Genomic DNA, 88,834 nt, shown 5'->3' with positions numbered 1-88,834 from the left:
AAGTACGTCAGGGACGAGCCGCGGCCCTATGCCTTGCGAGGCACCACACCGGACGCCGCAACCCGACAAATTTTTCCGGCCACAACATGAGTGCTGTGACCGGCGAGATTTGCCGGTCACAGCACTAGGAGGTGGCTGGTCGGTCAGGGCCAGACCAGGCAGTACGGCTGGTGTCCGGCCTCGTGGAGGCGGTGGCTGAAGTCCTGCCACTCGTGGAGCAGCTGGTAGACGTTGAAGGCGTCGCTCGGGCCGCCGCGGTCCGGGACCGTGGACCAGATGAAGGCCGCCGCGCCCACCGATTCCTCGCCGATTCCGCGCAGCGGGTCGACCACGGTCATCGGAAGCTTGACCACCGCGTAGTCGGGGTGGAGGACGACCAGCTCCAGCGGGGGCACCTTGTGGAGGGGAATGCCTTCGATGCCGGTGAGGACCATCGCGGCCACCGTTTCCGGCTTGATCTTGGTGAAGAGGCCGCCCATGCCGAGCTCGTCGCCGCCGAGCTCCTCCGGCCGCATCGTGACCGGGACCCGGGCCGCCGTGGCTCCGTCGGGGGCGCCGAAGTACTTGTACGTCACTCCCATGCCGCGGCCCTTGGGCAGGTCCTCGGACGGGGTCGCCGGCCCGGGGACGGCGTCGGCCGCCTCCATGCCGTGGCGGCGGTGCTTGCCCCGGCGGCGGGCCTCGCGGGCGCGCTGCGGATCGAGGCCGTCCGTTCCCTCGCCCGGTCCACCACCGCGTTGCATATCTCCACCCGACTGGTCTTGCTCGCCCCGGCCCCGCGGCCCCCGCCACGCAGCCTGATCATCATGGCAGTGACCTCCCCCGCGGCGACGCGGTGAAACGCCCGTCCGCAAGTCTGTCGCGGCCTCTGAGACCATGGCTGGTGTGAGCTACCCGTACCCGTATGAAGCCCCAGTTTCGCAGACGCTCTTCGAGCGCGCCTCCCTCGTGACCCCCGGCGGCGTGAACTCTCCCGTGCGCGCCTTCCGCGCCGTGGGCGGTACGCCCCGGTTCATGGTGTCCGGGAGCGGTCCGTACCTCACCGACGCCGACGGTCGTGAGTACGTCGACCTCGTGTGTTCGTGGGGGCCGATGATCCTCGGCCATTCGCACCCCGAGGTGATCGAGGCCGTCCAGGCGGCCGTCGCCCGCGGTACCTCCTTCGGTACGCCTGGTGAGGGAGAGGTGGCGCTCGCCGAGGAGATCGTCGCGCGCATCGAACCCGTGGAGCAGGTCCGCCTGGTCTCCTCCGGCACCGAGGCGACCATGTCGGCGATCCGGCTGGCCCGCGGCTTCACCGGTCGCGCCAAGGTCGTGAAGTTCGCCGGCTGCTACCACGGTCACGTGGACGCGCTGCTGGCCGCCGCTGGTTCCGGTCTGGCGACTTTCGCGCTTCCGGACACCCCCGGTGTGACGGGCGCGCAGGCCGGCGACACGATCGTCCTCCCCTACAACGACCTCGAAGCGGTACGGGCGGCCTTCGCCGCGCACCCCGGCGAGATCGCCTGCGTGATCACCGAGGCCGCGCCCGGCAACATGGGTGTGGTGACCCCCGCCGAGGGCTTCAACCAGGGGCTCGCGGACCTCTGCCGGGAGAACGGCGCGCTCTACATCTCCGACGAGGTCATGACCGGCTTCCGGACCTCCCGCGCCGGCTGGTACGGCGTCGACGGGGTCAAGCCCGACCTGATGACCTTCGGCAAGGTCATGGGCGGCGGCTTCCCCGCCGCGGCCTTCGGCGGCCGCGCCGACGTCATGGGCCACCTCGCCCCCGCCGGTCCCGTCTACCAGGCCGGCACGCTCTCCGGTAACCCCATCGCCACCGCCGCCGGTCTCGCGCAGCTGCGCCTGCTGGACGCGGCCGCGTACGAGAAGGTCGACGCGGTCTCGAAGGAGATCCAGGGCCTGGTCACCGGCGCGCTCGCCAAGGAGGGCGTGGCGCACCGGCTGCAGACCGCGTCCAACATGTTCTCCGTCTTCTTCACCGAGGACGAGGTGCGCAACTACGACGACGCCAAGAAGCAGGAGAGCTTCCGTTTCAACGGGTTCTTCCACTCGATGCTGGCGCAGGGCGTCTACCTGCCGCCGTCCGCCTTCGAGTCCTGGTTCGTCTCCACCGCCCACGACGAGAAGGCGATCGAGCGCATCGCGGCGGCGCTGCCGGCCGCCGCCCGAGCCGCCGCGGAGGCCACCGCATGAGCAGCAGCGCAACGCCCGCCACCCCCGCCACGCCCGAGCTCACCGTCGTGCACCTGGTGCGCCACGGTGAGGTGCACAACCCCGAGGGTGTGCTCTACGGGCGCCGTGACGGCTACCACCTCTCCGAGCTGGGCCGGCAGATGGCGGACCGGGTCGCCGAGCACCTCAAGGGCCGGGACATCGCCTACGTGGTGTCCTCCCCGCTGGAGCGCGCGCAGGAGACGGCGGAGCCGATCGCCAAGGTCCACGGCCTGGATCTGGCGACCGACGCGCGGCTGCTGGAGGCGGAGAACGTCTTCGAGGGCAAGACCTTCGGCGTCGGTGACGGCGCGCTGCGCAAGCCCGGCAACTGGAAGCACCTGACGAACCCGTTCAAGCCGTCCTGGGGCGAGCCGTACGTCGAGCAGGTGGTCCGGATGATGAGCGCGCTGGAGGCGGCGCGCGACGCGGCCCGCGGCCGTGAGGCGGTGGCGGTCAGCCACCAGCTGCCGATCTGGATCGTGCGCAGCTTCGCGGAGAAGCGCCGGCTGTGGCACGACCCGCGGCGCCGGCAGTGCACGCTCGCCTCGATGACCTCCTTCACCTTCCAGGGCGAAAAGCTGGTGTCGGTGGGTTACAGCGAGCCGGCCCGGGACCTGGTTCCGGCCCATCTGCTGGCCGGGGCCAAGCCGGTGAAGGGTGCGTCCAAGGCGTTCGGCGCCTGAGTCCCGGAGCCGGGTCTCGTTTCCCTGATCGGGTCTTGATCGACCGACTGTTACAGGCCGTTACGGTTCGGCCCAACTAAATACAAGTCGCGCGGGAATCACCGTGTCAGCTCGCATCTCCGATCTGATTGTCCGTTTATATGGGCTTCGGGTTGGTATGGGTGGTCGACAGTGGGGACGGTGACATGCGCGACATCAGGGGAGTCGGTCGGAGGGGGTTGCTGGGACTGGGACTTGGTGCGGCCGCCGCGATGGGAATCGCGGGCTGCGGCTCATCGGACACGTCCGGTCCCGGCGCTCCCGGACCCGTCAGGAACCCGAAGAACCCGAAGCCCGGCGAGAAGCCGGCCGTCAGGCCCATCGGTGACGGCTCCACCGCCGACACCGGCCCGCAGCCGAACCAGCCGGACGCACCCGTGCCGCTGCAGCCGGGCGAGACCCCGCCGCAGTTCGTCGTCTTCAGCTGGGACGGCGCGGGGGAGATCGGCAACGGTCTCTTCCCGCGCTTCCTCAAGCTCGCCAAGGACCACGGCGCGGCCATGACCTTCTTCCTCTCGGGCATCTATCTGCTGCCCGAGTCGAAGCGGCACCTCTACCGGCCGCCGAACAACCCCGTCGGGGCCTCGGACATCGGCTACCTCAAGGACGAGAACGTCCGCTCCACCCTCACGCACGTGCGCCAGGCCTGGCTCGACGGGCACGAGATAGGCACCCACTTCAACGGCCACTTCTGCGCGGGCTCCGGCTCGGTCGGCAGGTGGACGCCGGACGACTGGCGGAGCGAGATCGACCAGGCCGTGTCCTTCGTCACCAACTGGCGCACGAACACCGGATTCACCGACCTCGAACCCCTGCCCTTCGACTACGCCAAGGAGCTGAAGGGCGCCCGGACCCCCTGCCTCCTCGGCCGGGACAGCCTGCTGCCGACGGCCGAGCGGCTGGGCTGGCGCTACGACTCCAGCTCTCCCGGCGGCCTCCAGGTCTGGCCGGTGCGCAGGTCCGGCATCTGGGACCTGCCGCTGCAGTCCCTGCCGTTCCCCGGGCACTCCTTCGAGGTCCTCTCGATGGACTACAACATCCTCGCCAACCAGTCGAAGAGCACGACGAGGGGCGTGCCCGCCAACTATCCGGGCTGGCGCACCCAGGCCACGGCCACCTACCTGGGCGGCTTCCGGCGGGCCTACGAGACCAACCGCGCGCCCCTGTTCATCGGCAATCATTTCGAGGAGTGGAACGGCGGCATCTATATGGATGCCGTCGAGGAGGCCCTCAAGGGCATGGCGGACAAAAGGGATGTACGACTCGTATCCTTCCGGCAGTTCACCGACTGGCTGGAGGTCCAGGACCCCAAGGTGCTCGCCAGGCTCCGGGGTCTCGGCCCGGGCCAGTCACCGGCCGGCGGCTGGAGTGCGTACATGACCGCCGCCTGACGGGACGGCGAAGCAGCACCTGACCAGGGCGCGGGCATCGCTCCGGGGGGTGCGGAAGATCCGCGAATTGCTCATGCGAAACTTTTCACATGAGCCTTAGCCGCGCGCGTAACCGTCGTAGTAGCCGCCGCTCGACCGGCGGCCGTGCCACCCTGCTGGCCGTGGCGACCCTGGCCGGCGCCCTCACGCTGTCGGCGTGCGGGGGTCCTGACGGCGGCAAGCCGGTCAGCGGGTCCGGCGGCAACTACGTCTCGGGCGCGAGCGGCATCTCCACCGTGTCCGAGGGGGAGCGCGCCGAGGCCCCGGGGCTCGACGGCGAGACCGTCGACGACGGGACCCTCGACACCACCACGCTCAAGGGCAAGGTCGTGGTCCTCAACGTGTGGGGCTCCTGGTGCCCGCCGTGCCGCGCCGAGGCCGGCCACTTCGCGACGGTCTCCAAGGAGTACGCGGACGCCGGCAAGGACGTCGCCTTCGTCGGGATCAACACCCGCGACAACAGCAAACAGAACGCGATCGCCTTCGAAGAGACCTACGGGATCACCTACCCGAGCCTCTACGATCCCGCGGGGAAGCTGATGCTCCGCTTCCCCAAGGGCACGCTCAACCCCAACGCCATCCCCTCCACGATCGTCCTCGACAAGGACGGCAAGATCGCCGCCCGCACCCTGGCCCCGGTCAACGACGAGCAGCTGCGGTCGATGGTCGACCCGGTCCTCGCGGAGAAGTGACCTCGTGGGCGATGCGGAAGTTCCGCATCACAGGTTCGTGGGACAGCATCGTCAGCGACAGGCAGAGCGGGACCCAAGGCTTCACGGTGGGGATCTGAGGACTAAAGGCACATGAGTACGACAGACAAAGCGAGCACCGACACGTCCGCCGAGGCGGACCCCACCGACGCCGCGGCCGGTGCCCAGCTCTCCACCGCCCCGCTGGAGGACAGCCCCACCGGGCCGGCCACCGGCATCGGCGTGATCGGCTGGGCCCGCTGGTTCTGGCGGCAGCTCACCTCCATGCGGGTGGCGCTGATCCTGCTCTTCCTGCTGTCCCTGGGCGCCATCCCCGGTTCGATCATCCCGCAGAACAACGTCGACGCGATGAAGGTCGCCGACTGGAAGCGGGACAACCCCTCCTGGGTGACCGTCGCCGACAAGCTGCAGCTCTTCGACGTCTACAGCTCCGTGTGGTTCTCCGCGATCTACCTGCTGCTGTTCATCTCGCTCATCGGCTGCATCGTGCCGCGCTCCTGGCAGTTCGTCGGCCAGCTCCGCGGCCGCCCGCCGGCCGCCCCCCGGCGCCTCGACAGGCTGCCCGCCCACACCACCTGGCGCACCGACAGGACCCCGGACGAGGTCCTCTCGTACGCGCGCACGGTGCTCCGCGGCAGCCGCTTCCGCACCGAGGCCGGCGAGGGCCACGTCGCGGCGGAGAAGGGCTACCTCCGCGAGGCCGGGAACCTGATCTTCCACGTCGCGCTGATCGTGATGCTGGTGGCCTTCGCCTGGGGCCAGTACTTCAAGTCCGAGGGCGGCAAGCTGGTCCTGCGCGGCACCGGCTTCTCGAACACGCTCACCCAGTACGACGACTTCAAGTCCGGCACCCTCTTCGACCCGGACGACCTGCCGCCGTTCAGCTTCACGCTGGACCGGTTCGACGCGACGTACGAGATGACCGGCCCGCAGCGGGGCACCCCGCGCGACTTCAAGGCGTACGTCACCTTCTCGGACGGCGCCCACGGCACTCCGCAGAAGCGTGAGATCCAGGTCAACAAGCCCCTGGAGGTCGACGGCTCCAAGGTCTACCTGCTCGGCCACGGCTACGCGCCGATCGTCTCGGTGACCGACTCCACCGGCAAGGTGATCTTCAAGGACGCCGTGCCGATGCTCCCGCAGGACGCCAACCTCACCTCCACCGGAGCCGTCAAGGTCACCGACGGCTACAAGGACAAGGACGGGAAGAAGGAGCAGCTCGGCTTCAACGCCGTCTTCGTGCCGAGCTTCGCCGGTGAGGGCATGGGCACGATGTTCTCGCAGTTCCCCGCCCTCCTGAACCCGCAGCTCATGCTCAACGCCTGGCACGGCAGCCTCGGCGTGGACTCGGGTCTGCCGCAGAACGTCTACCGGCTCACCACCACCAAGATGGAGCCCTTCAAGGACGAGTCGGGCCAGCAGTTCAAGCAGAAGCTGGCACCCGGCGACACGATGACCCTGCCGGGAGGCGCGGGCACCGTGAAGTTCGAGGGCATCGAGCGGTGGGCCACCTTCTCCGTCACCCACCAGCCCGGCAGCGGCCTCGCCCTCACGGGTGCGATCGCCGCCATCGCGGGCCTGGCCGGATCGCTGTTCATCCAGCGCCGGCGGATCTGGGTCCGCGCGGTGACCGGCAAGGACGGCGTGACCGTCGTCGAGATGGCGGGCCTGGGCCGCAGCGAGTCCACCAGGCTCCCGCAGGAGCTGGCGGAGCTCGCCGCCCAGCTGCACCGGCAGGCGCCCACCGCGCCTGCTGCAATGGCCGAACCACGTGTAGAAGAAACCCCTGAAGGAGAGCGCGGATGACGCCGCTCGCAGCCGCAGCCAACGAGAACCTGGCTGAGATCAGCAACTACCTGATCTATTCGTCGATGGCGGTCTACATGCTCGCCTTCTTCGCGCACATCGCCGAGTGGACCTTCGGCAGCCGCAGCAAGGTGGGCCGTACGGCCGCCGCGCTGACCGGTGCCAAGGAGGCCGCTGCGGCCGGAGCTGCCGCGGCCGCCCCCGCCGTGCAGGTCCGCGGCAAGGCCGGAGCCACCGCCGTCCTCGAACAGCCCAAGGTCACCACCCGCTCCGCCGCCGGTACCCGCGACGTCCCGGACGGCCCCGGTGCCGCCGGCGGCACCGTGCAGGGCGACCTGTACGGGCGGATCGCGGTCTCGCTGACCGCGCTCGCCTTCCTCGTCGAGGCGGCCGGGGTGGTCGCCCGCGCCCTGTCGGTGGAGCGGGCCCCCTGGGGCAACATGTACGAGTTCTCGATCACCTTCTCCACGGTGGCCGTCGGCGTCTACCTGGTGCTGCTCGCCCTGAAGAAGAACGTCGGCTGGCTCGGCCTGATCCTGGTCACCACCGTCCTGCTGGACCTCGGCATCGCGGTCACCTGGCTCTACACCGACAGCGACCAGCTCGTCCCGGCCCTGCACTCGTACTGGCTGTGGATCCACGTCTCCACGGCGATCTTCTGCGGCGCGGTCTTCTACATCGGAGCCGCGGGCGCGGTCCTCTACCTCTTCCGGGACTCCTACGAGAGCCAGCTGGAGGCGGGCCGCACGCCGGGCAGGTTCCGCAGTTCGGTGCTGGAGCGGCTGCCCTCGGCGGCCTCCCTCGACAAGTTCTCGTACCGCATCAACGCGGCCGTCTTCCCGCTGTGGACGTTCACGATCATCGCGGGCGCGATCTGGGCCGGCGACGCCTGGGGCCGCTACTGGAACTGGGACCCCAAGGAGGTCTGGTCCTTCGTCACCTGGGTGGCCTACGCCTGCTACCTGCACGCCCGTGCCACCGCCGGCTGGAAGGGTCGCAAGGCCGCGTACCTCGCGCTCTTCGCCTTCGCCTGCTGGATCTGGAACTACTACGGCGTGAACATCCTGCTCAGCGGCAAGCACTCGTACGCGGGCGTCTGACCGTCGGGAGTGGGACGCTGGTGGCATGACGCTCGTGAGCCATGCCACCAGCGAGCAGCGCGGCGAGAACCACTGGCTGCTCCGCTTCGAGCTGCACCTGCCGCACGCCTACGCGGTCCTGTGGCCCGCCCTGACCACGCCGGACGGGCTGCGCGGCTGGCTGGCGGCGGCGGACGTCCTGGAGCGCAGGCTCGGCGGGGCGGTCACGCTGCGCTGGCTGAACACCGGGACCGTGGCGACCGGGCGGGTCACCGCCTGGGACGTGGAGCGGGTCGCCGAGTACACGGTCACCGAGCACGGGCGGATCCGCTTCCACCTGGAGCCCGTCGGGACCGATTCGACCGTGATCCGGTTCGTGAACGAGCGGGGCGGGCCGGAGGACGAGCGCCTGGACCGCCTGGCGGGCTGGCACGAGCACTTCGAGCTGCTGGACTCCGCCCTGGCCGGGCGGCCGGCGGACTGGTCCGCCTGGACGGACACCCGCTGGGCGGCCCTGCGCGAGGCCTACGCCTCCCTCGCCCGCGCCTGAGGCCCGTCGCGCAGGCCGCTCTCACCACACCGGGCGCAGCGGCGGCAGTCCGCCCTCCCCGTGGAAGGTGCGCACGACCTGCCCGAGCCCCTCGCGCAGCGCGGTGAGGTCGGTGCCGCGGCCCAGTTCGGCCTCCAGCTCGTGCAGGATCCGGCCCGCGACGGCGAGGTGGTCACGGGCCGCCGGGGTCAGGACCACCAGCTTGCGGCGGCCGCCCCCGGGGTGCGGCTCGCGGCGCACGTAGCCGCGCTTCTCCAGGTCGTCGACGATCTGCCCGGCGGCCTGTTTGGTCACCCCGAGCCGCTCGGCGAGCTCGGTGGCGGTGGCGCCGTCGCCCTGGAGGGCCTGGAAGGTCATGCCGTGCACCGGCCGCAGGTCCGGGTACCCGGCCTCCGCGACGCGCCGGGTGAACTCCCCCAGCAGCATCTGGAAGCCCAGGCCGAGCAGGAACAGCAGCTCGACGCCCTCGTTCTCGTCTCTCGTCACGCAAATATGGTGACACGGTCGAGTCAAGCTGCTTTACTCACTCGAAGTAAAGGAGCTTTACTCGCATGCCACGAGAGGACGAGGACCCGCCTTGCACGTGATCAGCGCTTCCCCCGAGAACGTCACCGCCACCCCCAACGCCACCATGACCGGCTTCGCCGCCCCCAGCCGCGGCAGCTCCGAGCTGAGCAGCTGGCACGTGGCCATGCCCGCCGGCATCACCGGCCCCGAGCACTCCGTCAGCCGCGAGCAGGTGTGGACCGTGACCGCCGGCTCCCTGGAGGTCAGCTGCGCCGGCCGCACCGAGAAGGCCGCCGCCGGCCAGACCCTCGTCCTACCCCCGGACACGCTGCGCCGCATCCACGCCGCCGAGACCTTCGAGGCCTACGTCGTGATGCGCGCGGACGGCGTGGTCTCGGTCCCGGGGGAGGAGGGCACCCGCGCACTGCCGTGGGCGCGCTAGACGCCCGCGCAGGCGGGTGAATGCGAAGGACCTGGGCTAGCCCTGGTCCTTGTCCTGGTCCTTGTCCTTCTTCTCCTGCTCGTCGCGCAGCGACTTCAGGAACTCCGGGTTGTCGTCCGGCGCCACCCACTGCGTCCGGCGCGCCCGGCCCCCGCCCGAGGCCACCCGGTCCTTGCCCGCGAACAGCCACACGACCGGCCCCACGATGGAGAAGAGCAGGATGATGATCACCCAGACCACCTTGGGGAGGTGCTTGACCTCCGGCTCCGGAGTGTTCAGGCAGTCGATGAAGGCGTAGATGGTCAGCGCGAGGATCAGGAGGAACGGCAGATAGCGCAGCACGGTGTGGGACCGACTCCCAGTCAGTGACGGGGGGCCCGCGTCAGGGCCCCGGTGACGCCTCCAGGGTAGTTGGTGACGGATACTGACCCCTATGGCTTACGACGATCTCCGCTCGCTGCTCCGGGCTCTGGAGCGGGAGGGCGACCTCAAGCGCATCAAGGCCGAAGTCGACCCGTACCTGGAGGTCGGGGAGATCGTCGACAGAGTGAACAAGGCGGGGGGCCCGGCGCTCCTCTTCGAGAACGTCAAGGGCTCGGCGATGCCGCTGGCCATGAACGTCTTCGGCACCGACCGCCGCCTCCTGAAGGCCCTCGGCCTCAAGTCGTACGGCGAGATCAGCGAGAAGATCGGCGGCCTGCTGAAGCCGGAGCTCCCGCAGGGCTTCATCGGGGTCCGCGAGGCCTTCGGCAAGCTCGGCTCGATGGTGCACGTGCCGCCGAAGAAGGTGAAGGGCGACTCCGCGCCCGTCCAGGAGGTCGTCCTCACCGGCGACGACGTGGACCTCGACCAGCTCCCGGCCCTCTTCACCTGGCCCAAGGACGGCGGCGACTTCTTCAACCTCGGCCTGACCCACACCAAGCACCCCGAGACCGGCGTCCGCAACCTCGGCCTCTACCGGCTCCAGCGCCACGACAAGCGCACCATCGGCATGCACTGGCAGATCCACAAGGACAGCCGCAACCACTACGCCGTCGCCGCGGCGAAGGGCGAGCGGCTGCCGGTCGCGATCGCCTTCGGCTGCCCGCCCGCGGTGACGTACGCGTCCACCGCGCCGCTGCCGGGCGACATCGACGAGTACCTCTTCGCCGGCTTCGTCGCGGGCAAGCGGATCGAGATGGTCGACTGCAAGACGGTCCCGCTCCAGGTCCCGGCCAACGCGGAGGTCGTGATCGAGGGCTGGCTGGAGCCCGGCGAGATGCTCCCGGAGGGTCCCTTCGGCGACCACACCGGCTTCTACACCCCGCAGGAACCCTTCCCGGCCCTGAAGATCGACTGCGTGACGATGCGCAGGCGTCCGCTCATCCAGTCGATCGTCGTCGGCCGGCCGCCGACCGAGGACGGCCCGCTCGGCCGCGCGACGGAGCGGTTCTTCCTGCCCCTTCTCAAGATCATCGTGCCGGACATCGTGGACTACCACCTCCCGGAATCGGGCGGCTTCCACAACTGCGCGATCGTCTCGATCGACAAGAAGTACCCGAAGCACGCCCAGAAGGTCATGCACGCCATCTGGGGCGCGCACATGATGTCGCTGACCAAGCTGATCATCGTGGTGGACAAGGACTGCGACGTCCACGACCTGCACGAGGTCTCCTGGCGAGCCCTCGGCAACACCGACTATTCGCGCGACCTCACCGTCGTCGAGGGACCGGTGGACCACCTGGACCACGCCTCGTACCAGCAGTTCTGGGGCGGCAAGGCGGGCATCGACGCCACCAAGAAACTGCCCGAAGAGGGCTACACCCGCGACGGCGGCTGGCCCGACATGGTCGAGTCCGACCCGGCCACCGCCGCCCTGGTGGACCGCCGCTGGAAGGAGTACGGCCTGTGAGCCCGATTGTCGTGGGGGGTCCCGAGCTCTTCCTCGGCGCCGGCGAGGTCTACGTGGCCCTGCTGCGCCCGAAGCTCGACCCGGCGGACCCGGGCGTCCGGCTGGCCGCCGAGCAGACGGGCGTCACACCCGAGGAGTTCGCCGGATCCGGCGACGTCTGGGCGCTGATGTACGAGGACGGCCCCGGCCACGGTGAGTTCGAGCTCCCCGGCGCGCGGGACGTCGAGGCGGACGGCTTCGCGGAGCAGCTCCAGGCCGCCTTGGCTTCGGGCGAGCCGTTCACGGTCGAGGCCGGGGACTTCCTGCGCATCGACGCCCGCCCGGCGGCCGACGCCTGGCGGCTGACCGCCCGGGTCACCCCGCCCGAGGACGAGGAGGACGGCGCCGCCGCACCCCAGACCCTGGAGCTCGGTGCGCTCCCGGCGGCGGAACTGCTGGCCGACCTCGAAGAATTCCGGAGAGCCCTCGCGTGATGACGACCGCCGACGAGGTGATCGGGCGGGACCCGGCGCCGCAGCCGACCGGCAAGGTCAAGGCGTTTCTGAGACTCGTGCTGATCGAGCACTCGGTCTTCGCGCTGCCCTTCGCCTACATCGCGGCGTTCACCGCCATGTTCCAGCTCGACCGGCGCATCCACTGGGGCGTACTGCTGCTCGTCACCATCTGCATGGTGGGGCTGCGGACCTTCGCGATGGCCGCCAACCGGATCATCGACCGCGAGATCGACGCCCGTAACCCGCGTACGGCCGGCCGTGAGCTGGTCACCGGCGCGGTGTCGGTCCGCGCGGCCTGGACCGGCGCCGGGATCGCGCTCCTGGTCTTCCTCGGCTCAGCGGCGCTGCTGAACCCGCTCTGCCTGATGCTGGCGCCCGTCGCGGTGATCCCGATGGTGGTGTACCCGTACGGCAAGCGGTTCACGAACTTCCCGCACGCCATTCTCGGGCTGGCCCAGGCGATGGGCCCGGTCGGGGCCTGGCTCGCGGTCACCGGCGAGTGGTCCTGGGACGCGGTGATCCTGGGCCTGGCGGTGGGCGTGTGGATCGGCGGCTTCGACCTGATCTTCGGCTGCCAGGACGTGGCCGCCGACCGTGCGGAGGGCGTCAAGTCCGTCCCGGCCCGCTTCGGTGTCCCGGCCGCCCTCTGGGGCGCGCGCGGCGCGCACGTCGTGACCACGGCCCTGCTGGCCTGGTACGCGCTGGCCACGGACGCGGGCGTGCTGTTCTGGACCGGCCTGGCGATCGTCGTCGCCGCCTTCCTCTACGAGCACACGATCGTGAAGCCGCACGACCTGTCCCGCCTGAACCGCGCCTTCTTCACGGTCAACGGCTTCATCGGGATTGCCCTGTTCGTGTGCGCGCTGGCCGACCTGGCGGTTCGAGGCCTGACCTTCTAGCTGCCTCAGCCGGTGAGGGCGGGCTGCCGGCCGGCCGGGCGGCGGAAGTACAGGGCCGTCACGATGCCCGTCACCAGGCCGCACAGGTGGCCCTGCCAGCTGACGCCCGTGTTCGTCGGGAGGATGCCGACGAAGAACGAGGTGCCCCAGACGGCGGTGACGCCCACGGCCACCGCCACGCCCAGCACCTTGCGCTCGACGAAGCCGCGTACGAGCAGGTAGCCGAAGAGACCGAAGACGACGCCGGAGGCGCCCAGCGTCAGGGTGCCGGACGGGGATATCAGCCAGGTGCCGAGGCCGTCGCCCAGCACGATCAGGCCGCACACCGCGAGGAAGCGGCGGATCCCGGACAGGGCCGCTATGAAGCCGAGGACCAGCAGCGGGACGCTGTTGGAGGCGACGTGGTCGAAGCCGAAGTGGAGGAAGGCCGCGGAGACGACGCCGGTCAGGCTGTCGGGGTCGCGGGCGACGATCCCGTACTGGTCGAGGGCGTGGCCGGTGGCGTGGTCGACGGCCTCCAGGGCCCACAGCAGGGCCACCCAGCCCAGCATCAGCTTGGCCGCCGCCTTGGCCCGGTCGGTCTGCGTCCAGCCCGGTTCCACCGTCGTGCTCATCTTCGCCCCCTCGTCGCGTCCCGTCACGGGAACGTCCCGACACCTTACTGAGTGCCCATCGGTGGTGGCCGGATAGTCTCGGAGGTATGACTGAGCGCAAGCGCACCCCGTGGGTGGTCGGGGTTTCCGGAGCGTCCGGGACGCCGTACGCGGCGGCGGTGCTCCGCGGGCTGCTGGCCGCGGGGGAGAGTGTCGACCTGGTGGTGAGCCGCGCCTCGCGTCTCACCCTGCTGGACGAGACCGGGATCGCCTTCCGTGACGCGCACTGGCGCGAGGACCTGGGGGAGTGGCTGGGGCGTGGGGCCGACGGGAAGCCCGAGACCTACGCGCGGCCGGAGCTGGACGACGTCCGGTACTGGGGTGCGGGGGACCTGGCGGCGGGCCCGAGTTCGGGCTCGTATCCGGTCAAGGGGATGCTCATCGTCCCCGCGTCCACGGCCTGTGTGGCGGGGGTGGCGCTCGGACTGTCGAAGGACCTGCTCCAGCGCGTGGCGAGCGTGACGCTCAAGGAACGGCGCCGGCTGGTGGTCGCGGTGCGGGAGACCCCGCTGAACGGGCAGACGCTGCGCCATCTGGTGGCGCTGGACGAGGCGGGCGCGATCGTGCTGCCCGCCTCTCCGGCGTTCTATACGGGTGCGACGCACATCCAGGATCTGGTGGACTTCGTCGCGGGGCGGGTGCTGGACGCGGCAGGTGTGCCGCACCAGCTGTACCGCCGTTGGGAGGGGGAGCTGGGAGGCTCCCGTACTCCCCGGGAGGCAAGCGCCGGTGACTAGGCCTTCTTCTTGCGGCCCAGCGGCTTGCGGGCCTTGTCGACGCGGTGGGCCGCGGCGGGCTGGTGGGCACGGGATCGGTTGGCCAGCTCCTGGAGCTCCCGCATGTGTGCGTAGGCCATCTCGATCGTGAACACGGTGAACCACTCCTGAAGATCGTCATTGATCAGCTGAAAGATTTCACAGGGTGTTGACCCTGTGTGCCTTAGATTCTATACCTAGACTTGCAGGATCGCCGAATAATGGAAGGCTCCACGTAAATGGACACGGTGGACAGGCAGCTCATCCAGGCACTCCGGGAGAACGGTCGTGCCTCGTACGCGGAGCTGGGCCGTCTCGTGGGCCTCTCCGGCCCCAGCGTCACCGACCGCATCAACCGGCTGGAGACGGCCGGCGTCATCACCGGCTACCGCGCGACGGTGGACTCGCGTTCCCTCGGCCTCGGCGTCACGGCGCTGATCGGACTCTCGATGTCCGACGCCGCCGACCACGAGGACGTGGCCCGGCGGCTGCGCGACCTCAACGAGATCGAGGACTGCTGGTTCATCGCGGGCGACGACTCCTTCATGCTCAAGGTGCGCGCCAACGACGTGGACGGCCTGGAGAAGATCATTCGCAGGCTCTCCGGCACCAAGGGCGTCTCGCGCACCCGCACCACCATCGTGCTCTCCACGAAGTGGGAGAACCGGGTCGGGGAGCTGCCCGAGGAAGCCTGAGAGTACGGTTGGGCAGGGTTCGCAGGACAGGCAGAGGCATCTAGAGGGAGGCGACCGGCACATGGACGCTGGGCTCAAGCGTGAGCTGGAGGAGAAGGTCCGCTCCGGCGAGCGGCTGACCCGTGAGGACGGTATCGCCCTCTACGAGTCGGACGACCTGGCCTGGCTCGGTGGCCTCGCCCACGAGGTGCGCACGCGCAAGAACGGTGACGTCGTCCACTTCAACGTCAACCGGCACCTCAACATGACGAACGTGTGCACCGCCTCGTGCGCGTACTGCTCGTTCCAGCGCAAGCCGGGCGAGAAGGACGCGTACACGATGCGCATCGAGGAGGCCGTGCGCCTGGCCAAGGCCATGGAGAACGACAACCTCACCGAGCTGCACATCGTCAACGGCCTGCACCCGAACCTGCCGTGGCGCTACTACCCGCGCTCGCTCTCCGAGCTGAAGAAGGCGCTGCCGAACGTCTCGCTGAAGGCGTTCACGGCGACCGAGATCCACCACTTCGAGACGATCTCGGGGATGTCGGCCTCCGACATCCTGGACGAGCTGATCGAGGCCGGCCTGGAGTCGCTCACGGGCGGCGGCGCGGAGATCTTCGACTGGGAGGTCCGGCAGCACATCGTCGACCACCGCACCCACTGGGAAGACTGGTCGCGCATCCACCGGCTCGCGCACGAGAAGGGTCTCAAGACCCCCTCGACCATGCTCTACGGGCACATCGAGGAGCCGCGCCACCGCGTGGACCACGTGCTGCGCCTGCGCGAGCTCCAGGACGAGACCGGCGGTTTCCAGGTCTTCATCCCGCTGCGGTACCAGCACGACTTCGTGGACATGCAGGACGGCAAGGTGCGCAACAAGCTCCAGGCGCGTACGACGATGGCGACCGGCGCCGAGGCGCTGAAGACCTTCGCCGTCTCGCGACTGCTCTTCGACAACGTGCCGCACGTCAAGGTCTTCTGGGTGATGCACGGTGTGCAGACCGCCCAGCTCGCGCTGCAGCACGGCGCGGACGACATGGACGGCTCGGTCGTCGAGTACAAGATCACGCACGACGCGGACAACTACGGCACCCCGAACAAGCTGGGCCGTGACGATCTGCTGGAGCTGATCCGGGAAGCGGGCTTCCGCCCGGTCGAGCGCAACACGCGCTACGAGATCATCCGCGAGTACCCCGGTCCGGACGCGAACCTGCGCGAGACCCCGCAGGCGATGCGCGTCTGACGCCGCCGACTTCGGATACGGCCCCGGTCCCACGAGGACCGGGGCCTTTTCCGTTGCCCACCAGGGCAGGTAATAGATATTCTCCGCCCATGACCCTTACCTTCACCTTCGAGCCGACGGTCGACCGGGGGCTGCGCGACGGCCTCGTACAGCTGTGGACCGACGTCTCCAACGCGGGCGGGGCGGTCGGCTTCGTCCCGCCGGTGACCGCGGACGACATCCGCCCCGAGCTGGTCAAGCACCTCGCGGCCATGGCCGAGGAGCGCAACCGGCTCGTCGTCGGGCAGGACGTGCAGGGGCGGGTGCGCGCGGCCGCGTGGATCGGGCACAACGGCCACGCGCTCCAGCGGCACTGGGCGTGGGTCTACACCGTCATGGTCAGCCCCGAGCTCCAGGGCCGGGGCGCAGGGCGGGCCCTGATGGATGCCGTGGCCGACGCGGCGCGCTCCCTGGGCGGCCTCGACGCGCTGCGGCTCGGCTGCCGCGGCGGTCACGGCCTGGAGCACTTCTACGCTTCCTGCGGCTACAAGGAGGTCGGCCGCGTCCCCGGCGCGATCCGGGTGGCCCCGGGCGACGACCGCGACGACATCACGATGCTGCTGCCGCTGTCCTGACCCGCGGTCCTGCCCGCAGTCCTGCCCGCGGTCCTGTCCGCGGCCGGACCCCGGAGGGCCGCGGCCGCACCCCGGCGTGCTTCACTTGACGGGCACCGTGCACCGGGCACCGGCCGCCGCAGACCACGACGAGAGAGAAGGGGTCACCGTGTCCCTCAAGACCAGCGCAACGATCCGCTACACCGCGATGCGCCTGGGCATCTTCGTCGGATGCCTCGTCGCCGTCGCGGGCCTCGTCCGGCTCGGCTGGGTGCCCGCAGGGCTCGGGGAGGCCAATGCCGTCTGGGTCGTGCTGCTCGCCATCGTGATCTCCGCCCCGCTCTCCTTCGTCCTTCTGCGCAAGCAGCGCGATGCGATGTCCACGCAGATCTCCGGGCGCGTCGCGGGTGCGAAGGAGCGGCTCGCCGCGAACCGCAGCCAGGAGGACCAGGCGGACGACGCGGCGCGGGTGGCCTCGTAACGCCCCAGTTGGCTTCATCACACATCGAACCGCCCCAGCACCGGGTATACCGCCCGTAACGCTGGGGCGGTGGTGTTTTCCGGGCCTGCGCAAGAGGGCCTCGTGCGCCGTTGTCTCAAAGCACCCCTTTGAGATTCTCAAAGGAGAAGTGTTAGCGTGTTCAACATGTTGACCACAGTTGCGCACCCCATGATCACGAGCCTTCCGCTCGCGATGCGCCTGCACGTCGACCTCTGCCGCCGCGCGTCCGCGGCCTGTTGCTGTTGAGCTGAATCGATACAGCAGCCGTCCCGGCCGGCCCTTCTGGCTGCTGCCGCACCGCTTCACCACCGCAGTACTTCCCCCCTGTCTTCGTGCGCCACCTCCGGAGAGTGTCCGTGTCCGCGACCCCCCAGGCCCCTGCCAAGGCCTCGTTCAAGTTCCCCTTCTGGGCCCAGATCGTCGCCGGTCTCGCCCTCGGTGTCCTCTTCGGCTGGATAGCCCGCAGCCAGGACATCAGCTGGCTCGGCACCACCCTGGAGAAGACCGGCGACATCTTCGTCCAGCTGCTGAAGCTGGCCATCGCCCCGCTCGTCTTCTTCGCGATCCTGGTGTCGATCACCAACCTGCGGAAGGTGAACAACGCGGCGCGCCTCGCCTCCCGCACCCTCCTCTGGTTCATGATCACCTCGCTGATCGCGGTCGGCATCGGCATCGCCATCGGCCTGCTGACCGACCCCGGTTCCGGCACCGGCCTCACCGCGGCCGACGGCAAGGACCCGAAGAAGACCGGCTCCTGGATCGACTTCCTCACCGGGATCGTGCCGACGGACATCGTCACGCCGTTCACCGAGCTGAAGGTCCTTCAGATCGTCTTCCTGGCCGTCGTCGCCGGAATCGCCGCCCTCCAGATCGGCGCCAAGGCCAAGCCGGTCCTCGACCTCGCCGAGTCCGCCCTGGAGCTGCTCCAGAAGGCCCTGTGGTGGGTCATCCGCCTCGCCCCGATCGGCACCATCGGCCTCATCGGCACCGCGATCGCCACGTACGGCTGGGACCTGATCGGCAAGTACGCGACCTTCACCGCCGACGTCTACATCGGCTGCGCCCTCGTGATGTTCGGCGTCTACCCGCTGCTGCTCGCGACGGTCGCCAAGGTCAGCCCGCTCCAGTTCTTCAAGGGCGCCTGGCCCGCCATCCAGCTGGCCTTCGTCTCCCGCTCCTCGGTCGGCACCATGCCGGTCACCCAGAAGGTCACCGAGCGCCTCGGCGTCCCGAAGGAGTACGCCTCCTTCGCCGTCCCGTTCGGCGCCACCACCAAGATGGACGGCTGCGCCGCGATCTATCCGGCCCTCGCCGCCATCTTCATCGCGCAGATCTTCGACGTGCAGCTCGGCATCAAGGAGTACCTGCTCATTGTCTTCGTCTCGGTCATCGGCTCCGCCGCCACGGCCGGTCTGACGGGCGCCACCGTCATGCTGACGCTGACCCTGTCCACGCTGGGCCTGCCGCTCGCGGGCGTCGGCCTGCTGCTGGCGATCGACCCGATCCTGGACATGATGCGCACCGCCACCAACGTGGCCGGCCAGGCCCTGGTCCCGGTCATCGTCGCGGCCCGCGAGGGGATCCTGGACAAGGAGGCCTACGCCTCCGCCTCGGCCTCCCCGCTGGACGAGCCCGCCCCGGCCGCCGAGCCGGTCGCGGTCGCTGCCTGACCCGCACCGCACCGCACACCACCCGCCGCAGCCCCCGCCCCCGACCGGGCGGGGGCTGCGGCGTTCGCGCCGCCCGCGACAGGCACCACGGAGCACTGTCAGCGGCGGATGGCAGCATCGGGAGCATGACGAAGACGGATGCGACACCGTTCGACTGGCGCCCGTTCCTGCTCCGTTGGAGCGGGGAGTGGTCGGATTCCCTGCCCGACGACGACGCGCGCAGTGAGGCGGACGAAGCCGCCCGGCGGGATCGGTGGCTGGGGTTCCCGCCCGCGTCCGAGGAGCGGATCGCGGCCATGGAGGAGCGCCTCGGCCGCCGGATGCCCCCGTCGTACCGGGAATTCCTCGAAGTCAGCGACGGATGGCGGCACGCCGGCGGGTTCATCTGGCTGCTGGCGGGGACCACGGACGTGCGTCGGCACGACAACGAGTCCGGGCTCGCGGACATGTTCGAGGAGTACCTGGACGACGATGCCGGACCCGACGAGCGGCGGGACGCGGACATCTGGCGGCGCGGGCTCCAGCTCGACGTCGAGTCCGACATCACTCACGTCCTCCTGGATCCCGAGGACGTGGACGAGGACGGCGAGTGGGCCGTGTACACGTGGGCGAGCTGGCTGGCCGAGGCCCCCGAGCGGCACGCGAACTTCGCCGAGTTCATGCGGGCCATGTACCGGGAGTTCCACAGCCTGCACGCACGCCCGGTCGACGGGGAGCCGGAGTTCGCCAACGACACGACGCGCGAACTGGACGCCCTGATGGAGCAGGCCCGGCTGGAGGCGCTGCGCGGTCACGGGGAACGCGCCGTGCACGCGCTGGACGAGGCCAAGGAGTACGGCAGGCCGCGGGCCGCCGGGCTCGGTGACCAGATACGCCGCCTGCTCGGACAGACCTACATGGTGTACTTCGAGGACGTCGTGACCGACCCGCTGTACGCGCCCGAGCTGCTGCCGGCGCTGGTCGCCGAGCACGCGGCCCACTCGTCCGGGGACGACTCCACGCTGAAGTACCACCTGCGGGGAGCCGGTGACGACGTACTGTCGCTGGCCTACGCGATGCTGGAGCAGGTGCGCGACGGCACGTACCGGTACACGGCGGCCGGGCCGTTCGGGGAAGCGGTCGAGCGGGCACGGGAGCTGGCGCGGTGGGGCGACACCGACGGGGCATGGCGGACGCTGATGGACGCCCTGCCGGTATGGCAGCCGCTGGGCCCCGACCACCTGGCGCCGCTGGGGTGGGTGGCCGACCCCCTGCTGGGAACCCTGCTGACCCCGGAACGGGGCCGCGAGCTGCTGTCCACCCCCAGGGGCGGGCAGGCGGGCGAGGCACCGGACCCGGCCGCCGGCCTCGACCCGGACGGCCTGGCGTGGCTCGCGGACCCGGACCCCGGCCACGACCTCACGTCCTACCGGTTCGTCCTGGTCGAAGACGTGGGGCCGGAGGACCTTCCCGGACGACTCGCGGACGGTGACGAGGCAGCGCTCCGCGTTCCCATGACTTCCGCCGAGGTGCGCCGGAGACTGCTCGGCGGACAGCGGGAGTTCTCGTCCTACGACGACAAGGCCCTCATGGCGGTCGGCCGGGCCGGCCCCCGGTGGAGCTTCGCCTTCGACGGCAACCCTCCGCACTTCACCCCGCAGCGGTTCGTCTCCCCGGCTGCGGCCGCCGGCGCGGGCACCCGCGCGGTGGTCGTGTGGAGCGGTCTGCGGAACTGGCGCGGGGCACCGTTCTTCCACCTGTCCGTGGCGCAGGACGGAGCCGAGCAGTACGCCTTCACGTACGCGGACGGGGAGATCGGCCGGACCGGGGAGATACCAGGGGCGCTGGACCCGGACCGGTTCTTCGGCTCCCGGGCGGAGGTCACCGAGTCGGAACGGTCGCTGCTGGAGGCCGTGACCGCCGAGTTCGGTGTCCGACTGCCGCGCCACGCGCTCATGAACGGGCGGCTGCACACGTTCACCACCCGCTCATGGACGCGGCCCCCGGGAGACGGGGAGGCGTACGCCGTGGTCAGCATCGGATGAGGTGCCGCGTGCCGACGGGCGGGGGGACCTGCGGCCTTCCTCCGGTCAGACCGTCTGCGCGCGGACGTAGGCGACCGTCGCCAGCAGGAACGGCAGGGCGAACCACCACCGGCCCATGGTCCGCCGGAACAGCGGGGTGATGGTGATCAGCAGTCCTGTGAGGCACAGCACCAGGCAGCAGCCGGTCAGGAAGCGGACGTCCTCGCGCAGCAGGTCGTCGTGGGGCTCCGGCCCGATCGACAGGGCGACGTAGCAGGTGAACACCGCGGGGATGTAGGAGAGGGCGAGCGGTATCCCGAGGACCCACTGCAGGCAGCCGCGGTCCTCGGGCAGGTCGATGTTCTCGCGCGGGGGCCTCATCCGCGCCTCAGCCGAGCGTCGCGCCGCGGATGAACGCGGTCAGCCCGAGGAGGAGGGGCGGGGCGAGCCACCACGGTCCCATGGCCCGGCGCACGCTCGGTATCACGGTGATGAGCAGGCCCAGCACGCTCAGGGACACGGAGACGAGGCACAGCGCGCCGACGTTCTCGTAGCCCTGGTCGTCCCACTCGCCCTGGGGCCCGGCGAACAGGGCCCCGAACACGGCGGCGGCGTTCAGCAGGTTGATGATCCCGAGCGGAACGCCCAGTACCCACCGCAGGCAGCCCTGGTCCTGGGGCAGGTCGATGCTCTCGCGGGGGTAGGTCATCGCATTGCGTCCTTCGCTTGGGCGAGATTCCCGACGAACCGGTCACCGTAGCCCTGGGCCTTGGGGAGATCCCAGTAGGGACCTCCGTTGTAGCGGGCGGCGATCTCCCGCATCTGGGCCTCCGTCATCTGATCGGCCGGGACGTCGGCGAGACCGCTCTCCGCCTTGATCTGGGCCAGGAAGCCGGCCGCTATGAAGGCATTCTGCTTGGGGTCCTGGAGCGCCTCCTCCACCAGGGTCCGCTGGTGGTCGGTGAGGTTCGCCGGGTCGTAGCCGAGCACTTCGGCGCCGCGCCGGAGCTGGATGGCGATCGGCCCGTACGAGGTCTCGTCCAGCTTTCCGCCGAGCCGCCACGGCAGGTTCTCGGGGGTGACCGGGCTCAGGCCCCACGGGGCGGCGGCCTGTTCGCGGATCGTGCCGGTCACGTCGTCCAGCAGTCCGGGCTGGTAGCCGCCGATCTCCTGCCAGGCCACGCCCGCGACCAGTTCCTCCGGCAGACCCGCGTTCTTGGCCGCGGCCCGCAGGATCTCCTTGTTCTGGGAGATCCAGTCCGCGTGCTGGCCTTCGGTGACCAGGGGGATCCAGTAGTTGTCGGCGGCATCGCCCGGCAGCCCGGCGACCTGCATCCGGATGTCGCGCAGCTGCGGGGAGACCGGGGTGTCCGGCCCGACCGGGCCGGTCATGTCCTTCTTCGGGCCGCTGCCCGGCAGACGGGTCAGGGGGTTGGCGCGGGCCTCCGCGGCCTCGCGGCGGATGTCGGCCATGGCCGCGTAGAGGTCGACCCCGCTCGCACCGCCCTTCAGCCTGAAATCGGGCAGCAGCTCGTACGCCTGCTTCAGCGCGTGGACGCAAGAGCTGCGCGCCTCCTGCTCGACGGTCTTCGCCAGCTGGAAGTTGCCGCCCGCGTCGTCGTGGAGGCGGTTGGCCTCGTCGCGGATGTCGTCGACGTCCATCGTGAGCTCGGCGAGGCCGTCGAGGAACCCGGTCGTCGCCCGCATGTCCTCCCACTGGCACATGGGCTCCGCCTCCTGCGCCGTGCGGGTGACCGCGGTGCCCTTCGTGGCGATCAGGGCGGCGAGCTTGCGCTCGGAGCCCTTGCCGTTCGCGTAGTGGGACTTGGCGGTCGTCAGGGCCGCCGCGTAGGCGTGCAGGGCGCTGGCGGCCTTGTCGTACCCCTCGGCGATGTGCTGCACGAGCTGCCGCGCCTCGGACAGGCGCGAGGTGTAGGCGTGGCTGTTCTCGCTGTGCCACTCCGTACCGGTCTCGGCGCGCCGGGCGGGCTCCTCGGCCTGCACGAGGAGATCGCGCAGGCGCTTGAACTCGGCGGCGTTGCGCTCGACCAGCGCCGGGTTGCACTCCTCCAGGAACTGGACGTCCTTGCGATGGCTGAGCCCGCTCACTTGGCCTCCGGCTTCACGTACTGCCCCGATTCGAGGATGCCCGCGAGGAAGGAGCGGGCGGTGCCGTCGTCCACCTGCGCGAAGTCGGTGCCGGTCGTCTTCAGGCGGGTGGCCAGGGCGGCGAACAGGCCGATCGTGTCCTTGAACTGGTCGTCGGCGAACTGGGCGAAGCGCAGGACCTGTGCCGAGACGTCGCCGTGGGCGCGCGGCGCGCGGGCCATCGTGCCGGCGTCGCCGTCGGGCCGGCCCTCGTGGAGGAGGGCGGCGATCTCGATCAGCAGGTTGGCGTTGCCGTTGATGGAGGCGGCGCCGACCGCCAGGCTTCCGGCGGGGCTCCCGGGCACGCTGCCGTCCGCCGGCGCGTGGTTGAGACGCATGACGGGTGACTGCTGTGCGAGGACGGCGGCCTTGTGCTCGGCCCATTCCGCGTCGAACGACATGTATCCCCTGGATAGTTGATAACTGGACATGGCCAGAATCAGCTGGTCATGTCCATGCTAATACGGGGATTTCCGCCTACGGAACCTCGCGGAGCCGATATGGACCGGAGACGCGGTAGGAGGCCGTCCGGTTCCGCGGCGGACCGTCGGGGCGGGCCCGCAGTGGCCCCTCGGTGATCAACCGGCCCGGGTCGGAAGCCTGTTGGCGGCACTGGAGGGGTGCCCCCACGGCGCGACGATCTCGTTTCTTGACCTTTTGATGATCTTCATAGCAGCATGGCGTGCCGCCGACCGGGCACCCGGTCCCGTCGCCGATGGGGCGGGATTCTTCTTCGGCGCCCGCCGCGCATGCGGCGTACGGCTACAGCAGGTGAAGCACCACGATGACCGTCCTTTCCTGTCGCGATGTGACCAAGAGATTCCGAAGGCACTCCGTGCTGGACGGGGTCAGCCTGAGTCTGGAGGCCGGCGAGATCGTCGGTCTCCTGGGCCTCAACGGAGCCGGCAAGACCACACTCATGCGTTTGATCACCGGGCTCGCGCTGCCCAGCTCCGGTGACATCCGCCTGTTCGGCGAGCCGCTGCCGATGCGGCCCGCGCAGCTCGCCCGGATCGGCGCCGCGCTCGACGCGCCGTCCTTCCCCCGCTGGCTCACGGGCCGCGCGGTCCTGCGCATGCTGCTCGAAAGCACGGGACGCCCCGACGGCGGCCGGACCGGAGCCGTGCTCGAACGCGTGGGTCTCACCCACGCGGCCGACAAGCGGGTCGGGACCTACTCCCAGGGAATGAGGCAGCGGCTCGCTCTCGCCTCGGCCCTCATGAAGAAGCCGGACCTCCTCATCCTCGACGAACCCACCAACGGCCTCGACCCGGAGGGCCTGCGCATGGTCCGTCGCGTCATCGCCGAGGAATCGGCCCGCGGCGCCACCGTTCTGGTCTCCAGCCACCAACTGGACGAGATCCAGCGCATCTGCCACCGCGTGATCATGGTGGCGGACGGGTGCGTGGTTGCCGCCGGAACCCTGGAACAGCTCGGCTACGACCCCGCCGGCGGACCCGACGCCTTCGAGGACTGGTTCTTCGGACTGGTCGGTCACCGCGGCGGAGGTACCCGGTGAGACCTTTGATCCTCGGGGAATACCGCCGGCTGTGCCGCCACCCCCTGGCGATGACGCTCGCCGTCCTCTTCGCACTCGGATCCCTCTACTGCGCTCTCGGCAGCCAGAGTTCCGCGTCGGAAAGTCTCGCGAACGTCCGCCACAACATCGAGGACGTCGCCCAGGGGTGCGAGACGACCCTGAACACTCCCGCGCAGAAGTCCACCTGCCTCAAGACCGTCCCCTACGAACTCAAGACCCTGCGGCGGTACGAGGCGTCCTTCACCGAAGACGGCCGCCGCGCGGCCAACGCACAACACCCCGTGGCCGCTCTGACCTGGACCACGAAGCTCGCGACGTCCATCCCGGGACTGGTGCTGGTCGTCCTGGTGGCGGCGTTCTTCGTCGCGGGTGAATGGAGCCGGGGGAGCATCGTCGCCCGCCTCCTCCACGAGGCCCGGCTCGGCCGCCTGCTGACCGCCAAAGCGGTCGCGGTCTGGATGTGGATGCTCACCCTGGTGGCCGCCTCGTCGGCCGTGACGGCGACCGTCGGCGTGCTCTACTCCCGCTCCGCGTTCCCGCTGCCGTCCCCCGGTCCGCTCGGCCGGGTCCTGGCCGAGACCGCCACCGTCCTGCTCGCGGGCGCCGCGGTCCTGGCGGGCGCCGCGGCCACCGCCGTGGGGCTCGGGGCACTCATCCGCCTGCCCTTGCGTACCGCTCTCGTGGGCATCGTGCTGCTGCTGATCGTGCTGCAGACCTCCGGGATCCCCGGACTGGGCGCGTGGCTGCCCGGTGGCGCCCTCTCCGACCTGGTCGGATTCGGCGGAGTGGACAGCGTGTGGGATCACCTGTGGACGTCCACCGACCCGTCGACGGCACCCGCCCTGCTCCGGGCCGTGCCGACGCTCGTGGCCATCGCCCTGCTGTGCGCCTTCCTGCACCACCGCTCCCGGACACGGGACCTGGTGTGAGCGCGACCGTCGCGGGAAGGCGCCCACGGTATCGGAGGGGAATCGTCTGGAAGGGCGAGTTCCGGGTCCTCCTGGTGCCTCCGGTGTACCTGACCGCCGTCCTGCTGATCGCGGCCACCGCAGCCGCAGGCGCCCTGAAATGGTGGGGCGGTGCGGCGTTCGGCGCCCAGCACCCCACGGTCGGGGCCCTCGTCGAACCCGCGTCCGCGCTGCGCGCCGCGGCCTGGCAGTCGTCCACGTTCGGCGGGCTCCTCCTCGCCACGGTGATCGTGACGATCGGAGGGGCCCAGCTCATCGAGAGCGGAACATGGGGGGTGCTCCGGCTGTACGAGAACCGGAGCCACGTCCTCTACGGGCGCAGGCTCTGCGCGGCCGTCGTGTTCCTCGCCGCGGTGCAGCTGGTGAACGGCCTGACCCTGTGGACCGTCATGCGGGGGATGGCGGTCCTCCGGCCGACCCCGACCCGGCCGCCGACCGCCTTCGACACCGGCACGCCCGCCCTCGGCGTGGCCGACGCCGGATCGGCCGGCTGGGCCGAGGCGCTCACCGCCACGGGCGGAGCCCTGCTGACGCAGACGCTGTACCTCTCGCTGGGGTGGTGTGCCGCGGCGCTTCTCCGCAACTCCGTCGGAGCCCTGGCGCTGGGCATCGGACCGTGGCTCGTGACCGCCCCGCTGCTGCTCCTCCCGGTCGGCCCGTTCGTCCCCCACGCGTGGATCGCCAGTCTGATGTCCCTGCCGGGTGAGGCCCAGTACCGCCTCTACTTCTGGGTCCAGGCGGCACCGGAACGCTCGCCGGCGGTCGCCGCGGCCCTGGTGGCCGGCTGCACCGCGGCCGCCGCCTTCCTCGCCCAACTCCTGCTCCGCTCGGAGCGCGTGCTCCGCCCCGTCGACTGACTTCCGGCTGCTCCGGCCGGGTCGCGAGGGTCCGCGACGCGGCCCGGGGCGGTGTCGGGGAGAAGGCCCCTCGACCGTGTCGCGGGGGCCCGCGATCCGGCGTGCTTAGACGCATAAAGACCCAAAGAACCGGGGGGAAAGTACCAACCGACCCCACCCCACCCCGGCGGCCGGGGCCGCGTCCCTCGGTCGGGTGAATCGCGCCAACTGGACTGGATTTCATACGGGTTGCCGGGCATATGCTCGCTCCGACAACCGCAGATACGAGACGGCCCCCGACGGGACGGCGAATCCCGGCCGAGGGCCTGACCATCGTAGGAAGTAAGCGCTTCCCCATGGCTCCTGAGAACCCTAGCGCGCCCTCGCGCGTCCCGTCCGCCGTTCCCTCCGCGACCCCCCGATCCGGTGTCATCCACGTCAACGTGCGGCACACGAGTCACTACACGGTGGTCGGCAACCACCTCCTCCAGCACCGGGAGCTGTCGGCGACGGCGATCGGGATCGCGGCGCACATCCAGTCACTGCCGGAGGGGACACCGGTCGGCATCAAGGCGCTGGCCGCACGGTTCCCGGAGGGGGAGATCCGGATCGGCTCCGCCCTGCGGGAGCTGGAGCGGCACGGCTACCTGGAGCGGCGGTCCGACCAGCTGGCGAACGGGCGGGTGGTGACCCGGACGTACTCGTACAACAAGCCGGGGGCCACCTCGGCAGAGCCGCCCCCGCCCCCGCCTCCGGCCCGGGAACCCGCACCGGAGCCGACGCCCGAGCCCGCATCCGGGCCCGCATCCGGGCCCGCATCCGGGCCCGCACCTGAGCCGGCGCCCGGGCCGGAGGCCGTCGCCCCGGCGCCTGCCCGGCCCGTGCGCCCCGGTGCGGTCGAACTGCTCGCCGGGCTGAGGCGCTACGACCCGAGACTCCTGCTCTCCGAGCGCGACGTACGGCAGCTCGCGCCGGACGTATCGGCCTGGCTGGAGCGCGGGGTCACCCCCGAGGCGGTCGCGCGGACCCTGTCCGCGGACCTCCCGGAGCGGATGCGGCGCCCCGCGTCCGTACTCGCGTACCGGCTCACCGCGCTGCTCCCACCGCACCTGCCCCCGGCCCCGGCGGCTCCGGTGGTCCGGGACGCCAGACGGCCGGACCCGCTGCAGAACTGCAGCGGCTGCGACCGCGCCTTCCGCGCCCCCCACCCCGGCCGCTGCCGGGGCTGCCCGCCGGAGGAGAGCGCGGCGGCGTGAGCGGGTCCGGCCCCGCCGGCTTCCTCAGCCGGCGTACGTTTCCCGATCGACCGTGGTCGTCAGGAGCCGGCGCCGCGGACCGAGCCGGTGGTCGGGCCGCTGGGGTCGCCCACGAAGCAGGTGACTCCGCGGTCGCCGAGGAGCCAGCTGGCGGCCTGCGGGTAGTAGTAGTAGATCTCCAGCTTCTCCGAGACCTTGGGGTTGTTGCCCACGTACGAGGTGAGCGCGGTGCCGCTGCACTTCTCCTCGGCGCTCTTGGTGACCTTCTCCGCGCCCGGGTACGTTCCGGCGTCCAGGTTGAAGACCGCGTACGCCTCGCCCTTGTGCGGCTGGGTGCAGGGCACGATGCTCACCGAGCGGGCGGCCTGGGTGCCGTCCTTGTCGCCGTACTGGGCCAGATCGTCCTTCGTGTTGAAGCAGTCGCCCTTGCGGATCTCGGTCAGGCCGCTGGAAGCCGGGCCGGTGGCGGCCGGGCCGGTGGTGGCCGGGCCGCCGGAGACCGGGCCGGTGACCTGGCCGGTGGTGTCGCGCTTCGGGCCGACGTCGTCCAGTGCTCCGGTGAGGCCGAGGATCACGAAGGTCCCGTAGAACACGATGACCAGGCTGTGGATGACGATCGCCGCGATGGCGAAGCCCTTGCCCTTCTCACCGCGGGACTTGATCTGGGAGAGGGCGATGATGCCGAGGATGATCGGGACCAGCGGGATCCCGCACACGATCGACATGACGAACCCGACGATGGCCAGCGTGTTGGTCTTCTGCTGCTGCGGCGGGTACCAGCCCTGCGGTCCGGCGCCGTACGGCGGGGGACCGGGCTGGCCCGGCTGTCCGTACGGTCCGGGCTGTCCGTACGGGCCGGGGGACGACGGAGGCTGCGGTGGTATGGACATGCGTGTGGAGCTCCTTGCTCAAAGGGTGAGACGCATCAAACGGTCCGGCAGTCGCAACGCACCGACACATGCCTGCCCGTGGTCTTTACGCCGCCCCTACGCTACCTCCCGCCGCCGACAGCCCAGGGGCCGCCCGCCCCTCCCCTCATCCCGTCATCCCGCCCTCCGGACCGGCCCGTCGGGCGGCGGCCGTCGCGCGGTGCCGGCCGGGGCGGGTTCCGTGGACGCGCTGGAAGGCCGCGCTCAGGCCGAACGCGCTGCGGTAGCCGACCTGGTGGGCGATCGACTCCACCGTGTCCTCGGTGCGCACCGGCAGGTCGGCCGCCAGGGCCAGGCGCCAGTCGGTCAGGTAGGCCATCGGCGGCCTGCCGACCAGCTCGCCGAAGCGGCGCGCGAACGTCGCCCGCGAGACCCCGGCCTCCTCGGCGAGGTCGCCGTGGCCGCCCTCACCCAGGAGGGGCACGGCGGGCAGGCCTACGAGCTGTCCGGCCCGCGGCTGCTGAGCCTGGACTCCGTGGTCGACGAGATCGCCCGGGCCACCGGCCGGGTGATCACCTACCGTCCGCTCCCGGCGGACGAGTTCGCCGCCTATGCCATGGGGCAGGGCGTGCCGGAGGAGTTCGTCGGCCTGCTGAACCTGCTCTACGGCTGGATCGCCGAGGGCCGCTTCGCCACCCTCGCCGACGGTGTGCAGCGGGTGCTCGGCCGGGAACCCCGTGACTTCGCCGACTACGTACGGGCCACCGCCGTGTCCGGGGTGTGGGGCGGTGGCAATGGCGGTGGCGGTGGCGTGGAGCGTCCGTGAAGAACGGCTCCAAGGGCTGGTCGGAGTGGGTTACCGCTACCTAAATTACCGGCGGTAACACTCGTGCCGAGCCAAGGAGTGCGCCGTGGGAGCCGAGCTGAGGCCGGTCCGGGCCGTAGAACCGGTCGAACCCGTCAAGACCGTGATCGACGGAGTGGTCCGCGAGGTACGGGTGCCCGCGCTGGCGGGCCCTCCGGACCGCGGATCCCTCGGGGACCTCCCCTTCGTCAACGCCTGGGAGGCCCCCGGGGAGGCGGTGCTCGCCCGCAAGGACCAGGACGGCGTCTGGCACGACGTCTCGGCCGCCCAGTTCGCGGCCGAAGTGCTCGCCGTGGCCAAGGGCCTGATCGCCGAAGGGCTCCGGGAGGGCGACCGGCTCGCCATCATGGCCCGTACGACCTACGAGTGGACCCTGCTCGACTTCGCGGGCTGGGCCGCAGGCCTGGTCACCGTACCGATCTACCCGACCTCCTCCGCCCTCCAGGCGCGCTGGATCATCCAGGACTCCGGGGCAGTGGCCTGCGCCGTCGAGGACACCGTGCAAGCCCGGCTCATCAGCGCCGAACGCGGCAACCTGCCCTGGCTGACCCACCTGTGGGAATTCGACACCGGCGCGGTGGCCCGGCTGGTCAAGGCCGGGGAACGCATCCCGGACGCCGTGGTCCACAACCGGCGGGCCGCCCGTACCCCGGACTCCGTCGCCACCCTCATCTACACCTCCGGCACCACCGGGCAGCCCAAGGGATGCGTGATCACCCACGCCAACTTCTTCGCCCAGGTGGACAATGCGGTGGAGCTGCTGCACCCCGTCTTCAAGTCCGTCAGCAAGGACCCCGCCTCCACCCTGCTGTTCCTGCCGCTCAGCCACGTCTTCGGGCGGATGGTCGCCGTCGGCTGCATGCGGGCCCGCGTCAAGCTCGGGCACGCGCCCAGCATCCGTACCGAGGACCTCCTCGCCGACCTCGCCGGCTTCCGGCCCACCTTCCTCCTGGCCATCCCCTACGTACTGGAGAAGGTCTACAACACCGCCCGGGCCACCGCCGAGAAGATGGGCCGGGCCTCCTCCTTCGACCGGGCCGCCCGCATCGCGCAGCGCTTCGCCGAGACCGCCGAGGCCAGGAACCCCGGGCTCGTGCTGCGCCTCGCCCGGTCCGTCTACGACCCGCTCGTCTACCGGCGCATCCGGGCCGCGCTCGGCGGCCGCGTCCGCTACGTCCTGAGCGGCGGTTCACCGCTGGGCCGGCGGCTCGCCGCCTTCTACACCGGCGCCGGCATCGAGGTATTCGAGGGCTACGGGCTGACGGAGACCACCGGCGCGAGCACCGTGACCCCGCCGCTGCTGCCCCGCCTCGGCACGGTCGGCTGGCCGCTGCCGGGCACGGCCGTACGGATCGCGGACGACGGGGAGGTGCTGCTGGGCGGCCGCCACGTCTTCGCCGGCTACTGGAACGCCGCGCACGCGGCCCCGTACGGGAGCTGGCTGGCCACCGGCGACATCGGCGAGCTCGACGCCGACGGGTACCTCACCATCACCGGCCGCAAGAAGGACCTGATCATCACCTCCGGCGGCAAGAACGTGGCCCCGGCGCCGCTGGAGGACTGGCTGCGGGCCCATCCGCTGGTCGGCCAGTGCATGGTGATCGGCGACAACCGGCCCTACATCACCGCCCTGATCACCCTGGAACCCGACGGGCTGCAGCACTGGCGCCAGATGCACAAGAAGCAGAACGTGCCGATGCGCGAGCTGGTGCGGGACGAGGAACTGCGGGCGGACCTCCAGCGGGCGGTGGACGAGGCGAACCAGTTGGTCTCACGCGCCGAGTCGATCCGCCGCTTCGCCGTCCTGCCGGGCGATTTCACCGAGGCGCGCGGCCACCTGACCCCGTCGCTGAAGCTCAGGCGGGGCGCGATCGCCCGGGACTACGCGGACCGGATCCAGGAGCTGTACCGGGGGCCGCGGGAGGCCTGAGCGGCGGGCCGCAGTGCCCCCGCCCGCGCCGGGCGGCGGGGACCACGGAGCCGGTCTATGGTGGGCAGATGGGTCCGGGGGGCCGCCCGAGGAGGGCGCAGTGCACCGTTCCCGAGTCCGTAGGGCCACAGCCGCGGGCGTGGCCGCCGGAGCGATGCTCCTGGCCTCGCTGGGGGCGGCCCCGGCGCCCGCGCCGGCGCCCACGCCCACCTCTGCGCCCACGCCAACCCCTGCGCCCACCGGGGGCGACGACCCCCTGGCGCGGTTCCGCGCCCAGCACGTCCGCTGGGGCGACTGCCCCGAGAAGCCCGTCCCCGCCGAGATGCGGTGCGCCGTCGTGGAGGTCCCGCTCGACTACGCGGCCCCGGGCAAGGGCACGGTCAAGGTGGCCCTGGGCCGGATCCCGGCCACCGACCCGGACCGGCGCATCGGCTCGCTCCTGATCAACTTCGGCGGCCCCGGCGCCTCCGGCGTGGCCGGCCTCGCCGCCGATCCCAAACTCTTCGCCGACCTCGGCGAACGCTACGACCTGATCGGCTTCGACCCCCGCGGCGTGGGCCACAGCGACCCGGTCTCCTGCGGCGGCGCCCAGCAGGCCGAAGGAGACCCGAACGCCGGCATGGCCGCGGCGCTGGCCACCCTGCGGGACGAGGTCAAGCGCTGCGAGGTCAACTCCGGCCCGGTCCTCGGGCACATGGGAACCGTCGACGTCGCCCGCGACATGGACGTGATGCGCCGCGTCCTCGGGGACGAGAAGCTCAACTTCCTCGGCTTCTCCTACGGGAGCCGGCTCGGCGCCGTGTACGCCGCCCTGTTCCCGCGGACCACCGGCCGCATGGTCCTGGACGGCGTCGACACCCTCACCGAATCACTGACCGAGCAGGCGCTCGTATCGGCCTGCGGCCAGCAGCAGGCCCTGGACAACTTCCTGACCTGGTGCGCCCACCAGCCCGGCTGCGTCTACGGGACGAACACCCGTACCGCCAAGGAGAAGGTGGCCGCCCTGGTGGAGCGGCTCGACACGGAGCCGCTGGTCGGCCACGACGGCATACCGGTGAGCGGCCTGGTCGCCACCCTCGCGATCGGGCAGGCCCTGTACTCACAGAGCACGTGGCCCGCGCTCGCCAAGGCGCTGGCGCAGGCCGAGCGCAAGCACGATCCGGCCGGGCTGCTGGCCCTGGTCGGCCTGACGGAGTCGCCCGAGCCGACGGACCCGCCGGAGCCGACCGACCCGCCGGACCCGGCGCAGGCCGACGGATCCGATCCGGTGCCCGCCGACAACCTTGCCGCCGCCCTCGCCGCCGTGACCTGCGCCGACGATCCGGACCGGTCGCTCGACAAGGCCACCCCGGCCGCGCTGGAGAAGGAGATCGACGAACTGGCGGCGGAGTTCCTCCAGGTCTCCAAGGTGTTCGGGGTGGCGCAGCTGTTGTCCGTGCTCACCTGCTACGGGCGGCCCCCCGGTACCGACTTCATCCGGAAGATCGACCACCCGGAGGCACCGCCGATGCTGCTGGTCGGCACCCGCGGCGACCCGGCGACGCCGTACGAGTGGACGGAGGAGACGGCCGAGAGGCTGGGCTCGGCGGTGATCGTGGACCACAAGGGCGAGGGGCACACCGGCTACGGGAGCTCGCGCTGCGTAGGGCAGTACGTCGACGACTTCCTCCTGTACGGGCGGCTGCCGTCCGGGACCAGGTCCTGCCCCGCCGGAGAGTGAACGGGCCGGGACAGAAGTGCCGTCTGGACCGGACGGACCGGCCCCGGAGGCAACCCGGCCCGCCATCTCAGCAGTTGGCGTGCGTCGGACGCCCCGCGAAGCGGTCCGCCAGCCAGTTCCCCGCCGCCGGGGAGTGCGTGATCACGCCGCTGACGTGCTCACCGACCCACACGGTGTCGAACTCGACGTTCGCGCCCCGCGCGCACCAGTCGGAGCGCAGCCGGCGCCCCACCCCGTACGGGATCAACTCGTCGGCGAGCGCGTGGTACTGGTACACCGGCGCGGCCGGGGCCGTCCCCCCGAGCCGGCTGCGGTTCAGCGCGGCCTGCCAGTCCGGCTGGGCGAGCGGGTCGCGCGTCGTGAGGTCGGAGATCCGCTTGAAAGAGCCGGCGATGGAGTCGATCGCCACGCAGTTCTCCTTCATCCCGGCGACCAGGGCCTTGCCCGCCGGGTTGAGGTAGGAGTCCAGGTCCAGCTCCGGGAAGGCCGCGTCCTGCCCGGCGGCCGCCATGAAGATGAGCCCGGACCCGTAGGAGCCGTTGTTGAACTCGGCCACCTTCAGCAGGTCTCCGGGTACACCGCCGGTCGCCGTCCCCTTGACCTGGAGCTCAGGGGCGTACGAGCCCTGCAGCTCGGCGGCCCAGCTGCTGGCCTGGCCGCCCTGGGAATAGCCCATGATGCCGACCGGGCCGGTGGCCGACAGCCCCGCCCCGGGCAGCCGCTGGGCGGCGCGCGCCGCGTCGAGGACGGCGTGCCCGGCGGAGGGGCCGACGGTGTAGGTGTGGACGCCCGGGGTGCCGAGGCCCTCGTAGTCGGTGACCACCACGGCCCAGCCGCGCAGGGTGAGCTGCTGGATGAGGTTGGCCTCCATGGCGGTGCCGTGGGGGAGGTTGTTGCTCGGCGCACACGAGTCGCCCATCCCGACCGTGCCGACGGCGTACGTGATCAGCGGGCGCGGCCCGGTGCGGCCGTCCTGCGGGACGATGACCGTGCCCGAGACGATGGTCGGGGCCCCGTCGGCGGCGGTCGAGCGGTAGTGGATCTTCCAGGCCTTGGTGCCGGTGGGCTGGCCGGGCAGCGGGTGGAAGGCGGAGGGGACGCTGCTGACCACATCGCCCGGGGCGGCGGCGGTGGCGGTGGCGTCGGCGGCGGCCGCGGCGCTCGCGCCGGCCGCGGGGATCGCGGCGGAGGCGGCGAGTGCGGCCAGGGCGGTCAGGGCGGCGAGGGGGGTGCTTCGGAAACGCATGGGCGGCTCTCCCAGGGGGATCGTTCCGTGCGGGGGTAGGTGAGGCGAAGGTAGTGACCGACCGGTAGGAAGGTCGCTGACCGTGCAGCTCAGCTTTCCTGACCCGGCCTCACACACCCGGCCACCACGGGCGGCGGCATGAAGGGCGAGAGCTCGGCCCAGACGGATTTGAGCGGTGCGGCTCCGGTGTCGCATCCCCACTTCTCCGCGAGGGCGTTGACGATGGCCAGGCCGTGGCCCGGCTCCCCGGGGATCCGGTCGGCGCGGGTGTCGGACACCTCGACCCGCACCTGGCCCTGCTCGGTGACGCTGAGTGCGAGGTGGAAGTCCCGGCCGGGCACCCGGCCGTGCGTGACGGCGTTCACGCACAGCTCGGCGACGACCTGCGCGGTGTCCTCGAAGGGCAGGCCCCAGGAGCGGAGTTGCTCGACGGCGAGCAACCGGGCGAGCCGGGCGGCGCGGGGGGTGGCGGACAGCTGGACCGAGTAGTGGAGGAGAGGATTCACATCACCGAGCGTGTCCGTACGTGCTACCTCTGTGAAGTGGATGGCCCTGTCCGTAGAGGTTTTGTCCAGGGCTTGTCCAGGCCTGTCCGGACTGTCTCGACCAATGGGCCGGGTAGGCGCGTCGAGGAGGTGGAGCGGATGGACGGTGAGGGTGTGGAGGAACACGGCTGGGCCGTGGACCCCGAGGACGAACAGGGCGCGGCGGTGGTGGCGGCGCTCGGGCGCCAGATGCGGGCGCGGCGTGAGGCCCTGGGACTACGGGTCACGGAACTGGCCGGCCGGATCGGATACAGCGAGGACCTGGTCTACAAGGTCGAGTCCGGGAAACGGATCCCCCAGGTCGAGTACCTGGACCAGGTGGACGAGGCGCTGGGTGCCGGAGGGCTGATCCGGGCGATGCGTGAGGACCTGCTGGGCGTCAGGTACCCCAAGAGGGTCCGGGCCCTGGCGAAGTTGGAAGCCAAGGCCATCGAGATCTGCGGTTATCACACCCACAACATCCACGGCCTGCTCCAGACCGACGGTCACGCGCGCGCCCTGTTCGAGATGCAGCAGCCCGCCTACACGCAGGACGAGGTCGAGCGCGGCGTCGCGGCCCGCGCGGCACGCCGGTCGGTCTTCGGCCGCGAGCCGGCCCCGACCATCAGCGTCGTCCAGGAAGAGGCTCCCCTCAGGCGCCGCATCGGAGGCACAATGGTCTGGCGTCAGCAGCTCGAACAGATGTTGGATCTGATGCAGTTGCGGCACGTGGCGGTGCAGGTGATGCCCACGAGCTGCGAGTTCCATGCGGGGATGACGGGCGGCATCGAGCTGCTGAAGTTCGCGGACGGTACGGCGGTGGGTCGGTCCGAGGGTGCGTTCTTCGGGCGGCCGGTCACCGACCCGAAACAGCTCCAGATACTGGAATTGCGGTATGGGATGATCCGATCCCAGGCCCTGACGCCACGGGAGTCTCGGCTCTTCATCGAGAACTTGCTGGGAGAGACATGATGCACGCGTCCGAGCTGGACTGGTTCAAGAGCAGCTACAGCAGCAGCAGTGACATCAACGACTGCGTGGAGGTGGCGGCCACCCCCGGCACGGTCCACGTCCGGGACTCGAAGAACGTCCCCGGTCCGCAGCTCGCGGTCAGCGACGCGGCCTGGTCCGGCTTCGTCGCGCACACCGCGCAGCGCTGACCGCTCGGCGAGGAGGCCGGCGCTGCGCCCGGTCTGCTCGCCGAACCGGCTAGCAGGCATCGGCCGAGCCCGACGCGATCCGGTAGGCCCCCGGCGTCGTACCCGTCCAGCGGCGGAAGGCGCGGTGGAAGGCCGTGTCCTCCGAGAATCCCAGCCGCGCCGCGAGCTCCGCGATCGGCTCACCGCTCTCCGCCAGGCCCGCGATCGCCGCGTCCCGCCGCACATGGTCCTTCAGCTGCTGGAAGGACGTCCCCTCCTGCTGGAGCCGGCGCCGCAGCGTCGCCGGGGACACCGCGAGGCCCGCCGCCACCTCGCCGAGCGCGGGCAGCCGCGGTGACGTGCGCAGCCGCTGCGTCAGGGTGCGGCGTACCTGCTCCGCGACCGTGGTCCCGTACTCCGGACGGGACAGCAGGTCGAAGGGGGCGCGGCGGAGCATCGCGTCGAGCGCGCCCTCGTCCCGTACGAGCGGAGCGGTCAGCCAGCGCGCGTCGAAGGCCGCGCCCGTACGGTCCTGCCCGAAGTGCACCGGACAGCCGAAGAGCATCTCGTACTCCTCCCGGTGCGGCGGCGGGGGATAGCGGAAGGCGGCGTGCGCGAGCGGGATGCGCCGCCCCACCAGCCAGCTGCTCAGCCGGTGCCAGATCGCGAGCACGCACTCGGTGAGGAACCGGTCCTCGTCCCGGGCGAAGTCGTTGCGGACGGTGAACCGGGCCTCCGCGCCCACGACTTCGAGCGCCAGCTCCGGACCGCCGGGGAAGAGCCCGTAGAAGGCGGCGGCGCGCTCCATGGCCGCGCCCAGATCGTGGCAGCCGAGCGAGGCGTGACACATCATCGCGAAGGTGCCGGGGCGGCTCGCGACCTGGCTCAGGGCGAGGAACTCGTCCTGCGTGGTCCGGTACAGCGCCCGGAAGAGCCGGGCGAACTGGGCGGGCGTGATGCGCGCCCGGTCGTCGCCCAGCAGCAGCGGCGGGATCTGCGCCTCCTGCAGCAACGGCACGGTGTCGATGCCGCTGCGGCGGGCCCCAGCCAGCAGGGCACGTACGTGGTGCACGGTGACCGTCCGCCTCGCCATGGATCCGACGGTAGCCCGGATGGGCTCCGGATGGACCCCGGATGAGCGCTCGGGTCAGCGGGGGTGACGCCTCCGGTCATGCCGCGGCGGCGGTCCGGCTGCCTAGCGTCGGAGGGGTCGGAGGTCACCAACGCGCGGGAGGGCATGCGATGGACGGTCGGCCGAGCACGCTGGCGGTGTTCACCCAGTGGACCGAGGAGCGGTACGGGCCGGAACCCGCCCTGCGGTTCAGGTCACCGGAGGGCGGATGGCGGAGCCGCACGTACGCGGAACTCGGCGCGGAGGTAAGGGCCGTGGGCTGCGCTCTGCTCGGCCTGGGCGTCGCCGCCGGAGAGCGGGTCGCCGTACTGGCGGAGACCCGGCCCCGGTGGACGTACACGCATCTCGGGCTGCTTGCGGCGGGCGCGGTCCTCGTACCGGTGTACCCGACGGCGGGGGAGGAGGAGCTCGCCTGGGTCCTGGCGGACTCGGAGGCGGTGGCCGTGGTCTGCGACGACGGGCGGCAGGCGGCCCGCGTCGAGGAGCTGCGGCCGAAACTGCCCGCGCTGCGGGCGGTGGTGCTGATGGACGAACTGCCGGCCCTGCCCGGCGCGGCGGCGGAGGCCGAACTGCTGGCGCGGGCCGCGGCCGTGACCCCCGGAGCGGACGCGTCGATCGTCTACACCTCGGGCACGACCGGCCCGCCGAAGGGCTGCCGCCTCACCCACGGGAACCTGGGCGCGATCCAGGACGCCACCCTCCCGCTGATCAAGGGCGGCCCGGGCGACTCGACGTACCTGTACCTCCCGCTCGCGCACATGCTGGCCCAGCTGATCCAGTACACGACCCTCACCGAGGGCGGAGAACTGTGCTACTTCGGCGGCCGGATCGAGAACGTGCTCGCGGAGCTGGCCGAGGTCGCCCCGACCCATCTGCCGTCCGTGCCAAGGCTGTTCGAGAAGCTTCACTCGGTGGTGCTCTCGCTCGCGGAGTCGCAGGAGGGCGGCCGGGAACGCTTCGAGGCGGCGGTACGGGTCGGCGTGCTGGCGGCGGACGGACGGCTGCCGGAGGAACTCCGGGAGGAACACGAGGCGGCCGAGAAGTCGCTGTACTCCCCGGTCCGGGCCGCCTTCGGCGGCCGGCTCCGGTGGGCCCTCACCGGCGGCGCCCCGATCGCACCGGCGACGCTGGACTTCCTGCGGGCCTGCGGGATCTCCGTGTACGAGGGGTACGGGATGACGGAGTCGGGCGGCGTCATCTCCATCAACCACCCGGCGGCGGTGCGCCACGGGACGGTGGGCCGCCCGATCGCGGGCTGCGAGGTGCGGATCGCGGAGGACGGGGAGGTGCTGGCGCGCGGGGCGATGGTGTTCCCGGGCTACCACGCGAACGAGGCCGCGACCGCCGAGGCGCTGGACCCCGAGGGCTGGCTCCACACCGGTGACCTGGGCGAACTGGACGCGGACGGTTACCTCCGCATCACCGGCCGCAAGAAGGAGCTGATCATCACCTCCGCCGGCAAGAACATCACCCCGACGGAGGTCGAATTCGCCGTCCAGCGCTCCCGCTACGTCTCCCGCGCGGTCCTGATCGGAGACCGCCGGCCGTACGCGGTCGCCCTGATCACCCTGGACGCGGAGGAGATCACGGCCTGGGCGGCACGCGAGAACCTCGACCTTGGGCCCACCCCCACCACGCACCCGGCGGTCCACGCCCTCGTCGAGGCGGCGGTCACGGAGGCCAACACCACGGTCTCCCGCCCGTCCCGCATCCGCGCCTTCCACATCCTCCCGGAGGACTTCACCCCCCAGTCGGGCACCCTGACGCCGTCCCTGAAACTCCGCCGGGGCGTGGTGGCGGAACGCTACGCGCGGGAGATCGCGGGGCTGTACGGGGAATGAGTCGGGGGCGGGGGCCCGCCCGCCCCGCGTCGCCTCCCGCCCCCGTGGGTATTCGCCACCCAAGGGACCGAGGGGGCGGGGCGTGTGCGTAGTGGTGGGCGGGTGTTGGGGCGGGGGGCTGCCGGGGTCGGGGTGGTGGTGACCCTGGCTTTCGCCGGGTGGTTGACGTGGCTGCTGCCCGGGCCGCAGATGGCCGCCGTGCTCGGGTTCGGGCCCGTCGACGGGGTCGTCTCCATCCAGGAGTGCTACGAGGCGAGCGACGCCGAGGGCTATGCGACGGGTACCGACTGCGCCGGCCGGTACACCCCCCGGCGGTCGGACGGGCCGCCCCGCGACATCGTCCTGGACACGGCCGCCGACGACTACCGGCCCGGTACCCAGGTGGAGGTCAGGACGGCGCGGGGACGGGCCTACGAACTGTCGGGCGGCGCGGTGTTCCGCTTCGGCACCGTCATCGGCCTGCTGCTCCTGCCGTTCCTGGTCCTGGCGGCCTGGCTGTTCGCCTGCGCGCGTCAGGGCAGGGTGGCGGACGGCGAGGGCTACGTCTTCGTGGCCCTGGCGGGCCTGGTCATCGCCATCGTGCCGGCCGCCGTCGCCGGAATCCTGGTCGAGATCGGCATGCTGATCTTCTGACCGCCGTTTCTGCGCACCCTCGCCGGCCGCGTGGCCGGGAACGTGGGCTCCTCCCGGACCTGGCCGGTCCGGTGGCGGGCCGTCGTCTGGCGCCGACGGCCGCCGCCCCGCGTTCCGCCGGGGATTGCGGGACAGCCCTTAGCTCTTGGCGGCCGGGCGGTAGGTGCACACGTGCACACCGGCCGGGCTGATCGCCGTGGAGACCAGTTCGAGCGTGCGCAGCCCTCCGTCGGCAGGGAAGATCGACTTGCCGCCGCCGAGCAGCACCGGCATGACCATCAGCCGGAGTTCGTCGACCAGGCCCTCGCTCAGCAGGGTGCGTACGAGGGTGGGGCTGCCCATGACCACCAGGTCGCCGCCCTCGGCCTCGTGCAGCTCGCGGATCCGGGCGACGGCCTTGTCGCCGGCGATGCGCGTGGTGTTGTTCCACGACAGATCGGCCTCGCCCAGGGTCTGGGACACCACGTACTTGGGGATGGAGTTCATCCGGTCGGCGAACGGGTCGCCCGCCCGCCCGGGCCACGCGGCGGCCATCGTCTGCCACGTACGGCGCCCGAACAGCAGGGCCTCGGCGTTGTCCATCGCCTCGGTGAAGGAGCCGCCCACCACCTCCGGGTCGAAGAACGGGTGCGACCAGCCGCCATGGGCGAAGCCGCCGTCGTCGTCCTCGCCCTGACCGCCCGGGGCCTGTACGACGCCGTCCAGGCTGATGAATTCGGTGATGACGATGCGCATGGGGGAGTTCCTCCGCCTCGGTCCGGTGTGTACGTAAGGGAGACCGCCGCGCTCCCCGGAACTCATCGCACCCGGCCGGACTTTGTCGAGTGACCTGAGTCACATCACCCGGCGGCTCCCGGGGTACCGTACTCGGCCGTGACGGATTCCGCGGCCACCTCGGTCTCCGGTCCGGTCGGCGGGAGGTGGTAGAAATGGGCTGTGATAGGGGTGATTCGGGCGATGGGCCGGGGCGTCTGTCCAATCGGTCATGAGACCCGGGTGAAGCCGAGACGAATGGTGCGTCACATCTCCCGGAGGGACGGCGAGTCGGCGCCGAATACCTGATAGACAGTGGATATTCACGGCTCGACCAGCCGCATCCATTTGACGGCTCCTTGGGGGGATCGCCGCACTGTGAAGCCGCTTCACCGCCACCTCGTCAACACCTCGCGCAAGGTCCTGTGCACGGCCGCGCTCGCGGCCAGCCTGACCACCGCCGCGGTCGTGACCAGTCCGTCGACCGCCGACGCGGGAGAGTCCGAGCCCACTCCGGACAGTCCGCAGGCCGCCGACCGCGGTGACGCCCGGCTCGATCTGCCCGACATCGTCGCCGACCCGCCGCCCACCGGGGTGGGCGCGCCGGAGGGGGCCAGCGGGATACCCGCGACCGCCCTCGACGCCTATCACCGTGCCGAGTTGTCGGTGGGTGCCGCACTCCCGGGATGCAAGCTGCCCTGGCAGCTGCTCGCGGGCATCGGCCGGGTGGAGTCCGTCCACGCCTCGGGCTACGGGCTCAAGGCGGACGGCTACACCGAGAAGCCCATCCGCGGCCCCCGCCTCGACGGCAACGGCTTCGCCGAGGTCCGCGACACGGACAAGGGCGAGTGGGACGCGGACGCGGTGTACGACCGGGCCGTCGGCCCGATGCAGTTCATCCCGTCCACCTGGGCCACCTGGGGTGCCGACGGCAACGGCGACTCCAAGCGCGACCCCAACAACATCTACGACGCGGCCCTGGGCGCGGGTCTCTACCTGTGCGCGGGGGACCGCGACCTGTCGAACGCGGCCAAGCTCGACCAGGCGATCCTCAGCTACAACAACTCCCGCGAGTACGTGAACACCGTGCTCGGCTACATGCGCCAGTACCAGGCCGGTGGCGTCGGCGAGGTGCCGAACCCGCCCGTCGGGGACTACCCCACGCAGCCGCCGGGCACCCTGCCCACCCCGCGCGTGCCGGTCACGCCGTCGACTCCGGTGACGCCCACGCCGACCCCGACGCCGACCCCCACGCCCAAGCCGACCCCCACCCCCACCCCCACCCCGACTCCGACGCCGGAGCAGCCGAAGCCGGCCACCCCGCGCCTGGCGGAGCTGACGGTCCTCGGCGGTCCCGGCCTCACGGCCGAGGCCGGTGCGGCCTTCGCGGAGGTCCCGCAGGTCAAGGTGCTCCTCAGCGACGGCAAGCCCGCCGTCAACCAGGAGGTGGTCTTCGCGGTCGAGGGGGACACCACCGGCGGCACCCTCTTCGGGACGGCGGACTCCCTGGTGGTCAAGGCGGGCGCCGACGGCATCGCCGCCGCGCCCGGGCTCAAGGCGGGCCCCAAGGCGGGCACCTTCACGCTGCGGGCCTCGGCCTACGACCCGCAGGGCCGGTTCACCGTGAAATTCGAGGGCAAGGTCACGGTGACGGTCGCGGACCGGCTGGCCCGCGCGGGTGACGCGAAGCCGCTGGAGGCGGTCGCCGGCAAGAGCTTCACCGGCGTGGAGGTCTTCGCCACCGCCGCCGGGAAGGCCGTCGCGGGTACGGAGACCGTCGCCGACCTGGTCGTGAAGGACGCGAACGGCAAGTGGGTCCCGGCGGACCCGGAGACCGCGAAGGGTCCGTTCTTCAAGGACGAGGCCGGCAAGCCGGTCCTCGGCCGGCTGCTGGCCAAGACGGGCGCCGACGGCAAGATCGTCCTGCCGGAGCTGTTCACCACGGACGTGGTCCCGGGCACCTACTTCGTGCGCCTGACGACCAAGGAGAAGGTGACCCTGGTCCTGGAGCTCAAGATCACTGCTCCGGCCACGACTCCGGCCACGACTCCGACCCCGGACCCGGCCCCGGTTCCCGCGAAGGAGCCGGCCCGCCCCTGAGGCCGTACGCCAGTGGCCCCCGGCGCCGTTTCCACGGTGCCGGGGGCCACTGCGTCGCTCGCCCCGCCCCGCCGGGGGAGGGGAAAGGCAGGAGCCCTGCCGGATCTGCTCGCGCAGAGGGGACAGGGCTCCTTGGGTACTGCATTTCCAACCCGCGATTTAGGTTGGCCCAGGCGACTAGGCCGGGGTGACGTTCTCCGCCTGCGGGCCCTTCGGACCCTGCGTGACGTCGAAGTTCACCGTCTGGTTCTCCTCAAGGGAGCGGAAGCCAGAGGCGTTGATCGCGGAGTAGTGGACGAAGACATCCGGGCCGCCGCCGTCCTGGGCGATGAAGCCGAAGCCCTTTTCAGCGTTGAACCACTTCACGGTTCCGGTAGCCATGAGCCCTCCTATGGGCCAAAGGGTCGCCCTGCTCCAGAACCTGCTAAGAAGTCTGAAAACTACAAAAGCCTGCGGGTCACATTCTCCGCAGGCCTCGTACTGCAAGGGAAACCAAACTGCAACTTGCGTCGAGCCTAGCACGCACCCTGTGGCCGAGACCAGAGGGAAAGATCACGTCACCCGGACGTTTGAGACCCGCCGCGAGGCTGACGCAGACCCGGGGGCTAGTCTCGCGATGTGGACGTCTATCGCAGCCGGCCCCGCGTCGGCCACATTCAGTTCCTGAACTGCCTGCCCCTCTACTGGGGGCTGGCCAGAACCGGCACTCTGCTGGACCTGGAGCTGACCAAGGACTCCCCCGAGAAACTCAGTGAGCGCCTCGTCCAGGGGGACCTGGACATCGCCCCGATCACCCTCGTGGAGTTCCTCCGCAACGCCGACCAGCTCGTCGCCTTCCCCGACATCGCCGTCGGCTGCGACGGTCCGGTGATGTCCTGCGTGATCGTCTCGCAGGTCCCCCTGGAGCAGCTCGACGGAGCCCGCGTCGCACTCGGCTCCACCTCCCGTACGTCCGTACGCCTCGCCCAGCTGCTGCTTTCCGAGCAGTACGGCGTACGGCCCGACTACTACACCTGCCCGCCCGACCTGAGCGTGATGATGCAGGAGGCGGACGCGGCCGTACTGATCGGGGACGCCGCGCTGCGGGCCTCCCTGCACGACGCGCCCCGGCTCGGGCTGACCGTGCACGACCTCGGGCACATGTGGAAGGAGTGGACCGGACTGCCGTTCGTCTTCGCCGTCTGGGCCGCCCGCAAGGACTACCTCGCCCGCGAGCCCGCCGTCGTGCGGGAGGTCCACGAGGCCTTCCTCTCCTCCCGGGACGTCTCCCTGGAAGAGGTCACCAAGGTCGCCGAGCAGGCGGCCCGCTGGGAGGCCTTCGACGCGGAGCTGCTGGAGCGGTACTTCACGACGCTCGACTTCCGCTTCGGTCCCGAGCAGCTGGCCGGCGTACGTGAATTCGCACGCCGTACGGGATCGACGACCGGGTATCCCGCGGATGTCGCCGTGGAGCTGCTGAGCAAGGTGGTCCAGGAGTGCTGACCGGGTTTACCCGGCGGTAGTCCAAAGGGGTGGGCGGGCGCATGTGAGGTTTACCGGGAATTCCCGCCCTTTTTGCATTTCTCGCCCTGGGGCGGAAATGCAAAAGGGTGACTGCGCTCCTTCCCCCGCCCCGGCACCGCCTAGGCTGCTGCTCGGCCGGGCGGCACAAGGCGCCCGGGATCACGGGGAATTGGGGGACGCGATGCAGCCGCTCGAAGCAGGTGAGCCGCGGACCATCGGCGCCTACCGGCTGCTCGGCCGGCTCGGCGCGGGTGGCATGGGCCGGGTCTACCTGGGGCGCAGCGCGGGCGGCCGGACCGTCGCCGTCAAGATCGTGCACCCGCATTTCGCCAGCGACGAGGAGTTCCGGGCCCGGTTCCGCCGCGAGGTGGAGGCGGCCCGCCGGGTGGGCGGCGAGTGGACCGCGCCGGTGCTGGACGCGGACCCCGATGCCCCGGTGCCGTGGGTGGCCACCGGGTACGTGGCCGGGCCCTCCCTGGACCGCGCGCTGGCCGCGCACGGCCCGCTCCCCGAGGCCTCGGTACGGGCCATCGGCGCGGGGCTGGCCCGCGCCCTGGTGGCCGTGCACGGCCTGGGCCTCGTACACCGGGACGTGAAGCCGTCGAACGTGATGCTCACCCTCGACGGGCCGCGGCTGATCGACTTCGGGATCGCGCGGGCCACGGACGGCACCGCCTCGCTGACCTCCACCGGGGTCTCCGTCGGCTCGCCCGGCTACATGTCGCCCGAGCAGATCCTCGGCAAGGGGACCACCGGGGCGGCCGACGTGTTCTCGCTCGGCGCGGTCATGGCCTTCGCGGCGACCGGGCGGCCGCCCTTCACCGGGGACAACTCGGCCACCCTCCTCTACAAGGTGGTCCACGAGCCGCCCGAGCTGGGCGCCCTCCCGGCCGGGGAACTGCGCGACCTGATCGAGGCCTGCCTGGCCAAGCCGGCCGCGGAGCGGCCGGCTCCCGAAGCGGTCGCGGCGGCCCTCGGCGGGGCGCTGGGCGCCCCCGGCTGGCTGCCCGGGCCGCTGGTCGAGGAGGCCAGCCGGGCCGCCGTGGCCCTGCTGGACCTGGACGCCGATTCCGCCGGGGGCGGGTCCGGGCCGATGGCCGGGTTCGGGGCGCCCGACCCGTCGTACGGCGGCGGCGCCACGGCTGATGCCCCGTCGGGGCCGGTGCCGTTCACGGCCGCCTCGTACGGGGGCCCGGCGGGCGCCGGCTTCGCCGCGCCCGGCCCGTACCAGTCCTACGGGAGCCAGGGCTCGGCACCCGGGGTGTTCGGCGCCCCGACCGAGACCGCGGGCTCGGGCAGCGGCGGCGCCGGCCCGTACGGCTCGTCCGGTCCCACCGCCGGCAGTGCGCTGCCCGGGCAGCGGACCGCCGCGGAGGGGGCGGGGGGCCGGCAGGTCAGCGTCAGGGCGGCCGGCCGCCGCTTCAGCTGCACCGTCGTCCTCGCCGCGGCCGTCGTGCTCGCGGGGCTGTCCGGCGGGCTGTACGGGATGGGCCTGCTGCCCGGCCAGGGAGACAAGGGGCGGGACGTCGCCTCGGACGGCGGCCCGCACACCTCCAGCCCGGCGGCCCCGGGGGCCACCCAGCCCTCGGGGGCGCCGAGCGCGAGTTCCGCGGCTCCCTCCGGGACCCGCACCGATGTCCCCAAGGAGCTCATCGGCACCTGGAAGGGGACGGCCACCACCAACCTGGGGGCCACGGTCGAGTTCGAGATCACCATCCGGGCCGGCCGGGTCGGCAGCGTCGTCGGCCGGGACAAGTCCGTCGTCCCGGTCCTCGGCACCGATTGCAGCGGTGACTGGAAGCTGTCCTCCGCCACCGACCGCTCGCTCGTCCTGGACAGCTCGGGCAACCGCAACCCGGCTCCCGGGATCTGCTCCAACGGCTCCGCCGGCGAGCGCTTCACCCTCAACGCCAACGGGACGCTGCACTACAAGTCCGGCGACAGCCCCGCGGGGAACCCCGAGGGCGACCTGACCCGAAGCCCGTGACGGGGGGCGAGAACCCCTGGCGTAGGCTGGATCGGTCCGGACCTTGACACAGACACACCGCCGAAAGGTGACTCACCGGTGACCGACCAGGCCGTTCTCCAGTCTGTCCTCGACCGCGCCGCCGCGGGGGGCCGGATCACCAAGGAAGAGGCGCTCGACCTCTACCGCCACGCGCCGCTGCACGCGCTCGGCCAGGCGGCCGACGCCGCGCGCCGCCGCCGCTACGCCGGTACCGAGCACATCGCGACGTACATCATCGAGCGGAACATCAACTACACCAACGTGTGCGTCACGGCGTGCAAGTTCTGCGCCTTCTACGCGGCCCCCAAGGACGCGAAGAAGGGCTGGTCCCGCGACCTCGACGACATCCTGCGCCGCTGCGCGGAGACCGTCGAGCTCGGCGGCACCCAGATCATGTTCCAGGGCGGGCACCACCCGGACTACGGCGTCGAGTACTACGAGCACCACTTCTCCGCCATCAAGAAGGACTTCCCGCAGCTGGTCATCCACTCCCTCGGCGCATCCGAGGTCGAGCACATGGCCCGCATCTCGGGCGTCTCGGCGGAGGAGGCCATCCAGCGCATCCACGCGGCCGGCCTCGACTCCTTCGCGGGCGCCGGCGCCGAGCTGCTGCCGGAGCGGCCGCGCACGGCGATCGCGCCGCTCAAGGAGTCCGGCGAGCGCTGGCTGGAGATCATGGAGATCGCCCACAAGCTGGGCGTGGAGTCCACCTCCACCATGCTGATGGGCACCGGCGAGACCAACGCCGAGCGCATCGAGCACATCGCGATGATCCGGGACACGCAGGACCGTACGGGCGGCTTCCGCGCCTTCATCCCGTACACCTACCAGCCCGAGAACAACCGCCTCAAGGGCCGCACCCAGGCGACGATCTTCGAGTACCTGCGCATGATCGCGATCGCGCGGCTGTTCCTCGACAACATCGCCCACATCCAGGGCTCCTGGCTGACCGTCGGCAAGGAAGCGGGCCAGCTCTCGCTGCACTACGGCGCCGACGACCTCGGCTCGATCATGCTGGAGGAGAACGTCGTCTCCTCGGCCGGTGCCAAGCACCGCTCCAACCGCCAGGAGATCATCGACCTGATCCGCAAGGCGGGCCGCACCCCGGCGCAGCGCGCGACGACGTACGAGCACCTGCTCGTGCACGACGACCCGGCGAACGACCCGGTCGACGAGCGCGTGGTCTCGCACATCTCCTCCACCGCCATCGAAGGCGGAACGGCGCACCCCGAGCTGAAGCTCATCTCCACGAACTGACGACGCCGGCCGACCGATGCTGACGCTGCACACCGCCGAACTCCTGGCCCCCGGGCCGGGATCCGCGCCGCTGCCCGGCGGTGCGGTCCTCGTCGACGGCGACCGGATAGCCCGCCTGGGGCCGTACGAGGAGGTCGCCGCGGCCCACCCGCACGCCCGGACCCGCCGCTGGCCCGGGGTGATCACCCCGGGGCTGGTGGTGCGCGGGGCGGACGAGCTGCTGGAGCGCACGTACTACCCGGACGACCCGTACGAGGTCACCGAGCTCGGCGCCGACCCGATCCGGGGGGCGGCCGCGCTGGAGGCGCTGAAGATGACCGAGTCGCGGTGGGGCCACAGCGCCCGGCGCGGTACCCAGCGGCTGCTGGCCCGCGGGGTGGTGGCGGTCTGCGGCCGCTTCACGATCCCGGCGGTGCGCACGGCGGTGTCCCGGTCCGGGCTCACGATCCTGCCGCCCGCCGCCTACGAGGGGCTGCCCGCGCTGGATCCCCTCGCCGGGCGGGGCGCTGCGGCGGAGGCCTTCCACGGGATCCTGGAGGCGGGGGTTCCGGCGCGCTTCGCGGTCTTCGCGGTGGCGGACGAGGCCGAGTTGCTGGAGCAGGGTGCGACCACGTGCGTGGCCACGGTCATCGGCGGGCGGCTGCTGCACCGCCGTCGCTGAGCCCGCTCTCCCCGCCGCGGGCGGTGTCCTCGGCGCGCCGGGTGTCCTCCCGGGCGAGGGCGGCCAGCAGGCAGGCCTGCAGGCGGCTGATGCCGCCCAGCTTGGCCCGTATGTTGACCACGTGGAACTTGACCGTGCTGACGGAGAGTTGGAGCTCGACGGCGAGTTCCCGGTTGGAGGCGCCGGTGGCCAGACACAGGAACACCGCCGATTCCTGCTCGGTCAGCTGGGCGTCGGCGGGCCGGTCCCCGTGGGGCGCGGAGTCGCCCGGCACGTCCTCGCGCGGCGCCTGCGCCTCCGTGCCCGGCTCCTCGTACGAGGGGAACCACGCCGGGACGCTGAAGCTGACGACGCGCACGTTTTCTCCTAGCCCCCCGGCCGGTTCTGTGGCCGGCTCTCCCCCCTACAGGACGTGTGGACCGGACAGGTAGGTTCCATCGGAGTCGTACGGCCAGGCGTTGGACTTGCAGCCCTGCAGTCCCTTGATCTGCTGCATCATCGCCGGAGCGGGCTTGCCGGCGCCCGGGCAGCCCTCGTGCCCGCGGCCGAGCTCGTGCCCGACCTCGTGGTTGATGATCAGCGCCCGGTACTCCTCGGGTGTGCCGTTGAACTGCGGCGAACCCTCCTGCCAGCGCTTGAGGTTGACCACGACGGTGTGCCCCGTGCTGCAGTTGGTCTCGCCGATGAGCTCGGGCGTGACGACCTCGCACAGGCGGTCGGTGGTCTTGGGCGTGGCGATCTTGATGGTGAAATCGACCGGCTGGCCCGCCCCGACGAGCTGGAAGCCGTACTTCGGGTCCTGGGTCCAGCCGCGCCGGTCCCCGAGGATCGCCTCGACCGAGCGGGCGGCCGACTCCGGGTCGACCCCGCTGCCCTCCTCGACCTCGATCCGCCAGCGGCGCGCGGCCCCCTTGCCCTGCGCCTTGCCGGCGGTGGCGGAGGCCTTGAAGGCGCCCGGCTGGGTGGGTGTCGCGGCGTCGGGCGACGGCGTGGGCGAGGCCGGGGGAGATGCCGCGGGTGAGGTGGACGGCTGCTGCGGGGAGGGGGACTGCTGGCCGCCCTGCGGGACCGCGTTCGCGGCGCCGTCGCCGGATTCCCCGGTCGTCGGGTCGGGCTTGGCCGCGGTCCGGCCCGCGGCGGCCTTCGCGTCGTCGTCCTGGGGCAGCAGCGTGTACGCGGTGGCCGAGACCACGGCGAGGGCCGCCGAGCCGAGGAGGATCGTGCGCCGCAGCCGCTTGCGCCGCTCGGCCCGGCGCTGGGCGCGCGGGCTGCTGCGGCGGGAGCGACCGCTGGAATGGCCTGCCGGCATCGTGAGGCTTCCTGTTCGCGGCGGCCACTGCCGGACCGGCCACGATTCGGTCACCGATCCAGTGGGTGACCCTCACCGGGCCGCACCGTGTCAGTCAACGTGTCCGCCGGGTCGTGGCGTAACTGTCCTTCGGAACAGTTTCCGACACCTGTCCGGTGGGTATGGCGGGCGGGGGTGTCGGAGCCCCCGCGGCTCGCGGGGGGCGCGGCCTGAGAGGATGGGTGCGTACCCGCCGATCCGCATCGCACACCGAGGGGCGAACGCCAGTGACAAGGGCTTCCCTGGACAAGCAGCCGCACGAAGTCGCCTCCATGTTCGACGGCATCGCGGCGAAATACGACCTCACCAACGACGTCATCTCGCTGGGCCAGGCCCGGCTGTGGCGCAAGGAGGTCGCCAAGGCGGTCGGCGCGCGCCCCGGGCACGTGGTCCTCGACCTGGCCGCCGGAACCGCCACCTCCTCGCTGCCCTTCGCCGCCACCGGTGCGTACGTCGTCCCTTGCGACTTCTCCCTGGGCATGCTCATGGAGGGCAAGAAGCGGCACTCCTGGCTGCCGCTGACCGCCGGTGACGCGACGAAGCTGCCGTTCAAGGACGACGTCTTCGACACCGTGACGATCTCCTTCGGGCTGCGCAACGTCCAGGACACCGACGCCGCCCTGCGCGAGCTGTACCGGGTGACGAAGCCCGGCGGGCAGGTCGTCATCTGCGAGTTCTCGCAGCCCACCTGGGCGCCGTTCCGCACGGTCTACATGGAGTACCTGATGCGGGCGCTGCCGCCGGTGGCCCGCACGGTGGTGTCCGACCCCGACCCGTACGTGTACCTCGCCGAGTCCATCCGCGAATGGCCCGACCAGCCGGCGCTGGCCGCCCTGCTGCAGAAGGCCGGCTGGTCCAAGGTCGCCTGGCGCAATCTCAGCGGCGGCATCGTCGCGCTGCACCGGGGCATCAAGGACTGACTGCCGTGCCAGACGTCGCGCCCACGGACTACGGGCCCCTGCTGCAGCGGATCGCCGCCGACATCGCCCCGCTGATCGGCAGCGGCACTCCGGCCGAGTACATCCCGGCGCTGGCCTCCGTGGACCGGCGGCAGTTCGGGATGGCCATCGCCGACCTCGACGGCAACGTCTTCGGGGTGGGGGACTGGCGGGTCCCCTTCTCCGCCCAGTCCATCACCAAGGTCTTCGCGCTCGCCCTGGCCCTGGCGGAGGGCGGCGACAGCCTGTGGGAGCGGGTCGGCCGGGAGCCCTCCGGCAACCCGTTCAACTCGCTCGTCCAGCTGGAGTACGAAAACGGCATTCCACGCAACCCGTTCATCAACGCGGGCGCCCTCGTGGTCACCGACCGGCTCCAGACGCTGACGGGCGACGCGAGTAGCGAGCTGCTGGAGTTCCTGCGGCTGGAGAGCCAGAACCCGGACATCGGCTTCGACGCCGAGGTCGCGGCCTCCGAGCAGGAGCACGGCGACCGCAACGCGGCCGTCGCCCACTTCATGGCCTCGTACGGGAACATCGACAACCCGGTGCCCGCGCTGCTGGAGCACTACTTCTGGCAGTGCTCCATCGAGATGAGCTGCGCCGACCTCGCCCGTGCCGGACGCTTCCTGGCCCGGCACGGGCTCCGCGCGGACGGCACGCGGCTGCTGACGCGCAGCGAGGCCAAGCAGATCAACGCGGTGATGCTGACCTGCGGGACGTACGACGCGGCGGGCGAGTTCGCCTACCGCGTCGGGCTGCCCGGCAAGAGCGGGGTGGGCGGCGGCATCGTCGCCGTCGTCCCGGGCCAGTGCACCCTCGCGGTGTGGAGCCCGGGCCTGGACGCCCGGGGCAACTCGGTGGCGGGCGTGGCCGCCCTGGACCGGTTCACCACGCTGACGGGCCTCTCGGTGTTCTAGGGGGAACCTCCTGGCGACACCGGCGTGTCAGGAGCAGGACGGGTCACCCGGGGCGCATTCCGCGGCGAACCACAGGAAGAGGACGACGAGCAGGCAGAAGCCCAGGGACAGGACGCCCATGGTGGCGAACCGCTTGCGTGCCTCGGTGTGCCCGGTGGCCCGTGCCGTCGCGAAGCCGATGATGGGGGCGAGTACGACCCCGCCGATGCACGCCCACAGCATCACGAGGACGAGTCCCTCCCCCAGCGGGCCGCGAACGCCGGAGATCCCGATGAACACCTGCGCCGCGAATACCACGGGAACGGCCGTCCACCACAGGGAAAGCCCCGTGATCAGCCGCCTGGCGGTGGTGGAGGGACCTCCGGACGGTTCGCTCCCCGAAGGGTTTCTCTCGGCGGACATCGATCGATCCGTTCCGTTCTAGAGGGCCAGGACGTAACGGCGGCCCGGATTGCCGCCCGGGGTGGTGAACTCCTCGGCCAGGGTCATGCCCAGACGCTCCGCCACCGCCACCGAACGCGCGTTCCGGGCGTCGATCATCGCCACCACGTGCGGGACACCGGCCGCGCGGACCCGCTCCAGCGTGGCGAGCGCGGCGGCGTACGCGTAGCCCCGGCCCCACGCGGAGCGGCCCAGCCGCCAGCCGATCTCGATCTCGCCGACCGGGCCCCACTCCTTCTCCCGGGGCCACGGCTGGGCGCCGGTGAAGCCGATCACCGCACCCTGCGCGTCCACCAGGGTCCACAGGCAGTAACCCAGCTGAGCGTCGTGCATGCGCTGGCGCGCGGTGAACTCCTCGTACGCGGACAGCTCCGCGGGACCTCCCAGGAACTCCATGACGTCGGGGTCGGCGAAGGCCGCGTGCCAGGCGTGCGCGTCCTCGTCGGTGGGCACGCGGAGCTGTACGGCGGGAAGCGGCCGGGTCGGCGAGGTGGTCATCGGAGGCACCCTTCGGATCGCGATCTCTCTCGCTGCATAGACTGCACATGTCCGGTGCCGCCTGGCACCCTATATCGAGCCTTCGGGAGATCCCGCAGTGACCGAGCTCCTCTCCGAACACTCCGCGGACGTGATCGTCGTCGGGGCCGGGCCCGCCGGCTCGACCACCGCCTACTACCTCGCCAAGGCCGGATTGGACGTCCTGCTGCTGGAGAAGACGGCGTTCCCCCGCGAGAAGGTCTGCGGCGACGGCCTGACCCCGCGCGCCACCAAGCAGCTCGTGGCGATGGGCATCGACATCTCCGAAGAGGCCGGCTGGCTGCGGAACAAGGGCCTGCGGATCATCGGCGGCGGGCAGCGGCTCCAGCTGGATTGGCCGGAACTCGCCTCCTACCCGGACTACGGACTCGTCCGCAAGCGCGACGACTTCGACGAGACCCTGGCCCGCCAGGCGCAGAAGGCCGGCGCCCGGCTGTACGAGCGCTGCACCGTCGGCGAGCCCGTGCGAGACGCGCGCACCGGCCACATCACCGGCGTGCACGCGAAGCTCGGCGAGGAGAAGACCCCGGTCACCTTCCACGCCCCGCTGGTCGTCGCGGCCGACGGCAACTCCTCCCGGCTGTCCCTGGCGATGGGCCTGCACCGGCGCGAGGACCGCCCGATGGGCGTGGCCGTGCGGACGTACTTCACCTCGCCGCGGCACGACGACGACTACCTGGAGTCCTGGCTGGAGCTGTGGGACCGGCGCGGCGCGCAGGACCGGCTGCTGCCCGGCTACGGCTGGATCTTCGGCATGGGCGACGGCACCTCCAACGTCGGCCTCGGCATCCTCAACTCCTCCTCCGCCTTCAAGGAGCTGGACTGGCGCGAGGTCCTCAAGGCCTGGTGCGCCTCCATGCCGGAGGACTGGGGCTACACCCCCGAGAACATGACGCAGCCGATCCGCGGCGCGGCCCTGCCGATGGCCTTCAACCGGCAGCCGCACTACACCAAGGGCCTGCTGCTGGTCGGCGACGCGGGCGGGCTCGTCAACCCGTTCAACGGCGAGGGCATCGCGTACGCCATGGAGTCGGGCCAGATCGCGGCCGACGTCATCGTGCAGGCCCAGGCCCGGGCCACCCCGGCCCAGCGCGAACTGGCGCTGCACAACTACCCGAAGGTGCTCAAGGAGACCTACGGCGGCTACTACACCCTGGGCCGCGCCTTCGTGAAGCTGATCGGCAACCCGAAGGTCATGAAGATCGCCGCCCAGCGCGGTCTGACCCACCCGGTGCTGATGCGGTTCACCCTGAAGATGCTCGCCAACCTGACCGACCCGACGGGCGGCGACGCGATGGACCGCATCATCAACGGCCTCTCGAAGGTGGCCCCGAAGGCCTGAGCCGACCGGTCAGCCGTCCGTGCCCGTGCCCGCTTCGGTGGGTGCGGGCACGTCCGCGCCCGGGTCCGGGCGGCCGTGGACGGTACGGACGCACCTGGCCAGCAGGACCAGCCCGCACACCAGCAGTGCCCCCGAGGCGGTCCAGCCGAGGCCCAGCGTGAGCGGGTGGCCGGGCTTCTGCCAGGGGCGGGCGGTGGTCAGCAGCCAGCCGCCCACCGCGAGCAGGCCGAGCCCGAGCGCGGCCGGGACCGCGCCGGGGTCGCCGGCGCCGTGGGACGCGTACGGCTTCGGGTTCACGGGACCACCACCTCCGGGGGCGGGTCGGGGCGGCCCTGACGGCCGGGCGCGCTCCCGCTATCTTCGCAGGGCCTCGGCCGGTTCCACACGGGCTGCCCGCCAGGCGGGATAGAGCCCGGCCAGCAGCCCGGTGACCAGGCCGGCGAGCGGGGCCGCGGCGACGGTGGCCGGATGGATCACCGGGGTCCAGTCCCGGGCGAGGGCGACGGCGACCACGGTCAGCTCGCCCAGCGAGGTCCCGACCAGGCCGCCGAGCGCCCCGACGGCCGCGGACTCGGTGAGGAACTGGGCCGAGATGTGCCGCCCCCGGGCGCCGAGCGCCCGGCGCAGCCCGATCTCCCCGGTCCGCTCCAGCACGGCGACCAGGGTGGTGTTGGCGATCCCGACCGCGCCGATGACCAGGCAGATCCCGGCGAGCAGCAGGAAGAGCGCGCTCAGGTCGGCGGTGACACCGGAGCGCAGCATCCGCGGGTCGGGCGGCGGGACGGCCTTGAGGTACTCGGGGTGGTCGGGGCGCAGCGCGAGCGGGGCGAGGTCGGCGACCTGGCGGGCGGCGCCGGGTTCCGTGGAGATCAGCATGGTCGCGCCGCCGGGCGAGGGCGGCCCCCAGAGCTGCTCGGCGGTGGTGCGCGGGACGAGCACCGACATCAGGTGTTCGGGCCGGCGCCGGAGGTCCGCGACGATGCCCGCCACGGTGAACGGCTCCTGGCCGATGTAGAGGGCGGGCCGGGTGGCCAGGGTGGTGATGCCGAGGCGGGCGGCGAGCCCGCTGCCGATGACGACGACGCGCTCGTGGCCGCGCTCGGCGAAGTCGTCGTAGAGCCGGCCCTGCTGGAGGGTCGGTACGAGGGCGGCGACGGCGCCGGGGGAGGCGGCGACGACGGCCGCGCCGGTGGTCGGGCCGCCGGCGCCGGACGGCAGGGGGCCGACGGCGGTGCGCGCGTCGGGCCGCACCGTCCACAGCACCCCGGCGTGCTCGATGCCCGCGACGGCGCGCAGCCGCTGCTCGGCGTCGGCGGGGAAGCCGGTCCCGGCGAACTCGTTCTGCCGGGCGGCGACGTCCTCGATGCTGACCTCGGTGGCGGTCAGGACGTCGAACCGGGCGTCGATCTGCGAGGAGATGGTGGCGGTGAGGCCGAGCACGGCCACGAAGCTGCCCACGCCGAGGACGGTGCCGAGGGCGGTGAGCACGGCCCGGCCGGGGCGGCGCAGCATCCCGGCGACGGCCTCGGCCAGGGCGTCGCGCACGGACAGCCGGGTGGGGGCGACGGCGCTCAAGGATCCAGCCGCCCGTCGCGGATGGTGACGGTCCGGGCGCCGCGCCGGGCCACCTCGGGGTCGTGCGTGATGACGAGGACGGTCATCCCGGCTCCGTGCAGTTCGTCCAGCAGCCCGAGGACGGACGCGGCGTTCACGGAGTCGAGATTGCCGGTCGGCTCGTCGCACAGCAGGAGCGAGGGGCGCCCGACCAGGGCGCGAGCGATCGCCACCCGCTGGCGCTCGCCGCCCGACAGCCGGCCGGGCACGGCGCGGGCCCGGTGCCCGAGACCGACCTGGCCGAGGGCCTCGCGGGCCCGTACGAGGCGCTGGGCGCGCGGGATCCGGGTGTAGAGCATGGCGAGGGTGACGTTCTCCAGGGCGGACCGGTGGGGGAGGAGGTGGAAGGACTGGAAGACGAAGCCGATCCGGCGGCCGCGCAGGGCGGTGCGCTCCCGGTCGGGGAGCACGGCGGTGTCGATCCCGTCGAGCAGGTACCGGCCGCTGGTGGGGGAGTCGAGCAGCCCGGCGATGTTGAGGAAGGTGGACTTCCCGGAGCCGGAGGGGCCGACGACGGTGATGAACTCGCCGCGCCGGACGGTCAGGTCGCAGGGGTGCAGGGCCGCGACGGGCGGCGGCCCGGGGTAGGTGAGGCCGACCCCGCGGAGTTCGATCACGGGGCTTTCGTCGCCGCCGCCCTCGCCGCCGGAGGACTGCGGGGACCGCCGGGACCGCCGCGGCTTCCGGGACAGGAGCCTCACTTGGTCTTCCCCCGGGTCTCGCGGGGTGCGACCCCGATCACCACCTTGGTCCCGGCCGCGAGGGCGCCCGCCTGGGCCGGGGTGACGGCCACGAAGCCGTCGCCGCTGGTGCCGGTCCGCACCTCGATGCGCCGCTGGGTGCCTTCGGCGGACACGGCGGTGACGACCGTACGTCCGTCAGCGCCCGCCGAGACGGCGGTGACCGGGACGACGAGCGCCTCGCCGTCGGTGGCGGCGGACTCGATGGTCAGCCGGACGTCCTGCCCGGCGAAGCCGGCGGGCAGCGGCTGGTCGGCGCTGACCACCATCCGGTAGCCGAGGTCGGCGCCCCCGCCGCCCGTGGCGCCGCTCCCGCCGCCCTTGGGGTTCTGGCCGGGGTCCTGCTGCGGTTGCGGTCCGGCGGGCTGCGCGGCGGACCGCTCGGTGGCGACGACCGCCACCTTGCCGCGGACATCGGTGCCGGAGAGCTCGGAGGAGATCACCACGGTCATCCCGGCACGCAGCAGCTGCCTCTTGTCGTCCTTGAGGTAGGCCTCGACGACGAGCTCCCCGCCGGAGAGCGTGAGCACCGGCCCGGCCACGGGGGAGCCCGCGCGGGCTCCGACGGAGCTGACGCGGGCCGGGAAGGAACCCAGGAACACGGTCTCTGCGGTGGGCAGCATCGGCCCGTCGGCGGCCTCGGCGGCCGCGAGCGCGGCCCGGGCCTCGCCGAGGGCCTGCCGCGCCCGCGCGAGCTCGCGGCCTGAACCGGAGCCGGGGCCGGAGCTTGAGCCGGAGCCGGAGCCGGAGCCGGAGCCGGAGCTTGAGCCGGGGCCGGAGCTTGAGCCGGAGCCGGCGCCGGGGCTCGCTGTCGCGCCGGGGACCGGCGTGGCCCCGCCCTTGCCGGACCCGCCCTCCGCGGGCGCGCCCACCGGGCCGGTGGGGCTGCTCGCGTCCTCCACGGCCCACGTGGCGGACCGCACGGCCTCCCGCGCCGACTTCAGGGCCGCGCCCCCGTCGGCGACCGCGGGCAGCGGCTCGTACCCGATGGCCCGGTAGCGGGCGGCGAGCGCGGCCTTCGTACCGGCCCCGAAGACGCCCTTCGCGTCGCCGACGGTGCCGTGCCCGAGCTCGCGCAGTGCCTGCTGCAGCTGCGCGACGTCGTCGCCGGTGGCCCCGGGCTTGAGGTCGCGGTACATCGGCTGAGCGCCGTGCAGGGTGAACACCGGCCGCCCGGACACCTCGGCGAGCAACTGCCCCGCCGTGACCGGGTCCCCGGCCTTCAGCGGCAGTTTGGTCACCAGGGCCGCGCCCGTCCCCTCGCCGGAGCGCACACCCTGCGGGGACACGGCGACGCTCTGGTCGGCGACCACCGTCCCGCGCATGACCACGGTCTGCGCGAGCACCCGCCGCTCGACGTCCGCGGTCAGGGCCCCCTGCGCGGGCGGGCCGGTCTCCGCGGCCACCTGCGCGGGGGACTTCACCAGCGTGGTCGCCAGCAGTCCGCCGACCGCCATCAGCGCGGCCCCGCCGACGACCGCGAGCACCACGCGCCGCCCGCGCGCGAGTCCGCCGTGGTCGTCCTCGGGGGCCGCCGGGGCCTCGGTGTGCTCCACGACCTGCTCCGCTCCGCTCATCTCTCCGGCCGGCACTTCTTCAACGCGTCGAGGTGGTCGCGCTTGAGCGAGCTCCACTGTTCGGGAGTGCCCTTGCGATCGTCGATCCCGGCGGTGACCGGGTCCGGGTCCGGGTACCAGGAGATGCCCTCGGCCCGCAGGCACGCGGACTCCTTCTGCGCGGCGGCGATCCGGGCGGGGTCGGCCGGCCGGGGCTTCGGCGGGGGCGGCAGCATCGGTGCGCAGGTCTTGTGCGCCTCGTCGTTCCAGGGCTTCGACTTGTCCTCGCGCGGAGCGCCGTAGTCCGTATAAACGATCGCCACGCCCTGCTTCTTCAGGCAGTCGTAGTACGCGATTTCATCCGCGGTGGGAGGCGGACTGTCGCTCGCCACAGGTTCTTTGTCGCCGCCGGCGCATCCCGTCAGTGAAATGCACAGAAGAAGGAGCGGGGTCACATATCTCGCGTGCACGACGGGCTTCCCTTGCGGCGGTTGGAGTGGATTACGCGCATCCGTTCGACGGGTGGGGGAGGGCGCGCGCCAGATAGTAGATACCTGTGGCCGGTGGCGACAAGTTACCTATCGGACAACAGAAATGACTGTCCATCAGCTGAGAAGAAGCTTGAATCGACACGGGGTTCGATGTTGAATCCCCGCCGGGCCGAAATACTCGACACCGGTCCGCCCCGAACACCCCGATTTCCACCCGAAGAGTGAGGTAAGCGTGATGGACAACGCAATGCGCAAGCTGACCGCCGGCTGCGTCGCCGCCGTTTCGGCCGGTGCCATTCTGCTGGGAACCGCGGGTCCGGCGGGCGCCTGGGGGCGCGACGGAAATCTGGAGAACCAGGAGTTCGGGCTTTTCTACTGGCAGAACCAGTCCGGTTGTGTCTTCGACCTGGTGACGAATGACCTGAACTTCAGCGACGACAAGTACCAGGGCTCCTGCTCGGCCAGCGGGAACTGGATCAACGACACCACCGAGTCCTACCGGAACCGGGACATCTACGCCTGGAAGGTCGGCACCGACAAGGACCTGGGCGGCAACGTCGGAGAGATCCCGTCGAACTACGCGGGCAACGCCTCCGCCAACTTCAAGAACAAGATCAGCTCGGCCAAGTACACCCTCCACCCGTAATCCGGATCCGGCAGAAGGAGTTCCACGCGATGAACACCTCCCGGCGCCGCCGGTCCGCCCCGGCCGCCGCCCCGGCCGCCGTCCTGCTGGCGGCCGCCCTCCTGGCCGGCTGCGCCGGGACCGGCGGCTCCGGGGGCGGTGAACCGGAGCTCGGCCCCGTCGAGGTGAACCCGGCGACGGCCACGCTGTCCCTCCCGATGGACGCGTACACGGACACCGGGGCCGAGCGGATCCGGATGGGCCAGGTCCAGCAGGCCCTGGTCTCCCGGTGCATGGCCCGCTACGGGTTCACCTACGAGGGCGTGCGCTCGGCCGAGGCCCCCGGAGCCGGGGCCGAGGACCGGCACGAGTACCTCTTCGGCCTCGCCGATCCGGCGTACGCGGCGGCCCACGGGTACGACAGGTCCGCGGGGGAGGGGAGCCCGGCGAAGCCCGCTGCGCCGCCGCTGAGCGACAGCGCGTACGTCGTGATGAACGGCGAGCAGCCCGGGGCGCAGGGCGGCAAGGCTCCCGACGCGAGCACCGAGGAGGAGGCCGCGCTGGTGGACAGCGGCCTGACGGCGGCCGGGCAGCAGGTGCCGGCCGGCGGGTGCGGGCGAGAGGGGTACCGCAAGCTGTACGCCCCGACCAAGGACAGCGTGGACCTGCTGTTCACGTTCGGGCTGGCCTCGGAGGCGCACGACCGCTCCCGGCAGGACTCCCGGGTCGTCGACGCCCTCAAGAAGTGGTCGTCATGCATGGACAAATCGGGATACGCCGGGATCGAATCGCCGTACGACGTCGTGGAGAAGCTCGGTCTGCAGGACGACAAGGGCGGTCCGAAGGCCGTGACGGCGGCCAAGGCCGATGTCGCGTGCAAGCGCGAGGTGAACCTCGTCGGCATCTGGGGCGCGGTCGAGAAGGCGTACCAGGAGCGGCTCGTCGAGGAGCACGCCGAGACGCTCGCGCTCTACAAGAAGCAGCGGGAGGCCCGCTTCAAGCTGGCGGCCTCGCTGGCCTGAGAAGGGCCCTGGGGCCCGGGGACACGCCCTGGGGCCCCGGGAAACGCCAAGAACGGCCCAAGAGTCCGGTACTCCACCCCCGAGCGGGGGAGTACCGACTCTCGGCCGTGCCTGGTGCCGTGGACTGAGCGGTGCTCAGAGGACGCGGACGGCGCCCGTCGGCTTGTCGTAGCTGAGGTTGCGCTCGACGATGCCCGTGCTGGGGTTCTGCGCGCCGACGAACTTGCCGCCGCCGACGTAGATGGCGACGTGGTACGCGCTGCCCCTGGAGCCCCAGTACAGGATGTCGCCCGGCTGCAGGGCGCTCAGCGACACCGAGGTGCCGGCCGAGGACTGCGCCTGGGACATGCGCGGCAGGCTGATGCCGGCCTGGCGGTAGGCGGCCTGGACGAGACCGGAGCAGTCGAAGGAGGACGGGCCGGTGCCGCCCATCACGTACGCCTTGCCGACCTGCGCGCGGGCGAAGTTGACGATGGCCGCGGCGGAGCCGGTGGCCGGGGCGGAGACGGTGCCGGTGCCCTGCGGGGCGGCGGTGCTCTTGAGCGTCGTGCGCTCGGAGCCGGAGCTGCGGCTGGAGCGCTCGGCCTCGGCCTTGCGGACGGCTTCTTCCTTCGCCGTCTTCTCGGCCTTCTCGGCGTCGGCCTTCTTCTGGGCCTCTTCCTTGGCCTGCTTCGCCTCGGCGGCGGCGCCGGTACGGGCGCTCTCCTCCTGGGCGGTCAGTTCGCCCTCGACGGCCGCGAGGCGGGTGTTCTCGGCGGCCACGGTGACGGCGGAGGAGACGTCGGCGCCCAGGTCCAGGTTGAGGACCGGCATTTCGAGCGTCGTCTCGGCCACGGGCTCGGCGGACGGGGACGCGCTCGCGGTGCCGGCCATGGCCAGGGTGCTGAGGACGCCACCGGCAACTCCGGCGCGGACCGCGAGCTTCGAGGCGCTTCGGCGGGGCTTCCGGTGGCTGGGTATGTGAGCGGTGTGGGACATGAGGACAACCGCTATCAGGGTGCCCGGGTTCCCTTCAAGAAACGTGGGTTGCGCCACAGTTGCGCGAGAAAGGCGCGAACCGGGCGCGCTCAGCTTCTTATTGACGCCGTAACGGGCGAATCGGACAGGCCTTCACGAGGCTGTGATCATGGGGTTTCGGAATTAAGTCCGAATTGATCCTTGACCTACCATCACTCCGCACAGATGGCCAAGCCCTCTTTCGGAAGGCTCGATTCAGAGTGGCGCAGGTCACAGCAACGTCACGCCATGCGGACGCTGTGCCCCTCCCGTGACCTTCCTGTGAACGTGCCGAGAGGTTCGTGAACGGATGCACGCGCTCGCGCGGTCCCCCGGGCCGCCGGCGGTGCGGGCGTCGGTGTGCCCCTCGGGGTGTCCCGCGCCCCTCGCCGGCACTCCCGTCCGGTCCGCATCCACCCCCGCGTCTGCCCCGCGTCCACCTCCGTACACATGGGCTCCCCCGCCCGGGGGACGCCGATCCCTTTATCATCCCCGCACCCCTCCTGCCAATTTGCTCGCACGGAGCATCGTTTGATAGGGCGAGCCGCCTTCTACCTGCGGTAACGGGCTCGAATGTCACCTTTGGTGACCATGCGGATGCTTCGCGTATGAAGATCACCACTCATCGGACTTCATGATCGTTCGTCAGGTGGTGGAGATCACAAACTCGGTGTTGCAACCCGTGTCGCAGATCACAGACGAGCAGGCATAAGATGCGCACCAGTCCGGCTTGTGAACTGCCTCACATGCAAGCGCTTGATCGAAAGCGTGATCTTCGCGAGGCGGCGCACGCGGCGGCGGTCCAACGGTCAAGGACGACTGGAAGGAGCGAGGAGCGTGAATGCGTACGCGCCCATCCTCGTGCTCGGCGCCCTCGGCGCAGGGTTTGCGATCTTCTCCGTGGTCATGGCCACGCTGATCGGTCCAAAACGGTACAACCGGGCAAAGCTTGAAGCCTACGAGTGCGGCATCGAGCCGACGCCGATGCCGGCCGGCGGTGGCCGCTTCCCCATCAAGTACTACCTGACGGCGATGCTCTTCATCGTCTTCGACATCGAGGTTGTCTTCCTCTACCCCTGGGCCGTCACCTTCGACTCCCTGGGGATCTTCGGGCTCGTCGAGATGCTGCTCTTCGTGCTCACCGTCTTCGTCGCCTACGCCTACGTGTGGCGCCGCGGCGGCCTGGAATGGGACTGAGGGGCTGAATTTTCCATGGGACTGGAAGAGAAGCTGCCGAGCGGCTTTCTGCTGACCACCGTCGAACAGGCCGCGGGATGGGTGCGCAAGTCGTCCGTCTTCCCGGCGACCTTCGGTCTGGCCTGCTGCGCCATCGAGATGATGACCACCGGAGCGGGCCGGTACGACCTGGCCCGCTTCGGCATGGAGGTCTTCCGCGGCTCCCCGCGCCAGGCCGATCTGATGATCGTGGCCGGGCGGGTCAGCCAGAAGATGGCGCCGGTGCTGCGGCAGGTGTACGACCAGATGCCCGCTCCCAAATGGGTCATCTCCATGGGGGTTTGTGCATCTTCGGGCGGAATGTTCAACAACTACGCGATCGTCCAGGGCGTCGACCACATCGTCCCGGTGGACATCTATCTGCCCGGCTGCCCGCCGCGCCCCGAGATGCTGATGGACGCGATCCTCAAGCTCCACCAGAAGATCCAGGGCTCCAAGCTCGGCGTGAACCGGGAAGAAGCGGCCCGTGAGGCGGAGGAGGCGGCCCTCAAGGCCCTCCCCACCATCGAGATGAAGGGGCTGCTCCGGTGAGCGAGACCCAAGAGCCGGAGAACGGCAGCAACGTCCCTGCGCCGCGCGCCCAGGGCCCCGAGGTCATCGGCGTCCGCAAGGGCATGTTCGGTGCCGCGGGCGGCGGCGACACCAGCGGCTACGGCGGCCTCGTGCGGACCGTGGCCATGCCGGGCGCGACGAGCCGGCCGTACGGCTCCTACTTCGACGAGGTGGCCGACGAGCTCGAAGGCGCCCTGGAGGAGCAGGACCTGGTCCCCGGGAACGCCATCGAGAAGACGGTGGTCGACCGGGGCGAGCTCACCTTCCACATCGCCCGCGAACACCTTGTGCGGGTCGCGCGCACCCTGCGTGACGACCCGGCCCTGCGCTTCGAGCTCTGCACCGGCGTCTCCGGCGTGCACTTCCCCGGGGACAAGGGCCGCGAGCTGCACGCCGTCTACCACCTGCGCTCGCTCACGCACGGCCGGATCCTGCGGCTGGAGGTGTCCGTCCCGGACAGCGACCCGCACGTCCCCTCGCTCGTCGCCGTCTACCCGACCAACGACTGGCACGAGCGCGAGACGTACGACTTCTTCGGCCTGATCTTCGACGGGCACCCGGCCCTCACCCGGATCATGATGCCGGACGACTGGCAGGGCTTCCCGCAGCGCAAGGACTACCCGCTCGGCGGCATCCCCGTCGAGTACAAGGGCGCCCAGATCCCGGCTCCCGACCAGCGGAGGTCGTACAGCTGATGTCCACGTCAAACCACGCCTCCGCTCGCGAGACGACCGAGGGCACCGTCTACACCGTCACCGGCGGCGACTGGGACGAGATCGTCCAGTCCGCGGCCAAGGCCGACGACGAGCGGATCGTCGTCAACATGGGTCCGCAGCACCCGTCCACCCACGGAGTGCTGCGCCTGATCCTGGAGATCGACGGCGAGACGGTCACCGAGGCCCGCTGCGGCATCGGCTACCTGCACACCGGCATCGAGAAGAACCTCGAATTCCGGAACTGGACGCAGGGCACCACCTTCGTGACGCGCATGGACTACCTGACGCCGTTCTTCAACGAGACGGCGTACTGCCTCGGCGTCGAGAAGCTGCTCGGCATCACCGACCAGATCCCGGACCGCGCCACCGTCATCCGCGTCCTGCTGATGGAGCTCAACCGGCTCTCCTCCCACCTGGTGTGCATCGCCACCGGCGGCATGGAGCTGGGCGCGACCACGATCATGATCTACGGCTTCCGCGACCGCGAGCTGATCCTCGACGTCTTCGAGCTGATCACCGGACTGCGCATGAACCACGCGTTCGTCCGCCCCGGCGGCCTCGCCCAGGACCTGCCCCCGGGCGCCGTCGACCAGCTCCGCGAGTTGCTCAAGACCATGAAGAAGAACCTGCCGGAGTACGACAAGCTCGCCACCGGCAACCCCATCTTCAAGGCCCGCATGCAGGACGTCGGCTACCTCGACCTCACCGGCTGCATGGCGCTCGGCGCCACCGGCCCGATCCTGCGCTCCGCCGGCCTGCCGCACGACCTGCGCAAGTCGGACCCGTACTGCGGCTACGAGAACTACGAGTTCGACGTGCCGACCACCGAGAGCTGCGACTCCTACGGGCGGTTCCTGATCCGCCTGGAGGAGATGCGCCAGTCGCTGCGGATCGTCGAGCAGTGCCTGGAGCGCCTGGAGCCGGGACCGGTGATGGTCGCCGACAAGAAGATCGCCTGGCCCGCGCAGCTCGCGATGGGCCCCGACGGCCTCGGCAACTCGCTCGACCACATCAGGAACATCATGGGCACCTCCATGGAGGCCCTCATCCACCACTTCAAGCTGGTGACCGAGGGCTTCCGGGTACCGGCCGGGCAGGCGTACGCGGCCGTCGAGTCCCCCAAGGGCGAGCTCGGCGTGCACGTCGTCTCCGACGGCGGGACCCGCCCCTACCGGGTCCACTTCCGCGACCCGTCCTTCACCAACCTGCAGGCCATGGCCGCGATGTGCGAGGGCGGCCAGGTCGCCGACGTCATCGTCGCCGTCGCCTCCATCGACCCCGTGATGGGAGGCGTCGACCGATGACCGCCAGTCCTTCGAACCAAGGGGTCGCGCTGGGCATGCCCCAGCTGCCCGCCCCCGACTTTCCGGCGGAGGTACGCGAGCGCCTCGAAGCCGACGCCACGGAAGTCATCGCCCGCTACCCCGACAGCCGCTCCGCGCTGCTGCCGCTGCTGCACCTGACCCAGTCCGAGGAGGGCTACGTCTCGCGCACCGGCATCCGCTTCTGCGCCGAGGTACTGGGCCTGACCACCGCCGAGGTCACGGCCGTGGCGACCTTCTACACGATGTACCGCCGCAAGCCTTCCGGCGACTACCAGGTCGGCGTCTGCACGAACACCCTGTGCGCGGTGATGGGCGGCGACGCCATCTTCGAGGAGCTCAAGGAGCACCTCGGGGTCGGCAACAACGAGACCACCCCCGACGGCAAGGTCACCCTCGAACACATCGAGTGCAACGCGGCCTGCGACTACGCCCCCGTGGTGATGGTCAACTGGGAGTTCTTCGACAACCAGACCCCCCAGTCCGCCAAGGCCATGGTCGACGACCTGCTGGCCGGCCGCGAGGTCTCGCCGACCCGGGGCGCGCCGCTGTGCACGTACAAGGAGACCGCCCGGATCCTGGCCGGCTTCCCGGACGAGCGCGAGGGCGCGGTCGAGGCGACCGGCGGCGCCGGCCCCGCCTCCCTGATCGGGCTGCGCATCGCGCGCGGCGAGTCCGCGCACACCCCGATCGTCCACCCGCGCGGCGAGGCCACCACCGAGGGAGGGGAGTGATGTCGGTGTCTTCCGAACTGAGCAACGGGGGCAATGGGGGGACCTCCCACCCGGCGACCGGCGGAGGGACCAGCCCGGAGAAGCTCCTCGCCCCCGTGCTGTCCTCCTTCTGGGACGAGCCACGGTCGTGGACGCTGGAGACCTACCGGCGGCACGAGGGGTACGAGGGCCTGCGCAAGGCGCTCGCGATGACCCCGGACGACCTCATCGCCTACGTGAAGGACTCGGGTCTGCGCGGACGCGGCGGCGCGGGCTTCCCCACCGGAATGAAGTGGCAGTTCATCCCGCAGGGCGACGGAAAGCCGCACTACCTCGTCGTGAACGCGGACGAGTCGGAGCCGGGAACCTGCAAGGACATCCCCCTCCTCTTCGCCAACCCGCACTCCCTCATCGAGGGAATGATCATCGCCTGCTACGCGATCCGCTCGGAGCACGCCTTCATCTACCTCCGCGGGGAGACGGTGCCCGTCCTGCGGCGCCTGCACGAGGCTGTGCGCGAGGCGTACGCGGCCGGATACCTCGGCAAGGACATCGACGGCACCGGGCGCAACCTCGACATCACGGTGCACGCGGGCGCGGGCGCGTACATCTGCGGCGAGGAGACGGCGCTGCTCGACTCCCTCGAAGGCCGGCGCGGCCAGCCCCGGCTGCGTCCCCCCTTCCCGGCGGTCGAGGGGCTCTACGCGTGCCCCACTGTCGTCAACAACGTGGAGTCGATCGCCTCGGTTCCCGCGATCCTGAACAAGGGCAAGGACTGGTTCAAGTCGATGGGGACCGAGAAGTCCCCCGGCTTCACGCTGTACTCGCTCTCCGGGCACGTCGTCGGCCCCGGCCAGTACGAGGCTCCGCTCGGCATCACCCTGCGCCAGCTCCTCGACATGAGCGGCGGCATGCGCCCCGGGCACCGGCTGAAGTTCTGGACCCCGGGCGGCTCCTCCACCCCGATGTTCACCGACGAGCACCTCGACGTCCCGCTCGACTACGAGGGCGTCGGCGCCGCCGGCTCGATGCTGGGCACCAAGGCACTGCAGTGCTTCGACGAGACGACCTGCGTGGTGCGGGCCGTGACCCGGTGGACCGAGTTCTACGCCCACGAGTCCTGCGGCAAGTGCACACCGTGCCGCGAAGGCACGTACTGGCTGGTCCAGCTGCTCCGCGACATCGAGGCCGGCCGGGGCGTCATGTCCGACCTCGACAAGCTGAACGACATCGCCGACAACATCAACGGCAAGTCCTTCTGCGCGCTCGGCGACGGCGCGGCCAGCCCGATCTTCTCCTCGCTCAAGTACTTCCGCGAGGAGTACGAGCAGCACATCACGGGCAAGGGCTGCCCCTTCGACCCCAGGAAGTCGACCCTCTGGGCCGACACGGAGGTGAACGCATGACCGTCACCACTCCAGCGGCCTCCGGGGGCGGAGCGGCGGTTCCACCGGAGAACACCGTCTCGCTGACCATCGACGGGGTCGAACTGTCCGTGCCCAAGGGCACCCTCGTCATCCGGGCCGCCGAGCAGCTCGGCATCGAGATCCCCCGGTTCTGCGACCACCCCCTCCTCTCGCCGGCCGGCGCCTGCCGCCAGTGCATCGTCGAGGTCGAGGGCCAGCGCAAGCCGATGGCCTCCTGCACCATCACCTGCACCGACGGCATGGTCGTCAAGACCCAGCTGACCTCCGAGGTCGCCGACAAGGCCCAGCGCGGGGTGATGGAGCTGCTGCTCATCAACCACCCGCTGGACTGCCCGGTCTGCGACAAGGGCGGCGAGTGCCCGCTGCAGAACCAGGCGATGTCCCACGGCAACGCCGAATCGCGGTTCGAGGGCAAGAAGCGCACCTACGAGAAGCCGGTCCCGATCTCCACCCAGGTGCTGCTGGACCGCGAGCGGTGCGTGCTGTGCGCGCGCTGCACCCGCTTCTCCAACGAGATCGCCGGCGACCCGATGATCGAGCTGCTGGAACGCGGCGCGCTCCAGCAGGTCGGCACCGGCGAGGGCGACCCCTTCGAGTCGTACTTCTCCGGCAACACCATCCAGATCTGCCCGGTCGGCGCCCTCACCTCGGCCGCCTACCGGTTCCGCTCCCGCCCCTTCGACCTCGTCTCCTCCCCGAGCGTGTGCGAGCACTGCGCGGGCGGCTGCGCGACCCGCACCGACCACCGCCGCGGCAAGGTGCTGCGCCGCCTCGCCGCCGAGGACCCCGAGGTCAACGAGGAGTGGATCTGCGACAAGGGCCGCTTCGGGTTCCGCTACGCGCAACGCCCGGACCGGCTGACCACCCCGCTGGTGCGCAGCGCCGCCGGGGTGCTGGAGCCGGCGAGCTGGCCCGAGGCCCTGCAGGCCGCGGCGAACGGACTCGCCGCCGCGCGCGGCCGGGCCGGGGTGCTGACCGGCGGCCGGCTCACCGTCGAGGACGCCTACGCGTACGCCAAGTTCGCGCGGGTGGTGCTCGACACCAACGACATCGACTTCCGGGCCCGCGTGCACAGCGCGGAGGAGGCCGAGTTCCTGGCCTCGGAGGTCGCCGGGTACGGGGTCGACCTCGGCGGGCAGTGGCTCTCGTACACCGCCCTGGAGGCGGCCCCCGCGGTGCTGCTCGCCGGCATCGAGACCGAGGAGGAGGCCCCGGGCGTCTTCCTGCGGCTGCGCAAGGCCCACCGCAAGCACAAGCAGCGGACCTTCGCCGTCGCTCCCTTCGCCACCCGCGGCCTGGAGAAGGCCGGCGGCCGCCTGCTGGCCGCCGCCCCCGGCACCGAGCCCGAGTGGCTCGACGCGCTGGCCTCCCGGACGGGCCTGGAGACCGGCGGCGCCGAAGCCGCCGAGGCGCTGCGGCTGCCCGGCGCGGTCATCCTCGTCGGGGAGCGCCTCGCCGGGGTGCCGGGCGCGCTGACCGCCGCCGTACGGGCCGCGGGGGTCACCGGGGCCACCCTGGTGTGGATCCCGCGCCGGGCCGGTGAGCGGGCCGCCATCGAGGCGGGCGCGCTGCCGTCCCTGCTGCCGGGCGGCCGCCCCGCCACCGACCCGCGGGCCCGTGACGAGGTCGCCACCGCCTGGGGTCTGGACGAACTCCCGCACCGCTACGGCCGCGACACCGGCCAGATCGTCGAGGCCGCGGCGACCGGGGAGCTCTCGGCCCTGCTGATCGCGGGCGTCGAGGTCGCCGACCTGCCGGACCCGGCCCGCGCGCGGACCGCCCTCCAGGAGGCCTTCGTGGTCTCCCTGGAACTGCGGCCCGGCGAGGTCACCGACCACGCGGACGTGGTCCTCCCGGTCGCCGCGGTGGCCGAGAAGGCGGGCGCGTTCATCAACTGGGAGGGCCGGGTCAGGCCGTTCGAGGCCGCGCTCAAGCCCGACCAGATGACCCGCCGGCTCGCCCCGGCCGACGCCCGCGTGCTGCACATGCTGGCCGACGCCGCCGACCGGCCGATCGCACTGCCCGACGTACACGCCGTACGCCGGGAGATCGACCGGCTCGGCCCGTGGGCCGGGGAGCGGGCCGCCGAGCAGAGCGCGGACACGGCGGTGCTGCCCCGCCCGGGCGCCGGCGAGGCGGTCCTCGCGGGCCACCGGCTCCTCCTGGACCTCGGCCGGCTGCAGGAGGGCGACGACGCCCTGGCCGGCACCCGGCACGAGGCGAGTGCCCGGCTGTCGGCCGCCACGGCCGCCGAGACCGGCGTCAAGAACGGCGACGTCCTCGCGGTCACCGGCCCGGCCGGCTCCGTGGAACTCCCGCTCCGGATCACCGAGATGCCCGACCGCGTGGTCTGGCTCCCGCTGAACTCCACCGGCTCCGGCGTCCTCGCCGACGCCGGCGCCCGCCCGGGCACCCTCGTACGCATCGGCCCGGCGACCCCGGCCGGCGCAGGCGACACCACTGCGGAGGTGGGCGCGTGAACACCGTTCAACTCGCTGCCGAGGACCTGTCCCTGTTCGGCCGGGACGTCTGGTGGCTCGTGGTCGTCAAGGCGGTGTTCTGCTTCGCCTTCCTGATGGTGACGGTGCTGTTCTCCATCGTGTGGGAGCGCAAGGTCGTCGCCTGGATGCAGCTGCGCATCGGCCCGAACCGGCACGGCCCCTGGGGCATGCTCCAGTCGCTCGCCGACGGCGTGAAGCTGATGCTCAAGGAAGACCTGATCGTCAAGCGGGCCGACAAGGTCATCTACGTCCTGGCCCCGATCATCGCGGCGATCCCGGCCTTCATGGCCATCGCGGTGATCCCCTTCGGGCCCCCGGGCGACGAGGTCTCCATCTTCGGCCAGCGCACCACGATGCAGCTGACCGACCTGCCCATCGCGATGCTCTACATCCTCGCGGTGGCCTCGGTCGGCATCTACGGCATCGTGCTGGCGGGCTGGTCCTCCGGCTCCACCTACCCGCTCCTCGGCGGCCTGCGCTCCTGCGCGCAGATGATCTCCTACGAGATCGCGATGGGCGCGGCCTTCGCCTCGGTCTTCCTCTACTCCGGGTCGATGTCGACCTCGGCGATCGTCGCGGCCCAGGCCGACCGCTGGTTCATCGTCCTGCTGCCGGTGTCCTTCATCATCTACGTCGTCACGATGGTCGGCGAGACGAACCGCGCCCCCTTCGACATGCCGGAGTCCGAGGGCGACCTGGTCGGCGGCTTCAACACCGAGTACTCGTCCATCAAGTTCGCACTGTTCATGCTGGCCGAGTACGTCAACATGGTCACCGTCTCGGCGGTCTCGGTCACCCTCTTCCTGGGCGGCTGGCGGGCCCCGTACCCGATCAGCTCCTTCTGGGAGGGTGCGAACCACGGCTGGTGGCCGATGCTCTGGTTCGTCCTCAAGGTGCAGCTGCTGCTGTTCTTCTTCATCTGGCTGCGCGGCACACTGCCACGCGTGCGCTACGACCAGCTGATGAAGCTCGGCTGGAAGGTCCTGATCCCCGTCTCGGTGGTCTGGCTGATGCTGGTGGCCACCGTCCGGGCGCTGCGCAACGAGGCGTACGACTTCAGCGAGATCGTCCTCTACGTCGGCGGCGCCGTCGTGGCGATCCTGCTGCTCTCCTTCGTCGCGGACGTCTTCCGCGACAAGCGGGAGAAGAAGACGGCGGCCGCCGAGGCGGTCCACGACGCCGATCCCTTCGACCCGCTGGCGGGCGGATTCCCCGTACCGCCGAAGCCCGGCCAGCACCTGGCACCCGTACCGCGCAGGCGGTCCCGCACCGAGCGGGAGCTGATTGTCAGTGGCGGGACGAATGCTGACAGTGACCGAGAGGAGGCTTGAGAGATGTCCGACGAGAAGTGGCAGAACCCGGTGGCGGGCTTCGGCGTGACCTTCAAGGCCATGTTCAAGAAGCGCCTCACCGAGCAGTACCCGGAGCAGCAGAAGACCACAGCACCGCGCTTCCACGGACGGCATCAGCTCAACCGGCACCCCGACGGTCTGGAGAAGTGCATCGGGTGCGAGCTGTGTGCCTGGGCCTGTCCCGCCGACGCGATCTACGTGGAGGGCGCGGACAACACCGAGGAGGAGCGCTACTCCCCGGGTGAGCGGTACGGCGCCGTCTACCAGATCAACTACGCCCGCTGCATCCTGTGCGGGCTGTGCGTGGAGGCGTGCCCGACGAGGGCGCTGACCATGACGAACGAGTTCGAACTGGCCGACTCCAGCCGCGAATCGCTCATCTACACCAAGGAGCAGCTGCTGGCCGGTCTGACCGAGGGCATGGTCGAGGCACCGCACTCGATCTTCCCCGGCGCGGACGACACGGACTACTACCGAGGTCTGGTGACCGGGGCCGCCCCGGGCACCGTCCGGCAGGTCGCCGTCTCCAAGGGCGAAGCCGCCCCGGAGAACGGGCAGTCCGCGGAGGTGGACGGATGAGTGCCATCGCCGCCTCCGCCGCCTCCATGACCTCCACGGGCGAGGCGATCCAGTTCTGGATCCTCGGCACGGTCGCCGTCATCGGCGCACTGGCCACGATCCTGATGAAGAAGGCCGTGCACAGCGCACTCAGCCTGGCCGGGACGATGATCATCCTGGCCGTCTTCTACCTCGCCAACGGGGCGTACTTCCTGGGCGTCGTCCAGGTCATCGTCTACACCGGCGCGATCATGATGCTCTTCCTCTTCGTGGTCATGCTCGTCGGCGTCACCGCCGCCGACTCCCTGAAGGAGACCATCAAGGGACAGCGCTGGCTGGCCGTCCTGTGCGGGCTCGGCTTCGGCACCCTGCTGATCGGCGGCATCGCCAACGCCGGGCTCACCCACTTCAACGGACTCGGCCGGGTCAACTCCGGCGGGCACATCGAGGGCCTGGCGCAGCTGATCTTCACCAAGTACGTCTTCGCCTTCGAGATCACCGGCGCGCTGCTGATCACCGCGTCCGTCGGCGCGATGGTGCTCACCCACCGCGAGCGCACCGAACGGGCCGCCACCCAGCGCGAACTCGCCGAGAAGCGGGTCCGCGAGGGCGTCCAGCTCCCGCCGCTGCCCGCGCCGGGCGTCTACGCCCGGCACAACGCGGTGGACGTCGCCGGTCTGCTGCCGGACGGCACCCCGTCCGAGCTGACCGTCAACCGGACGCTGCGCGCCCGGGGCCAGATCCGGGACGTCTCCAGCCAGGCCATCGACGACCTCAAGGCACTGGAGCAGGCCTCCTCGGAGCGCCTCGGCCGTGAGGAGGCCTCGAAGTGAATCCGGTCAACTACCTGTACCTGGCGGCCCTGCTGTTCACGATCGGTGCCACCGGGGTCCTGATCCGCAAGAACGCGATCGTGCTGTTCATGTGCGTCGAGCTGATGCTCAACGCCTGCAACCTCGCCTTCGTCGCGTTCTCCCGGATGCACGGCAACCTCGACGGCCAGATCATCGCGTTCTTCACGATGGTCGTCGCCGCCGCGGAGGTCGTGGTCGGCCTGGCGATCATCGTGTCGCTGTTCCGTACCCGCCACTCGGCCTCGGTCGACGACGCCAGCCTGATGAAGCTGTAAGGGGTCGCTGTGGAGAACCTGATTGCGCTGCTGATCGCGGCGCCCCTGCTCGGAGCGGTGGTGCTGCTCTGCGGCGGCCGGCGCCTCGACAAGGTCGGTCACTGGATCGGCACCCTGCTCGCGGCCGTCTCCTTCGGGATCGGCGTCGTACTGTTCGCCGACATGCTGGGGCGCACGGCCGAGGACCGGACCCTGACGCAGAACCTGTACACCTGGATCCCCGTCGAGGGCTTCCAGGCGGACATGGCCTTCCAGCTGGACCAGCTGTCGATGACCTTCGTCCTGCTGATCTCCGGGGTGGGCACGCTCATCCACGTGTACTCGATCGGGTACATGGAGCACGACGAGCGCCGCCGCCGCTTCTTCGGCTACCTGAACCTGTTCGTCGCGGCGATGCTGCTCCTGGTCCTCGCCGACAACTACCTGCTGCTGTACTTCGGCTGGGAGGGCGTGGGCCTCGCCTCGTACCTCCTGATCGGCTTCTGGCAGCACAAGCCCAGCGCGGCCACCGCCGCGAAGAAGGCCTTCCTGGTCAACCGCGTCGGCGACATGGGCCTGTCGATCGCGATCATGCTGATGTTCACCACCTTCGGCACCTTCGCCTTCGAGCCGGTGTTCGACTCCGTGGGCAAGACCTCCGAGGGCACGCTGACGGCGATCGGCCTGATGCTCCTGCTGGCCGCCTGCGGCAAGTCGGCGCAGGTCCCGCTGCAGTCCTGGCTCGGTGACGCGATGGAGGGCCCGACCCCGGTCTCGGCCCTGATCCACGCGGCCACCATGGTGACGGCGGGCGTGTACCTGATCGTCCGCTCGGCCGCCGTCTTCAACGGGGCGCCCGACGCCCAGCTGGTGGTCACCGTCGTGGGCGCGGTCACGCTCCTCTTCGGTGCGATCGTCGGTTGCGCGAAGGACGACATCAAGAAGGCCCTGGCGGGCTCGACGATGTCGCAGATCGGCTACATGATCCTCGCCGCGGGCCTCGGCCCGATCGGCTACGTCTTCGCGATCATGCACCTGGTGACGCACGGCTTCTTCAAGGCGGGTCTCTTCCTCGGCGCGGGTTCCGTGATGCACGGGATGAACGACGAGGTCGACATGCGCAGGTACGGGGGCCTGCGGAAGTACATGCCGGTCACCTTCGTCACCTTCGGCCTCGGATACCTGGCCATCATCGGCTTCCCGGGTCTGTCCGGCTTCTTCTCCAAGGACATGATCATCGAGGCGGCCTTCGCGAAGGGCGGCACCGAGGGCTGGATCCTCGGCGGGGTCACCCTGCTGGGCGCCGGCATCACCGCCTTCTACATGACCCGCGTCATGCTCCTCACCTTCTTCGGCGAGAAGCGCTGGCAGCCGGACGAAGCCGGCCACGAGCCGCACCCGCACGAGTCCCCGAAGTCCATGACCATCCCGATGGTCATCCTGGCCTTCGGGTCGGTCTTCGCCGGAGCCTTCTTCGAGATCGGCGAGCGGTTCCTGAAGTGGCTGGAGCCCGTCACGGGCTACTCGCACGGCAACCCGCCGGTCAGCGCCATGACCGTCACCGCGGCCACCATGGTGATGCTCCTCGTCGGAGTCGGCATCGCCTGGGCGATGTACGGCAAGCGGCCCGTCCCGGTCGTCGCCCCGCGCGGCTCGTTCCTCACCCGGGCGGCTCGCAAGGACCTCTACCAGGACGACTTCAACCACGTCGTGCTGGTGCGCGGCGGGGAGCACCTGACCCGCTCGCTCGTGTACCTCGACCACAGCGTGGTCGACGGGGTGGTCAACGGGACGGCCGCCTCGGTCGGCGGGCTCTCGGGCCGCCTGCGCAAGCTGCAGAACGGCTACGCCCGCAGCTACGCGGTCTCGATGTTCGGGGGCACGGTGGTTCTGATCGCCGCGACCCTGCTGATGAGGGCGGTGTGAAATGAGTTTCCCGCTTCTGACGGTGACGGCCGCGGTCCCCGCGGTCGGCGCGATCCTGACGGCGGCCGTACCGGCCGCCCGCAGGACCGCCGCCAAGTGGCTCGCGCTGCTCTTCTCGCTGGCGACACTGGCCCTGGCCGTGCTCGTCGCGGTCCGCTTCGACCCGAGCGGTGACCGCTACCAGCTCACCGAATCCCGGTCCTGGATCGCCGACTTCGGCGTCCGCTACGAGCTGGGCGTGGACGGGATCGGGGTGGTGCTCATCGGGCTCACCGCGGTTCTGATGCCGTTCATCATCCTTGCAGGCTGGCATGACGCCGACCCGTTGGAGACGAAGAGCCAGCGCTGGCGGCCTACCCAGGGCTTCTTCGCCCTGATCCTGATGGTCGAGGCGATGGTGATCATCTCCTTCGAGGCCACCGACGTCTTCCTCTTCTACATCTTCTTCGAAGCCATGCTCATCCCGATGTACTTCCTCATCGGCGGCTTCGGGGACCGTGCCACTTCCTCCCGATCAGCCGCTGCCGCGGCGGGCGGCTCCGAGGAGAACGCGGCCACGCAGCGCTCGTACGCGGCGGTCAAGTTCCTCCTCTACAACCTGGTCGGCGGCCTGATCATGCTGGCGGCCGTCATCGGCCTCTACGTGGTCGCCGGGAACTTCTCCCTCCAGGAGATCACCGCCGCCCGGGCCGCGGGCACGCTCGACATGTCGGCCAACACCGAGCGGCTGCTGTTCCTCGGGTTCTTCTTCGCCTTCGCGATCAAGGCCCCGCTGTGGCCGCTGCACACCTGGCTGCCGAACGCGATGGGCGAGTCCACCGCTCCCGTCGCCGTACTGATCACCGCGGTCGTCGACAAGGTCGGCACCTTCGCGATGCTCCGCTTCTGCCTCGGGCTCTTCCCCGACGCCAGCAAGTGGGCCACGCCGGCGATCCTGGTGCTGGCCCTGATCAGCATCGTCTACGGCGCGCTGGTCGCGGTCGGCCAGCGGGACATCAAGCGGCTGGTCGCCTACGCCTCGATCTCGCACTTCGGCTTCATCATCCTGGGCATCTTCGCGATGACCTCCCAGGGCCAGTCCGGCGCCACCCTCTACATGGTCAACCACGGCCTGTCGACGGCGGCACTGATGCTGGTGGCCGGCTTCCTGATCTCGCGGCGCGGCTCGCGGCTCATCGCCGACTACGGCGGCGTCCAGAAGGTGGCCCCGGTCCTCGCCGGCACCTTCCTGATCGGCGGCCTCGCCACCCTCTCGCTGCCGGGCCTGGCGCCCTTCGTCAGCGAATTCCTGGTCCTGGTCGGCACGTTCGCCCGGTACCCGGTCGTCGGCATCATCGCCACCACCGGCATCGTGCTCGCCGCCCTCTACACGCTGGTCCTCTACCAGCGCACGATGACCGGTCCCGTGAAGGAGGAGGTCCGCACCATGCCGGACCTGCGCCTGCGGGAGGTGCTGGTGGTCGCCCCGCTGATCGCCCTGCTGATCGGGCTGGGCGTCTACCCGAAGGTCCTCACCGACATCGTCAACCCGGCGGTGGAGCACACCATGTCGGACGTGAAGCAGACGGACCCGCAGCCCGAGATCGCCGTTGAGGCCGAGCACGCCAAGAATGGGGAGGTGGCGAAGTGAGCACGCTGACTTCCGCCCACAGCCTGTGGACACTGGCGGCCGAGGCACCGGCCGACCGGATCCCGGCACCGACCATCGAGTACGCACAGCTCGCGCCCACGCTGATCGTGGTGGGTGCGGCGGTGCTCGGGATCCTGGTCGAGGCCTTCGTGCCCCGCAAGTCCCGTTACTACGTACAGGTGTTCCTCACCGTCGCCGCGCTGGCCTCGGCCTTCGCCGCGGTCGTCGGCCTCGCGGCCGGCGGGTACGGCTCCGGCAAGGCCCACATCGCCGCGATGGGCGCCATCGCCGTGGACGGCCCGGCACTCTTCCTGCAGGGCACCATCCTGCTGGCCTCGGTCGTGGCGGTCTTCACCTTCGCCGAGCGGCGCCTGGACCCCGCGGCGCACGGCAACCGGGTGGATTCCTTCGCCGCCCAGGCGGCGTCCGTACCGGGCAGCGACAGCGAGAAGGCCGCCGTCAAGGCGGGCTTCACCACCACCGAGGTCTTCCCGCTGGCCCTGTTCGCGATCGCCGGCATGCTGATCTTCCCGGCGGCCAACGACCTGCTGACGCTGTTCATCGCCCTTGAGGTGTTCTCCCTCCCGCTGTACCTGCTCTGCGCCGTCGCCCGCCGCCAGCGGCTGATGTCGCAGGAGGCCGCGGTGAAGTACTTCCTCCTGGGCGCCTTCTCCTCCGCCTTCCTCCTCTTCGGCATCGCGCTGCTCTACGGGTACGCCGGCTCGGTCTCGTACGCGGCGATCGCCGACGTGGTCGACGGCACGGTCGCGAAGATCGACCCGGCGCTGGCCTCCACCATGGGCAACGACGCGCTGCTGCTGACCGGCGGCGCGCTGATCATGACGGGCCTGCTCTTCAAGGTCGGCGCGGTCCCCTTCCACATGTGGACCCCGGACGTCTACCAGGGCGCCCCGACCCCGGTCACCGGCTTCATGGCGGCGGCGACCAAGGTGGCCGCCTTCGGCGCCCTCCTGCGCCTCCTCTACGTGGTCCTGCCGGGGCTGCGCTGGGACTGGCGTCCGGTGATGTGGGCGGTGGCCATCGTCACCATGCTGGCGGGCGCGGTGATCGCCGTGACCCAGACGGACGTCAAGCGGCTGCTCGCCTACTCCTCGATCGCGCACGCGGGCTTCATCCTGGCCGGTGTGATCGCGACCTCGGCGCAGGGCGTCCAGTCCGTCCTCTTCTACCTGGGCGCCTACTCCTTCGTGACGATCGGCGCCTTCGCGGTGGTCACGCTGGTGCGCGACGCGGGCGGCGAGGCCACGCACCTGTCCAAGTGGGCCGGCCTGGGCCGGCGTTCGCCCCTGACGGCGGCCGTCTTCGCGGTGTTCCTGCTCGCCTTCGCGGGCATCCCGCTGACCTCCGGCTTCACGGGCAAGTTCGCCGTGTTCAGTGCGGCGGCGGAGAGCGGCGCCGGGGTGCTGGTCGTGATCGGTGTCATCTCGTCCGCGATCGCCGCGTTCTTCTACATCCGGGTGATCGTCCTGATGTTCTTCAGCGAGCCGAAGGCCGACGGCCCGACGGTGGCGGTCCCCTCGCCGCTGACGATGACCACCATCGCGGTGGGCGTCGCCGTCACCCTGATCCTGGGCCTCGCCCCGCAGTACTTCCTGGACCTGGCGGGGCAGGCGAGCACCTTCGTCCGCTGATCCGGTCCGGCCTGGACGAAGGGCCCGGCTCCCCTCGGGGAAGCCGGGCCCTTCGCCGTTGCGTGGGGCTGCCTCTTCGGGCGGTGCCGATCGCACAGGCGACGGCCTAGTGGCCGTGCGGGTGGGCGGCGGCCGGTTTGCCCGGGGTGGGGGCCTTCTTGGGGCAGGTCAGCGCCGGGTTCCAGTTGTGGAAGCGGCCGGCCGGGTTCTCCTTGTACGCCCACATGTGCAGGTCGTAGTGCTTGGGCATGCCCGCCCAGTGGCCGGGCATCGGCCCGTCGAAGGGCAGTCCGAACATGCTCGGCCGGTCGTCGGCCGTCTTCAGGTCCTGGTCCCGGTCGGTCGACATCCACTCCACCGTTTCGAGCTTGCGGCGGCCGTTGCGGTCCTTGTCCTTGCTGTAGAGGAGCGCGGTCGGCCTGGCGGGGTCCTTCGAGCCCCAGTTGGCCTGCTTCACGTAGTGGTAGCCCATGGCGCCCACCCCGAACGGGTTGGTCATGCATTCCTCGCCGTGCGGGACGTACCCGTCCTTGAGGGCCGCCCGCTCGTCCGCGTACTTCGCCGTCACCGCGATCGCCGTCGCCATGTCCCGCATGGCCTTGGCGTTGCGCGGGTCGGGCGCGGGCCCCTCCACCCCGTGCGCCGGGACCACGGCGGCCAGGCCCAGCGACACGGCGGCGGTGATCACGAGGGCGGCCTTGCGGACATCGGTGGACATGGGGACTCCTGCCGTCGACGGGCTTTCGTCCACCATCCCGGCGCCCCGCCGGCCCTGCACGCCACAGGCCCCCGAACGGGGGTCCGGCACCACCGCCTGACACCGCGTGAGGGTCAGGCGGCGCGGGCCGCGTACGCGCGGACGTCCGCGTCCGGGTCCGAGACCGCCGTGGCGAGGGCCGCCCGTGCCTCCGCGGTGTCCCGGTGCCAGCAGGGCGAGCACCGCGGCCTTGCGGACGTCCGCGGCGGCCGCGGCCAGCTGCGGGACGGCGTCCACCGAGACCAGCGCGCGGATCGCGTGGATGCGGACCTCCGGGTCGCCTTCCAGGGGGAGGACCCCGCCGGGGTAGCCGCCCGCCAGGATCTGGTGGCGCAGCAGGTCGGCGAGCTGGCGAGCCTGGTCCGCGCGCAGTCGCGGCTGGCCTGGCAGGGAACGTACCGGCGGCCCGGCGCCGGTGGTGTTGACGCAGTGCTGCGCCACCTGACGGCGCTTCCGCAGGGCTCTGAGCTGCGGTTTCGGCGGGGTGGCGGAAAGATCCGCCACCCCGCCGACTGTGTTTGCCGCCGGCGCTGGACTAGCGCGATCCCACGATGCGGCCGGTGACCTCGCCGAGGCCGACGCGCGTGCCGTCCGGGCCGGGGGCCCAGGCGGTGAGGGTGACGGTGTCCCCGTCCTCCAGGAAGGTGCGCTTGCCGTCGGTGAGCTCGATGGCGTCGCGGCCGTTCCAGGTGAGTTCCAGCAGCGAGCCGCGCTGGCCGACCTCGGGACCGCTGACGGTGCCGGAGCCGAAGACGTCGCCGGTGCGCAGGGAGGCGCCGTTGACGGTCATGTGGGCGAGCTGCTGCGCGGCCGTCCAGTACATGGTGGCGAAGGGCGGCTGCGCCACCTCCTGCCCGTTGATGGAGACGGTGATGCGCAGGTCGAAGCCGCCGGGGCGGTCGAGGTCGGCGTCGTCCAGGTAGGGCTGGAGCGGGAAGTCCCGGGCGGGCGGGGCGACCCGGGCCGCGTCGAGGGCCTCCAGCGGGGTGACCCAGGCGGAGACGGAGGTGGCGAAGGACTTGCCGAGGAACGGGCCGAGCGGCACGTACTCCCAGGCCTGGATGTCGCGCGCCGACCAGTCGTTGAGCAGGAACAGTCCGAAGACGTGCTCCTCGAAGTCGCCCAGCGCCACCGGCCGGCCCAGCTCGGAGGGGGTGCCGACGACGAAGCCGACCTCGGCCTCGATGTCGAGCTTGACGGAGGGGCCGAAGACGGGCGCCGGGTCGGTGGGCGCCTTGCGCTGGCCGGAGGGGCGTACGACGTCGGTGCCGGAGACCACGATGGTGCCGGAGCGGCCGTGGTAACCGATGGGGAGGTGCTTCCAGTTGGGCGTCAGCGCGTCGCCGTCCGGGCGGAACATCTTGCCGACGTTGGTGGCGTGGTGCTCGCTCGCGTAGAAGTCGACGTAGTCGGCGACCTCGTACGGCAGGTGCAGGGTGACCTCGTCGAGCGGTACCAGGTGCGGCTCGACGGTCGGGCGGTGGCCGGGGTCGGTCACCCAGGCGGTCAGCGCGCGGCGCACGTCGCGCCAGGCGGTGTGGCCGGCACCCAGCAGCGGGTTGAGGGAGGTCCGTCCGAGCAGGTCCGCGAACGGTGAGCCGAGCGCGGCCGCGGCCGCCCCCGCGTCGAGGACGAATCCGCCGATGCGCACGCCGACCCGCCGCCGGTCGTCCGCGGCGGTCGAGAAGACGCCGTAGGGGAGGTTGTGCGGCCCGAACGGGTCGCCCTCGGGGACATCGAGGGGGCTCTGCTGGGGCATGGGGTACTGCCTCGCTTTCGACGCGGTCCGGGGGTGTCCCGGTAGACACGGTGCGGGACACGCTACTCAGGATCCCGCGGGAACGCGCGGGTACCCGGTCGGAGATGAAACACACCCCGGGACGACGGCTGTGGTCAGGTATCCACAGTTCCGGTCATATCTGATCTTTTGGTGCGTGCTGCCGATCGAGGGCCCTACGGTCGGGGTTGTGCACTTCCCTGCCCCGCCCCTGTCCGGCTCGACGCTGGAGCGCCTCAAAGTGACGGATGGGACGCGGGGGAGGCCGGATTCGAGTTCTATTTGTAGGACTTGTCCAAAGGGGTCCGTATCCTAGGCGCCGTGACTTCCGCCCCGCCTCCGGCCCTTCCCTATGCCTTGATCGCCACAGACCTGGACGGGACTCTGCTGCAAGCCGGGGACACCGTCTCCGCCCGCTCGTACGAGGCGCTCGCGACGGCGCGCGCGGCCGGCGCCCAGCACATCATCGTCACCGGACGCCCCGTTCCCCAGGTCCGACACGTCCTGGACCGGCTCGGCCACACAGGGCTCGCGGTGTGCGGGCAGGGCGCGCAGGTGTACGACGCGGCGCGCGGGCGCCTGCTGCACTCCGTGTCCATGGACCGGGAGCTGGCCGACGTGGCCCTCGGCAAGATCGAGGCGGAGATCGGCGAGGTCTACGCGGCGGTCAACCAGGAGGGCTTGGACGCGGAGATGCTGATAGGGCCGGGCTACCGGATGTGGCACCCCCACCTGCCGACGGTCCGCGTCCCGCGGCGCTGCGACCTGTGGTCGGCGCCGATCAACAAGGTGCTGCTCCAGCACCCGGAGCTGGACGACGACGAGCTGACCCGGGTGGCGCGGTCGGTGGTCGGCCACCTGGTGAACGTCACGATGGCGGGCGAGCACACGGTGGAACTCCAGCCGCCGGGCATCGACAAGGCCAGCGGGCTCGCTCGGGCGGCGGAAGTCCTCGGCGTCTCCCCGTCCGGGACGATCGCCTTCGGGGACATGCCGAACGACATCCCGATGTTCGCGTGGGCGGCCCATGGGGTGGCGATGGCCAACTCCCACCACGAGCTGGTGGCGGTCGCCGACGAGATCACCCTGTCGAACGAGGCGGACGGTATCGCGGTGGTGCTGGAGCGGCTGTTCGGCTAGCACGAGGCCGCTGCGCGGAGCCTCTCCCCGCCCCGCCCTCCGTTTCCCGGGCTCTGCCCGGACCCGCGCCTCAAACTCCGGCGAGGCTGGAACAACCAGCCTCGCCGGGGGGCACCTCCCAGCGGTAGCTGGGGGAGTTTGAGGCGCGGAGGTGCGGGGGCGGAGCCCCCGGAAGCGGCGCCGCACCGACGGCCTAGCCCGCCGCGCGCGGCAGCCGGCGTTCCCACGTCCGGTGGAAGACCACCTCGTCCCCCTCCCGGCACACCACCTCGTTCGACGTCAGGAAGCCGCCCTCGTCGCAACGGATCTCCGAGCGCGTCTCCACCCGCGCGTCCCAGCCCAGTTCCGGCCGGTGGAGCCGGATCCGCCACCGCGAGAACGTGCGCGCCGACAGCGCGTCCGCGTCCTGGATCTCGTACACCTCCTCCGCGTCCTCCTCGTACTCCAGGCCGTCCGGGTACACCCGGGTGCCCCCGTACCGCGGGTCCACCTCCAGCCGCCACGTCCCGCGCGCGACGTCCCGTACGACCAGCCGTTCCGGACGCGGTTCGTCCAGCGTCGCCGGGACGACCACACCCAGCGGCTCCGCCTGCTCCGGGGCCTCGAAGACGATTCCGCCGTCCGCCGCGGAGCCCGCCCGCACCGGCAGGGTCAGCGCGCTGCCCGCCGGGTCCAGGGTCCAGCCGGCCTCGGACCCGGCCCGCGGCCAGATCCACGGCCAGTACGCGGAGGACACGGCGAGCCGGATCCGGTGCCCCGGCGCGAAGGCGTGCCCGATGCCGTTCAGCTCGAAGGTGACGTCCTCGTACGCGCCCACCGGCCAGGGCAGTGCCCGGTCGCGCCCCCGGCGCGCCGAGAGGTTCAGCGCGCCTCGCGTGACCAGCGTCGAGGAGCCGTCCGGTGCCACGTCGCACAGCCGGGCGACCACCTGCCCGTACGGCACGTCGAGCCGCAGCCGCAGGGTGACCGACGGCCGTCCCAGGATCTCCACCGGCTCCTCGCGCCCCACCGGGAACTCGAAGCAGGCCGACTTCGCGTCCTCCTCCCGCTGGTCCGGCGGCAGGTCGGCGTCGTTGCCGAAGGGGAAGAACCGGCCCGCGTCCAGCCCGGTGTGCTGCGGGGAGGCCACCGCCACCGGCGCGCCCTGGAACACGTACGGGACGGGGATGACGGACGCCGACGGCCAGGACTTCTCGCCGACCCAGCGGCCCGGGAGCTCCTCGTACACCGTCGCGGGCGGGTGCGATTCGCTGATCCAGGTGCGCAACAGCGGCTCCTCCATCACCCCGTTGTCCGCGCCCTTCAGCCAGTGGTCCCACCAGCGCAGGGTCTCCTGCAGGAAGCCGATGGCCGGTCCCGGCGGCAGGCCGCGGTCCGGGTACTGGTGCGACCAGGGCCCGATCAGGCCCCGTACGCGGGCGGACGGCAGGTGTTCGACCAGCCGCAGCACGGTGTCCCGGTACGGGTCGTGCCAGCCGCCGACCGCGAGCACGGCCGCGCGGACGGCCGGGTAGTCCTCGCAGACGCTGCCGTGGCGCCAGTAGGCGTCGCGCGTCTGGTGGGAGAGCCAGGTGTGGACGAGCGGTTCCACCGCCTCCAGCCGGTCCAGCCACATCCGGCGCCAGTCGTCGCCGACGAACTGGGGGTCCGGGGGGCGGGAGGCGAAGGCCAGCAGGGTCGCCGCCCAGGCGTGCATGTCCACGGCGAGCACCGAGCCACCCATGTAGTGCACGTCGTTGTCGTACCGGTCGTCCGTCGAGCAGACGGTCACGACCGCCTTCAGCGGCTCCGGGGCCAGCGCGGCGATCTGGAGGGAGTTGAACCCGCCCCAGGAGATCCCGAAGATCCCCACCGACCCCGTGCACCACGGCTGCGCCGCCAGCCACTCCACCACCGCGACCCCGTCGGCCAGCTCGCGGGCGTCGTACTCGTCGCCCGGCCGGCCCCCGCTGCAGCCGTGCCCGCGCAGGTCCACCCGTACGGAGGCGTAGCCGTGCCCCGCGTACCAGGGGTGGCGCTGCTGGTCGCGCGGCGCGGTCCAGTCGGTGAGCCGGTACGGGAGGTACTCCAGCAGGGCCGGCACCGGCTCGTCCGTCACCGGGCGCCAGATCCGGGCGTACAGCTCGACACCGTCGGGAAGCGGGATCCGGACATCCTCGTGGGTGGTGCCGTACGGGAAGTCGGTACGGATGATCATCTGGTCTCAGCCGCCAATCGCCTCGGACGTACCCCTCGGGCCCTCGGGCCCGCGTCGCGCCGGTCGTCGTCCGTCCGGCGAGCCATCCGCCGGCGACGGGGACGAGGTGGACCATGGTCCAGTAGGCCGGCGGGACGGAGGCGGTGGCCGGTCGGCCTCCGGGTCCGCGGGCTCGTCCATATCGGTCGCTGTTCTGGGCAAAACGCATTCTCCGGTTGATTCGGCTTATCCAGAACATACCGGTGCTCATCGGGTAGTGCGCGGGTGGTGGCCGGGAAGGCGCTCTCGGTGATCGAAAACAGACCCGATACGCTGGCTTGAGTGATGGCAGCGACACATCGACAATCCATGTGATCGTCAGCGTGATCGTCAGCAGACAGGAGTACCCCTCGTGACCGTCGTCGGGCCGTTCGGACTGAGCGTGCGGGACCAGGCTCTTGAGACCGATGTCCAGGCCGGACTGGCCGCCGTCGAGGCGGGTCTGCTGGAAGCCACCAAGAGCGAAGTCCCCTTCATCACCGAGGCCGCACAGCACCTGGTCAGGGCCGGAGGCAAGCGGTTCCGGCCGCTGCTGGTGATGCTCGCCTCCCGTTTCGGTGATCCCTACGCGCCCGGCATCGTGCCGTCCGCCGTCGTGGTCGAGCTCACGCACCTCGCGACGCTCTACCACGACGACGTCATGGACGAGGCGGACGTCCGCCGCGGGGTGGAGAGCGCCAACGCCCGCTGGGGCAACTCGGTGGCCGTCCTGACGGGTGACTTCCTGTTCGCCCGCGCCTCGCACATCCTGGCCGACCTCGGGCCGGAGGCGGTACGCATCCAGGCCGAGGCCTTCGAGCGGCTGGTGACGGGCCAGATCCTGGAGACGGCCGGTCCGCGCGACGGCCGCGACCCCGTCGCCCACTACCTCGACGTCATCGCCGGCAAGACCGGCTCGCTGATCGCGGTCTCCGGCCGCTTCGGCGCGCTCATGTCCGGCGCCGACGAGTCGGTCGTCGACATCCTGACCCAGTACGGCGAGCGGCTCGGCACCGCCTTCCAGCTCGCCGACGACGTCCTCGACATCGCCTCCGACGCGCACGAGTCCGGCAAGACCCCGGGCACCGACCTGCGCGAGGGCATCCCGACGCTGCCCGTGCTGCGGCTGCGCGAGATGGCGGCCCAGGGCGGCGACCCGGCGGACCTGGAGCTCGTGCAGCTCCTGGACGGCGACCTGACGGACGACGCCCGCCACGCCGAGGTGCTCACCCGGCTGCGGGCGCACCCCGCCCTGGAGCGGGCCCGCCGCGACACCATCCAGTACGCCGAGGACGCGCGGGCCATGCTGGCCCCGCTGCCGGAGTGCTTCGCCAAGTCGGCACTCGAAGAGCTCTGCGACGCGGTGGTGCACCGCGCCGGCTGACGGCCACGCGTGTGGAACGGGCCCTTCCGCCCCGGCGACCCCTACGGGTCGGGGGAGGAGGGGCCTTTCCATGTCATCCCACGGGCGTACGCCGAGTTGCGTCCGGGGACTGACGCCCCGGGGCCGCTGATTTGGTCAGATGGAGTCATCAAACCCCACCAGATCGGGTGAGCGCGGCGACACGGTGGTCACCGCAGTCGACACAGAGGGCAGGGCACTGACATGGCACCGAACACCAAGACTTCCCGCAAGGCCGCCCGGTACGCCGTACCGGTAGCGGTGGCGGGCGTGGCCGCGGCGACCGTTGCGATGGTCCCGGCCTTCGCCAACGCCGGCGGGCCCGACCTGCCGAAGGTGACGGCGCAGCAGCTCATCGAGAAGGTAGCGGCCTCGGACGTGCAGCAGCTGTCCGGCACCGCCCGGATCACCACCGACCTCGGGCTGCCGAAGATCGCGAGCGGGATGCTCGGCGGCGGCGGCGTCGCGGGCGGCTCCGCCAACCCGGAGGACAAGGTCGCCCAGCTGGCGAACGGCAGCCACACCCTGCGCGTCGCGGCCGACGGCCCGGACCGCCAGCGGCTGACCTTCCTCGACGGCAAGGACGAGTACAGCCTCATCCACAACGGCGACGACGTGTGGGGCTACGACTCCAAGTCGAACGAGGTCTTCCACGAGAAGGACGGCGGGGCCGGCCAGGGCAAGGGCAAGGACGGCGGCAAGGAGCACAAGACCGGCGACCGCCTGGCCGCCTCCCCGCAGAAGCTGGCCGAGGAGATCCTGAAGGCCGCCGGCCCCACCACGGACGTCAGCGTGGGCGACACCGCGCAGGTGGCCGGGCGGGACGCCTACCAGCTGGTGCTGAAGCCCAAGCAGACCGGCTCCACGGTCGGCTCGGTCCAGATCGCGGTGGACGCCAAGAACGGCGTGCCGCTGCGGGTGCAGCTGCTGTCCGCCCAGGGCGGCAAGCCGATCGTGGACGCGGGCTTCACCAAGGTCGACTTCACCAAGCCGGCCGCGGACACCTTCTCCTTCACCGCGCCCAAGGGCGCCAAGCTGACCGAGGGCGTGGACGGCGCGGGCAAGGGCGGCGCGGACGAGCACTGGAAGGCGCTGGAGTCCTTCCCGGGCCTCGGCGGTCTGACCGGCGGCGCGGGCGACAAGGGCGACGTGAAGGTGCTCGGCGAGGGCTGGTCGACCATCGCCCGGATCGACTCGGGCATGAACCGGAACCTCAAGGACCTGGAGAACGACAAGAACACCCCGAAGGAGGCCAAGCAGTTCCTCGACTCCCTCGGGGACAAGGTCACCGGGAAGTTCGGTGAGGGCCGGGTCCTGTCGACCCGCCTGGTCAACGCCCTGATCACGGACGACGGCAAGGTCTACGTCGGCGCGGTCACCAAGGACGCGCTGGTCAAGGCGGCCGACGCCAACAAGTAGTCGGCAGCCGGACGGGCAGCCGCAAGGGTGGGCCGGGACTGTGTCCCTGCCCACCCTTGCGTCGTTCCCGCTCCGCGTACAGCACACCCGCTGTACGGTGTTGGACATGTCGAGACACGTCACCATCCGGCTGGACGAAGAGTTCCACGAACGCCTGAAGGCACGTGCGGCGGCACTGGGGACGACGGTCACCGCGCTGATCACCGAGGTCACGGAACGCGAACTCGACGAGGACCGGAAGAACTTCCTCTCCGGCATAGAGGAGTTCGCCGACCACTGGGGCTACTTCCAGCAGCGGTTCGGCAATTGAAGATCACCATGGAGTGGGCCTGGACGGCTCTGGCCCACCATCTCCCGTCCGATCCCGCCGTGTGGGATCCCTCCGGGGTGGCCGCCGCGGTCGCCCGGCACCAGAACGACCTCGTCCTCGTGCCCGAACAGCCCGCCCCGGACACCGCGTGGCGGGCCGCCGCGTTTTTGCACACCCTCGCGGTGTGCCCCGCGCTGGAATCCCCGATGAACGAGTTCTACGCGGCCGCCGCGACCCGCTCGTACCTGCGGGTGGCCGGGGCGAAGCAGCTGCCCTCGCCCGAGGAGCTCGGCGACCTGGTGGAGGCGGCCAAGCTGGGCCGCGCGGACATCGCGGCCGTGGCCGAGGAGCTGCGCGCCCGCATCCAGGGCCCGCTCCAGGCGTCCTCGCACGCTCGTGCCGAGGACGCCTGAGCCGGGAACCGGACCCAGCGGGACAGACGGCCTAGAAGGTGATCTTCCAGCTGTTGACGTAGCCGACGTCCTGCGCGGCCGTGTCCTTGACCCGGAGGTTCCAGACACCGTTGGCCACCTCGCTGGAGGCGTTGACGGTGTACGTCTGGACGAGGTTGTCGGCGCTGCCGCCACTGCGGTTGTGCAGGTTGTAGACGGTGCCGTCGGGGGCGACCAGGTCGACCACCAGGTCACCGCGGTAGGTGTGGACGATGTTCACGTCGACCTTGGTGGTCGCGGGCGCGTTGCCCGTCACACCGGAGACCGTGATCGGAGAGGACACGGCCGCCGCGGGGGAGTCCGGGATGTTCACGTCCGCCGTGTTCTCGAAGGACTGGCCCGGCGGGACCGGGGTGGCCGCCCCGAGCGTCCAGATCGCGTAGGCGACGGCGTCGGAGTTGCGGTCCAGGGCGGTGTCGTTGATGTTCGTCAGGCTGTCGCAGGAGGAGTGGTAGCAGCGGTCGAAGGCCTGACCGGAGGTGCCGCCCCACTTCTGCGCCTGCGCCGCCGTCTTGGTGTAGTCGGCGCCGGAGAACAGGCCGCCGACGGGGATGCCCGCGCTCTTGAAGGGGGCGTGGTCGGAGCGGCCGTCGCCCTCGGTCTCGATCTCCGTCGGGATGCCGAGACCCGCGTAGTAGTTCTTGAAGGTCTGCTCGATCGTCGGGTCGTCGTCGTAGACGAAGTAGCCCGGGTTCGGCGAGCCGATCATGTCGAAGTTCAGGTAGCCGGAGATCTTCGCCTTCTCGGCCGCCGGCAGGTTGTTGACGTAGTACTTCGAGCCGATCAGGCCCAGCTCCTCCGCGCCCCACCAGCCGAAGCGCAGGTGCTTGGTGGGCTGCAGACCGGCCCGGGAGACGGCGAGGGCCGTTTCCAGGACGGCCGCGCTGCCGGAGCCGTTGTCGTTGATGCCCGCCCCCGCGGTCACCGAGTCCAGGTGCGAACCGGCCATCAGGACCGAGTTCGGGTCGCCGCCCGGCCAGTCGGCGATCAGGTTGTAGCCGGTGGCGCCGCTGGAGGTGAAGGTCTGCAGGGTGGTCGTGAAGCCGGCCGCGTCGAGCTTGCCCTTCACGTAGTCGATCGAGGCCTTGTAGCCGGCCCTGCCGTGGGCGCGGTTGCCGCCGTTGCTGGCGGCGATGGTCGAGAGCTGCGACAGATGGGCCTTGACGTTGGCCAGCGGTATGTCGGGCGGTGTCGGCGCCGCGGCGACCGCCGTGGGGGCGGCGAGTGCGGCGGGGGCGGCGGAGGCGAACAGGCCGGCGACCGCGAACGCGGTCACGGCAGCTAGGCGCCGGGAGACGGACAGGCTCATGTGGGGGCTCCGGGATTCCGCGGGGATATGACGGAACGAGTGGCGATAGAGCAGGTGAGCGTTAGTGCGTCAGTGCGAGCCTGATGTTCAGCGAGAGTATGACTGTCCGTCAAGACCACAATTCGGTCAGGGCAGTTCGGAAAACGGACGATCCCCGGTACAGGTGGCCCGTACCGGGGATCGAGGGTGTGAAGGGTTTGCCGGCGCGAGCCCCGCGGGGCGCCGTGCCGCGTGCCTCTCGGGCGGCGCTACGCGGGCTCTCTGGCGGCGTTACGCGGGCTCGCGGGCCGGCGTCGCCAGGGCGGCCGGCGCCGCCGCCTCCAGCCTGACCCGGGACCGCCGCGCCGTACGCAGCGCGTCCCAGGTGAGGATCACGAGCGCGGCCCACACCAGGGAGAAGCCCGCCCAGCGCTCGGGCGGCATGGCCTCGTGGAAGTACAGGACGCCGAGCCCGAACTGGAAGACCGGGGCCATGTACTGGAGCAGCCCGAGGGTGGACAGCGGGACCCGGATCGCGGCCATCCCGAAGAACACCAGCGGGATCGCCGTGACCAGCCCGGTCGCGGCCAGCAGGAGCGAGTGGGTGACACCGTGCGAGGCGAAGGTGGACCGGCCCTGCGCGCCGAGCCACAGGACGTATCCCAGGGCGGGCAGGAACAGCACGGCCGTCTCGGCGGTCAGCGACTCCAGGCCGCCCATGTTGAGCTTCTTCTTGATCAGCCCGTACGTGGCGAAGGAGAAGGCGAGGATCAGCGAGATCCACGGCGGCCGCCCGTAGCCGATGGCGAGCACCAGCACGGCCGCGAAGCTGAGGCCGACCGCCACCCACTGCGCCCGGCGCAGCCGCTCACCGAGCACCAGCACGCCGATGGCGATGCTGACCAGGGGATTGATGAAGTAGCCGAGGCTCGCCTCGACGACGTGCTCGTTGTTGACGGCCCAGATGTACAGGCCCCAGTTCACACTGATCACCGCGGCGGCCAGCGCGGTCAGGCCGAGCTTGCGGGGCTGGCGGAGC

At 71.2% G+C, this 88,834-nt stretch carries 88 protein-coding genes and 1 pseudogene (1 of these 89 cut by a window edge); 58 read left to right on the top strand and 31 right to left on the bottom strand.

All coding sequences use genetic code 11. From position 1 onward, the window contains the following. Positions 1-143 precede the first annotated feature (143 nt). Entirely contained in the window at positions 144-743 is a 600-nt protein-coding gene (locus tag ACZ4YL_RS19135; protein ID WP_301368068.1) for a hypothetical protein, read from the bottom strand. Between the two features lie 133 nt (positions 744-876). On the opposite strand from ACZ4YL_RS19135, the gene hemL reads away from it, so the two are divergent. The 7 genes from hemL to ACZ4YL_RS19100 all read left to right on the top strand — a co-directional run bounded on the left by hemL (position 877) and on the right by ACZ4YL_RS19100 (position 8,517). Continuing rightward, positions 877-2,199, top strand: coding sequence for a glutamate-1-semialdehyde 2,1-aminomutase (hemL, locus tag ACZ4YL_RS19130; protein WP_468117724.1), 1,323 nt, complete (start codon positions 877-879; stop codon positions 2,197-2,199). Continuing rightward, positions 2,196-2,903, top strand: a complete 708-nt coding sequence (locus tag ACZ4YL_RS19125; RefSeq protein ID WP_468117723.1) for a histidine phosphatase family protein — start codon at positions 2,196-2,198, stop codon at positions 2,901-2,903. Before hemL ends, ACZ4YL_RS19125 begins: the two co-directional genes overlap by 4 nt. A 194-nt stretch (positions 2,904-3,097) precedes the next feature. Beyond that, complete coding sequence (locus ACZ4YL_RS19120; protein WP_468117751.1) at positions 3,098-4,333, top strand: polysaccharide deacetylase family protein; 1,236 nt, start codon at positions 3,098-3,100, stop codon at positions 4,331-4,333. Between the two features lie 89 nt (positions 4,334-4,422). Further along, positions 4,423-5,064: a TlpA family protein disulfide reductase gene (locus ACZ4YL_RS19115; RefSeq protein WP_468117722.1), complete on the top strand. Its 642-nt coding sequence runs from the start codon at positions 4,423-4,425 to the stop codon at positions 5,062-5,064. A 111-nt stretch (positions 5,065-5,175) separates the two neighbouring features. Continuing rightward, positions 5,176-6,888 carry a cytochrome c biogenesis protein ResB gene (gene resB, locus ACZ4YL_RS19110; protein WP_468117720.1) on the top strand — a complete coding sequence of 571 codons (1,713 nt, stop codon included), beginning with the start codon at positions 5,176-5,178 and terminating at the stop codon, positions 6,886-6,888. Then, positions 6,885-7,988: a c-type cytochrome biogenesis protein CcsB gene (gene ccsB / locus ACZ4YL_RS19105; protein ID WP_301368063.1), complete on the top strand. Its 1,104-nt coding sequence runs from the start codon at positions 6,885-6,887 to the stop codon at positions 7,986-7,988. The genes resB and ccsB overlap by 4 nt, the downstream gene beginning before the upstream one ends. Before the next feature lie 25 nt (positions 7,989-8,013). Further along, complete coding sequence (locus ACZ4YL_RS19100; RefSeq protein ID WP_468117718.1) at positions 8,014-8,517, top strand: SRPBCC domain-containing protein; 504 nt, start codon at positions 8,014-8,016, stop codon at positions 8,515-8,517. A 21-nt stretch (positions 8,518-8,538) separates the two neighbouring features. On the opposite strand, the gene ACZ4YL_RS19095 is transcribed toward ACZ4YL_RS19100, so the two are convergent. Continuing rightward, positions 8,539-9,003 (bottom strand): MarR family winged helix-turn-helix transcriptional regulator, encoded by a 465-nt coding sequence (locus ACZ4YL_RS19095; protein ID WP_468117716.1) that lies wholly within the window; start codon positions 9,001-9,003, stop codon positions 8,539-8,541. A 97-nt stretch (positions 9,004-9,100) separates the two neighbouring features. Between ACZ4YL_RS19095 and ACZ4YL_RS19090 the strand changes: the two genes are divergently transcribed. Continuing rightward, entirely contained in the window at positions 9,101-9,466 is a 366-nt protein-coding gene (locus ACZ4YL_RS19090; protein ID WP_468117714.1) for a cupin domain-containing protein, read from the top strand. A gap of 36 nt (positions 9,467-9,502) precedes the next feature. Here the strand turns inward: ACZ4YL_RS19090 and ACZ4YL_RS19085 are convergent, their stop codons facing one another. Continuing rightward, positions 9,503-9,808: a PLD nuclease N-terminal domain-containing protein gene (locus ACZ4YL_RS19085; RefSeq protein WP_382543947.1), complete on the bottom strand. Its 306-nt coding sequence runs from the start codon at positions 9,806-9,808 to the stop codon at positions 9,503-9,505. Positions 9,809-9,899: 91 nt separating this feature from the next. Between ACZ4YL_RS19085 and ACZ4YL_RS19080 the strand changes: the two genes are divergently transcribed. Genes ACZ4YL_RS19080 through mqnP form a run of 3 tightly spaced genes read left to right on the top strand, consistent with a single transcriptional unit; the run spans position 9,900 to position 12,750 of the window. Further along, the gene (locus tag ACZ4YL_RS19080; RefSeq protein ID WP_030009222.1) at positions 9,900-11,357 is read left to right on the top strand and encodes a menaquinone biosynthesis decarboxylase; all 1,458 of its coding nucleotides are present in this window, start codon (positions 9,900-9,902) and stop codon (positions 11,355-11,357) included. Next, the gene (locus tag ACZ4YL_RS19075; RefSeq protein ID WP_468117712.1) at positions 11,354-11,830 is read left to right on the top strand and encodes a hypothetical protein; all 477 of its coding nucleotides are present in this window, start codon (positions 11,354-11,356) and stop codon (positions 11,828-11,830) included. Before ACZ4YL_RS19080 ends, ACZ4YL_RS19075 begins: the two co-directional genes overlap by 4 nt. Next, on the top strand, positions 11,830-12,750 hold the full coding sequence (mqnP, locus tag ACZ4YL_RS19070) for a menaquinone biosynthesis prenyltransferase MqnP (RefSeq protein WP_468117710.1): 921 nt from the start codon (positions 11,830-11,832) through the stop codon (positions 12,748-12,750). The genes ACZ4YL_RS19075 and mqnP overlap by 1 nt, the downstream gene beginning before the upstream one ends. A 5-nt stretch (positions 12,751-12,755) precedes the next feature. On the opposite strand, the gene ACZ4YL_RS19065 is transcribed toward mqnP, so the two are convergent. Then, complete coding sequence (locus ACZ4YL_RS19065; RefSeq protein WP_468117709.1) at positions 12,756-13,364, bottom strand: rhomboid family intramembrane serine protease; 609 nt, start codon at positions 13,362-13,364, stop codon at positions 12,756-12,758. Between the two features lie 86 nt (positions 13,365-13,450). Between ACZ4YL_RS19065 and ACZ4YL_RS19060 the strand changes: the two genes are divergently transcribed. Then, the gene (locus ACZ4YL_RS19060; protein ID WP_468117707.1) at positions 13,451-14,140 is read left to right on the top strand and encodes a UbiX family flavin prenyltransferase; all 690 of its coding nucleotides are present in this window, start codon (positions 13,451-13,453) and stop codon (positions 14,138-14,140) included. Here the strand turns inward: ACZ4YL_RS19060 and ACZ4YL_RS19055 are convergent. After that, positions 14,137-14,274, bottom strand: coding sequence for a hypothetical protein (locus ACZ4YL_RS19055; protein WP_189733807.1), 138 nt, complete (start codon positions 14,272-14,274; stop codon positions 14,137-14,139). The two genes, ACZ4YL_RS19060 and ACZ4YL_RS19055, sit on opposite strands and share 4 nt — an antisense overlap. 123 nt (positions 14,275-14,397) lie before the next feature. Between ACZ4YL_RS19055 and ACZ4YL_RS19050 the strand changes: the two genes are divergently transcribed. From ACZ4YL_RS19050 to ACZ4YL_RS19025, 6 genes are all read left to right on the top strand, one after another. After that, positions 14,398-14,853 (top strand): Lrp/AsnC family transcriptional regulator, encoded by a 456-nt coding sequence (locus ACZ4YL_RS19050; protein ID WP_030710106.1) that lies wholly within the window; start codon positions 14,398-14,400, stop codon positions 14,851-14,853. A gap of 61 nt (positions 14,854-14,914) precedes the next feature. Next, positions 14,915-16,078, top strand: a complete 1,164-nt coding sequence (gene mqnE, locus ACZ4YL_RS19045; RefSeq protein ID WP_150258694.1) for an aminofutalosine synthase MqnE — start codon at positions 14,915-14,917, stop codon at positions 16,076-16,078. Between the two features lie 89 nt (positions 16,079-16,167). Continuing rightward, entirely contained in the window at positions 16,168-16,692 is a 525-nt protein-coding gene (locus tag ACZ4YL_RS19040; protein ID WP_468117705.1) for a GNAT family N-acetyltransferase, read from the top strand. Between the two features lie 187 nt (positions 16,693-16,879). After that, positions 16,880-17,152, top strand: coding sequence for a DUF4229 domain-containing protein (locus ACZ4YL_RS19035; RefSeq protein ID WP_468117749.1), 273 nt, complete (start codon positions 16,880-16,882; stop codon positions 17,150-17,152). 371 nt (positions 17,153-17,523) lie between these two features. Beyond that, positions 17,524-18,843: a dicarboxylate/amino acid:cation symporter gene (locus ACZ4YL_RS19030; protein ID WP_468117704.1), complete on the top strand. Its 1,320-nt coding sequence runs from the start codon at positions 17,524-17,526 to the stop codon at positions 18,841-18,843. A gap of 125 nt (positions 18,844-18,968) precedes the next feature. After that, a complete protein-coding gene (locus ACZ4YL_RS19025; RefSeq protein WP_468117702.1) occupies positions 18,969-20,867 on the top strand; it encodes an SMI1/KNR4 family protein in 1,899 nt (632 codons plus the stop codon). 45 nt (positions 20,868-20,912) lie between these two features. On the opposite strand, the gene ACZ4YL_RS19020 is transcribed toward ACZ4YL_RS19025, so the two are convergent. From ACZ4YL_RS19020 to ACZ4YL_RS19005, 4 genes are read right to left on the bottom strand one after another with little or no spacing between them, the layout of a single operon-like run. Then, positions 20,913-21,227, bottom strand: coding sequence for a hypothetical protein (locus tag ACZ4YL_RS19020; protein ID WP_468117700.1), 315 nt, complete (start codon positions 21,225-21,227; stop codon positions 20,913-20,915). A gap of 7 nt (positions 21,228-21,234) precedes the next feature. Continuing rightward, entirely contained in the window at positions 21,235-21,555 is a 321-nt protein-coding gene (locus ACZ4YL_RS19015) for a hypothetical protein (protein ID WP_468117699.1), read from the bottom strand. Continuing rightward, positions 21,552-22,955 carry a hypothetical protein gene (locus tag ACZ4YL_RS19010; RefSeq protein ID WP_468117697.1) on the bottom strand — a complete coding sequence of 468 codons (1,404 nt, stop codon included), beginning with the start codon at positions 22,953-22,955 and terminating at the stop codon, positions 21,552-21,554. The genes ACZ4YL_RS19015 and ACZ4YL_RS19010 overlap by 4 nt, the downstream gene beginning before the upstream one ends. Continuing rightward, the gene (locus tag ACZ4YL_RS19005; protein WP_468117695.1) at positions 22,952-23,395 is read right to left on the bottom strand and encodes a hypothetical protein; all 444 of its coding nucleotides are present in this window, start codon (positions 23,393-23,395) and stop codon (positions 22,952-22,954) included. Before ACZ4YL_RS19005 ends, ACZ4YL_RS19010 begins: the two co-directional genes overlap by 4 nt. Before the next feature lie 407 nt (positions 23,396-23,802). Here ACZ4YL_RS19005 and ACZ4YL_RS19000 point away from each other — a divergent pair, with 407 nt between their 5' ends. The 4 genes from ACZ4YL_RS19000 (at position 23,803) to ACZ4YL_RS18985 (ending at position 27,594) form a co-directional block, all read left to right on the top strand. Beyond that, positions 23,803-24,513, top strand: a complete 711-nt coding sequence (locus ACZ4YL_RS19000; RefSeq protein WP_468117694.1) for an ABC transporter ATP-binding protein — start codon at positions 23,803-23,805, stop codon at positions 24,511-24,513. Further along, positions 24,510-25,463: a hypothetical protein gene (locus ACZ4YL_RS18995; RefSeq protein ID WP_468117693.1), complete on the top strand. Its 954-nt coding sequence runs from the start codon at positions 24,510-24,512 to the stop codon at positions 25,461-25,463. Before ACZ4YL_RS19000 ends, ACZ4YL_RS18995 begins: the two co-directional genes overlap by 4 nt. 83 nt (positions 25,464-25,546) lie before the next feature. Beyond that, positions 25,547-26,359, top strand: coding sequence for a hypothetical protein (locus tag ACZ4YL_RS18990; protein ID WP_468117691.1), 813 nt, complete (start codon positions 25,547-25,549; stop codon positions 26,357-26,359). A gap of 422 nt (positions 26,360-26,781) precedes the next feature. Continuing rightward, positions 26,782-27,594 carry a helix-turn-helix domain-containing protein gene (locus tag ACZ4YL_RS18985; RefSeq protein ID WP_468117689.1) on the top strand — a complete coding sequence of 271 codons (813 nt, stop codon included), beginning with the start codon at positions 26,782-26,784 and terminating at the stop codon, positions 27,592-27,594. A 59-nt stretch (positions 27,595-27,653) separates the two neighbouring features. On the opposite strand, the gene ACZ4YL_RS18980 is transcribed toward ACZ4YL_RS18985, so the two are convergent. Both ACZ4YL_RS18980 and ACZ4YL_RS18975 read right to left on the bottom strand, forming a co-directional pair. Beyond that, the gene (locus tag ACZ4YL_RS18980) at positions 27,654-28,484 is read right to left on the bottom strand and encodes a DUF4190 domain-containing protein (RefSeq protein ID WP_468117687.1); all 831 of its coding nucleotides are present in this window, start codon (positions 28,482-28,484) and stop codon (positions 27,654-27,656) included. A gap of 145 nt (positions 28,485-28,629) precedes the next feature. Then, a pseudogene (locus tag ACZ4YL_RS18975) lies at positions 28,630-28,914 on the bottom strand (helix-turn-helix transcriptional regulator); the annotation flags it as partial. A 6-nt stretch (positions 28,915-28,920) separates the two neighbouring features. On the opposite strand from ACZ4YL_RS18975, the gene ACZ4YL_RS18970 reads away from it, so the two are divergent. From ACZ4YL_RS18970 to ACZ4YL_RS18960, 3 genes are all read left to right on the top strand, one after another. After that, positions 28,921-29,289: a hypothetical protein gene (locus ACZ4YL_RS18970; RefSeq protein ID WP_468117686.1), complete on the top strand. Its 369-nt coding sequence runs from the start codon at positions 28,921-28,923 to the stop codon at positions 29,287-29,289. 97 nt (positions 29,290-29,386) lie between these two features. Next, positions 29,387-31,258: an AMP-dependent synthetase/ligase gene (locus tag ACZ4YL_RS18965; RefSeq protein WP_468117748.1), complete on the top strand. Its 1,872-nt coding sequence runs from the start codon at positions 29,387-29,389 to the stop codon at positions 31,256-31,258. Between the two features lie 100 nt (positions 31,259-31,358). Further along, positions 31,359-32,978 (top strand): alpha/beta hydrolase, encoded by a 1,620-nt coding sequence (locus ACZ4YL_RS18960; protein WP_468117684.1) that lies wholly within the window; start codon positions 31,359-31,361, stop codon positions 32,976-32,978. Between the two features lie 67 nt (positions 32,979-33,045). Here ACZ4YL_RS18960 and ACZ4YL_RS18955 read toward each other — a convergent pair whose 3' ends face one another. Further along, positions 33,046-34,224, bottom strand: a complete 1,179-nt coding sequence (locus tag ACZ4YL_RS18955; RefSeq protein ID WP_468117682.1) for a lipase family protein — start codon at positions 34,222-34,224, stop codon at positions 33,046-33,048. 89 nt (positions 34,225-34,313) lie between these two features. Beyond that, a complete protein-coding gene (locus ACZ4YL_RS18950; RefSeq protein ID WP_468117681.1) occupies positions 34,314-34,730 on the bottom strand; it encodes an ATP-binding protein in 417 nt (138 codons plus the stop codon). A gap of 138 nt (positions 34,731-34,868) precedes the next feature. On the opposite strand from ACZ4YL_RS18950, the gene ACZ4YL_RS18945 reads away from it, so the two are divergent. Both ACZ4YL_RS18945 and ACZ4YL_RS18940 read left to right on the top strand, forming a co-directional pair. Beyond that, the gene (locus ACZ4YL_RS18945) at positions 34,869-35,720 is read left to right on the top strand and encodes a helix-turn-helix domain-containing protein (protein ID WP_468117680.1); all 852 of its coding nucleotides are present in this window, start codon (positions 34,869-34,871) and stop codon (positions 35,718-35,720) included. After that, complete coding sequence (locus ACZ4YL_RS18940) at positions 35,717-35,908, top strand: DUF397 domain-containing protein (protein WP_468117678.1); 192 nt, start codon at positions 35,717-35,719, stop codon at positions 35,906-35,908. The genes ACZ4YL_RS18945 and ACZ4YL_RS18940 overlap by 4 nt, the downstream gene beginning before the upstream one ends. A gap of 49 nt (positions 35,909-35,957) precedes the next feature. On the opposite strand, the gene ACZ4YL_RS18935 is transcribed toward ACZ4YL_RS18940, so the two are convergent. After that, positions 35,958-36,980, bottom strand: coding sequence for an AraC family transcriptional regulator (locus tag ACZ4YL_RS18935; RefSeq protein ID WP_468117677.1), 1,023 nt, complete (start codon positions 36,978-36,980; stop codon positions 35,958-35,960). Between the two features lie 149 nt (positions 36,981-37,129). On the opposite strand from ACZ4YL_RS18935, the gene ACZ4YL_RS18930 reads away from it, so the two are divergent. Then, the gene (locus tag ACZ4YL_RS18930; protein WP_468117675.1) at positions 37,130-38,860 is read left to right on the top strand and encodes an AMP-dependent synthetase/ligase; all 1,731 of its coding nucleotides are present in this window, start codon (positions 37,130-37,132) and stop codon (positions 38,858-38,860) included. A 135-nt stretch (positions 38,861-38,995) separates the two neighbouring features. Further along, a complete protein-coding gene (locus ACZ4YL_RS18925; protein ID WP_468117674.1) occupies positions 38,996-39,493 on the top strand; it encodes a hypothetical protein in 498 nt (165 codons plus the stop codon). A gap of 138 nt (positions 39,494-39,631) precedes the next feature. Here ACZ4YL_RS18925 and ACZ4YL_RS18920 read toward each other — a convergent pair whose 3' ends face one another. Beyond that, positions 39,632-40,228 (bottom strand): dihydrofolate reductase family protein, encoded by a 597-nt coding sequence (locus ACZ4YL_RS18920; protein ID WP_468117672.1) that lies wholly within the window; start codon positions 40,226-40,228, stop codon positions 39,632-39,634. A gap of 396 nt (positions 40,229-40,624) precedes the next feature. Between ACZ4YL_RS18920 and ACZ4YL_RS18915 the strand changes: the two genes are divergently transcribed. Beyond that, positions 40,625-42,346, top strand: a complete 1,722-nt coding sequence (locus tag ACZ4YL_RS18915; protein WP_468117670.1) for a lytic transglycosylase domain-containing protein — start codon at positions 40,625-40,627, stop codon at positions 42,344-42,346. A 177-nt stretch (positions 42,347-42,523) separates the two neighbouring features. Here the strand turns inward: ACZ4YL_RS18915 and ACZ4YL_RS18910 are convergent, their stop codons facing one another. Then, the gene (locus tag ACZ4YL_RS18910) at positions 42,524-42,727 is read right to left on the bottom strand and encodes a cold-shock protein (protein ID WP_030012116.1); all 204 of its coding nucleotides are present in this window, start codon (positions 42,725-42,727) and stop codon (positions 42,524-42,526) included. 237 nt (positions 42,728-42,964) lie between these two features. On the opposite strand from ACZ4YL_RS18910, the gene ACZ4YL_RS18905 reads away from it, so the two are divergent. The 4 genes from ACZ4YL_RS18905 (at position 42,965) to ACZ4YL_RS18890 (ending at position 47,775) form a co-directional block, all read left to right on the top strand. Beyond that, positions 42,965-43,828, top strand: coding sequence for a menaquinone biosynthetic enzyme MqnA/MqnD family protein (locus ACZ4YL_RS18905; protein WP_468117668.1), 864 nt, complete (start codon positions 42,965-42,967; stop codon positions 43,826-43,828). Positions 43,829-44,030: 202 nt separating this feature from the next. Then, complete coding sequence (locus ACZ4YL_RS18900) at positions 44,031-45,836, top strand: serine/threonine-protein kinase (RefSeq protein ID WP_468117666.1); 1,806 nt, start codon at positions 44,031-44,033, stop codon at positions 45,834-45,836. A 78-nt stretch (positions 45,837-45,914) separates the two neighbouring features. Next, a complete protein-coding gene (gene mqnC / locus ACZ4YL_RS18895) occupies positions 45,915-47,114 on the top strand; it encodes a cyclic dehypoxanthinyl futalosine synthase (RefSeq protein WP_109778435.1) in 1,200 nt (399 codons plus the stop codon). Positions 47,115-47,130: 16 nt separating this feature from the next. Continuing rightward, positions 47,131-47,775 (top strand): imidazolonepropionase-like domain-containing protein, encoded by a 645-nt coding sequence (locus ACZ4YL_RS18890; RefSeq protein WP_468117664.1) that lies wholly within the window; start codon positions 47,131-47,133, stop codon positions 47,773-47,775. Here ACZ4YL_RS18890 and ACZ4YL_RS18885 read toward each other — a convergent pair. Together ACZ4YL_RS18885 and ACZ4YL_RS18880 are read right to left on the bottom strand one after the other, a co-directional pair. Beyond that, positions 47,741-48,133 (bottom strand): helix-turn-helix domain-containing protein, encoded by a 393-nt coding sequence (locus ACZ4YL_RS18885; protein WP_468117663.1) that lies wholly within the window; start codon positions 48,131-48,133, stop codon positions 47,741-47,743. The genes ACZ4YL_RS18890 and ACZ4YL_RS18885 overlap by 35 nt on opposite strands. Before the next feature lie 45 nt (positions 48,134-48,178). Next, complete coding sequence (locus ACZ4YL_RS18880) at positions 48,179-49,084, bottom strand: DUF3152 domain-containing protein (RefSeq protein WP_468117661.1); 906 nt, start codon at positions 49,082-49,084, stop codon at positions 48,179-48,181. 266 nt (positions 49,085-49,350) lie between these two features. On the opposite strand from ACZ4YL_RS18880, the gene ACZ4YL_RS18875 reads away from it, so the two are divergent. After that, entirely contained in the window at positions 49,351-50,043 is a 693-nt protein-coding gene (locus ACZ4YL_RS18875; RefSeq protein WP_301368029.1) for a demethylmenaquinone methyltransferase, read from the top strand. A 38-nt stretch (positions 50,044-50,081) separates the two neighbouring features. After that, a complete protein-coding gene (locus tag ACZ4YL_RS18870) occupies positions 50,082-50,978 on the top strand; it encodes a glutaminase (RefSeq protein WP_468117747.1) in 897 nt (298 codons plus the stop codon). 27 nt (positions 50,979-51,005) lie between these two features. Here the strand turns inward: ACZ4YL_RS18870 and ACZ4YL_RS18865 are convergent, their stop codons facing one another. Both ACZ4YL_RS18865 and ACZ4YL_RS18860 read right to left on the bottom strand, forming a co-directional pair. Then, positions 51,006-51,380 carry a hypothetical protein gene (locus ACZ4YL_RS18865; RefSeq protein WP_468117659.1) on the bottom strand — a complete coding sequence of 125 codons (375 nt, stop codon included), beginning with the start codon at positions 51,378-51,380 and terminating at the stop codon, positions 51,006-51,008. A gap of 18 nt (positions 51,381-51,398) precedes the next feature. Next, on the bottom strand, positions 51,399-51,917 hold the full coding sequence (locus tag ACZ4YL_RS18860; RefSeq protein ID WP_468117657.1) for a GNAT family N-acetyltransferase: 519 nt from the start codon (positions 51,915-51,917) through the stop codon (positions 51,399-51,401). Between the two features lie 97 nt (positions 51,918-52,014). Here ACZ4YL_RS18860 and ACZ4YL_RS18855 point away from each other — a divergent pair, with 97 nt between their 5' ends. Beyond that, entirely contained in the window at positions 52,015-53,298 is a 1,284-nt protein-coding gene (locus ACZ4YL_RS18855; protein ID WP_030722345.1) for a geranylgeranyl reductase family protein, read from the top strand. 9 nt (positions 53,299-53,307) lie between these two features. Here ACZ4YL_RS18855 and ACZ4YL_RS18850 read toward each other — a convergent pair whose 3' ends face one another. The 5 genes from ACZ4YL_RS18850 to ACZ4YL_RS18830 form a co-directional block, all read right to left on the bottom strand. Further along, on the bottom strand, positions 53,308-53,595 hold the full coding sequence (locus ACZ4YL_RS18850; protein WP_468117656.1) for a hypothetical protein: 288 nt from the start codon (positions 53,593-53,595) through the stop codon (positions 53,308-53,310). A 57-nt stretch (positions 53,596-53,652) separates the two neighbouring features. Beyond that, on the bottom strand, positions 53,653-54,873 hold the full coding sequence (locus ACZ4YL_RS18845) for an ABC transporter permease (RefSeq protein WP_468117654.1): 1,221 nt from the start codon (positions 54,871-54,873) through the stop codon (positions 53,653-53,655). Further along, positions 54,870-55,529: an ABC transporter ATP-binding protein gene (locus ACZ4YL_RS18840; protein WP_468117745.1), complete on the bottom strand. Its 660-nt coding sequence runs from the start codon at positions 55,527-55,529 to the stop codon at positions 54,870-54,872. Before ACZ4YL_RS18840 ends, ACZ4YL_RS18845 begins: the two co-directional genes overlap by 4 nt. Positions 55,530-55,609: 80 nt before the next feature. Next, positions 55,610-57,229 (bottom strand): peptidoglycan-binding protein, encoded by a 1,620-nt coding sequence (locus tag ACZ4YL_RS18835; RefSeq protein ID WP_468117652.1) that lies wholly within the window; start codon positions 57,227-57,229, stop codon positions 55,610-55,612. Then, positions 57,226-57,600: a hypothetical protein gene (locus ACZ4YL_RS18830; RefSeq protein WP_468117650.1), complete on the bottom strand. Its 375-nt coding sequence runs from the start codon at positions 57,598-57,600 to the stop codon at positions 57,226-57,228. Before ACZ4YL_RS18830 ends, ACZ4YL_RS18835 begins: the two co-directional genes overlap by 4 nt. Before the next feature lie 334 nt (positions 57,601-57,934). On the opposite strand from ACZ4YL_RS18830, the gene ACZ4YL_RS18825 reads away from it, so the two are divergent. After that, the gene (locus ACZ4YL_RS18825) at positions 57,935-58,345 is read left to right on the top strand and encodes a hypothetical protein (RefSeq protein ID WP_468117649.1); all 411 of its coding nucleotides are present in this window, start codon (positions 57,935-57,937) and stop codon (positions 58,343-58,345) included. A 29-nt stretch (positions 58,346-58,374) separates the two neighbouring features. Continuing rightward, complete coding sequence (locus ACZ4YL_RS18820) at positions 58,375-59,346, top strand: hypothetical protein (RefSeq protein WP_468117647.1); 972 nt, start codon at positions 58,375-58,377, stop codon at positions 59,344-59,346. Positions 59,347-59,481: 135 nt separating this feature from the next. Here the strand turns inward: ACZ4YL_RS18820 and ACZ4YL_RS18815 are convergent, their stop codons facing one another. Next, positions 59,482-60,324: a C40 family peptidase gene (locus tag ACZ4YL_RS18815; RefSeq protein ID WP_468117646.1), complete on the bottom strand. Its 843-nt coding sequence runs from the start codon at positions 60,322-60,324 to the stop codon at positions 59,482-59,484. 855 nt (positions 60,325-61,179) lie between these two features. On the opposite strand from ACZ4YL_RS18815, the gene ACZ4YL_RS18810 reads away from it, so the two are divergent. From ACZ4YL_RS18810 to nuoN, 14 genes are read left to right on the top strand one after another with little or no spacing between them, the layout of a single operon-like run. After that, positions 61,180-61,539, top strand: coding sequence for an NADH-quinone oxidoreductase subunit A (locus tag ACZ4YL_RS18810; protein WP_030010013.1), 360 nt, complete (start codon positions 61,180-61,182; stop codon positions 61,537-61,539). Between the two features lie 15 nt (positions 61,540-61,554). Beyond that, on the top strand, positions 61,555-62,109 hold the full coding sequence (locus ACZ4YL_RS18805; protein ID WP_007265818.1) for a NuoB/complex I 20 kDa subunit family protein: 555 nt from the start codon (positions 61,555-61,557) through the stop codon (positions 62,107-62,109). Next, positions 62,106-62,825, top strand: coding sequence for an NADH-quinone oxidoreductase subunit C (locus ACZ4YL_RS18800; protein ID WP_468117644.1), 720 nt, complete (start codon positions 62,106-62,108; stop codon positions 62,823-62,825). The genes ACZ4YL_RS18805 and ACZ4YL_RS18800 overlap by 4 nt, the downstream gene beginning before the upstream one ends. Continuing rightward, a complete protein-coding gene (locus tag ACZ4YL_RS18795; RefSeq protein WP_468117642.1) occupies positions 62,825-64,150 on the top strand; it encodes an NADH-quinone oxidoreductase subunit D in 1,326 nt (441 codons plus the stop codon). The genes ACZ4YL_RS18800 and ACZ4YL_RS18795 overlap by 1 nt, the downstream gene beginning before the upstream one ends. Next, the gene (gene nuoE / locus ACZ4YL_RS18790) at positions 64,147-64,902 is read left to right on the top strand and encodes an NADH-quinone oxidoreductase subunit NuoE (RefSeq protein ID WP_468117640.1); all 756 of its coding nucleotides are present in this window, start codon (positions 64,147-64,149) and stop codon (positions 64,900-64,902) included. The genes ACZ4YL_RS18795 and nuoE overlap by 4 nt, the downstream gene beginning before the upstream one ends. Further along, positions 64,902-66,287 (top strand): NADH-quinone oxidoreductase subunit NuoF, encoded by a 1,386-nt coding sequence (gene nuoF, locus ACZ4YL_RS18785; RefSeq protein WP_468117639.1) that lies wholly within the window; start codon positions 64,902-64,904, stop codon positions 66,285-66,287. The genes nuoE and nuoF overlap by 1 nt, the downstream gene beginning before the upstream one ends. Further along, a complete protein-coding gene (locus ACZ4YL_RS18780; RefSeq protein WP_468117637.1) occupies positions 66,284-68,788 on the top strand; it encodes an NADH-quinone oxidoreductase subunit G in 2,505 nt (834 codons plus the stop codon). The genes nuoF and ACZ4YL_RS18780 overlap by 4 nt, the downstream gene beginning before the upstream one ends. Continuing rightward, positions 68,785-70,140 carry an NADH-quinone oxidoreductase subunit NuoH gene (nuoH, locus tag ACZ4YL_RS18775; protein ID WP_468117635.1) on the top strand — a complete coding sequence of 452 codons (1,356 nt, stop codon included), beginning with the start codon at positions 68,785-68,787 and terminating at the stop codon, positions 70,138-70,140. Before ACZ4YL_RS18780 ends, nuoH begins: the two co-directional genes overlap by 4 nt. A gap of 3 nt (positions 70,141-70,143) precedes the next feature. Then, positions 70,144-70,740, top strand: a complete 597-nt coding sequence (nuoI, locus tag ACZ4YL_RS18770) for an NADH-quinone oxidoreductase subunit NuoI (RefSeq protein WP_468117633.1) — start codon at positions 70,144-70,146, stop codon at positions 70,738-70,740. Beyond that, positions 70,737-71,552, top strand: coding sequence for an NADH-quinone oxidoreductase subunit J (locus ACZ4YL_RS18765; protein WP_468117631.1), 816 nt, complete (start codon positions 70,737-70,739; stop codon positions 71,550-71,552). Before nuoI ends, ACZ4YL_RS18765 begins: the two co-directional genes overlap by 4 nt. Beyond that, on the top strand, positions 71,549-71,848 hold the full coding sequence (gene nuoK, locus ACZ4YL_RS18760; RefSeq protein ID WP_030653455.1) for an NADH-quinone oxidoreductase subunit NuoK: 300 nt from the start codon (positions 71,549-71,551) through the stop codon (positions 71,846-71,848). The genes ACZ4YL_RS18765 and nuoK overlap by 4 nt, the downstream gene beginning before the upstream one ends. 9 nt (positions 71,849-71,857) lie before the next feature. Further along, positions 71,858-73,753, top strand: a complete 1,896-nt coding sequence (gene nuoL / locus ACZ4YL_RS18755) for an NADH-quinone oxidoreductase subunit L (RefSeq protein ID WP_468117629.1) — start codon at positions 71,858-71,860, stop codon at positions 73,751-73,753. Between the two features lies 1 nt (position 73,754). Continuing rightward, positions 73,755-75,383, top strand: a complete 1,629-nt coding sequence (locus ACZ4YL_RS18750) for an NADH-quinone oxidoreductase subunit M (RefSeq protein ID WP_468117627.1) — start codon at positions 73,755-73,757, stop codon at positions 75,381-75,383. 5 nt (positions 75,384-75,388) lie between these two features. Next, positions 75,389-77,035 carry an NADH-quinone oxidoreductase subunit NuoN gene (gene nuoN, locus ACZ4YL_RS18745; protein WP_468117743.1) on the top strand — a complete coding sequence of 549 codons (1,647 nt, stop codon included), beginning with the start codon at positions 75,389-75,391 and terminating at the stop codon, positions 77,033-77,035. A 106-nt stretch (positions 77,036-77,141) separates the two neighbouring features. Here nuoN and ACZ4YL_RS18740 read toward each other — a convergent pair whose 3' ends face one another. Together ACZ4YL_RS18740 and fahA are read right to left on the bottom strand one after the other, a co-directional pair. Next, positions 77,142-78,296, bottom strand: coding sequence for a hypothetical protein (locus ACZ4YL_RS18740; protein WP_468117626.1), 1,155 nt, complete (start codon positions 78,294-78,296; stop codon positions 77,142-77,144). A 31-nt stretch (positions 78,297-78,327) separates the two neighbouring features. Then, entirely contained in the window at positions 78,328-79,551 is a 1,224-nt protein-coding gene (gene fahA / locus ACZ4YL_RS18735) for a fumarylacetoacetase (RefSeq protein WP_468117624.1), read from the bottom strand. A 339-nt stretch (positions 79,552-79,890) separates the two neighbouring features. Between fahA and ACZ4YL_RS18730 the strand changes: the two genes are divergently transcribed. Then, positions 79,891-80,709 (top strand): HAD family hydrolase, encoded by an 819-nt coding sequence (locus tag ACZ4YL_RS18730; protein WP_468117622.1) that lies wholly within the window; start codon positions 79,891-79,893, stop codon positions 80,707-80,709. Between the two features lie 193 nt (positions 80,710-80,902). Here ACZ4YL_RS18730 and ACZ4YL_RS18725 read toward each other — a convergent pair whose 3' ends face one another. Beyond that, complete coding sequence (locus ACZ4YL_RS18725; protein WP_468117620.1) at positions 80,903-82,906, bottom strand: CocE/NonD family hydrolase; 2,004 nt, start codon at positions 82,904-82,906, stop codon at positions 80,903-80,905. 391 nt (positions 82,907-83,297) lie between these two features. On the opposite strand from ACZ4YL_RS18725, the gene ACZ4YL_RS18720 reads away from it, so the two are divergent. The 4 genes from ACZ4YL_RS18720 to ACZ4YL_RS18705 all read left to right on the top strand — a co-directional run bounded on the left by ACZ4YL_RS18720 (position 83,298) and on the right by ACZ4YL_RS18705 (position 86,468). Next, positions 83,298-84,308, top strand: a complete 1,011-nt coding sequence (locus ACZ4YL_RS18720) for a polyprenyl synthetase family protein (RefSeq protein ID WP_189733448.1) — start codon at positions 83,298-83,300, stop codon at positions 84,306-84,308. A gap of 222 nt (positions 84,309-84,530) precedes the next feature. Next, positions 84,531-85,745, top strand: coding sequence for a LolA family protein (locus ACZ4YL_RS18715; RefSeq protein WP_468117618.1), 1,215 nt, complete (start codon positions 84,531-84,533; stop codon positions 85,743-85,745). A gap of 106 nt (positions 85,746-85,851) precedes the next feature. After that, positions 85,852-86,055 (top strand): ribbon-helix-helix domain-containing protein, encoded by a 204-nt coding sequence (locus tag ACZ4YL_RS18710; RefSeq protein ID WP_223835884.1) that lies wholly within the window; start codon positions 85,852-85,854, stop codon positions 86,053-86,055. Continuing rightward, on the top strand, positions 86,052-86,468 hold the full coding sequence (locus ACZ4YL_RS18705) for a hypothetical protein (RefSeq protein ID WP_468117617.1): 417 nt from the start codon (positions 86,052-86,054) through the stop codon (positions 86,466-86,468). Before ACZ4YL_RS18710 ends, ACZ4YL_RS18705 begins: the two co-directional genes overlap by 4 nt. A gap of 31 nt (positions 86,469-86,499) precedes the next feature. On the opposite strand, the gene ACZ4YL_RS18700 is transcribed toward ACZ4YL_RS18705, so the two are convergent. Together ACZ4YL_RS18700 and rarD are read right to left on the bottom strand one after the other, a co-directional pair. Then, a complete protein-coding gene (locus ACZ4YL_RS18700) occupies positions 86,500-87,816 on the bottom strand; it encodes a M28 family metallopeptidase (protein ID WP_468117616.1) in 1,317 nt (438 codons plus the stop codon). Positions 87,817-88,086: 270 nt separating this feature from the next. Then, a protein-coding gene (gene rarD, locus ACZ4YL_RS18695; protein WP_468117614.1) for an EamA family transporter RarD crosses the window boundary here: on the bottom strand, positions 88,087-88,834 show its 3' portion. It continues 200 nt past the right edge of the window; 748 of the gene's 948 nt are visible here — the last part of the coding sequence; its start codon lies off the right edge, out of view; its stop codon occupies positions 88,087-88,089.

It is taken from the genome of Streptomyces sp. NPDC030021, from assembly GCF_055574035.1.
This window is presented reverse-complemented; position numbering and strand designations above follow the sequence as displayed.

Bases quoted from the DNA above. Each gene is read 5' to 3' on its own strand.
- nuoE (WP_468117640.1), top strand. From the start codon at position 64,147: ATGACCGCCAGTCCTTCGAACCAAGGGGTCGCGCTGGGCATGCCCCAG.
- ACZ4YL_RS18765 (WP_468117631.1), top strand. From the start codon at position 70,737: ATGAGTGCCATCGCCGCCTCCGCCGCCTCCATGACCTCCACGGGCGAG.
- ACZ4YL_RS18940 (WP_468117678.1), top strand. From the start codon at position 35,717: ATGATGCACGCGTCCGAGCTGGACTGGTTCAAGAGCAGCTACAGCAGC.
- ACZ4YL_RS18935 (WP_468117677.1), bottom strand. From the start codon at position 36,980: ATGGCGAGGCGGACGGTCACCGTGCACCACGTACGTGCCCTGCTGGCT.
- nuoI (WP_468117633.1), top strand. From the start codon at position 70,144: ATGTCCGACGAGAAGTGGCAGAACCCGGTGGCGGGCTTCGGCGTGACC.
- ACZ4YL_RS19080 (WP_030009222.1), top strand. From the start codon at position 9,900: ATGGCTTACGACGATCTCCGCTCGCTGCTCCGGGCTCTGGAGCGGGAG.
- ACZ4YL_RS18795 (WP_468117642.1), top strand. From the start codon at position 62,825: ATGTCCACGTCAAACCACGCCTCCGCTCGCGAGACGACCGAGGGCACC.
- ACZ4YL_RS19025 (WP_468117702.1), top strand. From the start codon at position 18,969: ATGACGAAGACGGATGCGACACCGTTCGACTGGCGCCCGTTCCTGCTC.
- ACZ4YL_RS19060 (WP_468117707.1), top strand. From the start codon at position 13,451: ATGACTGAGCGCAAGCGCACCCCGTGGGTGGTCGGGGTTTCCGGAGCG.
- ACZ4YL_RS18945 (WP_468117680.1), top strand. From the start codon at position 34,869: ATGGACGGTGAGGGTGTGGAGGAACACGGCTGGGCCGTGGACCCCGAG.
- ACZ4YL_RS19125 (WP_468117723.1), top strand. From the start codon at position 2,196: ATGAGCAGCAGCGCAACGCCCGCCACCCCCGCCACGCCCGAGCTCACC.
- ACZ4YL_RS18805 (WP_007265818.1), top strand. From the start codon at position 61,555: ATGGGACTGGAAGAGAAGCTGCCGAGCGGCTTTCTGCTGACCACCGTC.
- ACZ4YL_RS19050 (WP_030710106.1), top strand. From the start codon at position 14,398: ATGGACACGGTGGACAGGCAGCTCATCCAGGCACTCCGGGAGAACGGT.
- ACZ4YL_RS18865 (WP_468117659.1), bottom strand. From the start codon at position 51,380: ATGTCCGCCGAGAGAAACCCTTCGGGGAGCGAACCGTCCGGAGGTCCC.
- ACZ4YL_RS18900 (WP_468117666.1), top strand. From the start codon at position 44,031: ATGCAGCCGCTCGAAGCAGGTGAGCCGCGGACCATCGGCGCCTACCGG.
- ACZ4YL_RS19100 (WP_468117718.1), top strand. From the start codon at position 8,014: ATGACGCTCGTGAGCCATGCCACCAGCGAGCAGCGCGGCGAGAACCAC.
- ACZ4YL_RS18825 (WP_468117649.1), top strand. From the start codon at position 57,935: ATGGACAACGCAATGCGCAAGCTGACCGCCGGCTGCGTCGCCGCCGTT.
- ACZ4YL_RS18700 (WP_468117616.1), bottom strand. From the start codon at position 87,816: ATGAGCCTGTCCGTCTCCCGGCGCCTAGCTGCCGTGACCGCGTTCGCG.
- hemL (WP_468117724.1), top strand. From the start codon at position 877: ATGGCTGGTGTGAGCTACCCGTACCCGTATGAAGCCCCAGTTTCGCAG.
- ccsB (WP_301368063.1), top strand. From the start codon at position 6,885: ATGACGCCGCTCGCAGCCGCAGCCAACGAGAACCTGGCTGAGATCAGC.
- ACZ4YL_RS18910 (WP_030012116.1), bottom strand. From the start codon at position 42,727: ATGGCTACCGGAACCGTGAAGTGGTTCAACGCTGAAAAGGGCTTCGGC.
- ACZ4YL_RS19015 (WP_468117699.1), bottom strand. From the start codon at position 21,555: ATGACCTACCCCCGCGAGAGCATCGACCTGCCCCAGGACCAGGGCTGC.
- ACZ4YL_RS19020 (WP_468117700.1), bottom strand. From the start codon at position 21,227: ATGAGGCCCCCGCGCGAGAACATCGACCTGCCCGAGGACCGCGGCTGC.
- ACZ4YL_RS18715 (WP_468117618.1), top strand. From the start codon at position 84,531: ATGGCACCGAACACCAAGACTTCCCGCAAGGCCGCCCGGTACGCCGTA.
- mqnP (WP_468117710.1), top strand. From the start codon at position 11,830: ATGACGACCGCCGACGAGGTGATCGGGCGGGACCCGGCGCCGCAGCCG.
- ACZ4YL_RS19135 (WP_301368068.1), bottom strand. From the start codon at position 743: ATGCAACGCGGTGGTGGACCGGGCGAGGGAACGGACGGCCTCGATCCG.
- ACZ4YL_RS18980 (WP_468117687.1), bottom strand. From the start codon at position 28,484: ATGTCCATACCACCGCAGCCTCCGTCGTCCCCCGGCCCGTACGGACAG.
- ACZ4YL_RS18780 (WP_468117637.1), top strand. From the start codon at position 66,284: ATGACCGTCACCACTCCAGCGGCCTCCGGGGGCGGAGCGGCGGTTCCA.
- ACZ4YL_RS18820 (WP_468117647.1), top strand. From the start codon at position 58,375: ATGAACACCTCCCGGCGCCGCCGGTCCGCCCCGGCCGCCGCCCCGGCC.
- ACZ4YL_RS18710 (WP_223835884.1), top strand. From the start codon at position 85,852: ATGTCGAGACACGTCACCATCCGGCTGGACGAAGAGTTCCACGAACGC.
- fahA (WP_468117624.1), bottom strand. From the start codon at position 79,551: ATGCCCCAGCAGAGCCCCCTCGATGTCCCCGAGGGCGACCCGTTCGGG.
- ACZ4YL_RS18890 (WP_468117664.1), top strand. From the start codon at position 47,131: ATGCTGACGCTGCACACCGCCGAACTCCTGGCCCCCGGGCCGGGATCC.
- ACZ4YL_RS18920 (WP_468117672.1), bottom strand. From the start codon at position 40,228: ATGCGCATCGTCATCACCGAATTCATCAGCCTGGACGGCGTCGTACAG.
- ACZ4YL_RS19035 (WP_468117749.1), top strand. From the start codon at position 16,880: ATGCGCCTGGGCATCTTCGTCGGATGCCTCGTCGCCGTCGCGGGCCTC.
- ACZ4YL_RS18750 (WP_468117627.1), top strand. From the start codon at position 73,755: ATGAGTTTCCCGCTTCTGACGGTGACGGCCGCGGTCCCCGCGGTCGGC.
- ACZ4YL_RS18930 (WP_468117675.1), top strand. From the start codon at position 37,130: ATGGACGGTCGGCCGAGCACGCTGGCGGTGTTCACCCAGTGGACCGAG.
- nuoF (WP_468117639.1), top strand. From the start codon at position 64,902: ATGTCGGTGTCTTCCGAACTGAGCAACGGGGGCAATGGGGGGACCTCC.
- ACZ4YL_RS19065 (WP_468117709.1), bottom strand. From the start codon at position 13,364: ATGAGCACGACGGTGGAACCGGGCTGGACGCAGACCGACCGGGCCAAG.
- ACZ4YL_RS19115 (WP_468117722.1), top strand. From the start codon at position 4,423: ATGAGCCTTAGCCGCGCGCGTAACCGTCGTAGTAGCCGCCGCTCGACC.
- ACZ4YL_RS18880 (WP_468117661.1), bottom strand. From the start codon at position 49,084: ATGCCGGCAGGCCATTCCAGCGGTCGCTCCCGCCGCAGCAGCCCGCGC.
- ACZ4YL_RS19040 (WP_468117705.1), top strand. From the start codon at position 16,168: ATGACCCTTACCTTCACCTTCGAGCCGACGGTCGACCGGGGGCTGCGC.
- ACZ4YL_RS18860 (WP_468117657.1), bottom strand. From the start codon at position 51,917: ATGACCACCTCGCCGACCCGGCCGCTTCCCGCCGTACAGCTCCGCGTG.
- ACZ4YL_RS18835 (WP_468117652.1), bottom strand. From the start codon at position 57,229: ATGAGCGGAGCGGAGCAGGTCGTGGAGCACACCGAGGCCCCGGCGGCC.
- ACZ4YL_RS19005 (WP_468117695.1), bottom strand. From the start codon at position 23,395: ATGTCGTTCGACGCGGAATGGGCCGAGCACAAGGCCGCCGTCCTCGCA.
- mqnE (WP_150258694.1), top strand. From the start codon at position 14,915: ATGGACGCTGGGCTCAAGCGTGAGCTGGAGGAGAAGGTCCGCTCCGGC.
- ACZ4YL_RS18955 (WP_468117682.1), bottom strand. From the start codon at position 34,224: ATGCGTTTCCGAAGCACCCCCCTCGCCGCCCTGACCGCCCTGGCCGCA.
- ACZ4YL_RS18725 (WP_468117620.1), bottom strand. From the start codon at position 82,906: ATGATCATCCGTACCGACTTCCCGTACGGCACCACCCACGAGGATGTC.
- resB (WP_468117720.1), top strand. From the start codon at position 5,176: ATGAGTACGACAGACAAAGCGAGCACCGACACGTCCGCCGAGGCGGAC.
- ACZ4YL_RS18815 (WP_468117646.1), bottom strand. From the start codon at position 60,324: ATGTCCCACACCGCTCACATACCCAGCCACCGGAAGCCCCGCCGAAGC.